The organism is Mogibacterium kristiansenii, from assembly GCF_029224645.1.
GTDB classification, from domain to species: domain Bacteria; phylum Bacillota; class Clostridia; order Peptostreptococcales; family Anaerovoracaceae; genus Mogibacterium_A; species Mogibacterium_A kristiansenii.
Genome location: NZ_JAQXUZ010000021.1, coordinates 57,672 through 173,014, shown reverse-complemented (window position 1 = coordinate 173,014; position 115,343 = coordinate 57,672). Strand labels below are relative to the sequence as shown.

The window sequence follows — 115,343 nt, the reverse complement described above, 5'->3', positions numbered from 1 at the left end:
GGAGGCTACATGTGTTCGGAGACGTTGGTGTACATTCTGAACAAGTACTATGACCTGGGCATTTCGGAAGAAGCCATCGCTATGAGCACCGGCTTCCCATTCGGATTCGGGAATGGGGGAAATGTATGCGGTGCCGTTGCAGGGGCCACCATGTGTCTGGGAAAAGTGTTCGGCCGGACCGTTCCGGGAGATCCGAAGTTTCAGAAATGTTGCAGCCTGGTTCGGGAGTTGAACGATGATGTCATCGAAAAATACGAAACCACCATCTGTCCAACTTTGATTCAGGATTACAATTTCAAGGACCCGGAGCGGAAAAAGCACTGCATTGGCATCGTCCTCGCAGTAGTGGATTCCTTTGCCAAGATTATGGAACGGGAATGCGGCGTAAAAAGAGTGTAGCATACGAACTCAACCAATAAATTTTATCAGGCAAAGGCATCGACAAACTCTGTCGGTGCCTTTGCTATTGCGGAGATTCCGCACTGTGGTATAATTAAAAGATATTTTTATGAGTTTTAGAAAGGAGTGAACCGTGGCGACATTGAAAAAGAAATTGCATAGCCTCAAATCGAAAATCACCGCCGAAGTTCGCTCTTTATCTCGCCGGCAACGGCGCCTGTTGCTTCTGGATGTATTGTTGATCGGCCTGGTGGCAGCCTCCTACATTCTTTTCTTCGTTCCCCGAGACGGAGCGGCCATGTTTCAGATGGCCGCCCAGCGCTCCCGGCGAATTACATCTTGCGTGCAGGACATGTCCCTAAAGACCGAGCTGGAGATTTCATCCGGGGATATTGCCTTCTCACAAAAAAAGAAATCCGCCGCGGAGAAATGCCCCGTTCATATTCGCGTTGAAATGAAGCAAGGGGAGGGCGGGGCGAAAATAAACCGAACCACCAAGGTGACCCTGAACGGAAAAACATCTTCCTTCAAGACGCTGAGCTATTACGATGCGGAACAGAAAATTTTGTTTTCTCGGAAGAGTTCCGAGTGGAGCCGGAAGGAGAATCAAGCAAACGAAGTGCCGGACGTTCAAACCATTCTGAAGCTAAATGAAGACGCTTTGCAGAACAGCGCTTTTGCAAAGACCGACCGGGGCTACGAGGTACGGATACCGGCAGAACAAGTGGGGGTGAGCCCCATTGCTCCGCTGCTGAGAGATGATGAGAACACCGAAATTGCCGGAGGAGAGTTCTGCTTCGTGTTCGGCAAATTCTCCCATCGGTTGATGCAAATTGAGGGGGACAACGTAACGATTCGGCGTAACGGCAAAAAAAACGAAACCTGCACCATCCGTATAAAGTTCACCGATTATAATAAACCGGAACCTGCGGACTGGAAGGTTCCGGAAAAAATCCGCAAGAGCGCGGAAGCACCGGCGAAGGATGCGAAGAAAGGGAAATCCTATCTGCTGTCCCAGACGGAACTGAAGAAAGAAGAGCGGGATTGTTATGTGGTAGGAGAAGATCTTCCTGCCGGAAAATATATCACCGGAAAGCGGACCGGGGAGGGCATCATTACCTGCCTCCGCCATTCCGATGCCAAAGTGCGCTTTGAATATCACTGCGGATACGGCTACTATGCGGTAGATAATTACAAGAGAGGAAGGGAGGTGACTCTGGAGAATGGAGATCGGATTATGTTATCCGGAAAGAAACTGGCCGTCCGGTTCCGGAAAAAATAGAAAAACGCATCGCCGGAAACTTCGGGGTGCCGTCATCGTTTTTTTGGGAATGATGCTCCTGCTCTCCGGCCGTAAGGCCTATGGCGCCGAAGTGATTCATCAGAGCGGGATGGCGCTTCAGCCCTACGACACCTCGATATACGACACGGTAAATAACGCCAACGAAACCATGACCGACTACGGGCACGCCTATACCAACAGTCAAGAGCTGAATTCCGTTTCCGGGCCGTCCATGCAGTTCCGGTCTCTGCTGTACACGGAGATTCCGAACCCTCAGAGCATCGCCGTTTCACCGGACGGGAAGACCGCTTGGGTGATGTCTTCCTATAAGAGCGGGAGCGACAATTCCAGGACCGGGCGGATTTACCGCATTGATCTGTCTCGCTTCTGGAAAAAGAAGGCCGCCGGGTCCAAGGATACCGGGGCGATAAAAGCAGGACCGGAGATTGTCACCGGTCACGGACAGACGCTGGCTTATAATCCCAAAAGCCATGAGCTTTGGTACGTGCGGGAAACAAAGGTGCTCAACACCACACTGGTGCGGGTGAATCCCAAAACCATGGAGGTGGAGAAGGAAATTCATTTCCGCTTTGGCTCCACCATCGTTTTCCCACCAACCTTTACCTTTGATAAGGATGGGAATTGCTGGACCTATACCCGAAGCACCGGCAGCAACTGGGTGTCTGCGGGAACCATTCGGTTCTACAAGGGTCGGATTCAGGGGAATCGCGTGACATTCCGCATGATTAACCAGGGACTTCGGTATCCGCCGGGAAACCTCTGCCAGACCTTTGGCTACAACCCGGTGAATGATCGCCTGTACGTGGTGGCGGACGGGGAAATGCTCACGGTACCGGCGGGTAAGCTGAGCCGGCAACGGGTGACGCCATCGGATGTGCAGTGCATCAAATTCGGCGGGTGTCGAGAATTCGAAGGACTTGCTTTTACGGAAACCGGCTGCGCGTATTTTGCGACCAACAAGCCGTCGGAAATCATGCGGGACCGGGTTAGCTACAACAAGGCGCTGAAGCTGGAGGCCAAATATAAGCGGGCGAAGAAGAATTATGCCCGAGATCGAAAGGCAATGAAGAAAGAGAAAGAAGAGCAGGCTCAGAACATTACCATGGAAAAAATCGGAAAACAACTAGAGGATGGTCTCTAATGAGTGTTTATTTCTGAGATTTTGTGTTATAATGTCGTAAGCATGAAATTTTATTTTCACATAATTAACCAATAGGTTGAATGGGAGGTATTAATATGGCACTTGTTACGACCACTGAAATGTTCCGAAAGGCGTATGACGGTGGATATGCAATTGGCGCGTTTAATGTAAATAATATGGAGATTGTGCAGGCAATTACGGAAGCCTGCAAGAAGGAGAATTCTCCGGTAATTCTTCAGGTATCAAGAGGCGCAAGAGCTTACGCAAATCACACATACCTGATGAAGCTGGTGGAGGCGGCAGTGAAAGAGTGCCCGGACATTCCAATCGCACTTCACCTGGATCACGGTCCGGATTTCGAGACCTGCAAATCCTGCATCGACGGCGGATTCACCTCCGTAATGATCGATGCTTCTTCGAAGCCTTTTGAAGAGAACATCGCGATTACGAAAGAGATAGTAGACTACGCTCATAAATACGGCGTTGTGGTAGAAGCGGAACTGGGAACTTTGGCCGGAATTGAAGACGAAGTGAAAGTATCTGCAGAAGAATCATCTTATACCCGTCCGGAAGAGGTGGAGGAATTCGTCACCCGTACCGGATGTGATTCTTTGGCGATTGCCATCGGCACCAGCCACGGCGCATACAAGTTCAAGCCGGGTACGAACCCGCAGCTGCGTTTCGACGTGCTTCACGAATGTGAAAAGAAACTGCCGGGATTCCCAATCGTTCTTCACGGTGCATCCTCCGTACCGCAGGAATACGTACAGATGATTAACGAATACGGCGGAAACATGCCGGGCGCACTGGGTGTACCGGAAGACCAGCTGAGAGAGGCAGCTCGCTCCGCAGTGTGCAAGATTAATATCGATTCCGACATTCGTCTGGCGATGACCGGAACCGTTCGGAAATATCTGACCGAGAATCCGGCGGACTTCGATCCGAGAAAGTACTTGAAGGCGGGAAGAGATGCTATCGAGGCAATGGTGCGTCATAAGATTGTTGACGTTCTGGGTTCTTCCGGCAAAGCGGAATAGAAAGTGAACCTCTTTAGACAGAAAAATATGAATTCAAAAAGCTGCAGGCATCCGATGCACTGCAGCTTTTTCCTTGCTTATTTCTCCAATTTCTGTCGGCACTTCGCAAAGAATTTCTCGTTATCGATGACGAAACGTTCGTGAATTCCTTCTCCGATTACTTCTTTTTCGTCCTTTGCCTTTACGGTGAAGACGATGCGGCGGCGATCCACCTCCGTAACTTCAGCAGTGCAGGTGACTTCCATGCCCACCGGCGTGGCCGCCAAGTGGCGCACATCAATTCGAGTTCCCACGGTTCCCTGACCGTCTTCCAGAAGGTTCTGCACCGCCTCTTGTGCGGTTCCTTCCATCAGCGCAATCATGGATGGGGTGGCCAGCACCTCCAGCGCACCGCTTCCCATCGCTGCAGCGGTCATCTCCGGGGTGACCGTAATCTTTTTCTTGCAAGTAAGTCCCGTTTGAATCATAATTTACCTCGTGTTTCTGAAATGTTTAAGTTTAATTTATAGTTTGGCTCCTATAATTATTACACCGAACACGTGAGAACGCAATCTTGACATTCGCACACATGAGTGTTATCGTAAAATTCATGCGTATAATGCGAATTGAAGATTCATATTATAGAAAGGTTTATGTGTATATGCAAAAAGAAGTTTTATGGAATCAATATTCTCCGGAACAGGAGAAGGAAATGGCTTCGGTGTGCAGTCGGTATATGACCTGCTTGGATGAAGGAAAGACGGAACGGGAGAGTGCTCGCTTGACTGTTTCCATGGCGGAAGAACAGGGATACCGAAATCTCCGGGATTTGGTGCAGAAGGGAGAGCCTCTGACCGCCGGGGACAAGGTGTACTATATGTACAACGAAAAGCTGATTGTTCTGTATCATATCGGCAAGGAGCCCTTGGAAGCCGGAATGAACATTCTGGGGGCGCACATCGATTCACCGAGAATGGATGTAAAGCAGAATCCGCTGTATGAGAACGGTGGATTCGCTTATCTGGACACCCATTATTACGGCGGCATCAAGAAGTATCAGTGGGTGACGCTTCCGCTGGCAATTCACGGAGTTGTGGTTCGGAAGGACGGCAGCCGGGTGAATATTTCCGTAGGAGAGAAGGATACGGATCCCGTATTTACCGTTTCAGATCTGCTGATTCACCTGTCTCGGGAGCAGTTGACGAAAACCGCCTCGAAGGTTGTGGAAGGGGAATCTCTGGATATTCTGGTTGGAAGCATCCCGCAGGGTGAAACGGACAGCGAAGAGGAGAAGAAAGAGAAGAAGGACACCATCACCGCAAATATCTGCCGAATTCTGGAAGAAGAGTACGGTTTTGAAGAAGAAGATTTCATTTCTGCGGAACTGGAAGTGGTGCCGGCGGGCAAAACCAGAGAGCTGGGCTTTGATCGGAGCATGATTATCGGTTACGGTCAGGATGATCGAATCTGTGCGTTCACATCTCTGATGGCGTTCCTGGATGAAGATGAGACACCGAAACGCACATCCTGCTGTATTTTGGTAGATAAAGAAGAAATCGGTAGCGTCGGTGCCAGCGGCATGCATTCCCGAATCTTTGAGAATACGACGGCAGAGGTTCTTCATCTGTTGGGACATGCGGACAGCATCTCTCTTCGCCGGACGCTTCAGAACTCCAAGATGCTTTCCTCCGATGTGAGTGCTGCGTACGACCCGCTGTATGCCTCCGTGTTTGAAACAAAGAATGCGGCGTACATGGGGAAGGGACCGGTATTCAACAAATTCACCGGATCCGGCGGAAAGGGAAATTCCAGCGATGCCAACCCGGAGTACATTGCAGAAATTCGCCGGGTGCTGGGGGATGCGAACGTTCAATTCCAGACGGCGGAGATGGGCAAGGTGGATGCCGGCGGCGGCGGAACCATCGCCTATATCATGGCCAACTACGGCATGGAAGTCATCGACTGCGGGGTTGCTATCCTGTGCATGCACTCACCGTGGGAGGTTTCCAGCAAAGTGGACGTCTATGAGACCTACCGCTGCTACAGAGCGTTCCTGACCCATATGGAATAATCGAAAACGCTCGCCCATCATTCGCGAAATATCGGCCTAATCGGCGGTATTGATATAATTAGTTGTATTTTTTTATGAAAATAGAAAGAGGACTGAATTCAATGGAAAAGAAACTGCTTAAGAAATCCAAATTTGCTGTTACGCTGTATGTAATCTCCGGACTGCTGACGCTGTACACCGTGTACATGCTGTACAGCACGATTACCTACCTGACCAACTACTTCTCCCAGTACGGCACATCCTTTATGTCCAACTTTGGAACCGCCATCGGTTATATCCTGACCCAGTGCCTGGTATATCTGGTCTATGCGATTCTGGTGTTTGCGGCAGCAAAGATTTACAATGAAGTGAGAAAAGCGAATCCGGACAACTACCTTTCCGAGGCAGAGTCTAAGGCTATCCTGAGAGCAAAGGAAGCGAAGAAGATTGCGAAGGCGGAGAAGAAGGCTGCAAAAGCAAGTGTAGAGGAAGCGAAGGTAACCGAAGAAAAAGCAGAAGCAGCGGAAGAGGCAGAAGTGAAAGAAGAGACCGCTTCGGAAGAGGAATTGGAAGAAGAGTGCGAAAAATAATTAATTGTTTTTCGGAATACAATTCAAGACAAAAAAATAAGAATGAAAAAGCGGTTGAAAACATTCGCCGCTTTTTTCTTTTGCTTTAAAGGGAAAAGCGACGGCTTAAAATTTTTATATCCCCAAAATTTTAAAATTTAAGGAATTAACATTTGATTTTTAAAATGGGGGGGTATAATATGAATAAAGTTATTTGATAATGGGGGTGTAACTATGGGGAATTTACCACATATCAATGTCGATGCTACAGGGAAGCAGTTAAAGCGGATTCGAAAAGAGCACAACTTTTCGGTTCAGGATATTCAGCGTCAGATTGGGTTGATTTCGGCTCAGGCGATATACAAATGGGAGCGGGGTCTGGCACTGCCTTCGCTGGACAATATCGTAATCCTGGCGAAATTGTACAAAGTCACTCTAGATGACTTGTTGGTAATCGAATAGTTAATTCAACGGTTGGGGAATCGGATTCTTTCGGGAATCCGATTTTCATTTTTTGATAAATACTGGTATAATGGTGTGTAAAAATATTGAGACAAGATAGGTTAGAAAAATGGAAAACAATTACGAAGAACATCGGACGCGTGCGGATCGAATTCAGAAGGACATTGACACCCTGGGCTCTTACAGCAGCGTGAAGACCATCGGATGTACCCGCTACACTTACACAAAGGAATTTGCGCAGGCGCGGGATTACATCAAGCGGGAAATGGAGCAGGCCGGTCTGGAAGTCCGGGAAGATGCCGTTGGCACGGTAATCGGACGGTTGGAAGGAACGAATCCGGAGCTTCCGATTATTATGACGGGCAGCCACTTCGACACGGTAAAAACAGGCGGTCGTTATGACGGCGCGGCCGGCGTGGTTGCGGCACTGGAAGTAGCGAGAACGATGCATGACGAGGGTTTCCGTCCGAAGAGAAGCATTGAGTTCGTCGCTCTTCCGGAGGAAGAAGGCGGCCGTTTCGGTTCCGGATTGATGGCCAGCAGAGCCATGTGCGGAAAATTATATCCGGATGAATTGGAACATCGGGATGAGAATGGCGTAACCCTGGCAGAAGCGATGAAGGAATACGGATTGGATCCGAATGCGATTGAAACGGCACAGAGAAAGCCGGAAGAGATCGGAGCGTTCCTGGAACTTCATATCGAACAGGGACCGATTCTGGAGAAAGAAGATGTAAAGGTGGGCATCGTGGAATCCATCGTCGGATTCCGATGCTTTGAGGTGCATGTACACGGACGTTCGGATCATGCCGGAAATACCCCGATGAACATGCGGGCGGACGCATTCCTGGCCGTGGCAAGAGCCGTAACGGCGGCAACGGCGAAGGCAGAAGAAATCGGTGAGAACACCGTGTTCACCTGCGGCGAAGTTCACGTAGCGCCGGGTGCGTTTAACATCGTGGCGGAAGATGCTTGGATTAAAGTAGACTGCCGAAGCCGGAAGATTTCCAATGTGGATCGGGTACTGAAGGTGTTCTGGGAATCCATGGACAAGAGCGTACGGGACTCTGAGGGTCTGTCCTATACGAAGGAACAGAAGGTCCATGCCAACCAGGTGGAGATGGACGAAGAAATTCGGGAGATGATTGAAGAGAACGCCCACAAAGCCGGCATCCGGACATGGCACCTCCTTTCGGGTGCGGGACACGATGCCATGGTAATGGCCTCCATCGCACGAACCGCCATGATTTTCGTACCGAGCAAGGATGGCAGAAGCCATGTGCCGGAAGAATGGACGGATTGCGAAGACCTGCAGAAAGGTACGGAAACCCTGTACCGCACAATGCGCGAGATGGCGGAAAAGGAATAGAACATGCCTTTCGTAAAAGTAAACGGCACCCACACCCTAGAGTGCGCTTCTGGCTTGAACCTTATGACACTGATGGTGCGAAGCGGGTACGAGCTGAACAACGCCTGTGGCGGGAGAGGGGTGTGCGGTAAGTGCAAGGTTCGGATTCCGAACACTTCGGAGTCCGAATTCTCGAAAACGGAGAAGATGTTTCTGACACCGGAAGAGCAGCGGCAGGGAATTCGCTTGGCCTGCATGGTGCGAGTCCGGCAAGATCTGGAGGTGGAAACCCTCTCTCGAGAAAAGGAATATGCCGTTCTAGCAGAGGGGCATCTTCCGGAATGGGCAGCGGAACAATCGAAAGACCCCGCGAAATCCGGCGAATACGGCATTGCGGCGGACGTCGGCACCACCACGGTGGTGTGCCGTCTGATTCATCTGGAAACGGGGAAAACGGCAGACACGGCGGCATCCGTAAACGATCAGAAGAAGTTCGGTTTGGACGTACTGAGCCGAATCAGCTATGAGCAGGATCATCCGGAATTCGGCCGGAAAGAACTGCAGGACGCTATCGTGGGAAATCTGAATCGTCTGATTGAGGAAATGTGCCGGCGGCAGGAGCTTTCCCCGGAAAGCATTCGGCGAATTGCAATCAGCGGGAACTGCACCATGGTGCACATGCTTCTGGGTGCGGATGCAGTGCCGCTTGGAAAAGCCCCGTTTATTCCGGTGCTGAAGGGGGCGCAAAGATGCTTCGCCGGAGAGATCGGTTTGAAGCCGGAAGGAGCGGAGCTGTATTGCATTCCGGCGGTATCCGCCTATATTGGCGGGGATATCGTCGCCGGTGCGTACATATGCGGACTGAAGAAACTTCCCGGTAACGTGCTCTTTGTGGATATCGGAACCAACGGCGAAATTGTTTTGGCTCAAGACGGCGAAATGAACTCCTGCTCCTGTGCTGCCGGGCCTGCCCTGGAGGGAATGAACATCCAACAGGGGATGAGAGGCGAGACCGGAGCCATTGAAGATGTGGAAATACGGCCGGATGGAATTCACTTGAAGGTCATTGGAGGAGGCCCGGCGGAGGGAATCTGCGGAAGCGGCATCCTCGCCGGGATTAATGAACTCCTTCGATGCGGTGTTCTCCGAAAAAGCGGTGCCTTTGTGCATCCGGACCGGCTGCCGGAGGGGGACGAACGAAAAGAATATCTGCAAGTGAATCCGGAGGACGGTACGCGCAGCGTGCGCCTTCAGGAGAACCCGGTCCCTGTGAAGATTACCCAAAAGGATATTCGCCAGGTGCAGCTGGCAAAGGGGGCGATTCGCTCCGGCATCGAAATCCTTCTGGAGAACAACGGACTGGATCCTTCTATGCTGGATGAGGTGATGATTGCGGGACAATTCGGATCCCATCTGCCGCAGGAAGACCTTACCGGAGTGGGCATCCTTCCGGAGGAAGTGCGGGAACGAATTCATTATGTGGGGAATACCGCCCTTACCGGTGCCGTGGCGGCCCTTCTTTCCGAAGGTGTTCGGAGAGAGATGGAGGCATTAGCCAAAGAAATCGGGTATACGGAATTGGGAGAAACTCCGGAATATGAGTATCGACTGGCGGAATGGCTGGAGTTTCCGAAATGAAGACTTTACTAAATTTGTACAGTTGCTTGCATAATGATATTTTTGTGGTATCATCATTACATGAGAAATAATGACGAAACAAAACAGAATCAGATGATTTCAATCGCCGAGGACGTGCTCCGGGCAGCGAAGGACCGAATCGTTGCCAACATGCGCTTTATGGACTCGGCGATTTTTGTGTTGCGGGAAAAGTGCGACGCGAATCGGGAGGGCGTGTTCGGTACGGACGGTGCGACATTGTACTATTCCCCGGATTACGTGATTTCCATGGGACGGGATGGGATATCGGAGATGACGTACGCCTACATGCACCTTTTGCTCCACTGCATGTTCCGGCACTATAAGAATCCGCCGGAAAATCGGCAGCTGTGGGATATCGCGGCGGACATGGCGGCGGAGGCGTTGATTCAATCTTTTGAGATGGATTCCTTCCGGCACTGTCGGGAGGAAGAACAGCGGGAGGCGCTGACTCAGGTTCGGCGGGAGACAGAAGGCCTGTCCGCAGAGCGAATTTATCGGTGGCTGGCGTCCGGAAATCGGAAGTTAGAAGAAGTGCATCAGCTGGAAGATTTGTTCCGGGTGGACGACCACGGTCTTTGGTATCCGGAAAATTCTAATTTTCTGAAGCCGGAGGACGTGCAGGATTCGGAAGAATCGAAAGATGAGAATCCCACCGAATTGCTGCGGGAGACTGATGTGCCGGATTGGGATCGTATCGCCCAGATGGTGAAAATCTCTTTGGAGACGGAAAACCGGGGTGCGGAGCGGGGAGAACTCCTCACCGCCCTCAACGCGCGAACGGAAAAGCACATGGATTACAGCACCTTTCTCCGGAAGTTCACCCTGTTTCGGGAGAACCTGAAGGTGGATGACAGCGCGTTCGATTATATCTTCTACACCTACGGGCTGGAGCTGTACGGCGATATGCCGCTGGTGGAACCGTTGGAGTACGCCGATGAACGAACCATATCGGATTTCGTCATCGTCATCGATACATCGGCGTCTACCCAAGGTAAATTGGTGGAGCGTTTCGTGCAGCGTACCTTCGACCTGCTGCAGGAAAGCCGGGAAATCAAGAATCGGTTCAACATTCACCTGATTCAATGTGATGCGGCGGTGCAGGAAGATCGCATCCTTCGCACCCGAGAGGATGTGCACCGGTATCTGGAAAACATGGAACTGAAAGGACTGGGAGGTACGGATTATCGGCCGGCCTTCCATTATATAAACAACCTGGTGGAACGAGGGGAGTTCCGGCACCTTCAGGGCGTGCTGTACTTTACCGACGGAAAAGGCATCTTTCCCCGCCGGAAACCGTCTTACGACACGGCATTTATTTTTGAGGACGATGCGGCGGCGTCGGAAGCGAAGGTTCCTTCCTGGGGAATGAAAGTGGTATTTGGAGGCAAGGATGAATATTGAAGAAGCAAAGAAACAGGTAAAATACGCGGTAATTTCATATCTGTCAAAGGACGAGTTCGGGGAATACCGGATTCCGGTGGAGCGGCAGCGGCCGATTTTTCTCATGGGCCCTCCGGGAATCGGAAAGACGGATATCATGAATCAGGTAGCGGAGGAGATGAACATCGCGGTGGTGTCCTATTCCATGAGCCATCACACCCGGCAGAGTGCTTTGGGTCTGCCGTTCATTGCGGACAAGGAATACGGCGGCCGGAAGTATCGAACCACGGAATACACCATGAGTGAAATCATCGCCAGCCTGTACGACGTGATGGAAGAAACGGGAAAGGCGGAGGGCATCCTCTTCCTGGATGAAATCAACTGCGTATCGGAGACACTGGCGCCGTCCATGCTGCAGTTTCTGCAGTACAAGGTATTCGGCCGCCACTCCATTCCCGACGGCTGGGTCATTGTCACCGCCGGAAATCCGCCGGAATACAACAACTCCGTGCGGGAGTTCGACCTGGCGACGCTGGACCGCTTGAAGCGAATCGATGTGGAGCCGGATTTTGGCGCCTGGTGGAAGTACGCGCAGAACCAGGAGGTACACACTGCGGTGCTCACCTATTTGGAAATAAAAAAAGATGACTTCTACTCTGTGGAGACGACAGTGGACGGAAAGGAATTCGTCACGGCCCGGAGCTGGGTGGATCTGTCTGACATGATGAAACTCTACGAGGAGCATGACATTCCGGTGAACTTGGAATTGATTCGTCAGTACGTTCAGAACGAACGAATCGCCCGGGATTTCTCCGCCTACTACGACCTGTTCTATCGCTACCGGAAGGATTACCGCATCGATGATATTCTGAAAGGCGCGGTAGAGGACGGCGTTCGGACGAGGGCGCAGGAATCATCCTTCGACGAGCGGATTACCGTGATTCGCCTTCTGATGGACTCGCTCTCGGGGAACTTCCGAAAGGTCAACGAATGGGGAGAAGCGCTGAATCGCTTTCTCCTGTCCATAAAAGAAAACAACCGCCGGCTGGCTGCCGCGTCCGTTCCGGAGGCGGTGGAGATTCTGCGGGAGACGGAAGAGACCATCGGTGCAAATCTTCGCCGGGAGAGAAAATCCAAATCCGTTTCCGCCAAGGAGCTTCGGCTGGAGAAACTCCATCTGAAATACCTGGAGGATCTGTCTCTCACCTTGCAGAGGGATTCCGTGGATGGAACGGCATCGGATCCGGTGTCTCTGATTCGAGAATTTATCGCGCCGAATCAGGCAGAACGAAAGAAGCTGGCGGGAGAAGCCGGAAACCGGTTGGAAGCCGCATTTGATTTTATCCGGGACGCCTATGGGGAGAACGAAATGATTATTTTTGTCACCTCCCTGACAGAAAACCGGGAAAGCGCCGGATATATCGGAACGTACGGGTCGGAGAGCTACTATAAATACAATAAGGAGCTGCTGCTGAACGACCGGGAGGACGAGCTGGTTCGAAAGATTCGGGAACTGGAGGTTTAATATGCCCACATTAATGCTTCGGGAAACGTTGATTAGTTACGATAATCGGTATGAGCATTACAGCGTGCCGGCCCATATTCGGAATATATCCGCCAACTGTTTCAATGAGCGGTGGGAGCTTCAGTGGCTGACGCTGCCGGAACACCTGGAGGAGCTGGGGGATAACGCTTTTCGGATGTGCATCAATTTGAAGCGCATCGATATGCCGGTACGCATTGAGAAGGTTGGGCGCGCGCTGTTCAGCTATTGCAGAAATTTAAAGTCCGTTTCACTGCCGGAGGGAATGGAAGAGATTGATTACGAGATGTTTCGGGAGTGCGGAGCGCTGCAGGAGATTGTTCTGCCGGATTCGGTGGAGCGGATTCACGGGAGCGCTTTCAGCAGCTGCGGAAGCCTGAAATATCTGTCCTGCGGTGCCGAGGTTTTCGCGCTGCTGCCGGAAAAAGTACAGCCCGCTGCGGCGTTGACTTATTTGGAACGGAAGGGGAAGGAGAATTCCCGGCTTCCGGAAATCTTTGAACGGTACGTTCAGGAGAAGAAGGAACTGCTCCTGGAGATGGGGATTCGGCGAAACGATGTGCGGGGGATGCAGTATTTGCTGGAGAACTCGGATCCGGACAGCGAGTTTCTGAGAAATTGCCAGGAAATCGCACAGCGGAATCACCGAACGGAAATCGGAGCGTTGATTCTGGAGGCGATGGAAAAGAACCGGGAATCTACGAGCGAGGGCGCTTTGGACTGGGACCCTTTCGGAGACTTGTAGAGTCGGAAAAATAAGGGGGATGAAAGCTTTTTTTAGCAGAAATAATTATAGACAAACCCCTTCGGTTATGGTATTATATTTGAGCTGATTAATTTTCATACCTCTGCTTCGGCGGTGCGCTGCTCCGGCGGCTGCGATGCTGAGGTGAATTGTAAGAAAAGGAGAAACGAAATGATTACAAAGGAAATCAAGAACAACATCATCGAAGAGTACAAGACACACGAAGGAGATACCGGCTCCCCGGAGGTACAGGTTGCAATTCTGACTTACAGAATCAACGATCTGAACGAGCACCTGAAGGAACACCACAAGGATTTCCATTCCAGAAGAGGTCTGCTGAAGATGGTAGGTCAGAGAAGAAATCTGCTGAAGTATCTGAAGAATACCGATATCGAAAGATACAGAAGCCTGATTGCTCGTCTTGGCCTCAGAAAATAGTTACTGGATAAAGCGGGAATCTTCCCGCTTTATTTTGTATTATAAGAAAAATCCCAAAGTTATAGTAAGTGATTAACAGGAAGGAGTTGTTAATTTAATGGGAAGATTTACAGATTATCGCACCTTTAAGACGGCACTGGGCGGAAGACTGCTGCAGTTCGAGATCGGAAAGGTATGCGAGCAGGCAAATGGACAGGTAACGGTTCGTTACGGTGAGACCGTAGTGAACTGCACAGCAACTGCATCGAAGGAACCGAGACAGGATATCGATTTCTTCCCGCTGAGCTGTGATTACGAAGAGAAGATGTATAGTGTCGGAAAGATTCCGGGAGGATATATTAAGAGAGAGGGTAAGCCGGGCGAGAAGGCCATTCTCACATCCCGTCTGATAGACCGTCCGCTGAGACCGCTGTTCCCGAAGGGCTTCCGGAACGACGTAGTGGTTGTGGCAAGTGCATGGAGTGTGGATCACGATTGCTCTCCGGAAATCGCTGCAATGCTGGGCTCTTCCGTCGCACTGGCAACATCGGATATTCCGTGGGATGGTCCGACCGCCGCTGTTGTAGTCGGCAGAGTAGACGGCGAACTGATCATTAACCCGACCTACGAGCAGAGAATGGCTTCCGATATCAATCTGACCGTTTCAGGTACAAAGGAAGCGATTATGATGGTAGAGGCCGGCGCAAACGAAGTTCCGGAAATGGAAATGTTGGACGCCATCATGTTCGGCCACGAGGAAATCAAGAAGCTTTGCGAATTCATCGAGGAAATCGTTGCCGAAGTGGGCAAAGAAAAGATGGAATACAAGGTATTCAAGGCTACGGAAGAAATCGATGCAGCCGTTCGTGAATTTGCCACCGAGAAGATGATCACCGCTATCAAGACTGTTGAGAAGCAGGAACGCATGGCCAACATGGACGCGGTTGAGAAGGAAACCAAAGAGCATTTCGCAGAGATTTTCCCGGAAGGAGAAAAGGATGTTGCGGAAGTTCTGTACAACATTAAGAAAGAGAACGTTCGTGCGATGATTCTGGATGACGGAATTCGTCCGGACAACAGAAAGTTGACGGAGATTCGTCCGCTCTGGTCTGAGACCGGTCTGCTGCCGAGAGCACACGGATCCGGACTCTTCAAGAGAGGTCAGACTCAGGTTCTGTCCGTTGCAACTCTGGCTCCGGAGAACGAAGCACAGAATCTGGACAGCATCGATATCGACCGCACCACCAAGAGATACATGCACCAGTACAACTTCCCGGGATACTGTACCGGTGAAGCGAAGACCAGCAGAGGTCCGGGCAGAAGAGAAATCGGACACGGTGCACTGGCAGAGAGAGCGCTTCTTCCGGTTATTCCGAGCGAAGAAGAATTCCCTTATGCAATTCGTGTGGTTTCCGAAGTTCTGTCTTCCAACGGTTCTTCCTCCATGGCATCGACCTGCGGTTCCTGCCTGGCACTGATGGATGCAGGTGTTCCGATTAAGAAGCCGGTATCCGGAATTGCAATGGGCCTGATCGAGGGCATCAACGAAGACGGCACCAGTCGTTACGCAATCCTCAGCGATATCCAGGGCATGGAAGACTTCCTGGGCGACATGGACTTCAAGGTAACCGGTACTCCGGATGGTGTTACTGCACTCCAGATGGATATCAAGGTACACGGTCTGTCCAGAGAGATTCTGGAGCAGGCACTGAACCAGGCAAAGGAAGGTCGTGCGCATATTCTGGAGAACATGCTGGAAGAGCTGCCTGAACCGAGAAAAGAACTGTCTCCGTATGCACCAAGAGTTATCTTCATGCGTGTGGATCCGGATAAGGTTCGTCTGGTTATCGGACCGGGCGGAAAGACCGTTAACCGGATTGTGGAGGAAACCGGCGTTAAGATCGACATCTCCGACGACGATGTGGGCAAGATCTGCATCTACAGTGAGGACATGGCCGGTGCGGAAGCCGCAAAGAGAGAAATCGAGCTTATCACGAAGGATGTGGAAGTGGGCGAAGTGTACACCGGTACCGTTAAGCGTATCATGAACTTCGGCGCATTTATCGAAATTCTGCCGGGCAAGGAAGGTCTGCTGCACATCTCCAAGATGGCAAACCATCGTGTGGAGAAGGTGGAAGATGTGATGAACATCGGCGATAAGGTTGAGGTTAAGGTTACCGAGATTGATAACCAGAACAGAATCAACCTGGTTCGCAAGGATCTGAACCGCCGCTAATTTCACAATGAAGTTGAAATAGTTCAGCGGAAAATGATATAATCTAAATATGTATAAGCTGCGAAACCACGCAGAGAAAGGAGAGTCCTGTGTCGACAAGTACAAAGACATTCCGCTATTTGATATTTGCTGTGGCCTTCGCAGCTTTTCTGTATATTGCGGGATTTGTAAATGCTGATACGGTATACGGATATACCACACCGGAATACGATGTGGATATTCATGCCAATATCAATCAGACCTTCGATTACCGGGAACGCATTACGGTAGACTTCGGGGAGGAAGCACACCACGGAATCTATCGGTACATTCCGTTAGGCAGTAAGTATCGGATTAAAGATATCAAGGTCAACAACTACGAATACGACACCTACGCGGAGTCCGGAAATCAGGTCATCAAAGTGGGATCGGCCGACACGACGCTGAAGGGAAAACAGACATACATCATCCGCTACACGATTCAAGGTATTCAGGATAACGATTCCAAAGCGGATTATATGAATCTGGATGGAATTCCGGGAGGATGGGAAACGCCGATTGATAAGGCGAAGGTCACCATTCACCTGCCAAAGGATTTTGAATTCAAGGATCTTCAGTATTACAGCGGTACATATGGTTCCACCATCAATAAATACGGAACCTGGAAGAAGGACGGACCAACGATTGTCTATGAAGCGGAGAATTTACCGAAATCGGCAGGCGCGTCCGTCTACGGAGTGCTTCCGGAAGGCAGCTGGACCGGATCGCTGAGCTACGGCTGGCTCAAGAACCTGTTGCTGATTCTCGTTCTGGCAGGGACCCTGATTATGGTGCTGCTGCGCATTACCTGGGGACGAAATCCGGAGATTACGGAGACCGTGGAATTCTACCCGCCGGAGGGCTTAACGCCAATCGATGTAGGGTATATCATCGACGGAACCGTGGATGACAGCGATATGACGGCTACATTCTTCTATTTGGCTGACAAAGGATATATCGACATCGAGGAATACAAGAAGAACAAATTCAAGTTCACCCGTCTGAGGGATCTGCCGGAGTCGGAGAAGCCTTCCATCCAGCGTTTCTTCCGGGGAATTTTCGGAAGTTCCGCTTTTAAGGATTACGAGACCCTGAAGGAAAAGGATCCGAAGAAATTAACCGTTCGAACCAAGGACATCGGGAACCGAATGCACCACGCTTTTGAGGATATTCCGTCCCTGGTGGATGACGAATATTCCGGCGGACATAAGCTGTTTACCACCAAGTCTCGGAAAGCGGATCGAATCGGAAAGATGATTTTCTTCCTGGTGCCGGCACTGGCAACGGCATTGCTGATGTTCCTGAACACCACGCTGTCCCTCCTGTATTCCGCGGCGGCCGGACTGGTGGTGGGATTGTTCTTCCTGGCGCTGACAAGAAAACTGGTCAGTATCTACTATTATCGGAAGAGCCGAAAGGGGTCCAGCGTGGCACTGAAGTTCGCGCTTTGGGTTACGATATACGCTTTTGCCGTCCTGGGTTACGTGCAGTTCTTCTGTCTGGATTCGGAGTGGGGATATAACGACGGCCGGATCACCACCATTCTGTTGGCATTCTTCGTTATCGGACCGTTGGTTCTTCTGGGCATGAAATCCAGAAGCGATTGGAGTGCGGCACTCTACGGCCGGGTGCTGGGTTTCCGGAACTTTATCCGGGATGCGGAACTGGATCGAATTGAGGAATTGGTGGAAGGAAATCCATCCTATTTCTACAACGTTCTGCCTTACGCATATGTGTTCGGCATGACGAAGAAGTGGGCCAGCAAGTTCGAATCCATTCCGGTGGAGAGACCGTCTTGGTATTCTCCGTATAACACGGCGGAGAATGCGTACTTCGACGTGGTGATGATGGATTCCATGCTGAATCACGTATTTACCGGTGTAACCGATGTAATTCACGAAAGCATTGCGAAAAGCTCGGATTCCGGCAACAGCGGCGGAATCTTCAGCAGCAGTGGCAGCGGCAGCAGTTTCAGCGGCGGCGGATTCGGCGGCGGAGGCGGCGGTGCCTGGTAGCCCCGAAATATTGTTTTTACATGCGAACTTGCAGAAGAAAGGAGTGTGCTATGGCTTTGATTATTGTTCTCGTGGTGGCGGCAGTGGTTCTCGTATGGGGAATTTCCACCTATAACGGCTTTGTTCGTGGAGATATAAATGTGGAAGAGGCATTTGCGACCATGGATGTTTATTTGAAGAAGAGATTCGATTTGATCCCGAATCTGGTGGAGACCGTGAAGGGATATGCGGCGCACGAAGCGGAAACGCTGCAGTCCGTAATTGCGGCGAGAAACGCAGTGGGTGCGGCAACCACCCCGAGCGAGAAGTTCGAGTCCGAAGCGGGTCTGTCTCAGGCGCTTCGCTCCATCAACATCGTGGCGGAGCAGTACCCGGATCTGAAGGCCAATCAGAATTTCCAGGAGCTGATGACTCAGCTGCAGGCGGTGGAAGGAGACATCGCTAATGCGCGGAAGTATTACAACGCTTGCGTAAAGAAGTTCAATGTACGTCTGAAATCTTTCCCGAGCAACATTATCGGCTCCATGTTCCATTTTGAGATGAAAACAATGTTCGAAGTTTCTTCTGAGATTGAACGGGAAAATGTGAAAGTCAGCTTTGACAAATAAGATTGATTGAGTGAGGGGCGTCCTGTTTCAGGGCGCCTTTTCCGATATGAAGGATAGGGCATGAAGGAATTATACAAGAAAGGCTATACGCAGAATCGAGAGCTGTCCTGGCTGCGGTTTAACGAGCGATGTCTGGAAGAAGCGTTGGATGAATCCCTTCCCGAGCTGGAAGCGATGAATTTCGTGAAGATTTTTTCCGGCAATCTGGATGAGTTTTTCATGGTTCGGGTCGGGACCTTAATGGATCTGGACCGGGTGGCACCGGAGAGTCGAGACCCCCTTTCGGGAATGAGTCCGTCTCGTCAGCTGAAGCAGATCTGCAAGAACACCCGGTATCTGTATTACAAGCGGGAGCAGATCTACGAGAAGGTTCGAAAGAATCTTCGGGAGAAAGGCATATGGATCAAGAATAATGAAGAGTTGACCGACCGGGAACGGGAGGTCTGCTTCGCGTACTTCCGGGATGTCCTTCTGAAACAGGTATCCATTCGGTTCCTTTCCGGAATCGATGGGCTGCCGGAGCTGAAGAACAATCAGACGGTGCTGCTGGGAAAGCTGGATGAGGGATACTATTCCATCGTGTCTTTTCCGGAGGAGATGCCGGCGCTTCTTGCGTTGGAAAACAGTTCGACAGGGTTTGTCGGAATCCGAACGCCGGATGTTCTGATGGAATTCTTCGACAAGTGGATGCTGCCCTTTCAGGCAAAAGAAAAATTACTTCTTCGCATCACTCGAAATGCGGAATTCCGGGAAGGCGAGGAAGACGAACTGTTGAAAGCGGATTTTCGGTTGCAGATTCAGAAAATGCTCCGGGAGCGGAGCGCGCAGCCACCGGTTCGTCTGGAAATCCGGGGGGATTGCTCGGATTCCTTCCGGACGGAATTGATTGCGAAATTCAAGATTCCGAAAAAACACTGCTTCACCACAACGGCGCCTTTGGAGTACGGGTTTCTGGATGAATTGAAGGAAGTTTTGCCGAAAGCGACCCTTCGGACACTTTCCTATCCGCTGTACACCCCGAGAAGCACGCCGACATTCTTCGACGAGAAGGTGGTGGATTATGCGAAACGGGAAGACATTCTCTCTTCCTATCCCTATGACTCCATGATGCCCCTTCTCCGGATGCTGAAGGAGGCGGTGACGGACGACCGGGTGCGGGAAATTCGCATGACCATCTACCGGCTCAGCAGCCATACCCGGATTGCAGAATACCTGGCACAGGCGGCGGAAAACGGCAAGAAGGTGAAGGTGCTGATTGAACTTCGCGCCCGATTCGACGAACAGAATAACATCAATTGGTCCCGCCGTCTGGAACGGGCCGGGTGCAAGATCTATTATGGCAGTGAAAGCATGGACGACTACAAGGTGCACTGTAAGATCTGCCAGGTGGTTCTGGAGGAGATGGGGGAAAAGCGGTATCTGACCCAGGTGGGCACGGGAAACTACAACGAGACCACCGCGAAGCTGTATACGGATTTTTCCTTGATTACGTACAATCAGCAGCTGGGAAAGGACGTGTCCCGATTTTTCAAGAACATCTGCAAGAATCGGTATTTCGAGGATTACAAGTACATTCTGGCCGCCCCGCAAGGTTTCAAACAAGCGATTCTGCAGCAGATTGAGTCGGAAACCGCGAAGGGTAAGAAAGGCCGTATTTTTATAAAAGTAAATTCCATGACGGATCCGGATGTTATCCGCAAGTTGTCCGAGGCGTCGGAGGCGGGCGTGAAAATCCGGATGATTGTCCGGGGAATCTGCTGCCTGCTGCCGGGCGTGGCGAAGCGTACCGAGAACATCCACATCGTGAATGTGGTGGGCCGGTATCTGGAACATTCCCGGGTGTATATTTTTGGCAGCGGAAAGAAGGAGCGGATGTACATCAGCTCAGCGGACCTGATGACGCGCAACACCGAGAAGCGGGTGGAGCTGGCGTTCCCGGTAATCGATCCGAAGGTGCGGAGCCGCATTAAGAACACGCTGCTTCTGAATTACATGGACAACGTGAAAGGCCGTCGGCTGGATTCGGAAGGCTGCTATCGGCGGAAGGAAGTGAAGGGGGAGCCGGTAAACAGTCAGCAGCGGTTGATGGATGAGCAGATATAATGATAGAAGGGAGTGTTGGACCGGTGACGATTGTACAGATAGCATGGTATTTTCTCATATATTCATTTCTCGGCTGGGTGGTGGAAGTGGTCTACCAGGCGCTGGAGAAGGGATTGGTGGTAAACCGGGGTTTCCTAAACGGGCCGGTGTGTCCCATCTACGGGTTCGGCGTGGTGGGACTGTTCCTGCTGATGGATGCGGTGTCCACCCGGAACCCGCAGGCGCTGAGCCTCTGGGAAATCTTCATATGCGGGGCGCTTTTGGCCACGCTGATTGAGCTGATTGGGGGATGGATTCTGGACCGGTCCTTCCATGTTCGGCTTTGGGATTACCGGGATAAACCGTTCAATTTCCGCGGATATGTCTGCCTGGAATTCAGCATTATCTGGGGCTTGGCCATCGTCTTTGTGGTACGAAACGCCCATCCGGTCATTGAAGATCTGTGCGGCCACATGATGACCCATCATTACGCATTTTTCTTGATGGTGTTTTTATATGTGCTGTACTTTGCGGACTTTGTGGTATCCGTATTTATCCTGATTGGATTGAACAAGCGCTTTGAAGAGCTGGATGAGATGCGGCGAAAGATGCGCACGGTGAGCGATGAACTCAGCACGAGAATCGGAACCGGTGCACTGGAGACGGCGCAGCGAGTGGATGAAGCGAAGGTTCAGGGCTATCTGGCGAAAGCGGAATTGGAGAACGAGATGGAGGAGAGACGGAAGGAACTGGACCGACGAAAGGAAGAGTTCTGCGATACTTGTCGCCGGAGACGGCATTTCGGTTACGGCCGGTTGATGCGGGCGTTCCCGAAGCTGGAGCATCACGACCACGAGGCGCTGCTGGAGGAACTGAAAGAGCGGCTGCGTTTGGGGTAATGGACTTGATGAACTAACACCGGGGTCTTTCGAAGCACTCTCGGAGATTCACAGAGTGCTTTTTGGTGAAATATATGATTTTGCAGGAAGCCTACGAACGGTGAATATTGCCCATTCGTTCAGAGAAGGGAATGGCAGAAGCATGCGCATATGACTCGACTTGATGTTCAAGAAAGAAATACAGCAGGTTGTTGATATGAAAGGAATCAATCACAGCTATTACTATGAGGGATATAATATCTATAAGGCGGAAGAGCTGTAGAAGAGTACATTCAATTGGGCAGGCGGAATGCTTGCTCATTTGTTTTGTAGTATTTAAAGAGGGAGTTTGAATAGGAAGATGTATTTTTCTTGCATATATTCCTATTCGAAGAAAAATGTTAATTGCTGAAGTGTTATAATGACCGTAGATGTTTTTCAACTACAACGCTTTAAATGTTGGTAGATTATCCTCAAACTATGCCAACGAGAGAGAGGCGTAAGAATAATATTGATATAAGGTAAGAAGGTGCGATTTATGATTAAAAAAGCAAAAAAATATTTTTTATTCTTTTTAACAATGGCTTTAACTGGTTCTATGTTATTAACTCCCGTCTATGCTTCTGACAGCGAGTTAATAGTAAATGTTGATAAAGCAAAGCAAAAATATGAGCAAGCTTTAAAAGAGTATGAGCAAGCTCCTATTAAATTTCTAGATGATTTAATGCCAGATAATTGGAAAATAGAGGATCAAAAAAAAGCACTTTCTAATTCTAAAAACGAAAAAGTAAGAACAGGTTATGAAAAAACAAAAGAAGGAATGAATAAAGAACTGTTTTCTTTTGAAAAATTAAAAAAGCAAGCCGATTGGTTAAACTCATTAAACAATAGAAGAGCTAAAGATAATAATTTTTCCACTGAAGAAAAAGCACATGCTCCATTGAAACTTTGCCCAACATTAATTTCGACAGCGATGATGTCTAGTGCAATTACTAGTGGTTGTGGATTTAGCAACGGTCATGTGCTTTGGGAAGCTGGCGGAATGCCCAATAAAGGATACGGAGAATGTCTTTGTTTTACTAATATTCGCGATAACCCGATAGAACTCTGGTATGATTCAGAAAAGCCAGATTATGATGCTGGTTACGGCAACCACGAAGGAAAAGTGGAATATATAAAGCCGAATTCTGAAGATCAAGTTGGTCATTATAAACTTTGCATGTCTACTGGTACGGGGGTTGGTTTTGGACAGCATAAAAACACTTATGCTGCACGTTTTGGGTATGCTGATGTAGAATTTTCATCAGAAAAAAAGGTTTATACCGCAGACGAATGGCTGAAAGAAGTAAATGCTTTCGAAAAGCCATATTTAGATAAGGTCAACCAAGCAAAGAAAGAATGGGAAGAGGCGAAATACACCCCGGAAGTAACTGTAACCCCGGCAGATTTAACATACAATAAGGAATCTCAGAATTTAGTTTCCGAATCGAAAACATCCGGTGGTAAGCTACTGTATTGTATGGATAAGAAAGAGTATGTGTATAACCAGGATACTGGAAAAGGGGAATGGAAAACACATAAGACAGACTGGAGCGAGAAGATTCCAACTGCGACCGATGCGGGAGAGTATAAAATTTACTATAAGGTAGAAGGAACGGATTATTACCGGGATAAGGCAGAACAAGAACTGACTGTAACTATTAAGAAAGCAACTCCGGTAGTAAATGTTGAATTTAAGAATCCGGAAGACCTGGTAGTGGATTACGATGCACAGGGGAAGGATATTAAACTGGTAACAAAGGCAGAAACAACAGGTGGTACGCTGATGTTCTCCAGCTCGAAGGACGATAAATGGTCTAATGCACTTCCGACTGAAAGCAAGCCGGGCAAGTATACCATTTCCTATCGTGTGGATGGAGATAAGAACTATAGCGACGTTCCGGCAAAAACTCACGAAGTCGAAATTAAGAAATGCCAGCCAAGAGTCTCTGTATCCTTTAAGAAGGGGCTTGTGTATAACGGAAATAACCAGGATTTGGTAGAAAAAGCAACAGGAAACGGAAACTCAATTTACTATAAAGTAGATGATGGGGAATGGACATCTGAAGCAACTGCAATGGATGCAGGCGAGCATAAGGTGCGGTATAAGACAGAAGAACTGCCTTACGTTCTCCCGATGGAATCGGAAGAATATACCGTCTCCATTGAAAAGGCAGAACCAAAATGCGATGCAGAATTTGCAGATGATACCATCGCTTATGACAACAAAGTATATCTCGTTCATAAGACAGGAAACGACAAGTCTCCGGCTCTTATGGCAGGAATAAATTATGAACAGAAGATTGAATATAAGGTAAATGACGGAGAATGGACAACGGAATGCCCGAAAGCAACTAAAGCAGGGGATTATACGGTAAGCTACCGGGTTCCAAGCTCGAAGAATTTTAAGGAAATTCCGGAAAAGACAAAGACGATTCACGTTACGGCCGCAGCTCCAACATTTGATATTAAATTTGCCGAAGACCAAGAGTATAATGGAAAGGCTATTACGATTTTCAATCTCCTCGTTTGTGAAAACGGAACATTTAAGTATAAGATTAATGATGGAGAATGGAGTTCAAGTTCTTATAAGAAGGTGCAGAAACCGGGAACATACAAGATTACCTATAAGGTAGAAGGAAATGAGGGATATTCGGATATTCCGGAGAGGGAGCATACCGTTGTAATCCGAGAAAAAGCGAAGCCAAAGGCAAATATTTCTGAATCCTACAGCGAAGAAGAGACATGCACCTATTCTCCGGATGGAGTTATTCTCTTCTCCGGCAAGAGCAGTTCGTATGGCTGCAAGATTGTTTACAGCGTAAACGGGGAAGAATGGACAGAGACTATTCCGGAAGCAAAAAATGCAGGAACCTATGAAGTAAGATGTAAAGCTCTCGGAAACGATGAGTATTCAGACAGTGATATCATTACGAAGACCTTCACTGTTCAGCCGCTTAAAATCACAACAGCGTCTATTGGTCTGAAAGATGGAAATTATCGATTCGATCAGACCAATAAGGGGGAAGAAATTACTCCGGTTCTTAACATAACACTTGATGATGAACCACTGAAAGAAGGAACAGATTACACGCTGGAAGGAGATACCACAACAACCGAGCCGGGAAATCATACCATTATCGTAAAGGGAAAGGGAAACTTTACCGGCGAAAAGGCTGTAACCTATACAGTATATGCTCCGAAGGAAGAATCCACGGATAAACCAAGCGGTGGTGAAACAGAAAAACCAAAGCCAAATCCGGGCGAAACTCCGGATCCGGGAACAGGCGGTGGTTCTACAGAGAATCCAAAACCGGAAGAAAAGAAAGATCCGGTAGTTACCGCAACACTGGCAGAAAACTTGGAATACAACAGAAAGGATCAGCAGCTCTGCAAGAAGGCAGAAACAACAGGCGGTACATTGACAATCGGTCTGAAGGACGAAAACTATATGTATTCACCGGATGAACTGGATAAGGTAGTCGGATACAATCCGGGAACATATACCATCGTTTATGAGGTGCAGGGAAACAGCGAATACAATGGTAAATCCGGAACACTGGGAACGGTTGAAATCAAGAAATGTGATATTTCTACTGACGGAGCACTGGAACCGATTTACGATAAGGAGCTTAGTCTGTTGTCCGCTACTCAGACGGTTCAGCTTAGGATCGAAGGAATTCGATGCTTTAAGACTTCTACCAGACTGAATGAAGGGGAAGACTATGTTCTGGAAGGAGATACCGGTGAAATCTCTAAGCCGGGAACTTATTCCTTTACAGTAAGAGGAACCGGTTCCAAATACACCGGCGAAGCGAAATTCTCCTTTAATGTTGTAAAGAAGTACACCGACCCGAGTGAAGGTGGAGGAAACACGGAAAAACCGGAACCTTCCAAACCGGAACCGTCAGAACCGCCAAAGCCTGAAACGAAGACTCAGATTGCAGATGTATATCTTTCTGCATCGAAGTATACGTATAACGGAAAGGTTCATACTCCGCGTGTAGAAGTGTACGGAGAAGATGATGATGAAGTTCCGACCGATCAGTATAAGGTAACGTATTCTTCCGGAAGAAAGAATTTGGGTTCATATACCGTAACCGTTACCGGAATTAATGATTATGAAGGAACAATAAAGAAAACATACGTTATCACCCCGGCAAAGATGAAGACTCCTTCTGTCAAAGCCGGAAAGAAGAAACTCACCGTAAAGTGGAAGAAACTTGGTGGTGGTAGTCAGACTTATCAGATTTATGTTCTGAAGAAGGGAACGAAAAAGGCAAAGTATTACACAAGTACAGGTTCTTCCAAGACCATTAAGAAACTTTCTAAGAAGAAGTATTATTACACGAAAATTCGAAGCTATAAGAAAATTAACGGTAAGACATACTACGGATCTTGGTCCGGAACAAAGAAGGTTAAAGTAAAGTAGTTAAATTGCGAATGCAGGGGCAGGAAATTGTTCCCTGCATTTGCATTAATTGTTGACTTTTAATAAATTTTATACTATATTGTATTAGTTAGAAACTAATTTTAGATTGGGTCAAAAGAAGTATGATTCTCCGGAAACCTCCGAATAATCACATTTCTTTTTATTCATTCAATAAATCGACGGAAGGAATTGGAACATGTTTGAGAATTTATCAGAAAAATCCGTCGCAGAAACCCAGGAGGAACAGGTTAATCATTGGAAAGACATTGACCTTCTGGACCGCTGCGTAAAGGAAAGAGAAGATTGCCCAAGCTTCGTCTTTTTCGAAGGACCACCGACAGCAAACGGTAAGCCGGGTATTCACCACGTTATGGCGAGAACTCTGAAGGACTCCATTAATCGGTACAAGACGATGAAGGGATTCCAGGTTAAGAGAAAGGCCGGATGGGATACCCACGGACTGCCGGTTGAGATTGAGGTTGAGAAGCAGCTGGGAATGAACGGAAAGCAGGACATCGAGAAGTACGGCATTAAGGAATTCAACGAGAAGTGCCGTGAGTCCGTATTCAAGTACACCAGCATGTGGACGGATATGTCCGACCGCATGGCATACATGGCGGACTTGGATGATCCGTATATTACATACAAGAACGATTATATTGAATCCGGCTGGTGGATTCTGAAGAAGTTCTTCGATGCCGGACTGATCTATGAAGGACACAAGGTACAGCCGTACTGCGCTCGCTGCGGAACGGGTCTGGCTTCCCACGAGGTTGCACAGGGATACAAGGAGATTTCCGTACTGACCGTCACCTGTAAGTTCAAGCGCAAGGGCATGGACAACGAGTACTTCCTGGCATGGACCACCACACCGTGGACCCTGCCGTCCAACGTGCTGATTACCGTTGGTCCGGAAGTGGATTACATCCGTGCGAAGATGCTGGAAGGACCGGAAGAAGGCAACGTGCTGATTGTCGCTCAGGCTTTGGCAGACAAGGTGCTGGGAGAAGGCAAGTATGAAGTTCTGGAAACCATGAAGGGTAAGGATCTGGAGTATCAGGAATACGAGCAGCTCATGCCTTTCGTAAAGATGGAAGACGGAGACAAGAAGGCGTTCTTCGTTGCATGTGCGGATTATGTCAGCACCGAGGACGGTACCGGTCTGGTTCACACCGCTTATGCATTTGGTGAAGACGACTACAACACATGTCGTCGCTACAACGTTCCGTTTGCAAAACCGGTAGACGAGAAGGGCAGATTTACCGAGACTCCATGGGCCGGCCGCTTTGTAATGGAAGATGGCCTGGATGTTGAGATTCTCAAGTATCTGGCAGGAGAGAACAAGGTATACTCCAAGCAGAAGATGGTCCACAACTATCCGCACTGCTGGAGATGCGGCACACCGCTGGTTTACTATGCAAAGCCGGGCTGGTATATTGAGATGAGCAAGCTGAAGGATCAGCTGGTAGAGAACAACAACACCGTGAACTGGTACCCGCCTTTCGTCGGCGAGAAGCGTTTCGGCAACTGGCTGGCAGAAGTCAAGGACTGGGCAATTTCCAGATCCAGATATTGGGGAACTCCGATTCCAATCTGGCGTTGTGAATGCGGTCACCTGGAATGTATCGGCAGCAGAGAAGAACTGAAGGAAAAAGGCGTCGAAGCCGTTGATCCGGAGACCATCGATCTGCACCGTCCGTACGTGGATGACATTCATCTCACTTGTCCGGAATGCGGTAAGACCATGACCCGTATCCCGGAAGTTATGGACTGCTGGTTCGACTCCGGTGTGATGCCGTATGCTCAGTGGCACTACCCATTTGAGAATAAGGAACGCTTCGAGAAGGAGCTGTTCCCGGCAGACTTTATCTGCGAAGGTATCGACCAGACCAGAGGTTGGTTCTACTCCTTGATGGCGATTTCCACATTCATCATGGGAAGAGCACCGTACAAGAACGTACTGGTTAATGACCTAATCCTGGACAAAGAAGGAAAGAAGATGTCCAAGTCCAGAGGAAATACGGTTTCTCCGTTTGAACTGCTGGACAAATACGGCGCAGATGCGTTGAGATGGTACCTGGTATCCACCTCTCCGGCATGGACCCCAACCCGGTTCGATGAGGACGGCGTTAAGGAAGTAGTCAGCAAGTTCTTCGGAACCCTGAAAAACATCTACAACTTCTTCGTGCTGTACTCCAACTTGGAGGATCTGGATGTGGCATCCCTTCAGGTTCCGTACGAGAATCGTCCGGAGCTGGACCGCTGGATTATTTCCAGATACAACAAGTGCATCCGGGAAGCCACCGCTGCGCTGGATTCCTATGAGCATATGAGAATGGTTCGCACCATCAACGATTTCGTCGTAGAGGATCTGTCCAACTGGTACATTCGCCGGGCAAGAAGAAGATTCTACACAGAAGAGATGGATGAGGATAAGAAGAGTGTATTCGCCACAACCTACGAGATTCTGGTGGGTGTTGCGAAACTGATTGCACCGATTGCACCATTCATTTCCGATGAGATGTACATCAAGCTCACCGGAAAAGAAACCGTTCACACCGCATACTATCCGGAAGCAGATGAGAATCTGATTGACGAGAAGGTTGAGGAGAGAATGGGTCTGGTAAAAACGCTGGTGAACTTGGGCCGTGGAACCCGTGAAAAGGAAAAGCTGAAGGTTCGTCAGCCGCTTCAGGAAGTCATCATCGACGGAAGCTACGAATCCATCATCAGCGACCTGGTTCCGCTGATTCAGGAAGAACTCAACGTAAAGAACGTTGTATTTGAACCGGAACTGGATAAATACATGAACTTCTCCATCAAACCAAACTTCCGTGAAGCCGGAAAGGCATTGGGCAAGAACGTCAAGGAATTCGGCAAGAAGCTGGCAGAATGCGATGCCAAGAAGCTGATTGCGGAAGTTCAGGGCGGATCCGTAACCATGAACCTGGGCGGCGAAGACTACGAGATTCCGGAAAATTACCTGGATGTACGTATTTCCGCAAAGGAAGGCTTCGTGGTTGGCATGGAGAACAACGTATTTACCATTCTGGAAACCACTCTGACACCGGAACTGATTGATGAAGGATATGTTCGTGAAATCATTTCCAAGGTACAGCAGCTGAGAAAGCAGCACGACTTTGAGATGATGGATCACATCCGAATCTATCTGGCTGCGGACGAAGAGATTCAGAATGCCGTTAACGGAGCGAAGGACCATATCATGTCTGAGACGCTGGCAGACGAGATCGTTGCGAAGGAAGGCATCGAGGTATTCGATATTAACGGTCACGATACCGGCATTGCAGTAGAAAGAGTATAATGAACAATTCAAATACAGAATTAAAGAATATACTTGGAAACGATCCCGACGAATTAGTCGGGGTCGTTTCTGAGTTGGGTGAAAAAAAGTTCCGGGCGAAGCAGCTTTTCCGGTGGCTGTCGAAAGGGGTTTGTGACTTTGATGAAATGAGCAACCTGTCGAAAACCTTTCGAGAGAAACTAAAAGAGCATTACTGCATCGATATTCCCCGGGTGATATACGACCAGCAGTCCCGAACCGACGGCACGCGCAAGTGCCTCTTCGAATTCCGGGACGGAAGCCGGGTGGAATCTGTATTTATGAAATACAGCTATGGAAATTCCATCTGTATCTCATCCCAGGTAGGCTGCCGGATGGGGTGCACTTTCTGTGCATCCACACGAAAGGGGCTGGACCGAAGTTTGACGGCGGGAGAGATGCTGGCCCAGGTATTGGCCATGCGAAACCTGACGGGAGAGGACATCAACCACGTGGTGATGATGGGCATCGGCGAGCCCTTCGACAACTATGAAAACATGGCCGGTTTCCTGAAACTGATTCATCATCCCGACGGATACAACCTCAGCTACCGAAACATTACCGTGTCCACCTGCGGCGTGATTCCGGGAATTCGAAAGTTCATGGGGGATTTCCCTCAGGTAAACCTGGCCATCTCCCTTCATGCACCGAATGAGGCGATTCGCCGGCAGTCCATGCCGGTGACTCGCAAGTACGGATACGATGAGCTTATGGAAGTCTGCCGGGAATATGCGAAGGTTACCGGCAGACGGATTACCTTCGAGTACGCCTTAATTGATGGGTTTAACGACTCGAGGGAGAATGCGCTGGAACTGGTGGATCGGCTGAAGGGCTGGCAAACCCACGTGAATTTGATTCCGCTGAACAAGGTAGAGGGCACCGGTTACGATACGCCGAACAGAGAGTCGGTGCAGCGCTTCCGCAGAATCCTGGAAGAGAATCACGTTGCGGTGACGGTTCGACGGACTTTGGGTGCCGATATCGATGCGGCTTGCGGACAACTTCGCCTGCGCTAACGTTCTTTTATAGATTATTGAAAGACAAAGACCAAAGAAGTGTGATATAATATCACATTAGGTTTTGTTGAACAAAAACAGGAGAAAACTATGAATATTATGATTGACGGCATGGGAGGAGACCATGCACCGGAGGAAATCGTAAAGGGTGCCGTTCAGGCGGCAAAGGAGATTTCCGGCACCGTTTCCATCATCGGCCGGGAGGAGCGCATCAACGAGTGCCTGCAGGCCCTGAACTGGAACGGAGATAATATTGAAATCGTAAATGCAACGGAAGTGATTTCCAACAACGAGTCGCCGGCGATGGCGGTTCGGAAGAAGAAGGATTCTTCCATCTCTAAGGGAATGCGCATGCTGAAAGAAGGGGAAGTGGATGCATTCATTTCCGGCGGAAGCACCGGCGCACTGCTTTCTGCGGGCTTGCTGATTCTGGGAAGAATTCGCGGCATCAAGCGACCGGCAATCGCAGCGTTCTTTCCGAAGATCGGCATGAACGATACATCCCTGATTCTGGATTGCGGCGCCAATGCGGAGTCCCGTCCGGAATACCTGCTTCAGTACGGCATTATGGGAAGTATTTTTGTGGAAAAGGTGAAAGGCATCGAGAATCCGGAAGTGATGCTTCTGAACGTGGGCGCGGAAGAAGAGAAGGGAGATCCTCTTCACAAGGAATCTTTCGAGCTCCTTCGAAATGCGGACATCAATTTCAAGGGAAATTGCGAAGGCCGAGATGTGCCGTTCGGATGCTGTGATGTTGTGGTAACGGACGGTTTCTCCGGAAACGTGTTCCTGAAAAGTTCCGAGGGCGTGGCTCTTGCGGTGATGAAGCGCATTAAGCAGAAGATGACAGAAGGCCTTGCGGCAAAAGCCGGCGCGCTGTTGTCCTACAATAAGCTGAAAGAAATCAAGAAAGAGTTCGACTACTCCGAAGAGGGGGGTGCTCCAATCCTTGGACTGAAGGGCCCGGTACTGAAGATTCACGGAAGCTCCAAGGCGAATGCCGTATACAATGCAATCTTAAAGGCGGTTCCGTATGTGGAACAAGACGTTACCGCATTGATTGAGAATGCGATTACGGAAAAATCTTCGGGAGAGGAATAGATGAAGGATTACTCAGTCCTGGAACGCAATCTGGGATATTCTTTTCAAGACAAAAAATTGCTGGCTCATGCTCTAACGCATAGTTCCTATGCTTCCGAGCATGATTTGGCGTATTCGGAAAATAACGAACGACTGGAGTTCATCGGAGACGCGTATCTGGATGCCATCATCGGAAACAAGCTGTACGAGGTAATGCCGAATCAGCCGGAAGGGGTCCTTTCCAAGACCCGCGCTAATGTTGTCTGCGAGCGTTCGCTGGCGACCATTGCCCGGAATATCGGGCTGGGCGACTTTCTTTTTCTGGGAAACGGGGAAGAGATGTACGGCGGCCGGGAGAAGGATTCCATTTTGGCGGATGCGGTGGAAGCCATCATCGGTGCGATTATTCGGGAGAGCGGTTACGACTGCGCGGACCGGGTGGTGCTGAAGCTGTTCGAAGAGAATATCTTGCTGGCGCTGCAGGGAAAACTATATCATGACTATAAGACCGCTCTGCAGGAGAAGCTGCAGGAGCGATATAAGAATGTAAGAATCCAGTATGAACCGGTTTCGGAAAGCGGGCCGGATCATCGAAAGGTTTTTACGGTGCAGGTAAAAGTAGACGATGCCGTTCTGGCGACCGGTTCCGGACACAGCAAGAAAGCGGCGGAACAGGAAGCAGCCAGAAAAGTGCTGATGAAAGGGGTTTAATCATTGCAATTTAAGCGAATCGAGATGCAGGGTTTCAAGTCTTTTGCGGACCCGGTCTGCATTGAACTGAATGATGGAATCACCTGTATCGTCGGCCCGAACGGCAGCGGAAAGAGCAACATCAGCGATGCCCTTCGATGGGTGTTGGGAGAGCAGAGCCCGAAGCAGCTTCGAGGCAACAAGATGGATGAGGTTATTTTTGCCGGAACCACCAGCCGGAAGCCGAAGGGGATGGCGGAGGTATCTCTGGTTGTCGACAACTCTTCCGGAATGCTGCCGGTTGACTATAACGAGGTGGCGGTAACGCGGAGGATGTACCGCTCCGGAGAGAGCGAATATCTGATTAACGGAAACAACTGCCGCCTGAAGGATGTAAGGGAACTGTTCATGGACACCGGAATCGGAGTTGACGGATATTCTATTATCGGTCAAGGTAAGATTCAGGAGATTGTCAGCACCAAGCCGGAGAACCGACGGGAGATTTTCGAAGAGGCGGCGGGAATCGTTTCCTACAAAACCCGCAAGCAGGATGCGGAGCGGAAGCTGGTGTCTGCATCGGACAATCTGGAACGTGTCCGCGATATCATTTCGGAAATTGAAGACCGCATCGGCGGCCTTAAGGAGGATTCCGAGAAAGCTCAGGAATATATCCGGCTCCGAGATCGGTATAAGGTGCTGGCGGTGAATATCATCCTGCACAGCATCGGAAACCTGGAACGCAATGTAGAAAGCGGAAAGACCGAACTGGAGGAACTGACGCGGGAATACAATGAATTGCTGGAGCAAAAATCAGCGCTTGACCGTCAGGTGGAAGAATGCCGTATTCGGGACGCAGAGCTCAGCCGGCAGTACGAGGAGTGTAATCGGCAGCTGCGAGAGAAGACGGAAGAACTGAACCTGATTACCAATCGGGGACAGATTAACTCCGAACGGCTGAACAATATTGAAACCAATTTAAATCGCCTTCAGGAAATTATTTCCGACACGACGGAGAAACTGGACGATTTAAAGAAAAAGCGGCAGTCCATGGAAAAGGATGCCGACGAGCTGGAGCAAACCGAAAGAGAATATCGCCGGGAGCTTCAGGATGCGGTGGTGCGCTTGAACGAGCGAACCAAGAAAACCGGAATTCTCCGGGAGCGCATCGAACAGAACCGGGAATCCGCGATGGATATGGGAAATAAGAACGTATCCAGGCAGGCGGAAATCAACACATTAAAGAATTATCAGAAGACCCTGCGAGACCGTCTGGAGCAGATTTCGTCGGAGAGTGAAGGACGGGAAGAGCAACTTCAGCAGAACCGGGCACGCCTGGAGGAGATGGAGACTGCTTTTACGGAAAAAGTAGAGGAGCAGGAAAATCTTCGCCGTACGGTGGAATCCCACACGGAGGAGATTCACCGCTATGAGGAGAAAATCGCGGCAGCGTCCAAGAGGCTGGAAGAAATTCTGCTTCAGGTGAATCGTCGGACGGCGCGGCGGAATACCATCGAAGAGATGGAAAATAACTACGAAGGATACAACAACGCGGTTCGAGCGGTGATGCAGAAGAACCTTCGGGGCGTGATTGGGACGGTGTCCGAGCTGATGTCGGTGCCGGACGGATATGAGCTGGCGATTGAAACCGCATTGGGCGGTGCCATGCAGAACATCGTGTGCGAGGACGACCGCTCCGCAAAACAGGCCGTGGAATGGCTGAAGTCCACTCGGGCGGGAAGAGCCACATTCCTCCCAATTGCGTCGATTCACAGCCGTCCGATATCGCCGGGAGCGGCGGAGCACATGGATGGATATCTAGGCATTGCCGCGGAAATGATTGATTTTGAGCCGGCGTATCGGGATATTTACGGATACTTGCTGGGCCGGGTAATCCTTGCCGACAACATGGACTGTGCCGTGGCGATTTCAAAGCGAGCGCCGGGCGGTTTTCGAATCGTGACCCTGGAAGGAGAAGTTATTTCCTCCAGCGGTGCCATTACCGGCGGAAGATATCGGAATAAATCCGCCAATCTTCTGGAGCGAAAGAAGGAAATTGCTGCACTGGACCGGGAAATTGAATCTCTTCACGCATCTCAGAAGAAGGGAAAAGCCTTCCGGGAGGAATGCGTTCACTCCCGGGATGCGGCGAGGGAAGAGCGAAAGAAGCTGACGCAGCGGCTTCAAGAACTGGAAGTCCAGCTCAACGTATTAAAGAGCGAGAAGGATCACGCCGAATCCTTGGTAAAAGAAAGCGATACCGCGACCTCCCGCTATTCCGAGGAACTGGAGAATATACAGGATGATTTGAAGCGGGCGGAGGACATGATTCTTCGTTACAAGAATCAGATTGACGAAGCGGAAAAAGAAATTCTACGCATGGAAGATGAGTCGGAACAGCTGAGTGCAGATGTGGAACGGTACTCTTCGGATTCCGAAGAGTGTCAGGAACAGGTGGTTTCCTACAAGGTTCGGCTCGGTGAACAGGAACAGAAGATTCTGGCCATGAACGAGACCATTGAGCGAATCATCGACGACATTACCGAACAAGAAGATGCGTTGAATTCCGCCGAAGAAGAGTACGAAGAGCAGAACCGACAGCGACTGCTGCTCACCACTTCCGGAGCGGAGTCCGACGAAAAGGAAACCGCTCTGAAAGCGGAAAAGAAAGCGCTGGAAGACCGAGAGGTTCAGCTGACCGCAGATATGGATCGGAATAGGTTGGATCAGGAGCGCAGAATCGAGAATCAGAAATCCATATCCCGAAATGTCACAGACATGCAGGATCGGAAATATAAGCTGGAAATTAAGAATGCGAAGAACGAGACACTGCTTTCTTCTCAGAAGGATAAGCTGTGGGATGAATTCGAGATGTCCTACGCGGAGGCTCTGGAACTGCGTTCCGAGGATTTTGCCATCACTTCCGGCAACAAAGAAGCCCGGGAGATTCGGCTGCGTATGGCGGAGCTGGGCGACGTCAACATTTCTGCAATTGAAGAGTACCGAAATGTGAGCCGTCGATATGAATTCATGACCACCCAGGAATCGGATCTGACCAAGGCCATGGATGAACTGCAGGGCATTATCCGGAGCATGGACCGAACCATTCGGGAACGGTTCAAGGATAATTTCGAACGAATCGAAACGAATTTTGAGAGCACCTTCCGAGAGCTTTTCGGCGGCGGTCATGCGGAACTCAGTTTGGAGGATGAACAGAATCCGTTGGATTCCGGAATCGATATCATCGCGCAGCCGCCGGGGAAATCGTTAAAGAACATCAACCTGATGTCCGGTGGAGAGAAAACCATGACCGCCATTGCACTGATGTTCGCGGTACTGAAGACGAAACCGACGCCGTTCTGCATTCTGGACGAGGTGGAAGCGGCATTGGACGAAGCGAATATTGAGCGCTTCTCGGATTATTTAAAGAATTTCCATGAAATTCAGTTTGCAATTATCACCCACCAAAAGGTGACGATGGAACATGCGGATGTGCTATATGGTGTAACGATGCCGGAACAGGGCATTTCCCGGATGCTGTCTCTCAAATTGGAGGATGCGCGGGAATTGGATCTGGACTAACCGGAACAGTGAGGAACAAAAATGGGTATTTTTAAAGAAAAATCAACCTTTGCGAAATTTAGAGAGAAGATTACCAACGTAATCGTGGGCAACCCGAATCTGGATGAGGATTTTCTGGATGAGCTGGAAGAATCCCTAATCATTTCGGATATCGGAATTGATACCACCGAGAAGATTATGGAACAGCTCCGGGAACGGGTGAACGCCCGCTACATTACGAAACCGGAGGAAGTGCAGAAAGCGTTGGAAAGCGTTATCGCGGATCTGGTGGATAAGGGGGAACGAAATCAGCTGTGTAAGGAAAACCCGCTGATTATCCTGATGATTGGCATCAACGGCGGCGGAAAGACCACATCCATCGGAAAAATTGCCAACCTGTGCCAAAAATCCGGCCGGTCTGTCATGCTGGCGGCGGCGGATACCTTCCGTGCGGCGGCGGCGGAACAGCTGCAGCAGTGGGGCGAGCGAATCGGCGTGAGAGTTATTCGTCACGAAGAGGGCACGGACCCATCGGCGGTAATCTACGACTCGATTCAGGCCGCAAAGGCAGCGGGAACGGACGTGCTGATCTGCGATACGGCGGGCCGTCTTCAGAATAAAAAGAACCTGATGAAGGAATTGGAGAAGATGAACCGAATCATCGACCGGGAATATCCGGAAGCGCACCGAGAGACGTTGCTGGTGCTGGACTCCACCACCGGTAAGAACGCGGTGAGTCAGGCGCAGGAGTTCTCGGAAATTGCGGAGATTACCGGGTTGGTTTTGACCAAACTGGATGGAACGGCCCGGGGCGGAATCGCCATCACGGTGACGGATCAATTCGATATTCCGATTAAGTATATTGGCGTTGGCGAAGGTATTGATGATCTGTTGGAATTCGATCCAACACAATTTGCGGAGGAGATATTCGATGAGTAAACCAATTCTAGCGGTCGTAGGACGGCCGAATGTAGGAAAATCCACATTTTTCAACCGTATTATCGGAGAACGAAAGGCCATTGTGGAGGACGTGCCGGGCGTTACCCGGGACCGGATCTATGCGGAGACGGAATGGAACGGACGAGAGTTCGCCATCATCGATACCGGCGGTATCGAGGCCAGCACGGACGATCCGATTCTCTCCCAGATGAGAGACCAGGCGGTGGTTGCCATGGATATGGCGGACCTGATTCTGTTCATGGTGGACGGAAAAGAAGGCCTCACCACGGCGGACATCGAGGTAGGGGCAATCCTGCGCCGTACCGGAAAGAAAGTTATTCTCGTGGTGAATAAGATTGACAATCCGTCCAAGATGCCGGATACCATCTACGATTTTTATGAGCTGGGTCTGGGCGAGCCGATTCCGATCAGTTCGGCGAATATGCTGAACATCGGTGACCTGCTGGATGAAATCGTGTCCGGTTTCCCGGACAAAGATTACGAGGCAGACGAGGAGAACATCAAGCTGGCCATCATCGGAAAACCAAACGTGGGCAAATCCTCTTTGGTGAACGCACTGACTAAAGAAAACCGTGTGATCGTATCTCCAATCGCCGGCACCACCCGAGACTCCATCGATACTCCGTTCAGTTTTGAGGGAAATGATTTTACCCTGATTGACACGGCGGGACTTCGGAGACGAAGCAAGGTGTACGACTCCATCGAGAAATTCAGCGTCATCCGCGCCATCGCGGCCATTGAGCGCTGCGATATCTGCATCCTGATGATCGATGCCATGGAGGGCATTACGGAGCAGGACAAAAAAATCGCAGGTATTGCCCACGAGGCCGGCAAGGGCATGATGATCGTCATCAATAAATGGGATCTGGTAGAGAAGGAAACCAACACCATGCGGGACTACGAGCGAAAGGTTCGTGCCGAACTGCTGTTCGCTTCCTACGCACCGATTCTGTTCACCTCGGTTCTTCAGGGGCGCCGAATCTACGATATTCTTCGAAAAGCGGCTGCTATTCAGGAAATCCGCATGAGAAGAATCACCACCGGCAAGCTGAACAACCTGATTGAAGATGCGGTGATGATGCGTCAGCCGCCGTCGGACAAGGGCAAGAGACTGAAGATTTATTATGCGGCACAGATTGGGGTTGCGCCGCCACTGTTCTCCTTCAATATCAACTCCAGAGAATTGATGCATTTTTCCTATGCTCGTTATCTGGAAAACAGACTGAGAGAAGCCTATGATTTCGAAGGAACATCGGTGAAATTTGTGTATAACGAGAAAAAAGGAGACAATTAAGGATGCCGTTTCAATTTAAAATCATTATTGTTGCGATAGTATCGTATTTTCTGGGAAATATCTCCCCGGCCATCTTGGTGGGTCGGCTTCACGGAATCGATATCCGGAAAGAGGGCAGCGGAAACGCGGGAACCACCAACGTGCTTCGGGTGCTGGGGGTGAAAGCGGCAGTGGCAACTCTCGCCATTGATGTGTTGAAGGGATACGTTGCGGTGCGCATCGGTTTGAATTACGGAGATATCGGTGCCATGATTGCATTCATCTGCGTAGTGTACGGTCATATTTTTCCGGCTCTATATAAATTCAAGGGCGGAAAAGGGGTGGCCACATCCCTGGGTGCGGCACTGGCTCTGGATTGGCCCAGCGCCTTTGCACTGATTCTGATTGCGATTGCGGTAACCGCACTGAGCCGGAAGATGTCCCTGGGGTCCATCACGGCGGCGGTATCCTATCCGTTCTTAATTGAATACTATTACTCGTCGGTGCTTCCGATGGCCATCGTATTGGCGGTTACGGTAATCGTAATGCACCGCTCCAATATTCAGCGCCTGATTCGCCGGGAGGAACCGTCTCTCAGCTTCGGCGGTAAAAACAAAAAGGAAGATGCGGAGACAACCGAGTCAAAAGCGGAAGCCTCGGAGGTATCGGGTGCTTTCGAAAAAGCGGAGGAACCGATCCCACAGCCGGTTGTTTTCGAAAACAGCTGCGAAGGAAAGTTGGAAGCGGTTCCGGAGGAGAATCCGGAAGAAGAAAATCCGGAAGACGAGGCTTTGGAAGCTCCGGAAGAACCGATGGATTACTTCAGTGATGTAACGATTCCGAAGATGCGGGAAAGCGACCGGAAGCGGATTGCGGTAATCGGCGAAACGCCTTCGGCCCTGGCCCTGGCCAACCGGCTTCTGTATCAGGCACACAACGTGGTGTTCTACGTTCGGAATAAAGAAGAAATGCATCACCTGACGGATACCCGTCATTCGGATTTACTGCCGGACATCCTGTTGTGCAAACGACTTCGTTTTACGGCAAACGCGAAAACGGCGGTCCACAACCGCAGCTGTATCATAATGGATCCGGCGGACGAAGCGGCATGGAAGAAATGCGTGAAGCTGATGGGGAAAACCGAGCAGACCGTTGTCCTGGTGCTGGGCGACGCAGGGGAGGAACTTCCGGAAGAACTGCGGGCCCATCGAATCGTATACCTGGAGAAGCCTGAAACCGTGAATACCTTGACCCACAACGAGGATGTGACCGTGAATGCCCGGTCCAAGGACAAAGATGCGCTGAAGACCGTGGAAGAAATGCTGCGGGATGAGACATTTAGAATTAAAACGATAGAAGAGGAATGAGTCTTTTGAGCAAGAATTATCATATTATTACCTATGGCTGTCAGATGAACGAGCACGATTCGGAGAATATCGCCGGAATGCTGGAAGCGCTGGATTACAGCCATACCCCGAATCCGGAAGAAGCGGATGTTGTGGTGATGAACACCTGCAGCGTTCGGGAACATGCGGACAAGCGTTTCTTCGGAATGCTGGGACAATTCAAGAAACAGAAGAAAAATAACCCGGACTTTATCATTTGCATTTGCGGATGCATGCCGCAGCAGCCGCATATCGTGGAGGAAATTCGGAAGAGCTTCGGCTGGGTGGACATCGTGTTCGGTACCCAGACCATTGCGGAATTCCCGAACCTGCTGATGGAGCGGATTCGCACCGGAAAGAAGCAGTTCTCCATCATCGCCAACAATGAAGAGATTCCGGAAGAAAAGGAATCGAAGCGGGAATTCAAACACAAGGCACTGGTGAATATTACCTATGGATGCAATAATTTCTGCACCTACTGCATCGTTCCGTACACCCGCGGACGGGAGAAGAGCCGGTCCCTTCGGGCGGTGAAGCAAGAAATCATCAACCTGGTGAACGACAGCGTGAAGGAAGTGATGCTGCTGGGACAGAACGTGAACTCCTTCCGAGATGCGGACGGAAACAACTTTGCGACACTGATTCGTGCTTTGGATGAAGTGGAGGGACTGGAGCGGATTCGCTTCATGACGTCCCATCCGAAGGACCTTTCCGATGAGCTGATTGCCTGCTTCGGAGACTGCAAGAAGCTGTGTCATAACATCCATCTCCCGGTTCAGTCCGGCAGCGATGAGGTGCTGAGACGCATGAATCGACACTACAATCGGCAGCGATACATGGAAATCGTGGAAAAGCTTCGGGCAACCTGTCCGGACCTTTCCATCTCTACGGACATCATCGTGGGATTCCCGGGGGAGACGGAAGAAGATTTTCTGGATACGCTGAGCCTGGTGCGGGAAGTGGAGTACGACTCCGCCTTTACTTTTATCTACTCCCCGAGAGTGGGTACTCCTGCGGCGAAATACGACGAGCAGATTCCGGAGAACATCAAGCACGAGCGCTTTGACCGATTGGTCGAGGAAGTGAATCGATGCTCGGCGAAAAAGAATTCCGAATACCTGGGAAAAATTGTTGCCGTTATGGTGGACGGTCCCAGCAAGAACGATGCCGGCGCATGGTCCGGCCGGACCGACACCTTTAAGCTGGTGAACTTCACATCGGAAGAACCGTTGACGGAAGGACAGATGGTTTCGGTTCGCATCACGAAGACGAAGACATTTAGTCTGGACGGAGAGAAGGTGGACGCATGAAAAATCGCATGAAACAACTGGGCATTCTGCTGGTCATCCTGCTGATGGTGAACATCGCTCAGAACGGTCTGACCAATCCGAAGACCTATTTCCTCAATATGCTGATTGCTCTGCCGGGAATCGTCATCGGCCTGTCTTTCCATGAGTTCGGTCACGCATTTGTGTCCGATCGCCTGGGTGATCCGACACCGAGAGCGCGGGGAAGGGTAACGCTGAATCCGCTGGCGCACTTCGATCCGATAGGATTCCTGGCGCTGATGTTCTGTGGATTCGGATGGGGCATCCCGGTGGAAGTCAATTCGAGATACTATAAGCATCCGAGAAGGGATGAGCTGCTGGTATCTTTGGCCGGGGTGGTAATGAATCTAATCGTCGCCATCGTATTCAGCTTCATCGTTCACTTCGTGTACATCAACGTACCGTACGCTAAGCTGTCCGACGGAACTCTTATGGGAACGCTGTTCAACATCCTCTTGCAGGTGGTTATCGTCAATGTGGTATTGATGGTATTCAACCTGATTCCGGTTCCGCCGCTGGATGGATTCGGCATAATTACGGAAATTTTTAATCTGCGGGAAAAGAGCTTCTACTATACGCTGTACAACTACGGCTTCCCGATTCTCATGATTCTGCTGATCGTGGGCGTGGTGGATAAGATTCTTAATCCGATGGTAAACGGCGTCTACGCACTCTTGCTGCAGTATATTATTTTATAAAATTAGAATTTCACAGAATCTTCACAAGAATTGTTAGCACTCGACACAGTCGAGTGCTAAATTTTTATTGTAAGAAAAAGGGCAACCAATCAATCAAGGATTGTTCACATAAATGAAAACTAAATTCACGGAGGTGAAGTGGAATGAAAATTGAAAAGTATACGCAGAAGATGCAGTCGGCAGTGATGGATGCACAGAACCTGGCCATGTCCTACGGCAACCAGGCCATCGAAGTGGAGCATCTGCACTACGCCATCGTCAGCGATCCGGACGGCTTAATTGCAAAGCTTCTGGAAGCGATGAACGTCAACGTCTCTTCATATAAGGAGGATCTGAAACAAAGTCTGGAGAAACTGCCAAAGGTCAGCGGCGGCGAGGTATATCTTTCGACGAAGCTGAACAAGGTGCTGATGAATGCGGAGAGCATCGCATCCGAATTTAAAGATGAATACGTAAGCGTGGAACACGCCTATCTGGCCATTCTCCGGTCCGGCGACAATGAGACGGAACAGCTGATGCGTCGATACGGCATCCACAAGGATGAGTTTCTGAAGGCACTTACCATGGTTCGAGGAAACCAACGGGTAACCAATCAGAATCCGGAGGACAGCTACGATGCCCTCAATAAGTACGGTATCGATCTGGTAGAATCCGCTCGAAAGGGAAAGCTGGATCCGGTGATCGGAAGAGACAAAGAAATCCGTCGGACCATCGAAATCCTGTCCAGACGGACCAAAAATAACCCGGTACTGATTGGTGAACCGGGTGTAGGCAAAACCGCCGTTGTTGAGGGATTGGCACAGCGAATCGTAAACGGAGATGTTCCGGAGAACCTGAAGGACAAGACCATCTTCTCCCTGGATATGGGATCTCTGATTGCCGGTGCGAAATACCGGGGTGAATTCGAGGAACGGCTGAAGGCGGTTCTGAATGAAATTGACAAGTCCGATGGCAAGATTATCCTGTTCATCGATGAAATTCATAACATTGTAGGTGCCGGAAAAACGGAAGGTTCCATGGATGCCGGAAACCTGCTGAAGCCAAAGCTGGCTCGAGGCGAGCTTCACTGCATCGGCGCCACCACTTTGGATGAGTACCGGAAGTACATCGAGAAGGATGCGGCATTGGAGCGCCGTTTCCAGAAGGTAATGGTGGATGAGCCGAGCGTTGAGGATACCATTTCTATTCTGCGTGGTTTGAAGGAAAAGTTTGAAATCCACCATGGCGTTCGAATTCAGGATAATGCACTGATTGCCTGTGCCACCCTGTCCAACCGGTACATCAGTGATCGGTTCCTTCCGGATAAGGCCATCGATCTGATGGATGAAGCAGCGGCACGAATCCGGACCGAAATCGATAGCATGCCGGCGGAACTGGATACCATTTCCCGTAAAATCATGCAGCTGGAAATTGAGAAGCAGGCTTTGTTGAAAGAAGAAGATAAGGGCAGCAAGACTCGACTGGAAACGATTGAAAAGGAACTGGCCGACTTGCAGTCAGACAACAACGAGCTGCGGGCAAAATGGGAAAATGAAAAGCAGGGGATTCAGAATCTGAAAGCAAAGAAACAGGAACTGGAAGAACTGCGTCACGAAATTGAAACCGCAGAACGGAGTTACGACCTGGAGAAACTGGCCAAACTGAAATACGGCGACCTTCCGAAGCTGGAGAAGGAAATCGATGCGCTGAAGGAAAAGGTCAATAAGGACCAGGAACACAAGCTCCTGAAAGAAGAAGTAGGAGAAGAAGAGATTCGGGAGGTTATTTCCGACTGGACCGGAATTCCGGCTTCCCGTCTGGCAGAGACGGAAAGAGAGAAACTCCTGCACTTGAAAGACATTCTTCATCGACGGGTCATCGGCCAGGACGAAGGCATCAATGCGGTTACCGAAGCCATTCTTCGGGCAAGAGCCGGTTTAAAGAATGAAAACCGTCCAATCGGTTCCTTTATTTTCCTGGGGCCGACAGGTGTTGGTAAGACGGAGCTGGCAAAAACACTTTGCGAAACCCTGTTCGATACCGAAAAGAACCTGATTCGAATCGATATGTCGGAGTACATGGAGAAGCATTCTGTGTCCCGTCTGGTAGGAGCGCCTCCGGGGTATGTTGGTTATGAAGAAGGCGGACAGCTGACGGAAGCGGTACGGAGAAAACCGTACAGTGTTATCCTGTTCGATGAGATTGAGAAGGCACATCCGGATGTATTCAACCTGCTGCTGCAGCTGCTGGACGATGGCCGGCTGACGGACAACCAGGGCCGGACCGTGGACTTTAAGAACACGGTTATTATCATGACATCCAACCTGCCGCAGGAGCAGCTTCACAGCTTCTTCCGGCCGGAATTCTTGAACCGAATCGATGATATCGTGGTCTTCCACTCACTGACTCAGGATGAAATTGAGAAGATTGTGGGCTTGACCATGAAGTCTCTGGAAAAGAGATTGGCCGACCGGGATATGAAGGTGGAAATGACACCGGAAGCTACCCATCTGATTGCGATGGAATCCTACGACGAAGTCTACGGCGCTCGTCCGGTCAAGAGATACATCCAGAAGCACGTTGAAAACGAGATTGCAGAACTGATTATCCGAGGCGACCTGACAGAGGGTCACACCGTTCGGGTGGACGAAGCAAATAGTAAATTGAATTTTTCTGTTCAATAGTCTATAATGAAATGGATAATGTAAACTGAAATAGGGGAGACATCTCCTATTTCAGTTTTTGTAGTTTAATTTAAGACACAAGGTGGTTTAATAATTTGAGTAAAAATAAAAGCAATTCCTTTGCCAAAAACGTACTGATGCTGATGGTGGCACAGCTGGTCATCAAGCTTCTGGGCTTAGTGTACCGACTGGCCATTACCAATATTCACGGGTTCGGCGATCTGGGAAACGGTTACTATTCGGCCGGATATCAGGTATACGCCGTTCTGTTGGTACTGTCCTCCCAGGGAATTCCGGGCGCGGTCTCCAAGCTGGTATCGGAGCGAACGGCTCTGGGCGAATACAACAATGCTCATCGGGTGTTCAAGATTTCATTGGTGGTATTCGGTGCCATCGGATTGGCGTGTTCCTTGCTCCTGTACTTCGGAGCGGATGTCATTGCCGGGAATATCATGCACGTGCCGCCGGTAGCCTATGTGCTGCGGGTGTTGGCACCGGCTATTTTCTTCGTCTGCGTATCCGCCGTTATCCGGGGATATTTTGCGGGCTTGGGTACCATGGGGGCCAGCAGCATTTCTCAGTCCTTGGAACAGTTCTTCAACTGCGTGCTGACCATCCTGTTCGTCTATGCCACAATCGGCAGGGATGCGTACATCATGGCGGCGGCAGGGAATGTATCCACCACGCTGGCGGTGCTGATTTCCTTCTCCTACTTGATTCACTATTATCGAAAATATATCGGGGAATACCGGATGAAATCCGACGATGCGGTGAAGACCGACCGGAAGAGCAACAGGCGCATGGCGAAGCTGATTTTCTGGACGGCGATTCCGCTGACCATCGGATCCGTCATTTCCGTCGTAACTGCTTTTATCGATACGGTAACCGTGAGCAACTGCATTCAGATTGCGTTTAAGGGAATTCTGGGCAGCAAGCAAGCTTTGGAGGAAGAGGCGATGCGGGCGACGGGAATTCTGTCCAAGGTGGACACCCTGACGAATTTGCCGCTGGCGGTGAACCTGTCCTTCTATTCGGCGCTGATTCCGGAAATCACTTCGCTGCTGACGAAGAAGGATTACAGACAGGCGGCGGAGAAGATTTCCATGTCCGTCACCGTCTCCATGCTGATCATCATTCCGTGTGCGGTGGGCTTTACGGTGCTGGCGGATCCGATTCTCCGGCTGCTGTATCCCAATGCGCCGGACGGGGCACTGGTGTTCCAGCTTTCTGCGGTGACCATGATTCTGGTGGCGGTAAATCACACGCTGCAGGGATCGTTGTTCGGTCTGGGACGGATGTATACGCCGGCGGTGGCGCTGCTCACCGGGGCGGTGGTGAAGATCGTTCTGAATTTGATTTTAATCAGCAATCCGAAAATCGGCATGTACGGAGCACCGATCAGTTCCTTTGTCTGCCAGCTGATTGCTTTTATCATCATATACGTTACGCTGAAGAAGTCCATCACCATTCGCATGAACAAAAGAAAGTGCATTGCGGTGCCGGTGATTTCCGGCGGCGTGATGGGTGCGGTGATTCTGATTGCGTACCGTCTGCTCAGCGGTGTGCTTGGAAATGCCGTCACCACGCTGCTGTGCATCCTGTTGGGTGCGATTATCTATGCTTGGATGATTCTGGTACTGAAGATGTTCACCAAGGACGAGCTGATGGATATTCCGATGGGCGGAAAAATATATGCTGTTGCACATAAACTGGGAATTTATAAGGAGTAAAGCATGAAACGAATCTGGTTTACAATTGTTCTATGGGGGTCGAAGTTCGGCCTGTTCCTGTGCCGGCTTCTGGGAAAGAACGGAACCTATATTGCCGGAGCTTTTGCACTGAAGCTGCAGAAGGACTTCATTACCCATTTCACCCATGTGGATCCGGAGCGGACCCTGTTCATCACCGGAACCAATGGAAAATCCACCACCAATAACCTGATTGTGCACGCACTTCGGGCATCCGGAAAGAAGGTAACCACCAACTTGGAGGGCGCCAATCTGATTACCGGCGTGGCTACCGCCATGATTCGGGATTCTTCCATGCTGGGTCGTGTGAACGGGGATTACCTGATCTTCGAAACCGACGAGCGGTATTTGGCGCAAATCTATGAGCAGCTCCCGGCGAAGAACCTGTGTGTGACCAACATTCAGAAAGACCAGGTTCAGCGAAACGGAGAGCCGGATTTCATCTACAAGAAAATCGCCAAAGTGGTGAACAAGGATATGAGAATCTTCGTGAATAACGAAGAGCCGAGAGCACTTTCCCTGGAGGACTATGCGGGGGAAGTTCGGACTTATAGCGTGGAACGCCACAGTAAGTCCTTTGAGAAAAACGGTTTCTACGATGTGACCATGGGCTGCCCGAAATGCAACAACAAGATTGCTTTTAACTATTACAACGTGGATAATGTGGGGGAATTCCGATGCACTTCCTGCGGGTTCCACAGCCGGATTCAGCCGGACGTTCAGGTGACGGATGTGGACTTCGAGAACCGCACCTTCCGCTGCGACGGCGTTTCCGTTCACATGCCGTACGACCAGCCGTTCTTCCTGTATAATTACGCGCTGGCCATTGCGGTTTGCAAAATGTTCGGTGTGGGTGCGGAATCGGTAAGCAAATCCTTCGAGTCCTTCCGAAACATCGCCGGAAGACTGGAACTGATTCCGTACAAGACCAAGGAAATCAAATACATTCGAATCAAGCAGGAGAACCCGGAAACCCTGACCACCGCTTTTGATTTCATTTCTCAGGATAAGGAACGGAAGATTTTCCTCATCGGACTGGAGCAGCTGGAAGACTTCCAGCCGTTCTACACCAACACCTTCTACGCCTTTGACTGCGATGTGGAATCCTTGCTCCATTCCAATATCGAGCACTGCATCAGCTTCTCCGAAGCGGTGGCATACGATACGGCCAATCGGCTGATCTACGGCGGATTCCCGGAAGACCGGATCACCGTCATCCCTTCGGATGAAAACGATGATATTTTTGCGGAACTGGATAAGTACGATTGCGACAACGTATATCTGATTACGTGGCTTCATAAATATGAGCAGATGATGGAGGATTTACCGAAGTATGAATAAGTTGAACATTACATGGTGCTGGCCGGACATCCTGAACCTCCACGGAGATCGGGGCAATGTGATGGCGCTGGTACGAATTGCCGAGAAAATGGGGCTGGAAGCGGAAGTGCACAAAGTGGTGAACTTCGGCGATGAAATCGATTTGGACAATACGGACATATTGCTGCTGAACCCGGGAGAATTCAAATCCTGTGAGTACATCGTTAACGCTTTTTCACGGATAAAAGAAGATTTGGACGACTACATCTACCGGGGAGGCGTGATTCTTGCGGTGGGAACCACCGGTGCGTCTTTCGGTAAGACCATTCGCAAGCTGGACGGAACTGCCGTCACCGGCCTGGGATACCTGGATATGGAATGCCGGGAACGGGACAGTATCGTGGGAGATGACCTGATCTGCAAGATGCGGGAGACGGGCTTCGATTTGAACGGAAGCCAGATTCAGGTGATGGATACCTTCCTGAACGGCGATATTGCGCTGGGAGATGTGGAATACGGATACGGTAACTGCAGCTACGAAGACCGGAGAGAGGGGGCTCGTACCGAAAACCTGATTTTTACCAATATGTTGGGACCGGTTCTGGTGAAAAATCCGTGGCTGGCACAGGAATTGATTCTTTGGGCCATGAGCAGCAAAGGCGTTATGAATCTTCCGAAGCCGGACGAAGGGGAGTTTGAACTGGAAAGAAAATCTCTGGAATGCGTTCGCCGCTACAATCAGACGAAACAGAATAAATAAGGAAACGGGCTGGGGATTGTGAACCCGGCCCGTTTGGATGGTGTTTTTATTCGATTAGAAGAATTTGCTCATGCGGCGGAGTTTGGAATGATCCATGTGAACCTGCATGGCTTCCCGGCCTTCATCCGGATTTTTGGTTTCAAAAGCACTGAAAATCGCCCGGTGTTCTGCCAATATAGTGTTCAGATAGTCATCGGAGAATGATTTTGGCGGTGCGGAATGCTTCAGATACGTCTGGTAGGTGTGCAGCGTCTGATAGAGCATCCGGTTCTGGGTGCCGTTATAGATGATGTCGTGGAACTGAGAGTTAAAGCTCAACACTTTTTCTACATCTCCCTTCATGGTGTAGAATTCCATGAATTCGATATTCTCTCTCAGCTTGTCGACGCCTTCCTCATCCATGCGCTGGATGGCCCATTCTACGGCTTTCATCTCAAACTGTGCCCGAAGATCGAAAAGATCGGAGATATCCCTGCGGCTTAGGCCGATGGCGAAAGCGCCTCGATGCGGAATATTCTCAATCAGACCGTCAGCTTCCAACTGACGAAGCGCCTCGCGAACCGGTGTGCGGCTGACATCATACTGCTTGCAAATTCGCTGCTCGGTTAATTTCTCTCCGGATTTAATCTTTCCGGAAAGGATATCTTTCTGAATCGCGGTGAAAAGCGTGTTCGAAAGAGGCTGGCTGATTTCTTCGGTTTTCTTATCCATATTTAACCCCCTTGTAATACTTTGGTCTCTATGTATACAATTATATAATCTGTGTACGATAAATGTCAATACCGGAAAGGAAATAATTATGTCAAAATTATTGGATCCCCGGCAGGCGCTGCAGGTTTTGGACCTGCTGGACCGCGCCTATCCGGAAGCGGGCTGCGCGCTCCATTTTGAAAACCACTTTGAACTGCTGTGTGCGGTGATGCTTTCCGCCCAGACTACAGATGTCAGCGTGAATCGGATTACCCCGGAACTGTTTCGACGGTATCCGGATGCTTTTGCCATGGCAAAGGCCGAACCGGCTTCCTTGGAAGAAATCATTCATTCCATTGGCCTTTACAAAAACAAAAGCCGGAATCTGATCAACATGTCCCGGCAGCTGGCGGAGGAGTTCGGAGGCGAAGTTCCGGGAGATTTCACCGCTTTGACCGGTTTGGCCGGAGTAGGACGGAAGACCGCAAATGTTGTCCTGGCGGAAGGCTTCGGGGTACCGAAAATTGCGGTGGATACCCACGTGTTCCGTGTTTCCAACCGTATCGGTCTGGCGAATTCGGACAAAGTGTTGGAAACGGAGAAGCAGCTGATGCAGATTCTTCCGGAAGAACGGTGGACCCGAGGACATCACCTTTTGATTTTTCACGGACGGAATTGCTGCCGTGCCCGAAAGCCGGATTGTGCCCACTGTCCGGTAAAAGAAATCTGTCGCAGTTCATTAACGGTTGAAAAATAATTACAAAACTGTTAATATATGGTTGGAATTGACTTTTGTAAGGGAGTATCTATGTATCACGTTGTTCTGGTTGAACCGGAAATACCTCAAAACACCGGAAATATTGCAAGGACTTGCGCAGCCACAAATACCCGGTTGCATTTGGTCCGTCCTTTGGGATTTAACATCGATGACAAATCCGTACGGCGGGCGGGACTGGATTACTGGCAGTATGTGGATTTGGAAGTTCACGATAGTCTGGAAGCATTTATTCGGGATTATGGGGATTATCGCTGGTTCCTGGCAACGACACACGGTGGAAAGAAGTACACCGATGTGGAATACAAGGATGGTGATATGATTCTTTTCGGAAGAGAGACGAGGGGTCTTCCAAAGGACTTCATTCAGGAACACCGCGAAGGAGCGGTACGGATTCCCATGAGTGAGCAGACTCGTCTGCGGTCCCTGAATCTGTCAAATTCCGTGAACATCATTTTATTTGAAGCTCTGCGGCAAAATGGTTTCCCCGGACTTCAATAATTGGTGAATTATAAAATGTTTTATTGCAGAAAGGCAATGCAAGGAGGAAAAAATGGTTAGAGTTGGAATCAGTGGCTTTGGAAGAATCTCTCGTGTCGTAATGAGAGCAGCGATGGACATGGAGGATGTGGAAATTGCCGGAATCAACTGGAGAAATTCGGATCTGGACTACATCGTATACATGCTGAAGTATGATTCTACATTTGGCAGATTTCCGGGAACTGTTGAGAAGTATGACAAGGGAATCATGGTTAACGGAAAGAAGATTCCGGTATTCATGGAAGGCGATGCACACGATATTCCGTGGGGAGATTGTGGTGCAGAATATATCATGGAAGGAACCGGTGCGTACAACACCACCGAGAAGGCACAGGCTCACTTGGATGCCGGTGCAAAGAAGGTTATCATCTCCGCTCCGGCAAAGGATAAGGAGACCCCAACCTTCGTATATGGCGTAAACCACGAAGGGTACAAGCCGGAATACAACGTGGTATCCAACGCATCCTGCACAACAAACTGCCTGGCACCGCTGTGCAAGGTAATCAACGACAACTGGGGCATCGATCAGGGCCTGATGTCCACCATTCATGCGGCAACCGCAAAGCAGAAGGTAGTAGATGCTCGTTCCATGAAGGACTGGCGTACCGGCAGAAGCGTATTCGGCAACGTAATTCCGTCTTCCACCGGCGCCGCAAAGGCTGTTGGTCTGGTAATTCCGGAACTGCAGGGCAAGATGACCGGTATTTCTTACCGTGTACCGACTTCTGACGTTTCCGTTATCGACCTGAACGTAATGCTGAAGAAGCCGACCAGCTATGAAGAAATTTGTAAGAAGGTGAAGGAAGCTTCTGAGACAACCATGAAGGGCGTTCTGGAATATGTAGATGACGAAGTGGTTTCCGGCGATTTCATCGGCGATGCACACACATCCATCTTCGATTCCAGAGAAGGTATCGAGCTGAACGATCGTTTCTTCAAACTGATTGCATTCTACGATAACGAGTACGGTTACAGTGCAAAGATTCTGGAGCTGATTCGTCATATGTATCAGGTAGATCACAAGTAAAAAAATATGAATGATGAAGCCGCGCTGTTTTCGGCGCGGTTTCTGAATGTTATTCCTTGTACAACAGAAAGAAAGGTGTACTATGAAAAAAACTGTCAGAGACATTCAGTGGGCGGGAAAAACAGCGGTAATGCGTTGTGATTTCAACGTTCCGATGAAGGATGGCGTTATCACGGACGATACGAGAATCGTGGCCGCGCTGCCGACCATCCGTTACCTACACGAGAATGGCGCAAAAATCGTTCTCATGTCCCACATGGGAAGACCGAAGGGGGAACCGAAGCCGGAATTCTCTCTGGAACTGGTATGCAAGAAGCTGTCCGAGTACCTGAATCTGGAGGTTCACTTTGTTGCCTCCGACCGCGTAGTAGATGAGGACGTGAAGGATCGGGTGCGCAACTTGAAGGCGGGAGATATCGCCCTTCTTCAGAACGTTCGTTTCAGAAATGAAGAGACGAAGAACGATCCGGAATTCTCCAAGGAACTGTCGGAGTTGGGCGATGTATTCGTTCAGGAAGCGTTCGGTACAGCTCACCGTGCACACGCATCCACAACCGGAATTGCATCCTATATCCCGGCGGTATCCGGCTTCCTGATTGAGAAGGAGCTGCAGTTCCTGGGACAGGCAGTCAACAATCCGGAAAGACCGTTCGCCGCAATCATGGGCGGAGCAAAGGTTGGCGATAAGATTCCGGTAATTACCAATCTGCTGAACAAGGTGGACATCCTGATTATCGGTGGCGGAATGGTATATACATTCCTGAAGGCTCAGGGCTATTCCATCGGAACATCCCTGTTGGACGAAGAAGGTCTGGCACTGGTTCCGGAAATTCTGAAGAAAGCCGAAGAAAACAACGTTCAGTTGCTTCTTCCGGTGGATACCGTTGCAGCGGACAAGTTTGCAGAAGATGCGGCTTACGATTGCTATGATGCAGATCGGATTCCGGAAGACCGTATGGGTCTGGACATCGGGCCGAAGACCATTGAGCTCTTTACCGATGCACTGAAGACCGCAAAGACCATCGTATGGAACGGACCGATGGGCGTATTCGAAATGGCACCGTTTGCAGTGGGTACAAAAGCAATTGCGAAATGCCTGGCAGATTCCGACGCAACCACCATTATCGGTGGCGGAGATTCGGCCGCTGCGGTTCAGCAGTTCGGATATGGAGATTCCATGACACATATTTCCACCGGTGGTGGTGCCAGCCTGGAATTCCTGGAGGGCAAAGAACTTCCGGGTATTGCCATTCTGGATGAGAAATAGGATAGGAGATTGCAAAGAATGAAAAGATTTTTAATTGCGGGAAACTGGAAAATGAACAAAACCACTGCGCAGGCCGTTCATTACGTACATGAGCTGAAGGCGCAGAAGCTGACCAATCCGGAATCGGTGGCAATTATTGCACCGTTTACCCAGCTGGAAGCGTTGAAGAAGGAGCTGGAAGGAACCGGAATTTCCTTGGGTGCGCAGAACGTTCACTATGAGCATTCCGGTGCGTTTACCGGAGAGATTTCCGTGGACATGCTGAAGGAAATCGGTGTGGATTATTGCGTCGTTGGGCACTCTGAAAGAAGAGAATACTTTAACGAGACGGATGAAACGGTGAACCGTAAATTAAAGGTTCTTTTGGAAGAGGGCATCACCCCGATTCTTTGCGTCGGAGAGTCCCTGGAAGTTCGGGAGAAGAAGCAGGAGCAGGCATTCGTATGCGGACAGCTGGGTGAAGCATTTGCCGGAATTCCGCAGGAGTATGCGGAGAAGGTGGTTATCGCTTATGAGCCGATCTGGGCCATTGGTACCGGACACACTGCGACACCGGAGCAGGCAGAAGAGATGTGTGCATTCATTCGCGGAATGATGCAGGGATTGTATGACATGTCCATCGGAGATAAGCTCATCATTCAGTACGGCGGAAGCATGAAGCCGGGCAATGCGAAAGAGCTTCTGGAGAAAACCGACATCAACGGCGGCCTGATTGGCGGAGCCAGCCTGAAGGTAAAGGATTTCGCAGAAATCGCAAAGACCGCAGCCGAACTGGCAGAATAATTTAAAGAATATTAGTAAAAAAAGTTCGAGCCATTCACAAGTGAATGGTTCGAACTTTTTCTTATGAAGACCTTTATTCGCAGATTTTATTGAATGTATCCCGCAATGCGGTCTCCGGTTTCCACAGTTCCGGAAATGGCATCGCCGGTTCCGGCAATATCCGCGGTGCGGAATCCATCGGCCAGGAAACGGCGAACCGCATCTTCCACCGCATCCGCTTCCTCGCTGAGATTAAAGGTGTATCTCAGCATCATGGCAGCAGACAGGATGGTGGCAATCGGATTGGCTTTATCGGTGCCGGCGATATCCGGTGCCGAGCCGTGAACCGGCTCGTACATTCCGAAGTTTCCGTCGGCCAGGCTGGCGGATGGCAGCATACCGATGGAACCGGTAATCTGGCTGGCTTCATCGGAAAGAATATCCCCGAACATGTTGCTGGTAACGATCACATCGAAGTGTTTCGGATCGCGGATCAGCTGCATGGCGGCATTGTCCACGTACATGTTGTCCAGCTCAACATCGCCGTAGTCACTGCTCATTTCACCCACGATTTTTCTCCAAAGGCGAGAACTGTCCAGCACGTTGGCTTTATCCACGCTGGTTACCCGGCCGTTTCTCTTGGATGCCATTTCAAAGGCTGTCCGGGCAATTCGCTGAATCTCATAATCCGAATACTTCTCCACATCGTAGGCGGTGACAGAGCCGTCTTCGCCGCTCACCGTCACGTGCTCTCCGAAGTAAATTCCGCCGGTGAGTTCTCGAACAATCAGGATATCCAATCCGCCATCCAGGATGGATGGCTTTAATGGGGACGCATCTGCCAGTTCTTGGAAAATCATGGCCGGTCTCAGATTGGCATAGAGCCCAAGGGCCTTTCGCAATCCCAGAAGGGCGCGCTCCGGACGCTGTGGGCCGGGTACATGGTCCCACTTCGGGCCTCCTACGGCACCCAGAAGAACGGCATCGCTGTTTTTGCACGCTTCCACGGTGGCTTCCGGAAGGCACTCGCCGTATTCATCGATGGCGGCACCTCCGGCCAGAACGGTGGTGTAATCGAATTGATGATTGTATTTTTGGCCGATGGCATTCAGCACTTTGATGGCTTCACCCACGACCTCCGGGCCGATTCCGTCACCCGGTACTACTGCGATATTATATTTCAAGTATTTGCCCCCTGCTTACATGAATTTCTTTTCCTTGTTCATACGATTGATGGCGCTGACCAGTGCGTTTACCGTGGCCAGAATGATGTCCGGCTGAGTTCCGACACCCCAGTACTTCTTTCCGGTTTCATCGGCGATGCACACGTAGGATGCCGCTTTGGATTTGGATCCGACGGTGAGAGCATTCTCTGCGTAAGTGATGAAATCGTACTGAATATCGTATTTTGTTTTTGTCAGAGCATCCCGGATGGCGTCCAGACGACCGTTGCCTTCTCCATCCAGATGGAATACTTCTCCGTGAATCACGGCGCGTACCTTTACGTTGTACAGATTTTCTTCCTTAGTAGAAGAGTAGTGGTTGAAGGTAGCATCTGTAATGTCCAGCGGGGAGAAGTCGTTGATGTATTCTGCGGCAAAGTAGTCCAGAATCTCCTGCGGGGAGAGCTCCTCATGATGCTTGTCGGAAATATCCTTCATCATATAGCCCACCTCGGAACGCATATCCTTCGGCAGATCGAAACCGAAGTTCTGTTTCAGAATGTATGCCACGCCGCCCTTGCCGGACTGACTGTTAATCCGAATGACATCGCCGTCGTATCTTCTGCCCACATCGTGGGGATCGATCGGCAAGTACGGAACCGTCCACCGGTGGAGGTTCTTTTCCTTTCTCCAGTTCATTCCCTTGGAAATCGCATCCTGGTGGGAGCCGGAGAATGCGGCGAATACCAGCTCGCCGGCATACGGCTGTCTCGGGCCCACGGTCATGCCGGTGAATTCTTCGTAGGCTTCCACGATGGCCGGCATGTTGGAGAAGTCCAGGCCGGTTTCCACGCCGTGGGTGTACATGTTCATGGCGATGGTGATGATGTCCGCATTTCCGGTTCTCTCACCGTTTCCGAAGAGGGTGCCTTCAATTCGGTCCGCACCGGCCAAAATACCCAGCTCCGCATCGGCCACGCCGGTGCCTCGGTCGTTGTGAGGGTGGAGGGAGATACGCACGCCGTCCCTATTATGGATGTTCTTGTGCATGTATTCTACCTGATTCGCGTAGATGTGCGGCAAGGACATTTCTACGGTTGCCGGAAGGTTCAGAATCATCGGATGGTCCGGTGTCGGATTCCAGATGTCGATTACGGCGTTGCTCACTTCCAGTGCGTATTCCGGCTCGGTTCCGGTAAAGCTTTCCGGAGAGTATTCAAAGACGAAGTTGGTGCCCGGATACTTGGCCGCATACTCGTTCATGAGCTTGGCGCCGTCGATGGCAATCTGCTTAATCTCTTCCTTTGATTTTCGGAAAACCTGTTCCCGCTGAGCCACGGAAGTGGAGTTATACAGGTGTACCACCGCATTCTTCGCCCCCTGAAGTGCGGCAAATGTCTTGTCGATGATATGGGCACGGGACTGGGTCAGCACCTGTACGGTAACATCATCCGGAATCATGTCCTTTTCAATCAATGTGCGGAGGAATTCAAACTCGGTCTCCGATGCTGCCGGAAATCCCACTTCGATTTCTTTAAAGCCGATGTCCACCAGAACTTTAAAGAATGCCAGCTTTTCTTCCAATGACATGGGAACCACCAGCGCCTGATTGCCGTCTCGGAGATCCACGCTGCACCAGTAGGGTGCTTTTTCGATATGATCCTTCTTTACCCAGTCGTAGGTCGTTTCCGGTGGGTTATAGTAACCCGGCTGATACTTTTTTGCATTTTCCATTTCAAATTCCTCCTAATAATGTAATCTCCCGATGAACAGTTCCATAAAAAAATCCCTTCGCTGTTCACCGTAACCGATGAAACGAAGAGACGAAATAATCCGCGGGACCACTCTTCTTGGCCGCGCCGTAATGAGGCAGCCCACTTGTAGAATGTCAGCTCAGGGGTGAGACACCTAACCGATCCTGCATCCTCACACCACCCGGATGCTCTCTGAAAGTCTCTGTGAAAGGTTTATTCCCGTCAACGCTAATGCATATTCAGTTCTCGTACAGAATACATTATAATTTGTGAAAAGTCAACTAAAAATATTCAGAAGTTTAAAAAATAATACATAACTTGTATCAATACACAAATTTGTGTTGACAATTTATATTCGGTAACTATAATTAAATTATTCAACTGCAAAATTTGACGTAAGAAAGGGTGATATCTATGAAATTGACGGGATCTCAGATTGTGGCTGAAGTGCTGCTGGATCACGGAGTAGACACGATTTTCGGATATCCGGGCGGGACAGCGCTGAATATTTACGATGAACTGTACAAATACAGCGATCGAATCAAGCACGTTCTCACGGCGCATGAGCAAGGGGCATGCCATGCGGCGGACGGATACGCCAGAGCCACCGGAAAAGTCGGGGTGGTAATGTCTACCAGCGGACCGGGAGCGACGAATCTGGTAACGGGAATTGCTACGGCATGTCTGGACAGCGTTCCGCTGCTGGCCATCACGTCCAACGTGCCGGATTCATTAATCGGTAAGGACGCATTCCAGGAAATCGACATTGCCGGTGTAACTATGCCGATTACGAAACATAATTTTTTCGTGAATCGAATCGAAGACCTGGCGGACACGCTGCGGGAGGCATTTGTCATCGCCCGGAGCGGGCGGCCGGGACCGGTTCTGGTGGACATCACAAAGGATGTGACGGCGACCACCTATGAGTACGAGAACAAGAGACCGCTTCCGCTTCGTCCGGATCCGGAGATTCGGAAGGACGACATCCGGGCGGCGGTGAAGATGATCAATGCCGCAGAGAAGCCGGTGATGTATGTGGGCGGCGGCGTGATGCAGTCCTGTGCCTGTGAATTGGTTCAGGAACTGGCGCGAAAAGCCAACATTCCGGTGGTCAATACGCTGATGGCAACAGGCGTAATGGATACCGAGGAGGACCTCTGCCTGGGCATGGTGGGAATGCACGGTTCCGTCGCCGCCAATCGGGCGATTCAGCACGCAGATCTGATTATTGCACTGGGTGCCCGCTTCAGCGACCGCGTGGCGCAGGATACCAAAACCTGGGGCCACAGTGCCCGCATCCTTCAGGTGGATATCGACAACAGTGAGATCAATAAAAATGTCATGATTGACAAATCGGTCATCGCTAACGTTCACGAATTTCTGGAGAAGGCCATTCCTTTTGTGGAGAAGGCGGATCATTCCGAATGGAGGGAGCGGACGGTTTCCTGGAAGAAGAAAGCACCGTACGTAAAGGCGACCGACTGTCCGCTTCATCCGAAGGATATCATGACCACCATTTCCGAATTCGTAAATGACGATGCGTATTTCGTAACAGATGTGGGACAGCACCAGATGTGGGCGGCGCAGTATCTTCACCATCGGAAACCGCACCGGTTTATCACCAGCGGCGGACTGGGTACCATGGGCTTCGGATACGGTGCGGCTATCGGCACTCAGATGGCCCATCCGGATCATCAGGTGGTACATATTACGGGGGATGCCTCCTTTCAGATGAACCTGAACGAGGTGGTTACCGCGGAGACGCAGCACCTGCCGATTATCACGGTGATTCTGAATAATTCCGTACTGGGTATGGTATACCAGTGGCAGACCATTTTCTACGACCGGCGATATTCCAACACCACGCCGCATCGGAAAGTGAACTATGTGAAGGTGGCGGAAGGGTTCAGCATTAAGGGATTCCGGGCAACCACGCCGGAAGAGTTCCAAGATGCATTCTGCCAAGCGCTTCAGGAAGACGGTCCGGTATGGATTGAATGCGTTATTTCTCAGGATGAGCGCGTGCTGCCGATGATTCCGGGCGGCAAGAGCGTGGATGATATGATTGTAGGATAGGAGGGCGTCATGTATAAGCCATTGAAACAAGAAATCGTCAGCGTCCTCGTTCAGAACCAGGCCAACGTTCTGACCCGCGTCATCAGCATGTTCGGCCGAAGAGGATTCAATATTGACTCACTAACCGTATCTCCAACCAACAATCCGAAGCTGTCTCGGATTACCATCATGTTCAGTGCGACGGAGCAGTCCATGCAGCAGATTATCACTCAGACGGAAAAGCTGGAAGTGGTGGAAGAGGTCATTGTCCTCAGCCGGGAAAACAGTTTGTACCGCGAACTCGTATTGATGCGAATTCAGTGCGAGCCGGAACAGCGCAGTTCCGTAAAGGAAATCGTGGATATTTTCAGAGGTAAGATTATCGACCTCTCTAAGCACAGTCTGGTAATCGAATTAACCGGAACTCCATCGAAAATTAACGGTTTCATGGAAGTGATGGAGGAGTATAATATCACTGACGTATGCCGTACCGGAATTACCGGCATCGAAGGTCTGAATCGCGGAGAAGACGACTCGGCACAGAAGAAATAACGTAAAGGAGTATTGGAGAATGACGAAAATAAGCGATAACGTCACAAAAGGAGTGGAGAAGGCCCCGATGCGGAGCCTTTTCTATGCGATGGGATATACCAAGGAAGAACTGGAGCGCCCGCTGATCGGCGTGGTTTCCGCTCACAGCGAAATCGTTCCGGGACATATTCATCTGGATAAGATTACGGAGGCGGTAAAAGCAGGTGTTCGTATGGCGGGAGGAACCCCGATTATGGTTCCGGCCATCGGCGTGTGCGACGGCATCGCCATGGGGCATGAGGGGATGAAATACTCTCTGCCGAGCCGTGAACTCATTGCGGATAGCGTGGAGACCATGGCCAAGGCCCACCAGTTCGATGGACTGGTCCTGGTTCCGAACTGCGACAAAATCGTGCCGGGAATGGTAATGGGCGCGTGCCGCATCAACATTCCATCCATCGTTTGTTCCGGCGGACCAATGATGAGCGGCCTGGTGAACGGCGAAGAAACCTCTCTCTCCAAGATGTTCGAGGCGGTAGGTTCCCGCAAAGCCGGTCTGATTGATGAACAAGGGCTCTGCGAGTTCGAGGAAAACGTGTGTCCGGGCTGCGGTTCCTGCTCCGGCATGTACACCGCCAACAGCATGAACTGCCTGTGCGAGGCCATCGGCATCGGACTCCCGGGCAACGGAACCGTTCCGGCGGTAACCGGAAAGAGAGTAATGCTGGCAAAGCGCGCCGGTATGGCTATCATGGATTTGGTCGAAAAGAACATCTGCCCGAGAGATATCATCAATGAAAAATCCGTTCGGAATGCATTGACCTGTGATATGGCGCTGGGATGTTCCTCCAATACGGTGCTTCACCTTCTGGCAATCGCCAATGAAGCGGGCGTAAAGGTGGATTTGAACATGTTCAATGAAGTCAGCTCCGTTACGCCGAACCTTTGCCATTTGGCACCTGCCGGCGGCACTCATATGCACGATTTGAACAATGCCGGCGGCATTCAAGCCGTGCTGGCGGAACTAAACAAAAAGAACCTGATCGATACCACCGCCATCTGCGCCAACGGGCACACGGTAGCGGAGAATATCGACGGAAAGCGGATTCTGAACAACAACGCAATTCGAAGCATCGATAACCCGTACAGCGAAACCGGCGGATTGGCCATCCTCTTTGGAAATGTGGCTCCGGAAGGCGCTGTAGTAAAAAGAAGTGCGGTCGCACCGGAGATGCTGAAGCATACCGGTCCGGCTCGCGTATTCGACAGCGAAGATGAAGCGATTCAAGCTATTTACAACGGTGATATTCACGACGGAGATGTGGTGGTCATTCGCTACGAAGGACCGAAAGGCGGCCCGGGCATGAGAGAAATGCTGAATCCGACCAGCGCGTTGGCCGGAATGAAGCTGGACAAAACCGTCGCCCTGATTACGGACGGACGTTTCAGCGGCGCCAGCAGAGGTGCCTCCATCGGACACGTGTGCCCGGAAGCGGCAGCCGGCGGAAACATCGGTCTGATTCAGGAAGGGGATATCATCGAAATCGATATTCCGGAGTATCGAATTAACGTGCAGTTAAGCGATGAGGAATTGGAAGCGAGAAGAGCTGCATGGAGTGCCCCGGCACCGAAGGTTACAAGCGGCTGGCTGGCAAGATATGCGAAACTGGTAGGTCCTTCGTCGAAGGGCGCAATCATGGAATTGTAGGAGGATGGCATGCTAGAACTAAAGGATTTTGAACAAGCAACGGAAATTGTCCAGAAGGTTGTTCGTCCCACCAACCTGGTATACAGCGATTACTTTTCGGAAATGTGCGGTAACAAAGTATATCTGAAGCCGGAAAATATGCAGCTTACCGGCGCATATAAGATTCGCGGTGCGTATTACAAGATCAGCACATTGAGCGATGAAGAGAGAAGTCGAGGCCTGGTAGCGGCATCTGCCGGAAACCACGCCCAGGGGGTGGCATATGCGGCAAAAGCCTTTGGATGCAAAGCCACCATTGTTATGCCAACCACCACACCGCTGATTAAGGTCAACCGCACCGAAAGTTATGGAGCGACCGTTGTTCTGTACGGCAATGTATATGATGAGGCGGCTGCCTATGCGAAGAAGTTGGCGGAAGAAGAGGGCATGACCTTTATCCATCCGTTTGATGATTTTACCGTGGCTACCGGACAGGGAACCATTGCCATGGAAATTATCAAGGAACTCCCGCTGGTGGATGCCATCCTGATTCCGGTGGGCGGCGGCGGACTTGCTACCGGCGTGTCCACTCTGGCAAAGCTGCTGAAACCAAATGTTCAGATTATTGCCGTAGAACCGGCCGGTGCCAACTCCCTTCAGCGGTCTCTGGAGGCCGGAGAAGTTCGCACCATGGAACACATCCAAACCATTGCGGACGGCACGGCGGTAAAAACGCCGGGTGAAAGCATTTTCCCGTATCTGCAGAAGAACGTGGACCGGGTAATCACCGTAGAGGACGATGAACTGGTAGTGGCATTTCTGGATATGGTGGAAAATCACAAGATGGTCGTGGAGAATTCCGGACTTCTTACCGTTGCGGCACTGAAGCACCTGGATTTCAAAGAAAAGAAGGTGGTATCCATTCTGAGCGGCGGAAATACGGATATCATTACCATCTCCAACATCATTCAGAACGGTCTGATTATGCGGGATCGTATTTTTACCGTATCGGTCATGCTGCCGGATAAGCCGGGCGAGCTGGTTCGCGTAGCGCAGACCATTGCGGACGCGCAGGGCAACGTGGTCAAGCTGGAGCACAATCAGTTCGTCAGCGTGGACCGAAACCACAAGGTGGAACTGAAGGTGACCATCGAGGCCTTCGGAACGGAGCATAAACAGAAAATCATCAACGCATTAAAGGCCCACGGCTTTGATGAAACGGTAGAAACGGGCATCATGATGTAATGCTTTTATAGCAATTAGAATGACGAGATAAGATACTTCAAAAGGCGAACCTTCGGGAACGCCTTTTGAATTGCTTTTTCACTTTGTACTGAATTAAAAACATTATTGAAAAATAACAATAAATTTCCATTTTATTTATTTCCACAAACAAATATTGCGGTGCGAATTATTATCAAAAACAAGTAATAGCGGCTGTAAACCTTGAAATATCAACATATGGATAATCTTATTGTTGACAAGCGTTCAATATAATGTTAGTATACATGAGTAATTTTTTAGCTAGTACATAGTGTTGAAGGGGGGGTGAATATGCATACCGTGCTTATGGCGATTCTTTTAGTTGTAAGTGTGCTGATGATTATTGCGATTCTTCTGCAGTCCAGCAACAGCTCCGGTCTGTCCGGTTCGATTGCAGGCGGTGCAGAGCAGCTGTTCGGAAAGAGAAAGAGCAGAGGATATGATTCCATTCTGGCACGAATTACCGTTGTGTTGGCAGTGGTTTATATCGTTGCAGCTTTGGCAATTGTTACATTGTTCAACTAGTTGACTGCGGTTTCTCGCACTTTTTAACATGATAGACATATTATGAGGCACTTTTAAAAGTGCCTCATAATATTGTTAAATATTATTACTATAAATTGTTTTTTAAGGAGGTTTGAGGCTACATGAATTTATGGATTGCTCCTGTCTGCGCCTTGGTGGGCCTGCTTGTTGCTTTTTGCCTGACATCTTGGGTAAGCAAAGCGGACGCCGGCAACGACAGAATGAAAGAAATAGCCGGATTTATTCACGAGGGTGCAATGGCATTCCTCAAGAGAGAATACAAGACCATGGTTGTGGTTATTGCGGTTCTCTTCGTTGTTATCGGATTCTGCATTAACTGGATATCCGCAGTGCTGTACGTAGTTGGTGCGCTGCTGTCCGTACTGGCAGGATTCTTCGGTATGAACGTTGCGACAAAAGGAAATGTTCGTACTGCAAACGCTGCGATGACTCACGGTATGCCGCGTGCGCTTCAGATTGCGTTCCGCTCCGGTGCCGTAATGGGTCTCTGCGTATCCGGACTGGGTCTCCTGGGACTGGGTGTCGTATTCGTTGTTCTGGACATGGCAACTATCCAGCAGTGTGTAACCAGTTTCGGACTGGGTGCTTCCTCCATGGCGCTGTTCGGCCGTGTGGGCGGTGGTATCTATACCAAAGCTGCAGACGTTGGTGCGGACCTGGTTGGTAAGGTAGAAGCCGGTATCCCGGAAGACGATCCGAGAAACCCTGCGGTTATTGCCGACAACGTAGGTGATAACGTAGGTGACGTTGCCGGAATGGGTTCCGACCTGTTTGAATCCTATGTTGGATCCATCATCTCTGCCGTTACTTTGGCTGCTGTTGCCGTAAATGAGTCCGGTGAGATGTCCATCTTCAACGAAACAACTGCTGCGCTGTTCCCGTTGCTGATTGCCGCAATCGGTCTGATTGCATCCGTACTGGGAATCCTGGCAGTACGCGGCGGCGACAACGTGAACCCGGCAAAGGCTCTGAACATGGGAACCTATGTCAGCGGTATTATCGTAATTATCTCTTCCGTATTCCTCAGCAAGAATATGCTGGGATCTCTGAACTATGCATGGGCAATTATCGCCGGTCTGCTGGTTGGTATTATCATCGGTCAGCTCACTGAAATTTATACTTCTGATGCACACAAGTTCGTTAAGAGCATTGCAGAACAGTCTCAGACCGGTTCTGCTACCACCATCATTTCCGGACTGTCCGTTGGTATGATGTCCACCATTTGGCCGATTCTGTTCATTGCTGTCGGCATCATTGTAGCATACAACTTTGCCGGCCTGTACGGTATTGCACTGGCTGCCGTAGGTATGCTGTCCACTACCGGAATGACCGTTGCAGTTGATGCATACGGTCCGGTTTCCGACAACGCCGGCGGTATCGCTGAGATGTCCGAACTTCCGGAAGATGTACGTCATATCACCGATACACTGGATTCCGTTGGAAATACCACCGCTGCAATCGGTAAAGGATTCGCAATCGGTTCCGCTGCGCTCACCGCACTGGCACTGTTTGCTTCCTTCGCAACCACCGCGAAACTGCAGCAGATCAGCTTGCTGGATCCGATGGTAATCGTTGGTCTGTTCATCGGTGCAATGCTGCCATTCGCATTCTCTGCAATGACCATGAGCTCCGTCGGTAAGGCTGCAAACCAGATGATCGAAGAAGTTAGAAGACAGTTCCGTGAGGACAAGGGAATCATGGAAGGAACTTCCAAGCCGAATTATGCGCGTTGCGTAGATATCTCCACTTCCGCAGCACTTCACGAGATGATTGCTCCGGGAATCCTGGCAATCGTCGCACCGGTTGCAATCGGACTGCTTCTGGGAACCGAATCCCTGGGCGGACTGCTGGCAGGTGCTCTGGCTTCCGGCGTACTCCTGGCTATCATGATGGCCAATGCCGGTGGTGCATGGGATAACGCAAAGAAGTACATCGAAAGCGGTGTATACGGCGGAAAGGGAAGTGAAAGCCACAAGGCGGCTGTCGTTGGTGATACGGTCGGCGATCCGTTCAAGGATACCTCCGGTCCGTCCATCAACATCCTGATCAAGCTGATGACCATCGTATCCCTGGTGTTCGCACCGCTGTTCGTACAGTACGGTGGAATCCTGTTCAAATAAGAATTGTTTTTATTTGAGTAATACGTATATAGGCCGGTGCATTTTGGCGTGCACCGGCTGTTTTTATTGAGATAAATTGTTGATTTGAACAATTTTTAATGATAAAATACTACGGTAATTATATTAAGCAGACTACAAGGAGGGATTAAGTCATGCTAGAGAGATTAGAATCAATTAAAGAACTGGGTCTGAAGAAGATCAAAGAGACCGAAACTCTGGATCAGCTTCAGGAAGTTCGCCGGGAACTGACCGGAAAGAAGGGGGAACTGACGGCCGTACTGAAGAGCCTGGGCTCTCTGGAACCGGAAATGAGAAAAACCGTTGGAATGAGAGCGAATGAGATTAAGAATCACTTCGCTGAGAAAATTCAAGAAAGAGAAGATGAGATCGTTGAGAACCAGAGTGCACTTGACGAAGAAATCGATTTGACTTTACCTGGAAACGCTGTTAGCCAGGGTGCACTCCATCCGATTACGCAGATGCAGTATGACTTGAACGATGCCTTTCTCTCCTTGGGCTTTGAAATATTTAGTGAAGATGATATCAGCAGCGAATTGTTCGCCTTTGATAATCTGAATTTCCCACCGGACCATCCGGCAAGACAGTCTATGGATACCTATTGGATTGAGGGTACCGAGGACAAACAGGGGGCGGAGAGACTTTGCCTCCGTCCACACCTCACCGGCGGTTCCGTTCGTTATCTGAGGGAACACGGCGCACCGGCACGTTTCGTATATCCGGGTCGTGTATACCGTAACGAGAATACGGATGCCCGTCACGAGAGAGCGTTCTATCAATATGAGGCGCTGATTGTGGACAAGGATTTGTCCTTCTCCTCCGGCAAGGTAATGATTCAGGCTCTGCTGGAGAAGGTATTCGGACGCAAGGTGAATGTTCGTATGAGAGAAGGATTCTTCCCATTTACCGAACCGGGATATGAAATTGACATGGAATGCCAGGTGTGCCACGGCAAGGGCTGCCGCGTCTGCAATCAGAACGGCTGGATTGAAGTGGCTCCGGGCGGTGTCATCAACCCGAACGTTGTCCGTGCAGCCGGCCTGGATCCGGACGTATACACCGGATTCTACACCAACATCGGACTGGACCGTTTTGTTATGATGAGATATGGTATCGATGATGTTCGTTTCTTCCACAGCACCGATCTCAGATTCTTTGAGCAGTTCAAGTAGTAAAGGGAGGAAATTAGCATGAAAGTATCATTAAATTGGGTAAAAAAATATGTCGATTTGCCGGAAGATTTGACGCCGAAGCAGATTTCTTTCGACTTAACCATGAGAACCGTAGAAGTAGAGGATGTCATTGACACTTCTGAGAAGTTCCACGATATCGTTGTGGGTAAAATTCTGGAAGTAAAAGAACATCCGAATGCCGACCAGCTCCGGGTATGCATTGTGGAATGCGGCGAGGACGAGCCGAAGCAGATTGTCTGCGGTGGTTCCAACCTGTACGAAGGGGAGATGGTGGTTGTCTCTAAGCCGGGTGCGGAAGTATTCTGGCATGGCGAAGATTCTTTGGTAAAAATCAAGGAATCCAAACTGAGAGGCGTTCCTTCCTACGGAATGATTTGTGGTGCGACGGAAGTGTATCTGGAATCCTACTTCCCGCTGGAAGATGAGCACATGATTGTCGACCTCAGCGACGTAGATTGCGAAGTGGGCCAGAACGTTTCCGAAATCATCGGCATGAACGACGTTGTTTTCGATATCGATAACAAATCCCTTACCAACCGTCCGGACCTGTGGGGTCATTACGGCATCGCAAGAGAACTGGCGGCCATTTACAAATGCCCGCTGAAGCCGCTGCCGGAAGCCGAATTGCCGAAAGACCTGCCGGAATACCGCATTGATGTGGAATCCCCGGAAAAGTGCCCGAGATATGCGGCCTTGGAGATTGAAAACGTATGTGAGAAACCGGCGCCAATCTGGATGCAGACTGCACTCTTGAATGCCGGCATGCGCCCAATCAATGCGATCGTGGATATCACCAACTACATCATGCTGTCCGTGGGACAGCCGACACACGGTTTCGACCGCACTCACGTAGACGGTTCCCATATTATCGTTCGAAATGCGAAGAAGGATGAGAAGCTGACTCTGCTGGATCACGCACTGCTGGATCTTACCGAAGAGGACCTGGTCATCTGCGATGAGCACGATCCGATGGCTCTGGCGGGAATTCGTGGCGGCATCAAGGATTCCATTCTGCCGGAAACCACCGGTGTGGTAATCGAGGTAGCTACTTTTACTGCGGGAACGATTCGCCAGACCGGAAAGCGTTTTGACGAAAAAACCGATGCCTCCATCCGTTACGAGAAGGGACTGGATACTCAGCGTGTGGATCAGGGTATTGCAATGGCCGCTAAGCTGTTCCGCGAGATTTTCCCGGAAAGCAAAATCGTTGCCTTCGGCGATGTGGATCCGACTCCGACTACAAGAAACGAAATTGACGTCACTCAGGAGTTCCTGGACGTACGTCTGGGTAAAGCACTTCCGTCGGAAGAGATTCTGGACATCCTCACGCGTTTGGGCTATGATGTTACCCTGACCGACGGCACCTATCACTGCGTGGTTCCGACCTATCGTTCCACCGGCGACGTCAGCGTCAAGGACGACGTACTGGGAGACATTGCCAGAGTTTACTGCTACGAGAACTTCGAAATGAAGCCTCTGCCGGTGAACTTCGAGCATGCGGTTCGTCAGCCGAAGGAACAGTTGGACAGAAAAATCCGTGAGTACCTGGCATTCCGCTGCGGTTTCAACGAGATTTTCACCTATCCTTGGATTGATGAAAAGTATATTCAGGCGGCAAAGATTGACACATCGGAAGCCATTCGACTGGCAACTCCGCCGGCACCGGAACTGGCCATTCTGCGTCAGTCTCTGATTCCGGGCATGCTGGAAGCGGCGGTAAAGAACCTGAGATACTACGATGAATTCAGAGTGTTCGAAATGGCACAGACATTCCACAAGGGTGAATATCACGAATCCTGCGAAGAGGAAATCCTGCCGGTTCACAAGAAACTGCTCTCCGGAATTATTGTGGGAAGAGATGCGAAGAAGGACTTCTTTGACGTGAAGGGTGTTCTGGAATCCATGTCCCGCTTCTGCCACATGGAGGATCTCACCTTCAAGCAGAAAGAAAAGCCATCCTGGGCAGACGACAAGGTGTATCTGAACGTATTCCACAAGGGTAAGAACATCGGTTCTTTGGGACTGGTATCCGTTCAGGCCATGAACGCGGCCGGAATCAGCAGAACTCAGGTCGCATTCTTCGAACTGAACTTCGATGAAATGATTCCGCTGAACTCCAGAACCAACGAGTTCCACCATCTGCCGCAGTATCCGCTGGTAGAACAGGATCTGTCCATTCTGGTAGATGAGTCCGTTAAGTGGCATGATGTATCGGAAGCGATTCGTCACATGGTGAAGAAGTACGAATTCATCGAAGAGTACCGCGGAAAGCAGATTCCGGAAGGAAAGAAGTCCCTGGTATTCCGCGTATGGATTGGTAACGATGACAGCACCATGACCTCCAAGCAGATTGACAAGAAGATGGCGGCAGTCATGAAGTCTCTGCAGAAGAAGTGCGGTGCCGCTCTTCGAGAGGAATAGTACGCACGGACGATTCTCAGCTTTAAGTTCCTGAGAGATTTCGTAAAAATAAAATCGGATAATCATAGCGATGATGCTACGGTTATCCGATTTTTGAATTGAAATTCAGATATTGAAACTGCAAACGTTACCGGTCGGCGGAGCGAACAATCAGCAGAGTTCCTTCCCGGACGCAAATCTCCACCGTGTCTTCACTGAATTCGTTGCTTACTCCTAGGGTGGATGCCCGCTCCAGAGATGCTCCAGTCAATTCGTATTTGGCACCGCGGATATCGATTCCGGAAGCCTCTGCATTCAAGGAGACGAGGCCGAAATACTTATACCGCGCATCTCGCTTCAACGTGCGGCCGGAATCCTTCAGCAGTTCCATTCTGTTTTTGCCGTCGATGAATTCCATGTGGTCGAAGGAACTGTAGTATTTGTCCAGAAGGCCGATATTTCCCATTGTGTGATCCAGCCGACCGCCCATGCCGCCCAAGAGGATTACGTTTCGGCAGCCTTTTTCCAGAGCGTGGGTCAGCGCCGCCTCTGTATCGGTAAGGTCTTTCTCCGCCGGGTAGGTGATGTAGAGACAGTCGAAATCTTCGTTCAGGGTAGTGGAGTCGAAATCGCCGATGACGCAGTCCGGCTGCAGTACGAATTCCCGAGCTCGGTTCTGACCTCCATCCGCCGCGATGATGTAATCCGCCGATTCCGCCAGTTCCTGAGCCATATCCGGGGTGACACATTCCATGTAAGATAATAGGATCAAGCAGGTATTTTGCATGATGTTCTCCTTTTCGCTTTTACTTGATATTTTATATCATTTATTATAAAATATCCGATAGTCTATTTGCAAATGAAAGGAATTGAAATGAGCGAAGAACAGAAACATTCTTATTTCAGAATTCGAACGAATCCCATGCGAATTCGTCAGGCCGCTTCCATGAACCTGAACGGCTACTGGTGGATTTATTTTATCGGGATTTTCGTATATTACTTTTTTTCGGATATATTAATTAATGTCGTCAGCCGGTACTTCCCATCGGGATACATGGTCATTCCCATGTCCAACCTGCCGGAGGAAATTCAGAAGTCCGTGGCCATGCCACAGATCCCCGTGGTGTTGTTTTTCTACGTGCTTCTGATGAGCGGTGCCTTTGAACTTGGACGGGCGGTATATTCCCTGTCTGCACTGCGGAATCGGTTAGTGATTCCGCGATTGGTATTCGAAGGATTTTCCGTGTACTTCCGGGCAACCGCAATCTGCGTCATTCGTTATTTGCTGACCGCCCTGGGATTCATGTGCTTCTTTTTCCCGGGAATCGTGGTGAATTACGCCTACAGTCAGGCATACTATCTTCTGGCAGAAGATGAGAAGCGGAGCGTGATCGAGTGCCTGCGGGAAAGCCGCCGGATGATGGTGGGGAACAAGCTCACCCTGTTCCGACTGGACCTGACTTACTTCTTTCTGGTTTTCGCCAGCTACCTGCCGTCCTATATTTTGGTGGGCAACGGAACGGTCAGCGTGGACGGAATCAACGGGATGTTGACTTTCTACCTGCTGCAGATTCCGTACTTCATGGCCATGAGCAGCTTCTGCATGGGCCGAACGGTATTCTACGAACTCCTTCGGTTCGGCAGCTTCAAGAATTTCAAATACAGAGGGGAAGACTTCTTCCGCGAGATCGGATCGCTTTAGAATATTTCCTAAAAAGAACTATCGCATATATGAGTAAACGAGCCCGATTAATGTTCGGACTCGTTTTTGATTTCCGTAATGCATCTTTGGATATCTTCCGGCAGCTTGGATTGAATTTCCAAAGGCTCATGGCTCATGGGATGGAGGAATTTCAGATAACAGGAGTGAAGCGCCTGCCGCTGAATATGAGGATCTTCCCCGCCGTACAGCTGATCGCCGGCAATGGGGTGCCCGATGTGGGACAGGTGTACCCGAATCTGATGGGTCCTTCCCGTGTGAAGCGTCAACTCCACCAGGGTATAGCGGTCTCCGAAGTGTTCCAGGACCTGTACATCCGTTACCGCATCCTTTCCGCCTTCCGCCATGACGCTGCGTTGCACCTGATCCTCGAACGGACGGCCAATAGGAAGGTCGATGGTAAAGAATTCTTCTTTTATATCTCCCAATACGACCGCCCGATATTTCTTCACCGTGGTCTGATTCCGCATCTGGTGGGAAATATCGTTCTGCGAGTTGGCGTTCTTTGCGACAATAACGATTCCGCTGGTATCCATATCCAGGCGATTGGCAAAGCGAATCTTGAAGGATTGATCCGTATCGTGCATGTATTTCATGATGCCGTTGGCCAATGTGTGGCTGGGATGTCCCTTGGTGGGGTGCACCGTTACGCCCGGCTGCTTGTCGATAATCAGGATATCTTCATCCTCATACAAGGGAGAAACGGGGATATCTTCCATGGGAAAATCGCTGGTTTCCTCCGGAAGGCGAACCACAATTTCATCTCCCGCCTTAGGTCTTAAATATCCGGGAGACTGCTCTCCGTTCAGATCCACCAGCTTCTGAAACTTAATCTTGGTCTTGAAGCGGCTGGAAAATTTAAAATTGCGGCGAAGAATTTGATTAATGGTCAAATCCTCCCGTTCTTCTTCCTCGGTTACCCTATGACTGTAATTTGACATATTTTTATTCCTATATAATTCCTTTGATGTTATAGAAGTTTGCTCTTCAGCTTCGTCCAATAGTTGTAATCGTGGAACCGAACCAGATGAAGGCCGGCGCCGGAACGATTGATGGTGATTTTCTGCACCTCTTCGTAGAGGTAGTCGAAGCCGTCCACGATGATTTCCAACGTGTCGCCGCAGCTCCGCTTAATCGGCGTCATACGCATGGTCATGTTGGCCGGATAGAGGATGCTGGAACGAAAGCATCGGTAAGCATTGGTGTTGGACGGTGCGATTGGGGTGATCTGCAGCGCATCCAGCTGCGGAGGAATGATGGCACCGCCCAAAGCATAGTTGTAGGCGGTGGATCCCATGGAGGTGGAAACCAGCAGCCCGTCTCCGTAGAATTCCTGTACCAGGGAACCGTCGATTTCGATGCCCAGGTGGGTGAGGTGGGTGTGAGGACCTCGAATGACGATTTCGTTCACGCCCCGAAGCTGATAGGTTCCGTTCACCGTGTCGATGATTGCATCGATGGGCCAGATACTCTGCAGGGTGTATTCCTGTTTCTCGTAGGAATCCAGGAAGCCGGAAATATCCTCCGGCAGAATTTCCTGGAAGAATCCCAGATGCCCCGTATTGATGCCGATAATCGGGCTGGTTGGGAAATCGCAGGCGTGTACCAACCGCAGAAAGGTCCCGTCTCCGCCGATGCAGGTAATCAGCCCCACGGTTTCATCGTAGGAATCCACGATGGTGTAGCCACGCTTCGTCACCTCATCGGTGAACTGCTGACGCGCCTCGTAGGATTTCGGTACATCATTTTGATAGATGTATATTTTCTTTCGATCCAGTTTTTTCATCCCATTTTCTCCTTTTTACTGAGTACTTTTCTTAGATTTCCCGAATCAGTTCATCCACCAACCGGGCGAAGGTGTCCAGTGCGCTTCTCACCGGTTCTTCCGTGCTCATATCCACGCCCGCAATCTTCAGCAAATCGATTGGATCCATGGAATCCCCCAAGGTGAGGAACTTCCGATAGTCCGCAACTGCCGGTGCCCCTTCCGTGAGAATCCGGTTCGCCAGTGCATTGGCTGCGGAATATCCGGTGGCGTATTGGAACACGTAGAAAGAGCGGAAGAAGTGGGGAATCCGGGACCATTCGTATTGGATGAATTCGTCGGAATCCATATCCGGTCCGAAGTATTCTTGGTTCAGCTTCTCATAGGTGCTGTCCAAAAGCTCTGCTGTCAGCGGTTCGCCGGCTTCTGCCATCTGATGCGCTTTCCACTCAAATTCCGCGAACATCGTCTGGCGGAACAGGGTGGACTTATACTCGTCAATATAGAAATTGATGAGGTATTTCCGCATCTCCGGGGAATCCGTATTCTGCAGCAGATAGTGGATGAGCAGCGTTTCGTTCACCGTGCTGGCCACTTCCGCCGTAAAAATAGAATGCTCGCCGTAGATATACGGCTGCGTCTTCCGGGTATACCAGGAGTGCATGGAGTGTCCGCCTTCGTGCACCAAGGTAAAGATATCCTTCAAAGTGCCTTTGAAATTCATAAGGATGTACGGATCGCTGTCATATACTCCGAAGCTGTAAGCACCGGAAGTCTTTCCCTTGTTCTCCATAATGTCCACCCAGCGCTCTTCCAGAATTCCGGTTCGCAGGGTGGAGACGTAATCTTCTCCCAGAGGCTTCAGTGCTTCGCAAGCGATGTCCACTGCCTCTTCAAAGGTGTAATGTTTCTCCGGAAGGGAGACCAGCGGCGTGTACACATCATACATGTGGAGCGAATCCAGCTTCAGCGCCTTCTTTCGAGCCGCCACGTACCGGTGCATTGCCGGAAGCGCCTCGTGCACGGCGTGAATCAGATTGTGATACACGCTTTCCGGGATGTTCTCCGGAGAGAGGGCGGCCGACAGGGCGGAAGAGTAGTTCCGCAATCCGGACAGTATCACATCTTTTTTTACGTTGTAATTATAGAGCGTAGAAATCGTGTTGTTGTATTCCCGATATCGGCGGTACAGGGTCTCAAAGGCAGCCTTCCGAACCGACGGATTCTCCGATTCCATCAGGGTGATAAAGTTGCCGTGGGTCAACGGAATTTCGTTTCCGCCGGCATCCATTACGGTACCGAAAGTCATATCCGCATCCGTCAGCATGGAGTAGGCTTCATCCGGTGCATCCAATGCTTCGCTCAGGGAGGAAATAATTCGCTCCTCTGCCGCAGAAAGGGTGTGAGGCTTGCCTCGGAGAATGGTCTCCAGCATATATCGATACAGTTTCAGCTCATCATTGGCTTCAACGAACTCTTCAATGCGGCCCTCCGGTGCGGAGAGAATCTCCGGAATGATGAAAGCCGTTTTCGAAGACAGCTGCGCCAATACCGACATAGCTTTGTTATTCATGCCGGTGTATTTGGAGTTTCCGTTGTCTTCATCATGCTTCATTCTGGAATAGACGAATGCGTATTCCGCTTTCCGTGTGGCAGCCGCATACAGATTCAGCCCATGCAGAAGCTGCTCCGGGGATTCCGTCAGGTGACCCTGAAGCTCTGCAATGGCGTTTGCCGCTTCCAAAGCTTCTTTCAGATCGGATTCCCACTTGGACTCATCCGGATACATCTTTTCAATATTCCATTTATAGGAAGGGGCAATATCCTCCCGATTTTTAATTTCCTGATTCATAGTAAATCCTTTCGTATGTGTATAGTGAAATCCCTCGGGATATCTAGTTCAGTATATCATTTTTCCCGGGAAAAATTAATAGAAAATAAGAGAGAGGAAGACGGTATGTCATCTCATGCATTATGAAGATCCCGTGAAGTGTTGTGCATTTTCGGAAATTCAGACCCAATCTGCATAACGTTTCACACCAACTTCACAATCCGACCCAGCGGCCACTCTAATTTCTGCCTTTTTCAATGCTGCACGGCGTCTGCGTTCCGATCATCGCAAGCGTTACTTCCTAGGTAAAGTTTGCGGATCTGCAAATATCAATTTTACCGGTAAAGGATTCATGAAAATGCTTGCAAAAAATGGAAAAATGAATAGCCATATATTAAAATTAGAAGATAAGCTTCCTATGTAAGATATGCCGGAGGAATCATGAAGGAGCGAAAGAAATGACAGACGCAGAAAGACTAGAAAAATGGTACGAAGAGCAGAATTTTCTACCGGGGGTAAAGAGCATTTTCAAGAACGTTTATGATAATTATTATGTACAAGACCATGAAGAACCAGTTTTCCACGGAATCCCAGCAGTCTACAAGGTTGTAGGAGATAATTTCATATATGTTCACGGAAAAGAAAAAGAGCATGTTTTATGGGTGTATGCAGGTTCACCCGAGCCAGTTAAGCCGGAAGATGTACCAGAGTTCTTAAATTAGACCAGCGAACGAAAGGAGCGGAACGATGGCGAAAGATGGAATAATAATTCCCTATAAAAAAGCCCTGCACACGCAGGGCATGGCGGAGAGAGGGGGATTTGAACCCCCGCACGGGAATTACCCGCCTGCTGGTATTCGAAGCCAGTCCCTTCAGCCTCTTGGGTACCTCTCCATATTTCAATCATAGCTTTATAATGTTAGCACAAGCGGAACCCTTTTGCAAGAAATTTTTGATATAAAACAATGATACAGCAAAAGTAGGAGAAACCGCGGAAACCTTTTAAAATATGGGCGGGATTTCTTGAAAGTCTTTTGTGAATATTATATAATGAAATGAATATTTATATATAGGAGAGATTCAATGGAAAATTTAGGTCTGAATGAAATACGAGATTTATTCAGAGATTTCTTTGTCAGCAAGGGTCATTACGCCGGAAAGAGTGCTTCTTTGATTCCTCAGAATGACAAGAGTCTTCTGATTATCAACTCGGGAATGGCACCGCTGAAACCGTATTTTGCCGGAGTGGAAACCCCGCCTTCGAAGCGCATGACTACCTGTCAGAAATGCATCCGTACCGGAGACATTGACAATGTCGGAAAGACGGCAAGACACGGTACGTTCTTCGAAATGCTGGGCAACTTCAGCTTCGGAGATTACTTTAAAGAGCAGAGTCTCACCTGGGGATGGGAATTCATTACGGAGTGGCTCAAGATGCCGAAGGATCGAGTATGGGCAACTGTATATCAGGACGATGACGAAGCCCACGACATCTGGGTTAAATTGGGCATGCCGGAAGATCACATTGTCCGCCTGGGCAAAGACGACAACTTCTGGGAAATCGGTCTGGGTCCGTGCGGTCCTTGCTCCGAAATCTTCTTTGACAGAGGCGAGAAGTACGGCTGCGGCAAACCGGATTGCAAACCGGGCTGCGACTGTGACCGTTATATTGAATTCTGGAACCACGTATTCTCCCAGTTTTCCAAGGAGGAAGACGGGAGCTATTCAGACCTGGCACATAAGAACATTGATACCGGAATGGGGCTGGAACGTATGGCCTGCATCATGCAGGGTGTGGACTCCATCTTCGATATCGACACCATCCGCCACATTCTGAATGCGGTCGCTGAGAAGGCCGGAGTGAAGTACGAGCAGGGCAGCGAACAGAATGACATCAGTCTGCGAATCGTTACCGACCACCTGAGATCCATGGTATTCATGATTTCCGATGGTATCCTGCCGAGCAACGAGGGCCGCGGTTATGTGCTTCGGAGACTGATCCGCCGTGCGGCAAGAAACGGAATGATTCTCGGAATCAATCAGGATGACTTCCTGGCAGAGCTGGCCGATAAGGTGATTGAGGTGTCCGGTGGCGCTTATCCGGAACTGGTGGAGAAGCAGGAATACATCAAGAAAATCATCCGGAACGAAGAGTCCCAGTTCTCCAAAACTCTGGCGAACGGGCTCTCCATTCTCAACGATTATATGAGCGATATGGATGCCAAGGGCGAGAAGGTTCTGGCCGGAGAATTGGCATTCAAGTTGTACGATACTTATGGATTCCCGATTGAGCTCACTGAAGAAATCCTGGCAGAGAACGGAAAGACCCCGGATATGGAAGGCTTCCGCCAGAGCATGGCAAACCAGAAGGAAACCGCCAGAGCCGGTCAGAGAGATACCTCGGATGAAGCGTGGAAGGATGCGGGTGCGTACTCCCATCTTCCGGCAACGGAATTTCTGGGTTATACCGAGACCGAAGCAGAGGCAGAGGTTCAGTTCTGCGGTTCCTATGACCGGGAGCGCAAATTCCTGATTTTCAACCGCACACCGTTCTATGCAACCAGCGGCGGCCAGCTCCACGACACGGGAATCGTAACGGCAGGTGAAGCGAAGTATCACATCGTGGATGTGGTAAAAGAAAACGGCATCTTCCTCCACGTTGTGGACGCCGATGACAGCAAAAAAATGGATGCAGTATCCGAAGGCGACCGGGTGACCTTGAAAATCGACTCCGTAAAGCGGAATCGCATCTCCAGAGGGCACAGCGCTACCCACCTGCTGCAACAGGCGCTTCGGGATGTATTGGGCGACCACGTCATGCAGGCCGGATCCTATGTGGATGAAAATTACCTGCGATTTGACTTTAACCACTTCGAGGCAATGACGGGAGAAGAAATCCGAAAGGTAGAAGATATTGTCAATGCACACATCGACGAATTCCTGCCGATTCAGATGCAGGAAATGCCGATTGAAGAAGCGAAAAAGATGGGCGCAATGGCCCTGTTCGGTGAAAAATACGGCGACATCGTTCGGGTAGTCAGCATGGGAGATTACAGCGTAGAATTCTGCGGTGGTACCCATTTGGATAACACCGGAAAGATTGGCGCATTCAAGATTACCGCAGAGTATGGCGTGGCTTCCGGCGTTCGACGGGTGGAAGCCGTCACCGGATCCCAGGTGATTCAGTATCTGGATGCAAAGGCAGCAATTCTGGAAGAAGCTGCGACGGTATTGAAGACCGGCGAAAAGGATCTTCCAAAGAGAGCGGAACAGCTGCTTCAGGACAACCGGGATCTGGAAAAAGAGCTGAAAGCCTTGAAAGCAGATCAGATTGCCGGCTCCGTGGATGCCATCATTGCTTCGGCAAAGGATGTGAACGGCGTCAAATTGATTACGAAGCGTTTTGACGACACCGATGCGGACCAGCTCCGAGAGATGTCCGACGCGATTAAGGAGCACACCGATAACGTTGTAATGGTATTCGCCGCAGTGAACGACGGAAAGATTATTCTGATTGCATCGGTCAGCGAAGACTTGGTATCCAAGGGATATCACGCCGGAAAAATCATTAAGGAAGTGGCGAAAGTTGCCGGCGGCGGTGGCGGCGGCAAGGCCGGAATGGCACAGGCCGGTGCGAAAGATGCTTCAAAATTGGAAGATGCTTTTGCAAAAGCGGAAGAACTCATTGCGGTTCAGTAAGGAGGTATTGCTATGAGTAAAGATACAGTAGTTTTCGAGGGAATCAACGAACAACAGATGACCAACCGTGAGATTCTGGAAACCATCTACAATGCGCTGCAGGAAAGGAATTACAATGCCATCGACCAGATGGTGGGGTATCTCACATCCGGAGACCCTTCCTACATCACCAGCCACAACAATGCCAGACATCTCATCCTCAAGGTAGATCGAGACGATCTTCTGGAAGAGATTCTCACCAGCTATCTGGGAGTTGAGAAGAAGTAATGCGAAAACTAGGACTGGATGTAGGGGATAAGACCATCGGCGTTGCCGTAAGCGACGAATTAGATATCACCGCCCAGGGCGTAACTACCATAGACCGTGTCGGCATTCGAAAGGATGCCGGCAAGGTGATGGATTATGTTCGGGAATACGATTGTGATACCGTGGTAATGGGTCTTCCGATTAATCTGGATGGCTCCGACAGCGTACAGACCGAGAAGGTACGTGAATTCCGAACCATGCTGGAGAACAAGATGCGCAGCTCCGGAATGGCTGACGTCAAGGTGGAATGGCAGGATGAACGTTTTACCACCGTTATTGCCGAACGGGTGCTGATGGAAGCGAATATGAAGCGGAAATCCCGTAAAGAAGTTGTTGATAAGCAAGCTGCTATTATTATTTTACAGAGTTATATGGACAGGGTGAAAAATGGAAAGTAAAGTCAAAAATCATGATCTGAGTTTTCTCTCTTCCAATGATTACTGGGGCAGAGGCATTATGATCGGCACAAGCGGCCGTCGGATTGCTGTTGCCTATTTTATCATGGGAAGAAGTGAAAACAGCCGAAACCGTTACTTCTATCAGGAAGGGGACAAGGTGGCAATTGCACCGTACGATCCGGCAAAGCTGGAGGACCCGACCTTAATCATCTATTATCCGGTAAAGACCGTTGGAAATCAGCTGATTGTTACCAATGGAGATCAGACGGATACCGTAGAAGAACATCTGAATCAGGGAGGTACTTTCGAATCCGCTCTGCGTACTCGGGAGTTTGAGCCGGACGAACCTCATTTTACCCCTAGAATCAGCGGAATCGTGGATATGACGGATGGCACGTTCAAGATGAGCATCCTGAAGAATATCGACGGTATCGGCAAGGAATGCGGCCGTTATTTCTATGAATATGCGCCGGTGGACGGAACCGCTCGTTTCATCCACACCTATGAGGGGAATGCCACTCCGCTGCCGACATTCGAGGGAGAACCTTGGAAAGTGGAGATTCCGGAGGATTTGGATGTATTCACCGAAACCATCTGGAAGAGCCTCAACGAGGACAACAAGATTTCGCTTTGCACAATGATGATTGATATGGACACCAACGAAAAGGACGTTCGTATTCTGAACAAGAGAATGGGAGACTAGCATGGATAATAAGATGGAATATAAATCGCCGCTTTCTTCAAGATATGCCAGCAAAGAAATGAAGTACATTTTCTCCGAGCAGAAGAAATTCACCACATGGCACGAACTGTGGATTGCCCTGGCAAAGGCAGAGAAAGAGCTGGGACTGAACATCACCCAGGAACAGATTGATGAGATGGTGGAAAATAAGGATATCGTCGACTTTGAGGTGGCGGAAGCCAGAGAAAAAGAAGTTCGTCACGATGTTATGAGCCACGTTTATGCATATGGCAAGCGCTGCCCGAAGGCAGAGCCGATTATCCATCTGGGTGCAACATCCTGCTACGTTGGCGACAACACCGATATTCTTCTCATGAGAGATGCGCTGAAGCTGATTCTGGAGAAAGCCATTCAGGTGGAACTGAACCTTACTCGTTTTGCCATCGAGTACAAAGATTTGCCATGCCTGGGATATACCCACCTGCAGCCGGCACAGCTGACCACCGTGGGCAAGAGAGCGACCCTGTGGATGTACGAACTGGCAATGGATATCGTCGAGCTGGAGCGTCGTCTGGAAGATCTGCGGATGCTGGGTTCCAAGGGAACCACCGGTACTCAGGCAAGCTTTATGGATCTCTTCGAGAATGATGAGGAGAAAGTAAAGAAACTGGATCAGCTAATTGCGGAAGATTTCGGATTTGCCGGATGCGTTCCGGTTTCCGGTCAGACCTACTCCAGAAAGGTGGATTACAACGTGCTTTCCACACTTTCCGGCATCGCTCAGACTGCATCCAAGTTCTCCAACGATATGAGAATTCTTCAGTCCTTTGGTGAAATGGAGGAACCGTTCGAAGAGCATCAGATTGGTTCTTCGGCAATGCCGTACAAGAGAAACCCGATGCGTTCGGAGAGAATCACTTCTCTGGCGCGTTATGTCATGATCGATTCCCTGAACCCGGCAATCACCGCTGCGACTCAGTGGTTCGAAAGAACGCTGGACGATTCTGCCAACAAGAGAATTTCCGTACCGGAAGCGTTCCTGGCAGTGGACGGTATTCTGAACCTGTTCATCAACATCAGCAGCGACATGGTGGTATATCCGAAGGTTATTGAATCCAGAGTGATGGAGAAGCTGCCGTTTATCGCAACTGAGAACATTATGATGGAAGCCGTAAAGAAGGGTGGAAACCGTCAGGAACTCCACGAGAGAATTCGTGTTCACTCTCACGAAGCGACACTTCGCGTAAAGAGAGACGGACTCAGCAACAACCTCATCGAGCTGATTGCCAACGATCCGGACTTCGACCTTTCCGAAGAGGAAATTCGTGCCAGCCTGAATCCTTCCCTGTACGTGGGAAGATGCCCTTCCCAGGTAACCGAGTTCGTCCAGGATGTAATCGATCCAATCGTTCGCAGACATCCGCATGAAAACATCAGCACGGAAATCAACCTGTAGGAATCATATAACACGGATGGAGGAACACAAGCGATGAAACAAATCGAATTGAAATACGGATGCAATCCGAATCAGAAGCCGGCTTTCGTATCCATGAAGGATGACAGCGAACTTCCTTTTGAGGTTCTCAATGGAAGACCGGGATACATCAATCTGCTGGACGCTTTGAATGGCTGGCAACTGGTAAAAGAAATTCACGAAGCGACTGGCAAAGCGGCCGCTACATCCTTTAAGCATGTCAGCCCAACTTCCGCCGCCATCGGCCGGAAGATGAGCGATCGTCTGAAGAAGGCGTGCTTCGTGGATGACATCGAAGGACTGGATGATTCCGAAATCGCCACTGCGTATGCTCGTGCCAGAGGCACGGATCGCATGAGCTCTTTCGGCGATTTTATCTCCCTCAGCGATGTCTGCGACGCAACCTGTGCGCGGCTCATCAAGAGAGAGGTGTCTGACGGCGTTATCGCTCCGGGATATACGGAAGAAGCGCTGGAGATTCTGAAGCAGAAGAAGAAGGGCAACTACCTGATTCTGCAAATCGATCCGGCTTACGAAGCACCGGAAATGGAAGAGAAGCAGGTATTCGGCGTGACCTTTACACAGAAGCATAACGACTTAAAGATTGAGCCGTCTTGTCTCGAGAACATCGTGACCGAGAACAAGGAGCTGCCGGATGAGGCGAAGGAAGATATGCTGATTGCATTGATTGCACTGAAGTATACTCAGTCCAATTCCGTTGCCTTCGCTTACGACGGTCAGACCATCGGCATCGGTGCGGGACAGCAGTCCAGAGTGCACTGCACCAGACTTGCCGGAAGCAAAGCGGATAACTGGCAGTTGCGCCTCACGGATAAGGTTCTGAACCTCCCGTGGAAAGCCGGAACTCGCCGTCCGAACAAAGATAATTTTATCGATCGATACATCGCAATGGAGGATACGCCGGAAGCAAACGTAGACATCGACTGGACGGAACTCTTCGAGACCAAACCGGAACCGTTTACGCTGGAAGAGAAGCGCCAGCTCCTGGACAAGGTGGACGGTGTGACTTTGGCGTCGGATGCGTTCTTCCCGTTTGCGGATAACATCGACCGGGCGAAGGCCAGCGGTGCCAAATATATTGTACAGCCGGGAGGATCCACCAGAGACGACCTGGTTCTGGAGGCATGCAACAAATACGGAATGGTTATGTGCTATAACGGATTCCGTCTGTTCCACCATTAATATCGAAGAAAATGAACTAAAAAAGCAGCTCTTTTGCAGCTGCTTTTTTCTTAGGGAGAAGAGGAGAATCGCTGATGAACGATTTACAGATTGACTATTTTATGGCAGTGGCAACCAATCTCAGCTTCACGAAAACATCCGAAGAACTTTTCGTGTCTCAACCGGCCATCTCCAAACAGATTTCCCTGATGGAGAAAGAGCTGGGCGTAAAACTGTTCATTCGAAACAACAAGAAGACGACCCTTACGAAAGCAGGCGAACTGTATTACGAATTCTTCCGGGAATATAAAAAGGAACTTCGGGATACCATGTACAAGGCCGCGGCGCTGCAGCAACAGGACCCGGAAGTTATACATGTGGGCTTCATGGAAGGATGGGATTTGGCCGAAATCCTGCCGGAGGTGCTGCGACGGTTCCACGACAAGTATCCCAATACGAGATTGGCCATTGATTGCTGCGGTGTAAAAGAATTAACAACACTTCTTCTTACCGACAATATACAGGTTGCTCTTACAATGAAGAATTCGCTGACGGATTTTAATGAATTGTATCAAAATACGGTGGCGACAACTCGAAAGCTTCTGATTTATTCTCCGGCTAATGAGCATGCCGGAGCTCCGGACGTGAATCCATCGGATTTTCGCCACGAGAAGTTTTTTGCCCCTTGGGAGATTGTGGGAAAGATGATTACCCGGTTGCTTGCGACCTATTGCGAACCTTACGGATTCACTCCGGAAATTGAATTCGTTCACAACAGCGAATCTGTGATTACTTGCGTTCGTAACAACATGGGCGTGGCCATTGTGGACGATTGGGTGTGGTGCATCCACTCTCCAACCCTCCGATACATTGAATTGGAGGCTGTTGATGAGATATGTGTGACCCGAATGAAAGAAGGCGTGAATGAGCAAACATTGTTCCTCACAGAGCTGCTGGAAGATGTGGTAAGATCTCGTCATTCATAAACAATCGGTTATTCATTACATGAAAAAATAAGCATTATACAAAACGTATTATTGTGGGTAAAATATAACCATAATAATACGTTTTGTTTTTAACAACCATACAAAATATTGGAGGACGAAAAAATGGTACATAAGAGCAAAAAACTAACCGCTGTGTATGCGCTGATTATGGATTTGCCGCTGAGCATCCTCATTACGCTGATTTCTCTCGTGTTGGCAGGAAATCTCGCCGCACCGATGTTCATCCGTATGGCAATCCTCGCCTATGTCATTACTTTCTTTGTGAACTTTCTCCCGGCACCGAAGTGGGGATTTGATTTCGCCATCAAGCATTCGAAACCGGGAACGTTCAAGTTCGGTTTACTGCTGAACCTCGTCGTTGCAGCGGTATTCGTAGTAATTCTGGACCTGATTATGACCGCGGTGGGCGTGCTGGTATTCGGAGGCGGCACCTTCCAGATGTATATCGTTTCCGTTCTGGGAGGATTCGTTCCATGTTATGTTCCGACGCTGATTATCGCAATGCTGTGGAATGGACCGGCCGACAAAATGTCCCGTGCAATCGTGGGTGAACCGATGCCGGAAATCCCGACCAGCTTCTAGTGCAGCTTTAGAATATCATAAAAATATGATACGCTGATTACAGGATGTGCCCGAGGTGTGCATCCTGTATTGTATATGAAAGAGAGGATATTTAAAATGAAAAGACCTGATTTTTATCCGGTACGCAGCCTGATCTATGTAGATTTGGCAAAGGAAGATTACAGAATTCACCTGGAAAACTGGCTCTACAGATACCATATTCCGGACAGCATTTCTCAGTTCGGACCTTACGTATCCAAGTATGCGTTCTATCAAGCTCTGCCGGTTCCGGAAGGCGGCGAGCGTTTCGGTACGGTAAGAATGCAGATGACGGAGCATTACTGGCTGGCAAATCCGAACGATATTCACGAATTCGTACACCACAAGGCATTGACCGAGTATTTTCCGCCGGATGTACTGGTATGGCAGAACAACCTCCCGGACCCGGCAGATGGTAACAGCTCCGCAGACGAAATGAACTTCGAAGGAGACGATGCAAGAGCTACTAAGGGAAATGAAAACCTGGGCACCGTTCCGTTCATATTTGCCTTTATCCCGGTATGGTGGGAAGAGGACTTCAAGGGGGAAGGCAGAACCGTGGAAGACGGTCCGAACTACAGATGGCAGTTCATGGTTCGCTATCCGGATGGTGTCTCCATGGAAGAAGGGGATAAATGGCTAAAGGAAGAATTCATCCCGGCGTACACCGCTCAGGACGAAGTGACACGCTGCCTCTCCAGCAAAATCATCAAGTCCGTCAATGACTGCGAATTCGACCGCGTCGTAGAAATGTGGTTCCCAAGTCCAAGCGCTTGGCAGAAGGCCACAAAGGAAGCGGCTCAGAAGGTGGCAAAACCGGATTGGGCGGAGACCGAGGATTTCCCATATCTGAAGAAGTCCTATGGAATCTCCGGAATCTTCCTGTCCGACATCGCTCGTTCCGACAATATGACTCAGTACCACGGCTACATCACGATGAGATAGTCCGAGGAGTCGTATGAAGAAAAAAGAAATATTAACACTGGCCCTGTTGGTGGCAATTCTGCCGCCGGCCTGGGCCGTGGCTTCTCCTTATTTCGGGGTAAAAGTAGGTCCCATCGCGCTGATAGCGGCCGGAATCTACGGCACGAACGGAAATAGTTTTAAGGATGCCTTCAAAATCGCAGCAGGTTACCTGGCGGGAGACCTTTGGGGAATCATCAGCTCTCTGATAATGGCTCATACCACCCTAAATGGGGACCTGACTCTGTTTATGACGTTGTTCGTGCTGGGTTTCCTGGTGGTGCTCATTTCCCAGTGGCTGCCGAAGGTTTTCTTTATGCCTTCCTGGCTGGCCGGTTGGGCCATCGCCATGCTTACCTTTAATTTAGACACCTCGACTTCATTGTGGAGTCTTGGACTGCAGGTAGGAATTTCTATGCTGGTGGGCGTATACTACGTGGGTGCCCTGATGGATAAGATTCAGCGTGTTATCTGCGGAACGGATGCGCAAAAATAACGATAGTCGACGATATTAGTTTATCATTCACTCCTTAATACATGAAAAACCGAAGACTGCAGCCATTCGCGAGGATGAGCTGCAGTTTTTCGTATGAGAAGCGTTTTGCACTTTACCGTAAACAATTATCGCTAACTTGAATTCATTTCCTTAGCGCAATTTATTTTGGGTTATAACAACTGTTTTTATATATTTTTTTGTAATATGAACACGATTTTATGGTATAATATTTATTAATTTAAAGGCGGTCTGATGGACCGAAAACAGCGTCGGATGGCCGTAATACACAATCAGGAGGAACAATTCATATGGAAATGACAGGTGCACAAGTCGTGGTAGAATGCCTGCTGGAGCAGGGCGTGGATACCGTGTTCGGGTATCCCGGCGGCACAATTCTGAATATTTACGATGAACTCTACAAATACCAAGACAAGATTACTCACTACCTTACCGCACACGAGCAGGGAGCGGCGCATGCGGCGGACGGCTATGCCCGATCCACCGGAAAGGTGGGAGTATGTCTGGCCACTTCCGGACCGGGGGCAACCAACCTCACCACCGGAATCGCCACTGCTTATATGGACTCATCGCCGGTTGTTTTTATCTGCTGCAACGTAGGGCAGAAAATGCTGGGCAAGGATGCTTTCCAAGAGGTGGACATCACCGGTATTTCCATGCCGATTACCAAGACAAACTACCTCGTACGGGATGTGGACAAACTGGCGGATACGGTGAGAGAGGCTTTCGGCATTGCCAGAAGCGGCCGGCCGGGACCGGTGCTCATCGATATTACGAAAGACGTTACTGCAGCGAAGGTGGATTATGAGCCGATTCCCCAGGAAAAGCATTCCAGAACCGGTGCCCTGGGCAAGCTGATTCGCCGTTCCAGCACCAGCAGTTTGCTGAGACCGGAACCGGATCAGAAGGATATCGACATTCTGGTAGATATGATTAAGGAATCCAAGAAGCCGATGCTAATCTGTGGCGGCGGCGTAACACGAAGCCGGGCTCACGAAGAGTTCCGGGAATTTGCCCGCAAGGTGGATGCTCCGGTGGCCATCACACTGATGGGCGGCGGTGCCATGGACGGTGCGGATCCGCTGGCGACAGGAATGATTGGCATGCACGGATCTCAGGCATCCAACCGCGGAGTAGACGGCTGCGATCTGCTGATTGCTGTCGGCTGCCGCTTCTCGGACCGGGTGGCATTGAAGCCGGATTCTTTTGCCCGTAACGGAAAAATCGTTCATATCGATATCGACCGGGCCGAAATCAACAAGAACGTTCAGACAGACCACCATATCATCGGCGATGCGAAAATCGTGCTGGAAAGACTGAATGAGAAGGTTCCTCAGTACGACCACAGCGAGTGGAAGGAGTACGTGTTCTCGTTCCCGACCGAGACCAAATACGATCTGGACGAGAACGGTGTAATGACGCCAAAGGAGATTCTGGCTACCATCGAAAGCATGGTTCCGAAGGACACGGTGGTTTCCACCGACGTCGGCGAGCACCAGATGTGGGCGATTCAGCACTTCCACTTCAGCTATCCGGGACAGTTGCTGACTTCCGGCGGATATGGCACCATGGGCTTCGGTCTGGGCGCTGCGCTGGGTGCAAAAGCCGGAAATCCGGAGAAAACGGTCATTCATATCACCGGAGACGGTTCCTTCCGGATGAACTGCAACGAGCTGGCCACCGAAGAGTTCTACAAACTGCCGGTAATTACTTTTATTTTCAACAACGGCGTACTAGGCATGGTGCACCAGTGGCAGGATTTGATGTATGATAAGCGTTACAGTCAGACGATTCTGGACCGCGGGCCGAATTTCGTCAAATTGGCGGAGGCCTATGGCATGAAGGGGGCTCGTGTGACCAATATCGAAGAGCTTCAGACAGCGATTACCGAAGCGCTGGAGGAACAGAAAGAGGGCAGAGGATATCTGGTGGATTGTGCGGTTGCAACGGATGAAATGGTTCGGCCGATGGTAAACGGCGGTACCAACATTACAGAATTTCTGCTGAATTAGGGGGTAAAAATAGAATGAATACGACTCAGAATACCGAAAAAATCAGACGCACTTTTTCCGTTCTGGTAGAGAACCGTCCGGGCGTGCTTTCTATTATCAGCCGGCTGTTCTCCCGAAACGGATTTAATATCGATTCCTTTTGCTCCGGTCCGACTACGGACCCCAATCTGACCCGAATCACCATCGAGGTGTATGCGGATGACAATCATGCGAACCTGCTTTTGGCGCAGCTGAACAAGATGGTGCCGGTGTATTCCGCAAAAATGATGGAGCCGGCGAAGACCATCCGCCGAGAGTTCGTGCTGTTCAAATGTGAAGCGAAGGAATATGAAACGCGAAACGAAATCATCCAGATTGGCAATATTTTCCGAGCAACGGTAATCGACGTATCTTCCGACACCTTGACGCTGGCCATGATTGGGGAGGAGAACAAGATTAACGCCCTGCAGGAGTTGCTGGAGCCGTTCAACATCCTGGAACTGGCACGTACCGGCAATCTGGCGATGGAGCGCGGCAAGTATACCATCGACGAGAAGACGAAAGAGAATATTGAGTTCAGTTACGGAAAAAATGTAACGGAATAGTACAACAGAAGAGCTCGAGTCAGCAATGACTTGAGCTCTTTTGGCAATTACAAGATAGGGAAACAAAAACGCATGAATGTACTTTTGATTAACGGAAGCCCAAAGGGCAAAAACAGCAATTCATTAAAGCTTGCGTACAGTTTTATCGAAGGGTTAAAAAGCGAATATGCGAACAACGGGAAAGAGATATCGATAGAAGAACTTCATGTCGCTTCCATGAATATCGACGCGTGTAAAGGATGCTTTACGTGCTGGAAGAAAACGCCCGGAATATGCTGCATAAAGGACGATATGCAGACCGTTATCGGCAAGCAGCTGAAAGCGGATATTATCCTCTGGTCTTTTCCGCTGTACTATTTCAACGTTCCGGGGATCTTAAAGAACCTGATCGATCGTCAGCTTCCCATGAGCCTTCCTTTTATGAGCTCCCGGGAAGACGGATACGGAAGCGGAAGCCACGATTCACGCTACAATATGGAAGGCAAGCGGCACGTGCTAATCTCGACCTGCGGTTTTTACTCGGCAGAAGGAAATTATGACAGCGTTTTGCGGATGTTCGATCATTTCCTCGGCAAGGGAAATTACGAGACAGTATTTTGCGGTCAGGGAGAGTTATTCCGGGTAAAAGAACTTTCCGCAAGAACAGAGGAATATCTTGATGCAGTAAAAGTCGCCGGTGCAGAATACGCCGAAACCGGAATGATATCGGCAAAAACCGATGCCGTTCTCCGCACACTTCTATATCCAAGAGAGGTGTTTGAAAAGATGGCAGATGCCAGCTGGGGCATCAACCGGACGACCGGAGAAAAAGAGCCGGAGGATCTTGTTTTTACCCGGCAGATGGCCGCACTCTATAACAAAAACGCGTATGACGGAAAAGAGCGGGTGCTGGAGATGCACTTTACCGATTTGAATCATACATATCAGATTCGGCTGGGCAAGGAGGGAAGTGAGGTTGTTGCAGATGGCAGCCTTACTTCGACGACTCGCATCAATACGCCTTTTGCGGTATGGTCGGCGATTTCCCGCGGAGAAATCGGCGGTGCCGAGGCATTGGGAAAACAGATGTACACGGTGGCCGGGGATTTTTCTCTGATGATTGATTGGGATAAATTCTTCGGAAGCAGGGCTGCAGTCGATAAAGCAGAGACAACAGGTTCGGATACGACGGAGCAGAAAAAACCGACCATGGCAGCCATGCTGATTCCATGGATTACCTTTTGGATTGCGGTTTCGATTAATCCGGCACCGGGGGCGGTGATTGCACTGACCGTGGCAGCTGCCATCCCGCTTTTGATGCGAAATCATAAATTGGTGATTTGGGACCGGCTCTCGATATTCGCCGTTGCGATTCTTTCCGCTGCTGCCAATATCACCGGAAACGGGGATATTCCCACAAATGCAGGTTATTTGATATTTGGCTTGTTCTGGCTGATTTCCTGCCTGACAAAGGAACCATTGTGCGCCGCATATGTAAAGTATAATTATGGCGGTGAAAGTGCACGTCAAAATCCGCTTTTTATGCGGACAAATTATATTCTTGCCGCAGCGTGGGGCTTGTTGTATGTGCTGACAGCAGCATGGACATTTCTGTTTCGAAGCGCCGGAATTGCAAATACAATTATCATCGTAAACAATTTGATTCCGTTGTTGATGGGGTTGTTCACATTGTGGTTTCAGAAATGGTATCCGGCAAGAATGGCCAGAGGAAAGACGAACCGAAAGTGATGACTTTATACAAGAAGAAGTATTGATATCCAAAATAATAAATAGAAGAAGGGAGTATGAGCTTGAAGAAATGCAACTATTCCTAAAAACATAATTATGGGAATAGTTGAATCGGAGATTATATCGAAACTCCGGAACACCATGTTAGATATGGACTGTTCCGGAGTTATTTATTAATGGGAAAGATTTCCTCCGCAGCTGCTGCCGTACCCGGCCGTGCAGCTGTAACACAACGCACAGGTATGAATCTTTCGAGGCGTAATCTCACCGGAAACCAGTTCAGAGATGTGCTGTGCACCTTCCGGCTTTAATCCCAGTACGTGGTAATATTCGCAGTCATAGAGACAGCCATCGTAGTCCACGTTAATCTGGTCTCGGCACATCACGCCCGGAATATTGTCCTCGTTGAAGTTGTCGGACTGCATCCGGATATAGGAACCCAGTTTTCCCTGATTCCGAAGTTCCCGGCCGAATCGTCCCAACGGAACGTTTCCGATCGCAATGAGATTGGTAAATTCAATTCCGTGTTCCTCCCGGAGCACATCCCGGTACGTGTCTTCCAGCATGATTTCGTTCGGCGGAAGATATGGACCATCCGTATTGTACACCAAAGTAAGCTTGCGGTTTTCATCCTTGCCATAGCCCAATTCGTTCAGCTTCCGAAGAATCCGAAGCGTCGGATCAAAAACATCGCTTCCTCGCTGTTTCTCCACCGTTTTCTTTTTATAATACGGAAGAGAACATACAATCTGTACGTTGTTCTCTGCGTACACATCGATTAGCGGCGCATATTTTTCATCATTGAGAATCACGATATTGGTACGCACCATAACCTGACCTGACTTCGATGCTTCCCGAATCAAATAATCCAGATTCGGATTCATCTCCGGAGAGCCGCCGGTGATATCCATCACTTCAAACGGACCGTTTCGGAAAGCGTCTAGACATTGATCCATGGTTTCCTTACTCATCATCTCCGTGCGCTTCGGACCGCATTCCAGGAAACAATGGGTGCAGGAAAGGTTGCATCCGTACCCCACGTTCACCTGCATGGTGGTCAGCTTCTCCTTCGATTCCAGTTCGTCGATACCGCGCACCTGACTCATAATGTCCGGAACATCGTAGCGTTCCTGTTCCTTCTTCAGATCCGAAAGCGTCACCGGAGCCTGATCCCCAACAAATCGTTCCGGATTGACCTCCATGGCCAATTCATCGTACAAGCCGTAGTGAACATCCCGGTTTCCATCCACTTGGAAATATCGGCTAAAACGAGATTTTCGAAGAATTTCCGCCACGTTTCCGCTGATGCCTACAGAGCGTTTCCGTAGGAAACGTATTTTTTCGTCGAAATCCATATAGCGTTTGTTTTCCTGCATGGTTCCCAGGTAAGTGGCACTCTCTCCGTAGTTCTCCTCCCGGTCTTCCAAAGCGGAACATTTAAAGGCCCGGACCGTGCAGGAATAGAACTGAGTATCGCCCACCAAACGAGCCACATCGAAATCGTGGGGTTGTATCGGGGTCTGTTCTACGATGTAGTACTTTTGGAATCCGCACTTTTCCATCAATCGACGGAAGTCTTCCAGATACATGGCTCCACCCATGCATTCGCCTCGCATCACCGGATCGTTCTGCACTTCCTTCGGAACTCTCCGGTCGGAGAATACGTCGGAGAAGTACATTTCTCCCCCTTGTTTCAGAATGCGATAGACCTCTCGGAACACTTCCTCCTTGAAAGGAGAAAGGTTGATGACGCAATTGGAAGTCACCACATCCACAGATTCATCTTCAATCCCGATGGATTTCAAATCCTCGATGTATCCCAGATGAAAGGATGTGTTGACCTTGGAATAGCCGAACTTTTCCGCTTGCTTTTTCTGATACTTACGGGCAACCGCCAACTGAGACTCGGTCATGTCTACGCCATGGACATGTCCGTTTTCTCCCACCAGCTTGGAAAGGATGAATACGTCTCGTCCGGTGCCGCAGCCTAAGTCTAAAGCGGTACAGCCCTCCAAACCCATGGGGATTGGAGAACCGCAGCCGTAGAACTGATTCAGAATATCCTCATCGATTAAAGGAAGAATATCTCGTACGTAACGGGGCGGTGCCGAACTGCAGCAGCAGGCGTTGGTTTTCAAGTCGTCGCTGCTGCCCAGAATGACTCCGTAATATTCTTTTATCTGTTCATGAATTCTGTTGTCCATAGCAATTAATTTCTACCTTCGTCCATCATGCCGAAGCATTCGTTGAAGAACAGCTTAATCTTAACATCGTATTTGTCTGCGATAGCATCAAATGCATCGTCCACGATATCCAGCAGCAGATCCGATTCACATACGGCACGGGCATTAACCACCAGCCGGAGTTTATCGGTTTTTTCCTGCAGCTCCTGGTCGTGGATGATGTCGTAGTCCACGCCAATCAGGCTGAACTTCGCGTAATCCTGATCCTTGCCAACAGCGAAGGTCTTCAGGTGCGGTACGTTTCTCTTGTTGGCAATCAGGCCGTCACGAATTTCATCAATCAGATCATCTACCAGCTGATTTCCGTCAAACTCGCTGCCATCCTTCGATGTGATGAATACGTTCCGGTTGAACCAGGACATGGTCTTCTCGGCAGAAATGAATTCCGGGCCGCCGTATCCAATATCGGTGATATTTACGCGGCTCTCCGCACTTAGGAGGTAATCCACCAGTGGTTCCAAGCCCGTCTTCTCCTTTGCGGAAATCGCAAATACCGGGATACCCGGACACGCTTCTTCCAGGAACTTCACGTACCGGTCTACTTCCTCGTCGGTCATCAGATCAATCTTGTTAAGAACAACGCAGTCCGCTTCTTTCAGCTGTGCCGCCAGGAGGAATTTCAGCTCTTCCGGCAGATGGATATCTGCCTTCTCCGGCATAATCATCCGCAGTCTTTCCGGGTCCGTTACAACGGTGAACGGTGCCAGGGTAAATTCGTCTTTATGATTCTTGTCCAAGTTTCCGTACACGTGATCCAGCGCACCGATACCGCAGCCAGGGATATCCGACATAACGATGTCCCGCGGATTCTGCTTGTTCAGTCTTTCAATTCGCTCAATCAGTGTATCCGGAATATAGCAAATGCAGTTTCCGCCGATTGGAGTTACTTCCACATTCTGACGACCGGAATATTCCGCATCGATGATGTAGTTTGCACCCAAATCGTTGGCGATGATTGCCGCACTCTTTCCGGTGCTGTTGATGTATTCGGTCAGCGCAACCATTGTGGTGGTCTTTCCGGCACCCAGGAAACCGCTTACTACCATGAATCTTTTCTTTTCCATTGAATTCTCCATTTCTACTATATTCTTTCTTGTACAAAAAAGCAGTAACGTACTTTATTATTATACCCTACTGCCTTTGTTTTTGTTCGAAAACAAGAATTCTTAATATAAATACTATCTATACCAATTCGCGCCATAAAAGAAAAAATCAATAGGCCTAGGCTACCGAGATTTCAAATACTCTACCTCTTCCTTGCTGAGCTTACGATAGGAACCGGTGGCCAGGCGCCCGATTACCAGATTTCCCAAGCCAATACGCTCCAGTTCCTGCACCGGATAACCCAGCGCATCGAACATGCGGCGCACCTGCCGATTCTTTCCTTCGTGTATGGTCAGATCCACAATGGTGGAGTTCTTATCGTGGCGCACCAGTTTCGCCTCTGCCTTGGACGTAATAAAGCCGCCGATATCCACGCCGTTTTCCAATTTGCGGATATCGTTCAAGGTAACGGTTCCCGCAGCTCGAACCCGATATGTCTTCGGAAACTCCTTAGACGGATGCATCAGTCGATTGGACAAGTCCCCGTCATTGGTGAGAATCAGCAGTCCGGAAGTATTGTAATCCAGCCGTCCAACCGGAAAAAGACGAATTCCCTCTGCCTGAACCAGGTCCAGTACCGTGGGACGTCCTTCCTTATCCATGGTTGTGGTAACATACCCGATTGGTTTGTTCAGAAGATAATATACATTCTTGGTTTCCGGTGTAATGACTCTGCCGAAAAGGCGAACCTCATCCCCTTCCTGCACGTCATATCCCGGTTCCTCCAGAACCTTTCCGTTCACGGATACCTTTCCCTTCTGAATCAATTCATCCGCCGCTCTTCGGCTGGCTTCTCCGCACCTGGCAATGTATTTATTAATTCTCATCTATTTTCTCTCCCTCTTCGTCATTCTCGTCGCTGTCAAAATGCATCTCAATCTGGCCGATATAGTCTTCGTCCTCTTCGTCGGTCTCCTCATCCGCAGCAGACTTGATTTTGAAGCCTTCAATATCCGGCAGGTCCTTCAAGCTTTCAAACCCGAAGGTCTTGAGAAATTCATCTGTGGTTCCGTACAAATTCGGTCGGCCGATTCCATCGGATTTCCCGCAGACTTCCACCATCTTTCGGTTCATGAGGCCGTCGATTACCCGTTCGCTTTTGATACCTCGAATGGTATCAATCTCTCCCCGGGTAACCGGCTGACGGTATGCGATGATGGCCAAAACCTCCAGTGCCGCCTGGGACAGACGCTTTACCTTAACCGGGCGGCAGAGTTTCTCGATAAATTGCTCGTTGTCCTTCAATGTCACGAATTGGAAGGAATCGTTTATCTCCCGAATTCGGATGCCTCGGCCTTCTTGTTCATATTCACTTTTCAGTTCCCGAAGAAGCTCTCGCACTTCCTTTCGGTCCGTTTCCAGCACCGTCGCTCCGTCATTGACGGACAGGGGTTCGCCCCAGACGAACATCATGGACTCCAGTGCGGACTTCAATTTCTTTCTACTGTACATTTGTTTGATCCTTCGTTCTCTTCGTGATTTCAATTTCGCCATAGACCCGATCCTGGGTAGCATTCACTTCCTGCATCTTAATCATTTCCAACAAGGACATAAAGGACAGAGTCCGGTCGTACCGATCTGCATTGGGTGCCAAAAGTTCCGAGAAGGATACGGAGTCCTGATTTTTCCATTTCCGTTCCAACATCGATGCCATGGCCGCAATTCGTTCCTCCACGGAGGAGCGATTCCGACGAATGCGTTCATACCGGTTCCGCACTTCCGCCAACCGCTTCTTTTTCTCCAGAAAAGAACGGAAGGTCCGGACAAATTTGTCCGGATCCGTCTTCAGCAGTTCTTCCGGCGAATTGAGATATTCCGAAATATCCTCTGCCGGCTTCGTGTAGATGCCGGAGTATTCTTTCTCCCGGCGCTGCAGCATCTCAGCGATTTTTTTCGTCTGAAGATATTCCGTAAGTCGTTCTGCCAGTTCCGTCCGGGGATCCTCTTCCACAATCATTTCATCCACTTCCGTCACGCGTGGCAAGAGCATCCGGGATTTCAGCCGAATGAGGGCGGCGGCCAGCACAATGAACTCGCTGCCCACCTCCACGTTCAATTCATCCATTTCCTTCAGATAGCCGATATACTGTTCCGTAATTTCCGTCACCCGGATATCGTAGATGTCCATGCGGGCATTTTCCAGCAGGTACAAGAGTAAGTCAAAAGGACCCTCAAACTGATCGATTCTCACTTTATACATGGGAGTCCTCCATTACCTTCCGCAGGGATTCGCTGTACGGCGGACGGGCAATCCCCTTCTCCGTCACTACGGCCGTGATGTACTCATGATCCGTCACATCGAACGCCGGGTTGTAAAAGGAGACATCGGCCGGTGCCATCGGCTCCCGATACCACATGGTCCGAATTTCTTCCCCGTCACGGCACTCAATCGGAATATCCTCTCCCGTATGCGCATCCATATCAATCGTAGATGTGGGAACAAACATGTAGAACGGGATTCCGTATTCCTTGGCCAGAATCGCCAGACCGGATGTACCAATCTTATTTGCACCGTCACCGTTGGCCGCCATGCGGTCGCAGCCGGCAACAATCGCGTCGATTCGGCCTTCCTTCATCACCAGGGAAGCCATATTATCGCAGATTACCGTAACATCCACATCGGATTGGTGCAGTTCCCAGGCGGTAAGACGCGCACCTTGAAGAAGCGGCCGAGTTTCATCGGCATATACGTGAAAGTTATATCCCCGCTCTTGTCCCAGATGAATCGGTCCCAGCGCCGTTCCGTATCCGGTCGTTGCGAGACCGCCTGCATTGCAGTGGGTTAGGATGCCCATCTCCGGCTTCAGCAAAGACAATCCGTATTCTGCAATCCGCCGGCAGGATTCCAATTCTTTATGGTGAATGGCGACGGCTTCCTCCAATAGTTTCTGAAGAATATCCACCTCCGATGTGCCGGCATCTCGAAGCGCTTCGTATACTTTCAACTGACGCTTCACGGCATATGCCAAATTTACCGCCGTCGGTCTGGACTGCATAAGAAATTCTCCGTCCTGTTCCAAGCCTCCGATGTGTCCGCTTTGATTCAGGTCGTTCTTCGCTGCGATATACATTCCGTATCCGGCGGCGACCCCGATTGCCGGCGCGCCCCGGACCGCCAAATCCTTGATGGCATCGTACACATCTTCCACCGTTGCGGCTTCCAGGTATTCCATATGATTGGGCAGCTTCCGCTGATCCAGCAGAAACAACCGATTATCTTCCAGCCGAACCGGCTCGTAATTGTTGTTCATCATCTATTTAAAATAAATCTCCTTCAAATATAATCCCTGTGGGGGTGCGGTAAATCCCGCCAACTGTCGGTCTCTTCCGTCCAGAATGCACCGGATTTGATCCGGTGTTCTTTTTCCCGTGCCCACTTCCACCAGTGTGCCCACCATAATACGCACCATATTGTACAGAAAGCCGTCTCCCGTCACCTCGATGACGGTGCGGTCTCCTTCCTCCTCGATGGTAAAACTGGATATGGTTCGCACAGTGGTTTCCCGTGGATTCCCGCCGGACGCCTCGAAGGATTTAAAATCATGGGTTCCGACGATGAATTTCGCCCCTTCCCGCATCGCCGCGTGATCCAGCGAATCCGCCAGCTGAAAGGCCATGTTTCGGCGAAAAATATCCCCGTTTCGCTCGATAATATACCGATAGGTCTTTCCGCGGCAGGAAAAACGAGCATGGAAATCCGGCGGCATCTCCCGAGCCTCCAGAATCCGTATATCCCCCGGCGCACCGCTGCGGCCGATGCCTCCGGCCCCAAAACGCTTGTTCAGAATAAAGGGCAGTTTCTCCGTTGGCAGTGGAAAATCCCACACAAAAGAAGCACACTGCCCCAAAGCGTGTACTCCTCGATCGGTTCGGCTGGTCCCGTTAATTGAAATCTCCCGGCCCGCGAGGTATTGGAGAACATGTTCGATTTCTCCCTGCACCGTTCGCTGCCCGGGCTGACGCTGCCAGCCACGGAAATTCGTTCCGTCGTATTGTATTTTTAATAGAATATTCTTTTCCATACGTTTATTATATCGTAAATTAGAAAATAATAAAAGAAATCACGTCCCACAAAAACAAAAAATAGACCGTCAATGCGGCGAATCCGTACGGAATCAACGGAAGGGTATGATTCTTTTCAAGACGCTTTCGAAGTGCAAGTATCAATGCATGGACGCCCATCAAAAGCTGCGTCCCCAAAAACAGAATCACAATGCCTCCGCTTCCGGCGATTAGCCCCAGTGCAGCGAAAAATTTCAAGTCCGCTCCGCCGATGATTTCTTTGCGATAAATTATTTTTCCAAAGAAGTAGACAATCAACACCAGAAATCCGCCGGTAACAGCTCCGGCAATGGGTTCCCACCAACGCTCCTGGAATCCCACAAAGCCAAGCGCGGATACCGCCAGAAGGATGCTGAACGTATCCGGTACGATTCGGTATTTTCCGTCACAGATTGCCATTTCCAACACGATGGCTAAGACGAACAACACCGCAATCTCATATTGCAGGCTAAACCGAAGGGCCAGAAATATTCCGATAATCCCAAAGTATCCCGTAAACACATATTTCCATGGGGTACTGGGCAGGCGCTGCCTCGTCCCATCACCGAGATCCTGAAGTTCCGGCGGCAGGGACTTCTGTCCGTCTTCTCCGATTTCCTCAAACCAGTGTGTCGGAATTCGGTTGAACATCACTACGCTTCCGTTTCCGAATATTACGGCCAATACGATTGCCGTGAAAATCTTTATTCCCAATAAAATATACGTATTCATCTGCTCCTTACAACATCCGATTCTTTAACCACGTTAACAAATAACTGTACACGTCTTCCCGATTTGTTTCGTTCAGGATTTCGTGCCGATCCTCTTCATACAGCTTAATGTGCACATCGGCAGCGGAATTCTCCAGATAGACCATGTACGCTTTGCGAACACCGTCTCCGTAATTTCCCACCGGATCCTCCGCGCCGGAAATAAACAGCATTGGGAACTTCTCCGGGAGCCGCTTCATTAGCTGTCGGTCCTGACATTTCCGAATGCCCTTGAACATATTGTAATAGGCATTCACCGTGAAGTGAAACTGACATAGCGGATTCTCTTCGTAAGCATCGACAACATCCGTATCCTTGGAAAGCCAATCATCCTTAGTACGAGGATTTTTAATCTTTCGGTTATTGGAGCCCAGCGCCATCTTTTCAATTAGACGGCTGCGATGACGATCTCCTCGAAACATTTCCGCAAAACCGCTGAGGGTGGTTCCCAGCTTCAGTGCAATGCCCGGCTGCCAACCGGTTCCCATTACGATGGCACCGGAGAGCCCTTCGGCATACGGAGCCGTCTCCCCTTCCACCAAATACTGTCTCAGCAGGAAGGATCCCATGCTGTGTCCCAGCATAAAGTATGGAATATCCGGCCACTGTTCCGTGGTCATCTTCCGAAGCTGATGGATATCCTCCATCAAAAAACCGTTTCCGCCTTTTCCGAAATAGCCAAGGTCTTCTTCCGACATTGCGGACTCGCCATGGCCCAGATGGTCTTCTCCCACCACTGCAAAGCCCTGACGGGTCAAATATTCCGCAAACTCTTCATACCGAGCGATAAACTCCACCATTCCGTGAACAATCTGCAGTACGGCAATCGGTTTGTCTTCCGGAGTCCACCGAATGCCGTGAATCATGTTTTTTCCGTCAGAAGACGGATACGTAAAATCTTCCCTCATGATTATTCCTTTCCCGGTCTCGCCGAGTGAAACTGGTAATACTGAGTTTCCAATCTGCCGTTATACAGTTTTCTTCGCCGATCCGCCTTTCGTCCCAAGGACTCTTCCAATTTCTTATCCGTGGTAATCAGGAACAGAGACCAGGTCGGACGGTTCTCCAGAATATCCGCCAGTTTCCGGTAAATCTTCTGAATCTTCTCGTCGTCGCCAATTCGTTCCCCGTAAGGCGGGTTGGTGATGATGATGCCGTGATCCTCCTCGGCACGGAACTTCTTCATGTCCATCTTGCTGATGCGGATATCATCTCCCACACCGGCTTCCTCGGCGTTTTCCCGAGCTGCTTCCACCGCACGCTCATCGATATCAAAGCCTTTAATCAACAGTTCTCCGTCATAGTCCACCTCTTGGAATGCCTTTTTGCGTTCTTCTTTCCACAGGGATTCCGGAATCCAATCCCATTTCATTGCAGCAAAACTGCGGTTCAATCCCGGGGCGATGTTTCGAGCCATCATCGCCGCTTCAATCAAAATCGTTCCGGAACCGCAGCAGGTATCCACCAGCATCCTCGGCGGGTCATTCCGGTATTTCTCCGGCCGCATGGCGCCATCCTTCCAATAGCTGAGCTGAACCAATGCCGCCGCCAGAGTTTCCTTCATCGGTGCTGCCACATCCCGTACTCGATATCCTCGTTTGTGAAGGCCGCTTCCGCTGGTGTCCAGCATTACGGTCACGTGATCCTTTAGAATCGAAAAACGAACCCGGTACTCTGCACCGGATTCTTCGAAACGATCCACGCAATAGAAATCGGAAAGTCGGGATACGATAGCTTTTTTGATAATGCTCTGACAGGACGGCACGCTGTGCAAGGTAGATTTCACCGAGGTTCCCACTACCGGAAAAGCCCCGTCCACCGGAATCCACTTTTCCCACGGAAATCCTTTAATCTGCTGAAAGAGTTCTTCAAACGTTTTCGCATCCAGTTCGCCGATTCGAAGATATACTCGGTCCGCCGTACGAAGCCAGAGGTTGGAGCGGACGATGGCTCGTTCATCTCCTTGATACGTTACTCTTCCGTCTTCGGTTCGGATTACCGTATATCCCAGGTTCTGTATTTCTCTTTTTACTACTGCCTCTAAGCCGAATGTTGCGGTCGCAATTAATTCCAGTTTCATTCTTTCCTCTCACTTCTCATGCCGACACCTTTAGGAGAACAGCTGTTCAAATGTGCAGTCCAGCACGCCTTCAATCTGATGAATCAAAAGGCGGGTGCTCTCTCTGGCTTGATTAATTCTTTCTTTCTTCTGTTCAGTCATGTTTGGTTTCTTCAGGAGATAGTCCATTCGGATGTCAATGCCCACATAGTGGTTTTCTTTTACCGTTCGATCGGCCAAACACAGCACATCAATTTCTTCCAGGTCCTCCACCCGGTGAAACGGCCCATAGGTCATGTGCCGGCGCACCAATTCCGCTTCCTTCGGGAACCCGATTCTTGCCAAAATCTTCCCGCCCTCAATGGCATGCTGATCCCAAGGGCGAACCACATCGTGTACCAATGCGGCACCGTAAACGAGTTTCACATCGATGTGGTATCCGTGCCGGTCCAGCGCCTCCGCCAGAATTCCAGCCACCCGAGCCACCTCGTTGCAATGCCTTTGGACATGAATAGGTGTGTTGTATTCGTCGAACAGCAGATGCTGTTCCCTCTCTGTAATGTACATATCGAACTCTCCTGCTTCTTTACGAAATAATGATACCACACAAAAACAGGGATGTCGAACAGATTCAGTCCACATCCCTGTTTCATCAGGATATTTTTAAACCACTTAAAGTGCGCTTCTATACCGGCAGCGGAGAACTCCCGGCATGGTTCTCCAGTACCTTTTTCAAAGCGGATGCACTGCTGGAATGTGCCCATTCAATGGGAATGCAGTGCCGCTTCGCTTCTGCCGCTGCGCTGTTCATCATTTTGTGAGATACCGTACCGGTAAACATAATCAGGAGGTCCGGGCATCCCATTTTCCGAGCAACGCTTCCCCGTTCCTTTGTGAACACCTTTGCCTCATGGCCGTACTGTTTACAGATTTCCTTATACCGACATTCCATGCATTCGTTTCCGCCGACAATAACCACACTCATGATGTTGCCTCCTTAAAGAATATAGTTAATCGTATCTAACCTCTTATAGTGGTTAGTATAGTCTAACTCACGAGCTTTGTCAACGCTTTTTTGTTTCTTTTCTCAACATTCCTCTATCATTTCTTGTTCAGAAATGTGTTCTATCGTATCATAGTCCTCAATTTCCGCTTCCTTTCGGTGAAGTGCTTCCTGAAGTCCCTGTACTGCGCTGAAGGGCATAAACTGTTTTGCTCTTTTGGCCACCGGCATGGCACTCCGCCGGGATTCATTTTCGTGATGAGCGCTATAAGATTCTTTTTGATTGCGCATCCGCTTCCTTACCTCCGTTCCCTCTTTTGTGTCCTCCAATCTGATTATTTCGTTCCCGCGTCGTGGCGCATTCTTCCAAATCCATTCCTCGGAACATGGCATTCTTTCCAAACTTCTTTCGAACGTCCAGCATCACCTGCTGAATCTGAACGTCTTTTTCCTCCTCGTCTTTCTGTAAGTCACTCCACGTTAACTGGGTACACGGTCCGGCGGATTGCAGGCGATTGCAAGAGATGTTGAATCGCCGAATGGGAATGGCCGGATTCACCACCCTTTCGTATACCCGAATCATTTCCGGAATCCACCTTCCGGAAGAATCGGTGGGTACGGAAAGAGAAGCACTCCCCCGTACAGGCGGTACCGACCACTTGTTGGAATACCCGATGTACACAGTCATGGATGCTGTCTTCTGATGATCCTTCGTCAGCTGCAGGCACAGCTGATCCACCATTTCTTTCAGGATTAGTTTCCCTTCTTCATAACTGTAATCCCGCATCAAGACCTGACCGCTGGTCCGGCTGGTTGTTTCGGCACGATAGTTCTTGATATCCTGCATGGTAACCGGTTCTCTGCCCCAGGCATGATCGTACAGAAGTTCGGCATCGATACCGAAAATGGAATACAGATAGTCCACATCGGTATGGGCCAGCTTTCTCATGGTATCGATGCCGATGTTCTGCAGTTTCGAAGCCGTCTTGTTCCCAATCCGCCAAAAATCCGTCAGCGGTCGATGGTTCCACAGCTGTCTTCGGTAGGAGTCCTCGTCCAGTTCACCGATGAAATCCGGCGCGTTCTTCGCCAAAATATCCAATGCAATCTTTGTCAGATAGAGGTTCGTTCCGATTCCGCAGGTCGCTTGAATTCCCAGCTCCTTTCGGATTTCCTTCATCAGCATCTTTCCGGTTTCCCGAGCCGTCATGCCGTAGGCGGACAGGTACGGCGATACATCCAAAAACGCTTCATCCACCGAATAGACATGGATGTCATCCTTGGAGATATACCGCAGGTAGATTCCATAAATTTCCGCAGAATAGTCGATATACTTCTGCATCCGAGGTTCTGCCATAATATAGTCGATTCCCGGCGGAATTTCAAATACCCGGCACCGATTCTTTACGCCCATGGCTTTCAGTGCCGGTGATACCGCCAGGCAGATGGTCTTATCGCTCCGCTCCGGATCTGCTACCACCAATCGTGTTGTCATGGGATCCAAACCCCGCTCCACGCATTCCACTGAAGCATAGAATGATTTAAGATCAATGCATAGGTATTGCTGCTGTTTCATTATATCGTCCTCTATAAAAATCTCTCTTTTTCATTGTTTGCATCTTCCTTGAATTATCTGAAGAGATAGGATAAAATCAGACTATAGAAGATAGAAATTCTGACAAGGAGGATGTACTATGGATAGAGAAAAAATTGATTATACCATCGCTGTTTCCCAGATCCAGGAACTGGCAAAAATAGATGCGCATTACATGCCGCTTTTGGCAAACGTTTCCGCACTTCTTAACGATATGCTTTCCGACGTGAACTGGGTAGGCTTCTACATCATGAAAAACGATCGGCTGGTTCTGGGACCGTTCCAGGGAAAACCGGCTTGTGTCCACATTAAACCGGGTGAAGGCGTTTGCGGCACTGCCGTTCAAGACAAAAAGACCATCCGGGTAGATGATGTTCATCAATTCCCGGGTCACATCGCTTGTGATACCGCCTCCCGTTCAGAACTGGTTATTCCGTTGTTCAACCGGTACACCGATGTAAACGCTTGTGAAATGCCGCCGGAATTCGCGGTTCGCAATATAATCGGCGTATTGGATATTGACAGTCCGACCGTTGGACGCTTTACCCAAGAGGATCAGGAAGCGCTGGAGAAAATTGTTCGGGCGCTGGAGTCCGTTGTGGTTAAATTCGACCGCAATCGAGATAACAAGAATTAACATCACATCCGCTTGCCGACTTCCGGCAAGTTCACATCAGCATTCATCACCTTTCGGTGCGATAAAGGCAGGCTCATGGGAGCCTGCCTTTATCGTGATATAAATATATGTAGAGCTTTTGATAATTGCGCTTTAAAATCCGTTACGCTTCCACCGGAACAATTAACACATCTCCCGGTTGAATCTCTCCCGGATCCACATCATTAATCTCACAGATTTCCTTCACATGTATTCTCGGGTCGGTACCACTTGGGCAGTTCTCCTCTGCAATTGTCCAAATAGTCTCATTCTCATGAACCACCACCTGACGATAGGTATCAGCAGCTGCGGCTTCCGTGGAGGGACCGAATACTGTAAACAGCAAAGTGGACAATCCCATCACCATAATCAAGATACATACAAAAAAGCGAACCGGCTTCACTACGCGATATCTCCCCATCAGTTTCATAATTATTCTCCCTTCTGCAAGCATTTTCCGGTACCTTAGTCCCCGGATATTGTCATAACCAGATAAGATTTTCAAGTAAGAACATTTGTTCTTCTTTTGATATATGTATTATAATCTCTCGGAAATCGGAAGTCAATAATAAAAAGAACAAATGTTTGTTTTTATTGAGAACAATTTTACCCAATAAAAGGCACCCCCGAAGAACGGTCCGTTCCCCGGGAGTGCCTTATGCACGTACTTCTCGGAAGTGTTTGCAGAATGTTTATTCCGATGATATTATTCTTTTACCAAATCGGCATACTGTGCCTCTGCAGCCCGAATCAAGTCATCCGGCGCCAGTATGATCTGCTCTCCTCTTTTTCCGGCGGAGATGTAAATCCGGTCGAAGAGCATGGCGGTCTCATCCACGAAGGTCGGGAACAGCTTCTTCATGCCGATAGGCGAACAGCCGCCTCGCATGTAGCCGGTAAGTCCCACCAGTTCCTTCACATGAATCATTTCCACTTTCTTCTGCCCCGCTGCCGCAGCGGCCTTCTTCAAATCCAATTCACCGGAGACGGGAATGACGAATACGAAGAGTTCCTTCGTATTGCTTCGAGTTACCAGTGTTTTGAAAATCTCATCCTCCGATATTCCCAGAACCGCTGCTGCGTGATTTCCGGAAAGGTCGGATTCATCATATTCATACTGCCCCGTATCGTATTCAATCTGATTCTGATCCAAAATACGCATGGCATTTGTCTTTGTAATTTTCTGCTTTTTCACGATAATTAATCCTCGTATTCTTCAATTTTCTCAACGATTCGTTCTCGGTTTCGGACGCACCATCCGAACAGAAGGAGCATGATCACCGCGACGATGCCGATCCCGATATAGTTTTTTCTGGCCCAAAAGTATCCGATCAGCAGGCTGCCCAGGATTCCCGGCGACCGCCCCAGCGTGGATACCAGCAGGAACGGTTTCAGTTCAATGTTGGAAATTCCTGCGATGTAGCTCATCAAATCCTTTGGAATTCCCGGAACCAAATAAATCAGGAACACGATGGTCAGCGCCTTTCCGCTGTTCAGCTTCTTCATGTAATTCTGAACCTTCTCTTCCCCAAAGATGATATGCATGGCATCCACTCCCAGGAAATGAGCTAGCCGGTACGTAATCAGACAGCCGATTATTGCACCGATAATGGAAATACAGTACCCGCCGATTACCCCATACATATAACTGGAAGCCAGTTGAATCGGCTGCCCCGGGAGAATACAGATGATAATCTGTATGGCCTGAAGCACGATCAGCACCAGAAAAGAAATCAGGGAATGGCGCGCCAGCCGATCCGGAAGCTGCGACCAAAAGTCGGTGCTCAGCAGCGTATCCCGATAGAACAAAATCAAAATCAGCGGTATCCCGATTAAGATAATTCCCAAAACAAACAGTTTTGCGAATGCGACGGTATTCCTTACCCATCGGATATCTTTTTTATCTTTCTTCTTCGACATCAATAAGGCCTTTCTTCACCATGGTATCCAGGCTCTTGATTATTCCGTAGCGGGCGTGCTCGTACGTCAGTCCGCCCTGAAAATAAGCGATGTACGGTTCTCTCAGCGGTGCATCCGCACTGAGTTCAATAGAAGAACCCTGTACAAAAGCGCCAGCCGCCATGATTACCTGATCCTCGTACCCCGGCATATCCCATGGAATCGGTGTTACATATGCGTCAATCGGAGAAGCGGACTGAATCGCCTGACAGAATGCAATGGTTTTATCCGGATCCTTAAACTGAATGGCCTGCACGATATCACTTCTCTTCGAATATGCCGGCGGCATCACTTCAAAGCCCAAGCCGTCGTACGCCGCTCCGCAGAGCATCGCGCCCTTCACCGCTGCGTTTACCACCTTCGGTGCCAGGAACATACCTTGAAGCACCGAACGGTTCTGGCCAAAGGTCAGGCCGCATTCCGCACCGATTCCCGGACAGGTCAACCGATAGGAAATCCGCTCAATCAAATCGCTTCTTCCCACGATGTAACCGCCAGACAGAGCCAAACCGCCTCCCGGATTCTTAATCAGGGATCCGGCCATGACGTCCACTCCGAAATCCGTTGGTTCTTGAACGTCCACGAATTCTCCATAACAATTATCTACCATGACGATGATGTCCGGACGGAGTCTATGTACAGTTTCTGTGACGATTCGAAGGCTCTCCAGCGGAATCGCCGGCCGCCAGTCGTATCCGGTGGAACGCTGCATGGCCACTACTTTGGTCTCCGGCTGAATCGCATTTACGATTGCATCCAGATCCACATCCATATCTTCGCCCAGCGCAACTTCCCGATACTGAATACCGTAATCCGTCAGCGTTCCGGTAAAATCAGATTCCGGTGCGTCGTTTTTTCCGATTACGGTCTGCAGAGTATCGTACGGCGTGCCCGTCACTTCCAAAAGCTCTTCTCCCGGTTTCAGAATTCCGAACAGAGTGGTGGCAATGGCGTGCGTCCCGTTTACAAGGTTCGGACGAACCAATGCCGCCTCGGTATGGAAGATGGAGGCGTATACCTTCTCCACCGCTTCTCGGCCGACATCATCATATCCGTAGCCGGTATTCCATCCGAAATGCGTGTCGTTGATATTGTTATCCTGGAACGCCTTCAGCACCTTCAGCTGATTGATGGCACAGATTTCATCCATCTCCTGAAAGGAATCTCCCAGCTTTTCCTCCATCCGATCCAAATAATCCAGTATTCCTCGATTAATACCAAAATCGCGAATTAAATGTTCCTTATATATTCTTTCTGCCACTTTCTATTGTTCCGTCCTTTCTTCTTCCCATTCCATACCTTTTACCAGGTCTCGTTTTACATTCATCTTGTGGGATGCGTACAGCTGCGTGGTGGTCACCTGCTCGTGATCCAGAAGCGCCTGTACATCGTAAATGGAATTACCGCGGCCGATCAAACTGGTGGCGGCGGTAGCCCGAAGCTTGTGCGGACTGTATCCCTCTTTTCGCCCGGTATGCAGCGGAATGGATGTGTATTTTTTTACCAATTCCCGGATGGCCCGCTGTGTCATCCGCTTTCCTTGCAGCGAAAGAAAGAGTGCATCCTCATCTCCCTCGTCCTGCACGGTAATTTGATTTCGTTCGTTTTCCAGATAATCCAGAACCACAGCCTCCACGGAGTGGTTGATGGGCATCGTAGATTCTTTTCCCCGCTTTCGGTAGATTCGAAATTCTCCTCTGGAGAAATTAAAAGAAGACACGTTCAGCTGCTGCAGTTCCGACAGGCGCAGACCGTATGTCAGGAAAAGAATCAGAATCGCTTTGTCCCGAAGCTTCGTCTTCTCCCAATAAATGCGTTCCCTATCCGTCAGGTGGGTTCCGCTGCTCACCGCATCCAGCATCACCATCACTTCATCATCCTGAAGCGCCTTGATTTCCTTCTCCCCGGGTCCCGGAACCCGAATGGGATCGAAACCGTCGGTGATATTATTGTCCAGAAGTCCGTCGCGGTACAGTTGCTTAAACATCACGGAGATAGAGGATTTCTTCCGAGAAAGGGTCTTGTTGTTGTTCTCGTAGATGACCGTCCCCTTTTCCGTTTCCACCTTGTATTTCCGACAATAGTCCAGAAATATATTGATATCCATCGCTGTAATCTGATTCAATTCATCCAATGTGACCCGGTCCGGCGTATCCGCTTCCGTCAGTGTGGTTTCCCGCACCAGATATTCAAAGAAAAAATGGATGTCCCGCAAGTAGGCCAGCCGGCTCTGAGGCAATACGTTTCCCTTTAGGTAGATAAAATAAGTTCGAAGAGACCGAGGGAGCGTTTCTTCCAGCTTCTCGCACTCCAAAAAAATCTCATTCTCCTGTTCCACCACGTTGTCCGGCCGGTCACTTTTGTTATGAATTCGATACTCTTTCATGAATTTCCTTCTTTACTCTGCCGAAAGAATCCGATCAACGACTGCACCCACGGATTCATTTCGTTGAATCTCAATCCAATGAATCAGTCCCTCGTAACGTTTCAGCCAGGTGAGCTGTCTCTTGGCATAATGACGCGTATCCTTCATTACCGCCAGGATGGCGTCCTTCAGCTCCGGAATCTCACCGTTGTAGTATGCGAAGAACTCCTTGTAGCCGATGGCTTTCAGCGCCGGTGCCGTTTCGTCGTATCCCATCTCCCGAAGGGATTTAATCTCATCCAAAAGACCGTTCTGAACCAGTTTCAGCACCCGTCGGTTGATTCGGTCGTACAACCACTCCCGGTCCATCGTGATTCCGAACAAACGGAAGTCATATCCTTCCCGCAGGCCGCACGCATTCAGGTCCTGTACGTTAGAGCCGAATTCGTACGCTTCGATGGCACGAATCACCTTTCGGGTATTGTTGGGATGAATTCGTTCCGCCGATTTCGGATCCACCGCCGACAGAACTTCGTACATGTATTCGCCGCCCATCTGCTTCGCCATATCTTCCAGTTCCCGGCGGCGCTTTCCGCCGTCGGCCGGTTCCGCCGCAAAATCCATATCGTACAGCACGGAATTCAGGTACAATCCGGTACCGCCACACAGAATCGGCGTCTTGCCCCTTTCCAGAATATCATCGATGGTCTCCAGTGCCATTTTCTGATACCGCGCCACTGTCATATCCTCTTTCAGATCGATGACGCCGTACAGATGATGCGGCACGGTGCTCATATCCGCCGGACTCGGCTTGGCACTGCCGATATCCAGATATTTGTACAGCTGAATGGAATCGCAATTCACGATTTCGCCGTGAATCCGCCGGGCAAGGTAATTGGCAATTACGCTCTTTCCAACTGCTGTCGGCCCGGCAATAATATAAACTGTTTTCTTCTGTGTCGTCATAATTCTTTCCTTGCTATTTTCTTCTAAAAGATCGTTCAATTTCGTACTTGGATATGCGGATGAAAGTAGGTCGTCCGTGCGGACAGCTGAACGGATTCACGCACTGGGAAAGCCGATCCAGCAGCTCTCGAATTTCCCGTTCCGACAGGTGATCGTTTCCTTTCACCGCCGCTTTACAGGAACGCATAATCAGTTTATCCACCACCGGGGTATTCTGATGCAGATGCACTTCATTTTCTTGAACATCCACCAGATTTCGGGCAAAAGCATCTGCCTCGGTCAAAGTCATATAGGCCGGAATTCCCCGAATGATAAAAGTATTGCTGCCGAAATCCTCAATGGCATAGCCAATTCGCCGAAGGACGTCCATCCATTCCCGTTCACCGAAATACACATCGCCGGATACGTTCAGCAGAATCGGTGTCAGGATATCCTGCGGCAGGTGCGCACCGGTATTGTATTGGCGAACCAGCTTTTCGTACAGAATTCGTTCGTGTGCCGCATGCTGATCCAGAATAAACAGGTTATCCCCCGCCTGAGTGATGATGTAGGTATTAAAAACATATCCCGCCAAAGTCAGATTCTTGAAATCGAAGAGCCGTGTGGTGGCCGGTGCCAAAGGAATCCGATCCGTCTCATCGGCTTCTTCCGACTTCATATCTGACTTCACCGGTTCCGCCGATACCTCTGGTTTTTCCCCGTCGTATTCCGTTTTCGCCTCCTGAACCAAGCCTTTGAAAGCATCGCTCATGCTGTCTCCCGGAACTTGGAACGCCATCTTCATATCATCTTCATGATACACCGTCTCTGTGTTCGGTTTGTGTTCCCGCTTCTTCGCCTGCAGGAATTCCCGGATACCCATCTGCTCTCCGGAAGGTTTTTTTACCGGTTCCTTCGCCACCTCTTCCAGTGAGCCCGAAGAGATGTTTTTTTCCTTCAGCATCGCTTGGGGTACCGCATCTTGAGAATGAATCACTTTCTGCACCGCCGCAGCGATATCTTTCTTGATGTCCCCGGATTCCAGGAATTTGATTTCCTTCTTGTTGGGGTGAATATTCACATCGATGGTTTCCGGAGGTACGGTGATGAACAACAGCGCCACCGGGTATCCGGAGAAAACTCGGTCACCGTATCCATCCATCAGCCCTTTTTCAATGACGTCGCTTCGAACATACCGGCCGTTCACGAAGAAAATCTGACCGCTTCGGTTATTCTTTGTGGTACCGGGATCGGAAATAAAGCCGTGCACGTGCTCGCCCTGGATTTCCATCAGATTGCTGAATTCTTTTGTAGGATACACCCGAGAGATGGCATGAAGATAGTTTCCGTCTCCGTTGGTGGTGAGCACGTTCCGCCCGTTGTTAATCAGTTGGAAGGCCACGTTCGCATAGTACAGGGCCATTTTCTGAACGAAATCGATGATGGCGGAAGCCTCTGCCGCATCGCTTCGCATAAATTTCCGACGCGCCGGGGTGTTGTAGAACACGTCCTCCACCACCATGGTGGTCCCCCCGTTCATGCCGGAGGGTTCCTTCCCGCAAATGCGGCCGCCCTGAATTTCCAGCTTGATTCCCACCGGAGACTCCGCCGTTCGGGTATACAATGTCATTCTGGAAATGGCACAGATGCTGGCCAGCGCCTCTCCGCGAAAGCCCAGGGTATCGATATGTCCCAGGTCTTCCAGTGTCTGAATCTTTCCGGTGGCATGGCGCTCGAAAGCAATTTCCGCTTCCTCCGCCGGGATTCCGCAGCCGTTGTCCGTTACCCGGATGTAGGATTTTCCGCCGTTTCGAATTTCTACCACAATGCTGTCGGCCCCGGCATCGATGGAGTTCTCCACCAATTCTTTTACGATGGAAAGGGGCCGTTCGATGACCTCGCCGGCGGCGATTTTATCCGATATAAAGCTGTCCAGTACTTGTATCATTCTTCTGAATCCTCATCAATATCTTTGATTTCATTCTGTATTTCCTGCAGCCGCACCAGTGCCTGAATCGGAGTCAAGGAATTGATATCCACTCCGCGAATCTCCTTCAGCACATCCTCATACGGCAGAGGCTCTTCGGAAACCCGTTCCGGTTCCGGGGCAACCTCGCTGTCGAAGAAGGAAATCTGGGTGGTCGCCGGCATCGGTGCCGACTGCGCTTCCAACTCCTTCAGTTTTCTCGACGCGCTTTGGCGAATTGCCTTCGGAATTCCGGCAATCTTCGCCACGTGAATGCCGTAGCTCTTGCTGGCCGGTCCGTCGATAATCCGATGCAGGAACACTACATTGCTTCCGTCCTCGGAGACCGATACCGACAAGTTGTGCACCGCCGGAAGATGCTCCTCCAGCACCGTCAACTCGTGATAGTGGGTGGCGAACATGGTGCGCACCCGATGATCGTCCGACGCCAAATATTCCGCCGTCGCCCAGGCAATGGACAGGCCGTCAAAAGTACTGGTACCCCGGCCGATTTCATCCAGGATAATCAGGCTGCGGCGAGTCGCATTCCGCAGGATATTGGCCAGTTCGCTCATTTCAATGAAAAAAGTAGACTGTCCCGATGCCAAATTGTCCGATGCACCGATTCGGGTAAAAACACGATCACATACGCCAATACGCGCCCGACGACAAGGGACAAAGGATCCCATCTGTGCCATCAGCACGATGATGGCAGTCTGACGCATATAGGTGGATTTACCGGACATGTTCGGACCGGTAATCAGAAGAAGGCTCTCCTGTTCCGTATCCATGGCGGTGTTGTTGGACACGAACATGCCGCTTCCAATCATCTGCTCCACCGCCGGATGGCGACCCTCTTCAATCTCAATCAAGCTGGAATCGTCCACCTCCGGCCGGACATAGCCGTTGGCTGTCGCCACATCTCCGAAGGAAACCAGCACATCCAATAAAGCTACGGAAGCAGAGGCTTTCTGCAGCGATCCGATATATGGTTCAATGGATGTCCGGATTTTCCGAAAGATGTCGTATTCCAGCGCATTTATTTTTGCTTCCGCACTCAGAACCAGGCTTTCCTTCTCCTTTAGTTCCGGCGTAATGTACCTTTCGTTATTCACCAAAGTTTGCTTTCGAATGTAATTCTCCGGCACTTTATCCGAAAAGGATTTGCTCACATCCAGATAGTATCCGAACACCTTGTTGAATCCCACCTTGATGGTCTTAATTCCGGTGCGTTCCCGCTCGCTCTGCTCCAGCCCCGCAATCCACTCCTTGGCATCCCGAATGGATTCCTTCAGGTCGTCCAACTCCGAAGAATATCCCGGCCGAATCAGATTGCCCTCGGTGATGATAAATGGCGGTTCTTCCACGATGGATTCCGCAATCATCTGATACAGATCGTCAAAATCATCGATGGAATCCCGGATTTCGGCAAGCAAAGCCGAGGATGCCAGGTCCTCCAAAGTATTTCGAATCTCCGGCAGTGCACCCAGCGTATTTTTCAGCGCCACCAGATCCTTTCCGTTGGCGCGGCCGCTGGCCACGCGGGCACTGAGGCGTTCGAAATCGTAGATTTCCCGAAGGCCCGCCACCAGATTGTTCCGCTCCAGCGGGTGATTTACTACGGCGTCCACCGCTTCCAACCGGGCATTGATCTGCGCCTGATTGTTCAGCGGCTCTTTTATAAATCGCTTTAGCAATCTCCCGCCCATAGCGGTGTGCGTATGGTCCAGCACGCCCAGCAGGGAGCCTTCCTTGTTTTTGTCATATAACGTTTCCAGCAGCTCCAGATTTCGAAGGGTGGAACGGTCCAGCTGCATGTAATTGCTGGATTCTCGAATATCCAAATGCTTGAACTGCTCCATTCGCTGCTTCTGAGTATCCCCCAGGTACAGAAGCAGGGATCCGGAGGCCAGCACCAAGTCCGTTCGGCCGTCCAAATCCAGTGAAATCAGGGAAGATGCCCCGAATTGGTTCATCAGCGTCTTTTCGCACAGCGCCTTCCGGTAATAGGAGGAATCCACCGGATTCAAATAGGTCTGAATCTGCGGATCCTGCAGCGCCGCCAGCACGTTTTCCGGCAACGAGGACTCATCGTAAACGATCTCCTTCGGAGCTATTTTTACCAGTTCGCTGATCAGAGAGTCCAGATCATGGCGATATTCCAGATGCATGCAGGCCAGCTCTCCGGTAGTAATATCCCCGTACGCAATGCCCACCTGTGTCTTCGTGGCGAACACCGATGCGATAAAAATATTTTCGTCATTCTCGGTGGAACCGGCGATGTCTATGGTTCCCGGCGTAATGATTCGAACCACCTCCCGGCGAACCAAGCCCTTTGCCTCCGCCGGATCCTCCATCTGTTCGCAAATGGCCACCTTGTGACCGCGCTCCACCAGCTTGGGAATGTAGGAATCCGCCGAATGGAACGGAACCCCGCACATGGGTGCCCGTTCCTCCAGACCGCAGGCCCGGCCGGTAAGGGTCAGTTCCAGTTCTCGGGAGACGGTTTTGGCATCGTCGAAAAACAGCTCGTAGAAATCCCCCAGCCGAAACAAAATCAGGCAGTCCGGATTCTCTTCTTTAATCTGTAGGTATTGCTGCATCATTGGTGACAATGCCATAATAATCTCCTTTTTCATTCCTTTTTATTCTTTATTCCAATCAGTCCAAATCCGCATGAGCTTCCTGAACCACGTCCGAAATCCGGCTCGCCCATTCTTCAAGAACGGATTCTTCGCCGTTATCCGGAAGTTCACCTTCTGCCTTGCCGGCAAAAAGAAGATATTCGATATTTCCTTTCGTCCCCTTTACCGGTGAGAACGCCAATCCCAGTGGTTCCAGACCATTCTCCGATGCGTAACGGAGAACATTTTCGATGACCTGACGGTGCACCGCCGGATCCCGCACGATACCGTTCTTGCCTACCTGTTCTCTTCCCGCTTCGAACTGCGGCTTAATGAGGCAAACCATGTGTCCCGACGAATCCAAAACCTTCTGCACCACCGGGAACATGTGTTTCACCGAAATAAAAGAGACATCAATGGACACAAAGTCCACCGGTTCTTCGATTAAATCGGTGTCCAAATAACGGATATTGGTTTTTTCCATATTCACCACTCGAGGGTCTACCCGCAGCTTATAATCCAGTTGTCCGTATCCCACATCCAGGGCGTAGACCTTCCGAGCACCATTCTGCAGCATGCAGTCGGTGAAACCGCCGGTGGAGGCGCCCATGTCCATGCACACTCCATCCTTTAAATCGATAGGAAAGCAGTTCATGGCTTTCTCCAGCTTCAATCCGCCGCGGCTCACATACGGGCAAAGCTTCTGCTTAACCGCAAATTCCAGTTCCGGATCGAACTTCTGTCCGGCTTTATCTTCTATCCGGCCGTCTACTGTAACCAGTCCGGCCATGATGGTTCTCTTCGCTTTGTCTCGAGATTCCACCAGACCTTTCTGTACCAAAATGACATCAAGCCTTTCTTTTTTCAAAGTAATCCTCTACCCCCTTCACTACATCTTCCGGAGTCATTGCACATTCTTCTCGCAATTCCGGAATGCTTCCCTGCTCAATAAACTGATCCGGAAGGGCAAAATTCAGAATTCCAAACGCCTTCTCCCGATTCACCCGATTGAATTCATCGGAGAAACCTCCGATGATGGTGTTGTCCTCCAGCGTGACCACCAGTTTCGTCTCCGAATTCACTGCCGCGGCGTCCATCGGTTTTACCACGTTGATTGCCGTAACCCCTGCATCGAATCCGTGCTCGCGAAGAAGTCTCGACGCTTCGATACCGGTATCCAGCATCGCTCCTACCGCCAGAATCGTTACATCCTTACCAACGGAAAGCACCGTATTTTCCCCGGTGAACGGCTTCAGCCTCAGGTGATTTCCCTGGGAAGAACCTCTCGGATACCGAATCGCAATCGGTCCGTCGTATTGATGGACCGCATATTCCAACATCTCTTCCAGCTGATTTCCGTCTGCCGGACAGAGAATTTTCATGTTGGGAATCATATTCAAATAGGACAAATCAAACATGCCGTGGTGGGTTTCTCCATCCGCACCCACCAGGCCGGCCCGGTCCACCGCAAAGACCACATGAAGGTTTTGCAGACAAATATCTTCAATCAGCTGATCGAAAGCACGCTGTAAGAAGGAAGAATAGATGGCCACCACCGGCGTCATGCCGGCCTTCGCCATCCCTGCTGCAAATACAACCGCATGGGCTTCCGCAATTCCCACATCGAAGAACCGCGGTTCAAACTCCTTGTAAAACGGACCCAGTCCAGTGGCCGTTCCCATCGCCGCAGAGATGGCAACGATGGACTCGTCCGCCCGTGCCAACTCCACCAGCTTGTCGCCGAACACTTTTGAGTAGCTCGGTCCGGAAGGTGACGATAATATATTACCGTTATCTGCATCGAATGGAGCGATACCGTGGAATTTTCTCGGATACTTTTCCGACCAATAGTATCCCTTTCCTTTCTTTGTAATGACGTGCACCAGCGTCGGCCCGTCGTACTGATTGGCTGCGGTATAGGCCTCCACCAGAGCCTGGAGATCGTATCCATCTACAGGACCGATATATTTTATTCCGAGATCTTCGAAAAGAACGCCCTGTTCATCCAGCAGCGAGTACTTGATCTTATTTTTGGTATGGGAGATGGTGTCGCTGACCCGCTGACCTACCACCGGAATATTGTCCAGTGCTCCCCGGATGTTTTTCTTCATTCGGGTATAATTTTTTGAAGTGCGCAGGTTGTTCAAATGGCGAGACATGGCTCCTACATTTTTGGCGATGGACATTCCGTTGTCATTTAAAACAATTTTGATATTGGTTCCGGAAGCTCCGATATTGTTCAATGCTTCGTATACCAAGCCGCCGGTCATGGCGCCGTCGCCGATTACCGCCACCACTTGATAATCTTCGTTCCGAAGATCCCGCGCAGTGGCATATCCCATAGCCGCACTGATAGACGTACTGCTGTGTCCCGTGTCATAGGCATCATGAATGCTTTCCCGGGACTTCGGAAAACCGGAAAGGCCTTTATACTTTCGAAGGGTGTCGAAGGCCCCTGCCCTTCCGGTAATGATTTTATGAACGTAGGATTGGTGTCCCACATCGAAGATTACTCGATCCACGGCGGTATCATATACTTTGTGCAGGGCAATGGTGGTTTCCACAATGCCCAAATTGGATGCCAGATGGCCGCCGGTTTTCGAAACCTTCTCCACAAGAAAATCCCGTATTTCCCGGGCCAGAGCTTCCAAGTCCCCGTAGTCGGAGTTCTTTATAATCGATATTAAATCTTCTTTTTCAAGATCGTACAGCATTAGGATTTCCTTCTTTCCAGCTTATGAGCAAGTTCAATGAAGAATTCTGCGGAATCGCCGTATTTCTCCATAAGCGCAACGGCCTTTTCCGTTAAAGAATGCAGTTCGTCCTTGGCCGCCTCCAGCCCCAGGACTGTGGCATAGTTGCATTTGCCGTGATCGGCATCCTTGCCCAGCTTTTTCCCCATCATTTTTTCATCGCCAATCACATCCAGGATATCGTCGGAAATTTGGAAGGCTCTTCCAACCAGTTCCGCATACTGTTCAAAGTCTGTTCGAACCGCCTCCGGTGCATTGCCGATATAGAGGCCGGCCAGAATCGGCGCCTTCAGGAGCGCTCCGGTCTTGTTGGAGTCAATGAAGTTCAGCATCTCTTCGCTGCATTCTTTTCCCTCGTTCTCCATATCCGCTACCTGACCTGCAATCATCCCATGAATGCCGGCATTTCGGGATACTTCCAGCGCCGCCATCACATGGCGGTGGAGTTTTTCCGAATCCTCCTTCAAACCCGCTGCATCCTGCAGCATGATTTCGTGGGCAGTGTTCAGTAATCCGTCTCCGGCCAGAATGGCCATAGCTTCGCCGTACACCTTGTGGTTGGTCGGGTTTCCGCGACGAAGATCGTCATCGTCCATTGCCGGGAGATCGTCGTGAATCAGCGAATAGGTGTGAATGTACTCGATGGCACATGCAAAAGGAAGGGCTTCTTCCGGATTTCCTCCGGCGAAGTCCGCACAGGCCAGCAACAGAACCGAACGCAAGCGCTTTCCGCCGCTTTTCACGCTGTAGTTCATGGAATCCCACAGGACCTGAACCTGCGGCGCGACGGAAGGCAATTTATCCGCCAGATTTTCTTCAATCATGTTTTTATAATAATCGTAATTAT

Annotated in this window: 95 protein-coding genes and 1 tRNA gene (3 of these 96 running past the window's edge); 62 read left to right on the top strand and 34 right to left on the bottom strand. The window is 50.0% G+C overall.

Annotation, left to right across the window (positions count from 1 at the left end; all coding sequences use genetic code 11):
- From PUE40_RS06660 to fba, 4 genes are all read left to right on the top strand, one after another.
- A protein-coding gene (locus tag PUE40_RS06660) for a C-GCAxxG-C-C family protein (RefSeq protein ID WP_277672279.1) crosses the window boundary here: on the top strand, window positions 1-399 show its 3' portion. It extends 57 nt beyond the left edge of the window; only the last 399 of its 456 coding nucleotides appear in the window; its start codon lies off the left edge, out of view; its stop codon occupies window positions 397-399.
- Window positions 400-532: 133 nt separating this feature from the next.
- Window positions 533-1,681, top strand: a complete 1,149-nt coding sequence (locus PUE40_RS06655; protein ID WP_277672278.1) for a hypothetical protein — start codon at window positions 533-535, stop codon at window positions 1,679-1,681.
- Window positions 1,623-2,843 (top strand): YncE family protein, encoded by a 1,221-nt coding sequence (locus PUE40_RS06650; protein WP_277672277.1) that lies wholly within the window; start codon window positions 1,623-1,625, stop codon window positions 2,841-2,843. The genes PUE40_RS06655 and PUE40_RS06650 overlap by 59 nt, the downstream gene beginning before the upstream one ends.
- Before the next feature lie 95 nt (window positions 2,844-2,938).
- The gene (gene fba / locus PUE40_RS06645; protein ID WP_277672276.1) at window positions 2,939-3,880 is read left to right on the top strand and encodes a class II fructose-1,6-bisphosphate aldolase; all 942 of its coding nucleotides are present in this window, start codon (window positions 2,939-2,941) and stop codon (window positions 3,878-3,880) included.
- A gap of 77 nt (window positions 3,881-3,957) precedes the next feature.
- Here the strand turns inward: fba and PUE40_RS06640 are convergent, their stop codons facing one another.
- Complete coding sequence (locus PUE40_RS06640) at window positions 3,958-4,347, bottom strand: thioesterase family protein (protein WP_154553666.1); 390 nt, start codon at window positions 4,345-4,347, stop codon at window positions 3,958-3,960.
- A 173-nt stretch (window positions 4,348-4,520) separates the two neighbouring features.
- Here PUE40_RS06640 and PUE40_RS06635 point away from each other — a divergent pair, with 173 nt between their 5' ends.
- The 29 genes from PUE40_RS06635 to PUE40_RS06490 all read left to right on the top strand — a co-directional run bounded on the left by PUE40_RS06635 (window position 4,521) and on the right by PUE40_RS06490 (window position 48,159).
- Window positions 4,521-5,930, top strand: a complete 1,410-nt coding sequence (locus PUE40_RS06635) for an aminopeptidase (protein WP_277672275.1) — start codon at window positions 4,521-4,523, stop codon at window positions 5,928-5,930.
- A gap of 101 nt (window positions 5,931-6,031) precedes the next feature.
- The gene (locus PUE40_RS06630; protein WP_154553664.1) at window positions 6,032-6,499 is read left to right on the top strand and encodes a hypothetical protein; all 468 of its coding nucleotides are present in this window, start codon (window positions 6,032-6,034) and stop codon (window positions 6,497-6,499) included.
- Between the two features lie 213 nt (window positions 6,500-6,712).
- A complete protein-coding gene (locus tag PUE40_RS06625; protein WP_154553663.1) occupies window positions 6,713-6,940 on the top strand; it encodes a helix-turn-helix domain-containing protein in 228 nt (75 codons plus the stop codon).
- A 109-nt stretch (window positions 6,941-7,049) separates the two neighbouring features.
- On the top strand, window positions 7,050-8,309 hold the full coding sequence (locus PUE40_RS06620) for a M20 family metallo-hydrolase (protein WP_277672274.1): 1,260 nt from the start codon (window positions 7,050-7,052) through the stop codon (window positions 8,307-8,309).
- A 3-nt stretch (window positions 8,310-8,312) separates the two neighbouring features.
- Complete coding sequence (locus PUE40_RS06615; protein ID WP_277672273.1) at window positions 8,313-9,926, top strand: ASKHA domain-containing protein; 1,614 nt, start codon at window positions 8,313-8,315, stop codon at window positions 9,924-9,926.
- Window positions 9,927-9,986: 60 nt separating this feature from the next.
- Window positions 9,987-11,348: a vWA domain-containing protein gene (locus tag PUE40_RS06610; RefSeq protein WP_277672272.1), complete on the top strand. Its 1,362-nt coding sequence runs from the start codon at window positions 9,987-9,989 to the stop codon at window positions 11,346-11,348.
- On the top strand, window positions 11,338-12,852 hold the full coding sequence (locus PUE40_RS06605) for an ATP-binding protein (RefSeq protein ID WP_277672271.1): 1,515 nt from the start codon (window positions 11,338-11,340) through the stop codon (window positions 12,850-12,852). Before PUE40_RS06610 ends, PUE40_RS06605 begins: the two co-directional genes overlap by 11 nt.
- Window position 12,853: 1 nt before the next feature.
- A complete protein-coding gene (locus PUE40_RS06600) occupies window positions 12,854-13,615 on the top strand; it encodes a leucine-rich repeat domain-containing protein (protein WP_277672270.1) in 762 nt (253 codons plus the stop codon).
- Between the two features lie 171 nt (window positions 13,616-13,786).
- On the top strand, window positions 13,787-14,053 hold the full coding sequence (gene rpsO / locus PUE40_RS06595) for a 30S ribosomal protein S15 (protein ID WP_154553657.1): 267 nt from the start codon (window positions 13,787-13,789) through the stop codon (window positions 14,051-14,053).
- A 97-nt stretch (window positions 14,054-14,150) separates the two neighbouring features.
- Window positions 14,151-16,268, top strand: a complete 2,118-nt coding sequence (locus PUE40_RS06590; protein ID WP_154553656.1) for a polyribonucleotide nucleotidyltransferase — start codon at window positions 14,151-14,153, stop codon at window positions 16,266-16,268.
- A gap of 89 nt (window positions 16,269-16,357) precedes the next feature.
- Window positions 16,358-18,301, top strand: coding sequence for a DUF2207 domain-containing protein (locus tag PUE40_RS06585; protein ID WP_277672269.1), 1,944 nt, complete (start codon window positions 16,358-16,360; stop codon window positions 18,299-18,301).
- A gap of 50 nt (window positions 18,302-18,351) precedes the next feature.
- Entirely contained in the window at window positions 18,352-18,909 is a 558-nt protein-coding gene (locus PUE40_RS06580; protein WP_277672268.1) for a LemA family protein, read from the top strand.
- A gap of 60 nt (window positions 18,910-18,969) precedes the next feature.
- Window positions 18,970-21,012, top strand: a complete 2,043-nt coding sequence (gene ppk1, locus PUE40_RS06575; protein ID WP_277672267.1) for a polyphosphate kinase 1 — start codon at window positions 18,970-18,972, stop codon at window positions 21,010-21,012.
- Window positions 21,012-21,890 carry a putative ABC transporter permease gene (locus PUE40_RS06570; RefSeq protein WP_277672266.1) on the top strand — a complete coding sequence of 293 codons (879 nt, stop codon included), beginning with the start codon at window positions 21,012-21,014 and terminating at the stop codon, window positions 21,888-21,890. The genes ppk1 and PUE40_RS06570 overlap by 1 nt, the downstream gene beginning before the upstream one ends.
- Before the next feature lie 517 nt (window positions 21,891-22,407).
- Window positions 22,408-26,340 (top strand): hypothetical protein, encoded by a 3,933-nt coding sequence (locus PUE40_RS06560; RefSeq protein WP_277672265.1) that lies wholly within the window; start codon window positions 22,408-22,410, stop codon window positions 26,338-26,340.
- A 196-nt stretch (window positions 26,341-26,536) separates the two neighbouring features.
- Window positions 26,537-29,662: an isoleucine--tRNA ligase gene (gene ileS / locus PUE40_RS06555; RefSeq protein WP_277672264.1), complete on the top strand. Its 3,126-nt coding sequence runs from the start codon at window positions 26,537-26,539 to the stop codon at window positions 29,660-29,662.
- Window positions 29,662-30,696 (top strand): dual-specificity RNA methyltransferase RlmN, encoded by a 1,035-nt coding sequence (gene rlmN / locus PUE40_RS06550; RefSeq protein WP_154553647.1) that lies wholly within the window; start codon window positions 29,662-29,664, stop codon window positions 30,694-30,696. Before ileS ends, rlmN begins: the two co-directional genes overlap by 1 nt.
- A gap of 90 nt (window positions 30,697-30,786) precedes the next feature.
- Window positions 30,787-31,797: a phosphate acyltransferase PlsX gene (gene plsX / locus PUE40_RS06545; RefSeq protein WP_277672263.1), complete on the top strand. Its 1,011-nt coding sequence runs from the start codon at window positions 30,787-30,789 to the stop codon at window positions 31,795-31,797.
- A complete protein-coding gene (rnc, locus tag PUE40_RS06540; RefSeq protein ID WP_277672262.1) occupies window positions 31,798-32,487 on the top strand; it encodes a ribonuclease III in 690 nt (229 codons plus the stop codon).
- Window positions 32,488-32,490: 3 nt separating this feature from the next.
- Window positions 32,491-36,045 (top strand): chromosome segregation protein SMC, encoded by a 3,555-nt coding sequence (gene smc, locus PUE40_RS06535; protein WP_277672261.1) that lies wholly within the window; start codon window positions 32,491-32,493, stop codon window positions 36,043-36,045.
- A 21-nt stretch (window positions 36,046-36,066) separates the two neighbouring features.
- Window positions 36,067-36,963, top strand: a complete 897-nt coding sequence (gene ftsY, locus PUE40_RS06530) for a signal recognition particle-docking protein FtsY (protein WP_154553643.1) — start codon at window positions 36,067-36,069, stop codon at window positions 36,961-36,963.
- On the top strand, window positions 36,956-38,278 hold the full coding sequence (gene der / locus PUE40_RS06525; protein WP_154553642.1) for a ribosome biogenesis GTPase Der: 1,323 nt from the start codon (window positions 36,956-36,958) through the stop codon (window positions 38,276-38,278). Before ftsY ends, der begins: the two co-directional genes overlap by 8 nt.
- Before the next feature lie 2 nt (window positions 38,279-38,280).
- Window positions 38,281-39,624 (top strand): glycerol-3-phosphate 1-O-acyltransferase PlsY, encoded by a 1,344-nt coding sequence (gene plsY / locus PUE40_RS06520; protein WP_277672260.1) that lies wholly within the window; start codon window positions 38,281-38,283, stop codon window positions 39,622-39,624.
- A 5-nt stretch (window positions 39,625-39,629) separates the two neighbouring features.
- Window positions 39,630-40,952 carry a tRNA (N6-isopentenyl adenosine(37)-C2)-methylthiotransferase MiaB gene (miaB, locus tag PUE40_RS06515; RefSeq protein WP_330681547.1) on the top strand — a complete coding sequence of 441 codons (1,323 nt, stop codon included), beginning with the start codon at window positions 39,630-39,632 and terminating at the stop codon, window positions 40,950-40,952.
- The gene (locus tag PUE40_RS06510) at window positions 40,949-41,668 is read left to right on the top strand and encodes a site-2 protease family protein (protein ID WP_277672258.1); all 720 of its coding nucleotides are present in this window, start codon (window positions 40,949-40,951) and stop codon (window positions 41,666-41,668) included. The genes miaB and PUE40_RS06510 overlap by 4 nt, the downstream gene beginning before the upstream one ends.
- Before the next feature lie 143 nt (window positions 41,669-41,811).
- Window positions 41,812-44,331 carry an ATP-dependent chaperone ClpB gene (gene clpB, locus PUE40_RS06505; RefSeq protein ID WP_277672257.1) on the top strand — a complete coding sequence of 840 codons (2,520 nt, stop codon included), beginning with the start codon at window positions 41,812-41,814 and terminating at the stop codon, window positions 44,329-44,331.
- A gap of 95 nt (window positions 44,332-44,426) precedes the next feature.
- Window positions 44,427-46,061 (top strand): putative polysaccharide biosynthesis protein, encoded by a 1,635-nt coding sequence (locus PUE40_RS06500; RefSeq protein ID WP_277672256.1) that lies wholly within the window; start codon window positions 44,427-44,429, stop codon window positions 46,059-46,061.
- A gap of 3 nt (window positions 46,062-46,064) precedes the next feature.
- A complete protein-coding gene (locus PUE40_RS06495; protein ID WP_154553636.1) occupies window positions 46,065-47,420 on the top strand; it encodes a MurT ligase domain-containing protein in 1,356 nt (451 codons plus the stop codon).
- Complete coding sequence (locus tag PUE40_RS06490; protein ID WP_277672255.1) at window positions 47,413-48,159, top strand: hypothetical protein; 747 nt, start codon at window positions 47,413-47,415, stop codon at window positions 48,157-48,159. The genes PUE40_RS06495 and PUE40_RS06490 overlap by 8 nt, the downstream gene beginning before the upstream one ends.
- Before the next feature lie 54 nt (window positions 48,160-48,213).
- Here the strand turns inward: PUE40_RS06490 and PUE40_RS06485 are convergent, their stop codons facing one another.
- On the bottom strand, window positions 48,214-48,870 hold the full coding sequence (locus PUE40_RS06485; protein ID WP_154553634.1) for a GntR family transcriptional regulator: 657 nt from the start codon (window positions 48,868-48,870) through the stop codon (window positions 48,214-48,216).
- Between the two features lie 88 nt (window positions 48,871-48,958).
- On the opposite strand from PUE40_RS06485, the gene nth reads away from it, so the two are divergent.
- From nth to tpiA, 5 genes are all read left to right on the top strand, one after another.
- Window positions 48,959-49,606, top strand: coding sequence for an endonuclease III (gene nth / locus PUE40_RS06480; RefSeq protein ID WP_154553633.1), 648 nt, complete (start codon window positions 48,959-48,961; stop codon window positions 49,604-49,606).
- 51 nt (window positions 49,607-49,657) lie between these two features.
- Window positions 49,658-50,125: a tRNA (uridine(34)/cytosine(34)/5-carboxymethylaminomethyluridine(34)-2'-O)-methyltransferase TrmL gene (gene trmL, locus PUE40_RS06475; RefSeq protein ID WP_154553632.1), complete on the top strand. Its 468-nt coding sequence runs from the start codon at window positions 49,658-49,660 to the stop codon at window positions 50,123-50,125.
- Window positions 50,126-50,177: 52 nt separating this feature from the next.
- A complete protein-coding gene (gene gap, locus PUE40_RS06470) occupies window positions 50,178-51,191 on the top strand; it encodes a type I glyceraldehyde-3-phosphate dehydrogenase (RefSeq protein ID WP_277672254.1) in 1,014 nt (337 codons plus the stop codon).
- A gap of 82 nt (window positions 51,192-51,273) precedes the next feature.
- A complete protein-coding gene (locus tag PUE40_RS06465; RefSeq protein WP_277672253.1) occupies window positions 51,274-52,458 on the top strand; it encodes a phosphoglycerate kinase in 1,185 nt (394 codons plus the stop codon).
- A gap of 18 nt (window positions 52,459-52,476) precedes the next feature.
- The gene (gene tpiA, locus PUE40_RS06460; protein WP_154553629.1) at window positions 52,477-53,241 is read left to right on the top strand and encodes a triose-phosphate isomerase; all 765 of its coding nucleotides are present in this window, start codon (window positions 52,477-52,479) and stop codon (window positions 53,239-53,241) included.
- A gap of 86 nt (window positions 53,242-53,327) precedes the next feature.
- Here tpiA and leuB read toward each other — a convergent pair whose 3' ends face one another.
- Together leuB and PUE40_RS06450 are read right to left on the bottom strand one after the other, a co-directional pair.
- Entirely contained in the window at window positions 53,328-54,404 is a 1,077-nt protein-coding gene (gene leuB, locus PUE40_RS06455; protein ID WP_277672252.1) for a 3-isopropylmalate dehydrogenase, read from the bottom strand.
- A 15-nt stretch (window positions 54,405-54,419) separates the two neighbouring features.
- Entirely contained in the window at window positions 54,420-56,117 is a 1,698-nt protein-coding gene (locus tag PUE40_RS06450; protein ID WP_277672251.1) for a 2-isopropylmalate synthase, read from the bottom strand.
- 434 nt (window positions 56,118-56,551) lie between these two features.
- On the opposite strand from PUE40_RS06450, the gene ilvB (PUE40_RS06445) reads away from it, so the two are divergent.
- The 8 genes from ilvB (PUE40_RS06445) to pheT all read left to right on the top strand — a co-directional run bounded on the left by ilvB (PUE40_RS06445) (window position 56,552) and on the right by pheT (window position 67,971).
- Window positions 56,552-58,213 (top strand): biosynthetic-type acetolactate synthase large subunit, encoded by a 1,662-nt coding sequence (ilvB, locus tag PUE40_RS06445; RefSeq protein WP_277672250.1) that lies wholly within the window; start codon window positions 56,552-56,554, stop codon window positions 58,211-58,213.
- Window positions 58,214-58,222: 9 nt separating this feature from the next.
- Window positions 58,223-58,744 (top strand): acetolactate synthase small subunit, encoded by a 522-nt coding sequence (gene ilvN / locus PUE40_RS06440; RefSeq protein WP_277672249.1) that lies wholly within the window; start codon window positions 58,223-58,225, stop codon window positions 58,742-58,744.
- 19 nt (window positions 58,745-58,763) lie between these two features.
- Entirely contained in the window at window positions 58,764-60,431 is a 1,668-nt protein-coding gene (gene ilvD, locus PUE40_RS06435) for a dihydroxy-acid dehydratase (RefSeq protein WP_277672248.1), read from the top strand.
- A gap of 9 nt (window positions 60,432-60,440) precedes the next feature.
- The gene (ilvA, locus tag PUE40_RS06430; RefSeq protein ID WP_154553622.1) at window positions 60,441-61,655 is read left to right on the top strand and encodes a threonine ammonia-lyase; all 1,215 of its coding nucleotides are present in this window, start codon (window positions 60,441-60,443) and stop codon (window positions 61,653-61,655) included.
- A 309-nt stretch (window positions 61,656-61,964) separates the two neighbouring features.
- Window positions 61,965-62,198 (top strand): preprotein translocase subunit SecG, encoded by a 234-nt coding sequence (gene secG / locus PUE40_RS06425; RefSeq protein ID WP_154553621.1) that lies wholly within the window; start codon window positions 61,965-61,967, stop codon window positions 62,196-62,198.
- Window positions 62,199-62,320: 122 nt separating this feature from the next.
- Window positions 62,321-64,339 carry a sodium-translocating pyrophosphatase gene (locus tag PUE40_RS06420; RefSeq protein ID WP_277672247.1) on the top strand — a complete coding sequence of 673 codons (2,019 nt, stop codon included), beginning with the start codon at window positions 62,321-62,323 and terminating at the stop codon, window positions 64,337-64,339.
- A 152-nt stretch (window positions 64,340-64,491) separates the two neighbouring features.
- The gene (pheS, locus tag PUE40_RS06415) at window positions 64,492-65,529 is read left to right on the top strand and encodes a phenylalanine--tRNA ligase subunit alpha (protein ID WP_154553619.1); all 1,038 of its coding nucleotides are present in this window, start codon (window positions 64,492-64,494) and stop codon (window positions 65,527-65,529) included.
- Window positions 65,530-65,547: 18 nt separating this feature from the next.
- The gene (gene pheT / locus PUE40_RS06410) at window positions 65,548-67,971 is read left to right on the top strand and encodes a phenylalanine--tRNA ligase subunit beta (RefSeq protein ID WP_277672246.1); all 2,424 of its coding nucleotides are present in this window, start codon (window positions 65,548-65,550) and stop codon (window positions 67,969-67,971) included.
- Between the two features lie 127 nt (window positions 67,972-68,098).
- Here pheT and PUE40_RS06405 read toward each other — a convergent pair whose 3' ends face one another.
- Entirely contained in the window at window positions 68,099-68,737 is a 639-nt protein-coding gene (locus PUE40_RS06405; RefSeq protein WP_154553617.1) for a thiamine diphosphokinase, read from the bottom strand.
- 87 nt (window positions 68,738-68,824) lie between these two features.
- On the opposite strand from PUE40_RS06405, the gene PUE40_RS06400 reads away from it, so the two are divergent.
- Entirely contained in the window at window positions 68,825-69,652 is an 828-nt protein-coding gene (locus PUE40_RS06400; protein WP_277672245.1) for a DUF975 family protein, read from the top strand.
- Between the two features lie 47 nt (window positions 69,653-69,699).
- On the opposite strand, the gene PUE40_RS06395 is transcribed toward PUE40_RS06400, so the two are convergent.
- From PUE40_RS06395 to pepF, 3 genes are read right to left on the bottom strand one after another with little or no spacing between them, the layout of a single operon-like run.
- Window positions 69,700-70,611 carry an RluA family pseudouridine synthase gene (locus PUE40_RS06395; protein WP_154553615.1) on the bottom strand — a complete coding sequence of 304 codons (912 nt, stop codon included), beginning with the start codon at window positions 70,609-70,611 and terminating at the stop codon, window positions 69,700-69,702.
- A 29-nt stretch (window positions 70,612-70,640) separates the two neighbouring features.
- A complete protein-coding gene (locus tag PUE40_RS06390) occupies window positions 70,641-71,456 on the bottom strand; it encodes an NAD(+)/NADH kinase (RefSeq protein WP_154553614.1) in 816 nt (271 codons plus the stop codon).
- A gap of 31 nt (window positions 71,457-71,487) precedes the next feature.
- On the bottom strand, window positions 71,488-73,287 hold the full coding sequence (gene pepF / locus PUE40_RS06385; protein ID WP_277672244.1) for an oligoendopeptidase F: 1,800 nt from the start codon (window positions 73,285-73,287) through the stop codon (window positions 71,488-71,490).
- 437 nt (window positions 73,288-73,724) lie between these two features.
- Between pepF and PUE40_RS06380 the strand changes: the two genes are divergently transcribed.
- Window positions 73,725-73,988, top strand: a complete 264-nt coding sequence (locus PUE40_RS06380) for a hypothetical protein (RefSeq protein ID WP_277672243.1) — start codon at window positions 73,725-73,727, stop codon at window positions 73,986-73,988.
- Window positions 73,989-74,068: 80 nt separating this feature from the next.
- Here PUE40_RS06380 and PUE40_RS06375 read toward each other — a convergent pair.
- Window positions 74,069-74,160: transfer RNA gene (locus PUE40_RS06375), tRNA-Ser, on the bottom strand.
- Between the two features lie 189 nt (window positions 74,161-74,349).
- On the opposite strand from PUE40_RS06375, the gene alaS reads away from it, so the two are divergent.
- From alaS to PUE40_RS06310, 13 genes are all read left to right on the top strand, one after another.
- A complete protein-coding gene (alaS, locus tag PUE40_RS06370) occupies window positions 74,350-76,965 on the top strand; it encodes an alanine--tRNA ligase (protein ID WP_277672242.1) in 2,616 nt (871 codons plus the stop codon).
- A 12-nt stretch (window positions 76,966-76,977) separates the two neighbouring features.
- The gene (locus PUE40_RS06365) at window positions 76,978-77,232 is read left to right on the top strand and encodes an IreB family regulatory phosphoprotein (RefSeq protein ID WP_154553611.1); all 255 of its coding nucleotides are present in this window, start codon (window positions 76,978-76,980) and stop codon (window positions 77,230-77,232) included.
- Window positions 77,232-77,669: a Holliday junction resolvase RuvX gene (gene ruvX, locus PUE40_RS06360; RefSeq protein ID WP_154553610.1), complete on the top strand. Its 438-nt coding sequence runs from the start codon at window positions 77,232-77,234 to the stop codon at window positions 77,667-77,669. Before PUE40_RS06365 ends, ruvX begins: the two co-directional genes overlap by 1 nt.
- A complete protein-coding gene (locus tag PUE40_RS06355) occupies window positions 77,659-78,372 on the top strand; it encodes an IMP cyclohydrolase (RefSeq protein WP_277672241.1) in 714 nt (237 codons plus the stop codon). The genes ruvX and PUE40_RS06355 overlap by 11 nt, the downstream gene beginning before the upstream one ends.
- 1 nt (window position 78,373) lies before the next feature.
- Entirely contained in the window at window positions 78,374-79,807 is a 1,434-nt protein-coding gene (gene purB / locus PUE40_RS06350) for an adenylosuccinate lyase (protein WP_206157263.1), read from the top strand.
- 33 nt (window positions 79,808-79,840) lie between these two features.
- The gene (locus tag PUE40_RS06345; RefSeq protein WP_154553608.1) at window positions 79,841-81,028 is read left to right on the top strand and encodes a phosphoribosylaminoimidazolecarboxamide formyltransferase; all 1,188 of its coding nucleotides are present in this window, start codon (window positions 79,841-79,843) and stop codon (window positions 81,026-81,028) included.
- Between the two features lie 74 nt (window positions 81,029-81,102).
- Window positions 81,103-81,993: a LysR family transcriptional regulator gene (locus tag PUE40_RS06340; protein WP_277672240.1), complete on the top strand. Its 891-nt coding sequence runs from the start codon at window positions 81,103-81,105 to the stop codon at window positions 81,991-81,993.
- Between the two features lie 123 nt (window positions 81,994-82,116).
- Complete coding sequence (locus PUE40_RS06335; RefSeq protein ID WP_154553606.1) at window positions 82,117-82,596, top strand: hypothetical protein; 480 nt, start codon at window positions 82,117-82,119, stop codon at window positions 82,594-82,596.
- 96 nt (window positions 82,597-82,692) lie between these two features.
- Entirely contained in the window at window positions 82,693-83,559 is an 867-nt protein-coding gene (locus tag PUE40_RS06330) for an acetyl-CoA hydrolase (RefSeq protein ID WP_277672239.1), read from the top strand.
- Between the two features lie 13 nt (window positions 83,560-83,572).
- Entirely contained in the window at window positions 83,573-84,073 is a 501-nt protein-coding gene (locus PUE40_RS06325) for a DUF1097 domain-containing protein (protein WP_277672238.1), read from the top strand.
- A gap of 308 nt (window positions 84,074-84,381) precedes the next feature.
- Entirely contained in the window at window positions 84,382-86,103 is a 1,722-nt protein-coding gene (gene ilvB, locus PUE40_RS06320) for a biosynthetic-type acetolactate synthase large subunit (RefSeq protein WP_154553603.1), read from the top strand.
- A 14-nt stretch (window positions 86,104-86,117) separates the two neighbouring features.
- Window positions 86,118-86,687 carry an acetolactate synthase small subunit gene (gene ilvN, locus PUE40_RS06315; protein ID WP_277672237.1) on the top strand — a complete coding sequence of 190 codons (570 nt, stop codon included), beginning with the start codon at window positions 86,118-86,120 and terminating at the stop codon, window positions 86,685-86,687.
- Window positions 86,688-86,759: 72 nt separating this feature from the next.
- Window positions 86,760-88,415: a flavodoxin family protein gene (locus tag PUE40_RS06310; RefSeq protein ID WP_277672236.1), complete on the top strand. Its 1,656-nt coding sequence runs from the start codon at window positions 86,760-86,762 to the stop codon at window positions 88,413-88,415.
- A gap of 173 nt (window positions 88,416-88,588) precedes the next feature.
- Here the strand turns inward: PUE40_RS06310 and arsS are convergent, their stop codons facing one another.
- The 13 genes from arsS to PUE40_RS06245 form a co-directional block, all read right to left on the bottom strand.
- The gene (arsS, locus tag PUE40_RS06305) at window positions 88,589-90,619 is read right to left on the bottom strand and encodes an arsenosugar biosynthesis radical SAM (seleno)protein ArsS (protein ID WP_277672235.1); all 2,031 of its coding nucleotides are present in this window, start codon (window positions 90,617-90,619) and stop codon (window positions 88,589-88,591) included.
- A 5-nt stretch (window positions 90,620-90,624) separates the two neighbouring features.
- Window positions 90,625-91,722, bottom strand: coding sequence for a GTP-binding protein (locus PUE40_RS06300; RefSeq protein ID WP_277672234.1), 1,098 nt, complete (start codon window positions 91,720-91,722; stop codon window positions 90,625-90,627).
- A gap of 162 nt (window positions 91,723-91,884) precedes the next feature.
- On the bottom strand, window positions 91,885-92,589 hold the full coding sequence (locus PUE40_RS06295) for a pseudouridine synthase (protein ID WP_277672233.1): 705 nt from the start codon (window positions 92,587-92,589) through the stop codon (window positions 91,885-91,887).
- Window positions 92,579-93,214 carry an SMC-Scp complex subunit ScpB gene (scpB, locus tag PUE40_RS06290; protein ID WP_277672232.1) on the bottom strand — a complete coding sequence of 212 codons (636 nt, stop codon included), beginning with the start codon at window positions 93,212-93,214 and terminating at the stop codon, window positions 92,579-92,581. The genes PUE40_RS06295 and scpB overlap by 11 nt, the downstream gene beginning before the upstream one ends.
- Window positions 93,204-93,962: a segregation and condensation protein A gene (locus PUE40_RS06285; RefSeq protein ID WP_277672231.1), complete on the bottom strand. Its 759-nt coding sequence runs from the start codon at window positions 93,960-93,962 to the stop codon at window positions 93,204-93,206. Before PUE40_RS06285 ends, scpB begins: the two co-directional genes overlap by 11 nt.
- Window positions 93,955-95,016 carry an S-methyl-5-thioribose-1-phosphate isomerase gene (mtnA, locus tag PUE40_RS06280; protein WP_277672230.1) on the bottom strand — a complete coding sequence of 354 codons (1,062 nt, stop codon included), beginning with the start codon at window positions 95,014-95,016 and terminating at the stop codon, window positions 93,955-93,957. Before mtnA ends, PUE40_RS06285 begins: the two co-directional genes overlap by 8 nt.
- Window positions 95,017-95,784 carry a tRNA pseudouridine(38-40) synthase TruA gene (truA, locus tag PUE40_RS06275; RefSeq protein WP_277672229.1) on the bottom strand — a complete coding sequence of 256 codons (768 nt, stop codon included), beginning with the start codon at window positions 95,782-95,784 and terminating at the stop codon, window positions 95,017-95,019.
- Window positions 95,785-95,803: 19 nt separating this feature from the next.
- Window positions 95,804-96,535 (bottom strand): prepilin peptidase, encoded by a 732-nt coding sequence (locus PUE40_RS06270; protein ID WP_277672228.1) that lies wholly within the window; start codon window positions 96,533-96,535, stop codon window positions 95,804-95,806.
- A gap of 7 nt (window positions 96,536-96,542) precedes the next feature.
- Complete coding sequence (locus PUE40_RS06265) at window positions 96,543-97,481, bottom strand: alpha/beta fold hydrolase (RefSeq protein WP_277672227.1); 939 nt, start codon at window positions 97,479-97,481, stop codon at window positions 96,543-96,545.
- A 2-nt stretch (window positions 97,482-97,483) separates the two neighbouring features.
- Window positions 97,484-98,653, bottom strand: a complete 1,170-nt coding sequence (locus PUE40_RS06260) for a THUMP domain-containing class I SAM-dependent RNA methyltransferase (protein WP_277672226.1) — start codon at window positions 98,651-98,653, stop codon at window positions 97,484-97,486.
- A gap of 30 nt (window positions 98,654-98,683) precedes the next feature.
- The gene (locus PUE40_RS06255) at window positions 98,684-99,199 is read right to left on the bottom strand and encodes an HD domain-containing protein (RefSeq protein ID WP_206157261.1); all 516 of its coding nucleotides are present in this window, start codon (window positions 99,197-99,199) and stop codon (window positions 98,684-98,686) included.
- A 118-nt stretch (window positions 99,200-99,317) separates the two neighbouring features.
- Window positions 99,318-99,617, bottom strand: coding sequence for a DUF2325 domain-containing protein (locus PUE40_RS06250; RefSeq protein ID WP_154553589.1), 300 nt, complete (start codon window positions 99,615-99,617; stop codon window positions 99,318-99,320).
- 283 nt (window positions 99,618-99,900) lie between these two features.
- Window positions 99,901-101,211 (bottom strand): Y-family DNA polymerase, encoded by a 1,311-nt coding sequence (locus tag PUE40_RS06245; protein ID WP_277672225.1) that lies wholly within the window; start codon window positions 101,209-101,211, stop codon window positions 99,901-99,903.
- 118 nt (window positions 101,212-101,329) lie between these two features.
- On the opposite strand from PUE40_RS06245, the gene PUE40_RS06240 reads away from it, so the two are divergent.
- Window positions 101,330-101,866, top strand: a complete 537-nt coding sequence (locus PUE40_RS06240) for a GAF domain-containing protein (protein ID WP_154553587.1) — start codon at window positions 101,330-101,332, stop codon at window positions 101,864-101,866.
- Window positions 101,867-102,008: 142 nt separating this feature from the next.
- Here the strand turns inward: PUE40_RS06240 and PUE40_RS06235 are convergent, their stop codons facing one another.
- On the bottom strand, window positions 102,009-102,314 hold the full coding sequence (locus PUE40_RS06235; RefSeq protein WP_206157259.1) for a LysM peptidoglycan-binding domain-containing protein: 306 nt from the start codon (window positions 102,312-102,314) through the stop codon (window positions 102,009-102,011).
- Window positions 102,315-102,590: 276 nt separating this feature from the next.
- Complete coding sequence (gene ybaK / locus PUE40_RS06230; protein ID WP_330618745.1) at window positions 102,591-103,079, bottom strand: Cys-tRNA(Pro) deacylase; 489 nt, start codon at window positions 103,077-103,079, stop codon at window positions 102,591-102,593.
- A 5-nt stretch (window positions 103,080-103,084) separates the two neighbouring features.
- A complete protein-coding gene (locus tag PUE40_RS06225; protein WP_277672224.1) occupies window positions 103,085-103,804 on the bottom strand; it encodes a TVP38/TMEM64 family protein in 720 nt (239 codons plus the stop codon).
- Entirely contained in the window at window positions 103,785-105,104 is a 1,320-nt protein-coding gene (locus tag PUE40_RS06220) for a methionine gamma-lyase family protein (RefSeq protein ID WP_277672223.1), read from the bottom strand. Before PUE40_RS06220 ends, PUE40_RS06225 begins: the two co-directional genes overlap by 20 nt.
- A gap of 3 nt (window positions 105,105-105,107) precedes the next feature.
- Entirely contained in the window at window positions 105,108-106,229 is a 1,122-nt protein-coding gene (locus PUE40_RS06215) for a tyrosine-type recombinase/integrase (protein ID WP_277672222.1), read from the bottom strand.
- A 12-nt stretch (window positions 106,230-106,241) separates the two neighbouring features.
- Window positions 106,242-107,174: a tRNA (adenosine(37)-N6)-dimethylallyltransferase MiaA gene (miaA, locus tag PUE40_RS06210; RefSeq protein ID WP_154553583.1), complete on the bottom strand. Its 933-nt coding sequence runs from the start codon at window positions 107,172-107,174 to the stop codon at window positions 106,242-106,244.
- 13 nt (window positions 107,175-107,187) lie between these two features.
- Window positions 107,188-109,101, bottom strand: coding sequence for a DNA mismatch repair endonuclease MutL (gene mutL / locus PUE40_RS06205; RefSeq protein ID WP_154553582.1), 1,914 nt, complete (start codon window positions 109,099-109,101; stop codon window positions 107,188-107,190).
- Window positions 109,098-111,740 carry a DNA mismatch repair protein MutS gene (gene mutS / locus PUE40_RS06200; RefSeq protein ID WP_277672221.1) on the bottom strand — a complete coding sequence of 881 codons (2,643 nt, stop codon included), beginning with the start codon at window positions 111,738-111,740 and terminating at the stop codon, window positions 109,098-109,100. Before mutS ends, mutL begins: the two co-directional genes overlap by 4 nt.
- A gap of 40 nt (window positions 111,741-111,780) precedes the next feature.
- Complete coding sequence (locus PUE40_RS06195) at window positions 111,781-112,611, bottom strand: TlyA family RNA methyltransferase (RefSeq protein ID WP_154553580.1); 831 nt, start codon at window positions 112,609-112,611, stop codon at window positions 111,781-111,783.
- Entirely contained in the window at window positions 112,592-114,457 is a 1,866-nt protein-coding gene (gene dxs, locus PUE40_RS06190) for a 1-deoxy-D-xylulose-5-phosphate synthase (RefSeq protein ID WP_277672220.1), read from the bottom strand. The genes PUE40_RS06195 and dxs overlap by 20 nt, the downstream gene beginning before the upstream one ends.
- Window positions 114,457-115,343, bottom strand: the 3' portion of a protein-coding gene (locus tag PUE40_RS06185) for a polyprenyl synthetase family protein (protein WP_277672219.1). The gene runs 4 nt beyond the window's last position; 887 of the gene's 891 nt are visible here — the last part of the coding sequence; the start codon falls outside the window, past its right edge; its stop codon occupies window positions 114,457-114,459. Before PUE40_RS06185 ends, dxs begins: the two co-directional genes overlap by 1 nt.
- Window positions 115,340-115,343 carry the 3' portion of an exodeoxyribonuclease VII small subunit gene (gene xseB / locus PUE40_RS06180; RefSeq protein ID WP_277672218.1) on the bottom strand. It continues 200 nt past the right edge of the window, so the window shows 4 of its 204 coding nt (coding positions 201-204); its start codon lies beyond the right edge, outside the window — the gene reads right to left on this strand; it ends in the stop codon at window positions 115,340-115,342. The genes PUE40_RS06185 and xseB overlap by 8 nt, the downstream gene beginning before the upstream one ends.

Coding starts and splice junctions, on each gene's coding strand:
- pepF (WP_277672244.1), bottom strand. CDS start 73,287: ATGAATCAGGAAATTAAAAATCGGGAGGATATTGCCCCTTCCTATAAA.
- PUE40_RS06265 (WP_277672227.1), bottom strand. CDS start 97,481: ATGAGGGAAGATTTTACGTATCCGTCTTCTGACGGAAAAAACATGATT.
- PUE40_RS06405 (WP_154553617.1), bottom strand. CDS start 68,737: ATGCAAAATACCTGCTTGATCCTATTATCTTACATGGAATGTGTCACC.
- PUE40_RS06240 (WP_154553587.1), top strand. CDS start 101,330: ATGGATAGAGAAAAAATTGATTATACCATCGCTGTTTCCCAGATCCAG.
- mtnA (WP_277672230.1), bottom strand. CDS start 95,016: ATGATGAACAACAATTACGAGCCGGTTCGGCTGGAAGATAATCGGTTG.
- purB (WP_206157263.1), top strand. CDS start 78,374: ATGGATAATAAGATGGAATATAAATCGCCGCTTTCTTCAAGATATGCC.
- PUE40_RS06640 (WP_154553666.1), bottom strand. CDS start 4,347: ATGATTCAAACGGGACTTACTTGCAAGAAAAAGATTACGGTCACCCCG.
- ruvX (WP_154553610.1), top strand. CDS start 77,232: ATGCGAAAACTAGGACTGGATGTAGGGGATAAGACCATCGGCGTTGCC.
- PUE40_RS06590 (WP_154553656.1), top strand. CDS start 14,151: ATGGGAAGATTTACAGATTATCGCACCTTTAAGACGGCACTGGGCGGA.
- truA (WP_277672229.1), bottom strand. CDS start 95,784: ATGGAAAAGAATATTCTATTAAAAATACAATACGACGGAACGAATTTC.
- arsS (WP_277672235.1), bottom strand. CDS start 90,619: ATGGACAACAGAATTCATGAACAGATAAAAGAATATTACGGAGTCATT.
- PUE40_RS06485 (WP_154553634.1), bottom strand. CDS start 48,870: ATGGATAAGAAAACCGAAGAAATCAGCCAGCCTCTTTCGAACACGCTT.
- PUE40_RS06325 (WP_277672238.1), top strand. CDS start 83,573: ATGAAGAAAAAAGAAATATTAACACTGGCCCTGTTGGTGGCAATTCTG.
- gap (WP_277672254.1), top strand. CDS start 50,178: ATGGTTAGAGTTGGAATCAGTGGCTTTGGAAGAATCTCTCGTGTCGTA.
- miaA (WP_154553583.1), bottom strand. CDS start 107,174: ATGACGACACAGAAGAAAACAGTTTATATTATTGCCGGGCCGACAGCA.
- secG (WP_154553621.1), top strand. CDS start 61,965: ATGCATACCGTGCTTATGGCGATTCTTTTAGTTGTAAGTGTGCTGATG.
- ftsY (WP_154553643.1), top strand. CDS start 36,067: ATGGGTATTTTTAAAGAAAAATCAACCTTTGCGAAATTTAGAGAGAAG.
- PUE40_RS06335 (WP_154553606.1), top strand. CDS start 82,117: ATGGTACATAAGAGCAAAAAACTAACCGCTGTGTATGCGCTGATTATG.
- PUE40_RS06650 (WP_277672277.1), top strand. CDS start 1,623: ATGGAGATCGGATTATGTTATCCGGAAAGAAACTGGCCGTCCGGTTCC.
- PUE40_RS06340 (WP_277672240.1), top strand. CDS start 81,103: ATGAACGATTTACAGATTGACTATTTTATGGCAGTGGCAACCAATCTC.
- PUE40_RS06365 (WP_154553611.1), top strand. CDS start 76,978: ATGAGTAAAGATACAGTAGTTTTCGAGGGAATCAACGAACAACAGATG.
- pheT (WP_277672246.1), top strand. CDS start 65,548: ATGAAAGTATCATTAAATTGGGTAAAAAAATATGTCGATTTGCCGGAA.
- PUE40_RS06400 (WP_277672245.1), top strand. CDS start 68,825: ATGAGCGAAGAACAGAAACATTCTTATTTCAGAATTCGAACGAATCCC.
- PUE40_RS06625 (WP_154553663.1), top strand. CDS start 6,713: ATGGGGAATTTACCACATATCAATGTCGATGCTACAGGGAAGCAGTTA.
- PUE40_RS06250 (WP_154553589.1), bottom strand. CDS start 99,617: ATGAGTGTGGTTATTGTCGGCGGAAACGAATGCATGGAATGTCGGTAT.
- PUE40_RS06450 (WP_277672251.1), bottom strand. CDS start 56,117: ATGGAAAATGCAAAAAAGTATCAGCCGGGTTACTATAACCCACCGGAA.
- ilvA (WP_154553622.1), top strand. CDS start 60,441: ATGCTAGAACTAAAGGATTTTGAACAAGCAACGGAAATTGTCCAGAAG.
- PUE40_RS06235 (WP_206157259.1), bottom strand. CDS start 102,314: ATGAAACTGATGGGGAGATATCGCGTAGTGAAGCCGGTTCGCTTTTTT.
- PUE40_RS06285 (WP_277672231.1), bottom strand. CDS start 93,962: ATGTATAAAGTGAGAATCGATCAGTTTGAGGGTCCTTTTGACTTACTC.
- PUE40_RS06570 (WP_277672266.1), top strand. CDS start 21,012: ATGATAGAAGGGAGTGTTGGACCGGTGACGATTGTACAGATAGCATGG.
- PUE40_RS06295 (WP_277672233.1), bottom strand. CDS start 92,589: ATGAGAATTAATAAATACATTGCCAGGTGCGGAGAAGCCAGCCGAAGA.
- PUE40_RS06615 (WP_277672273.1), top strand. CDS start 8,313: ATGCCTTTCGTAAAAGTAAACGGCACCCACACCCTAGAGTGCGCTTCT.
- PUE40_RS06215 (WP_277672222.1), bottom strand. CDS start 106,229: ATGAAAGAGTATCGAATTCATAACAAAAGTGACCGGCCGGACAACGTG.
- PUE40_RS06490 (WP_277672255.1), top strand. CDS start 47,413: ATGAATAAGTTGAACATTACATGGTGCTGGCCGGACATCCTGAACCTC.
- ilvN (WP_277672237.1), top strand. CDS start 86,118: ATGAATACGACTCAGAATACCGAAAAAATCAGACGCACTTTTTCCGTT.
- pheS (WP_154553619.1), top strand. CDS start 64,492: ATGCTAGAGAGATTAGAATCAATTAAAGAACTGGGTCTGAAGAAGATC.
- ileS (WP_277672264.1), top strand. CDS start 26,537: ATGTTTGAGAATTTATCAGAAAAATCCGTCGCAGAAACCCAGGAGGAA.
- scpB (WP_277672232.1), bottom strand. CDS start 93,214: ATGTACAGTAGAAAGAAATTGAAGTCCGCACTGGAGTCCATGATGTTC.
- PUE40_RS06225 (WP_277672224.1), bottom strand. CDS start 103,804: ATGTCGAAGAAGAAAGATAAAAAAGATATCCGATGGGTAAGGAATACC.
- rnc (WP_277672262.1), top strand. CDS start 31,798: ATGAAGGATTACTCAGTCCTGGAACGCAATCTGGGATATTCTTTTCAA.
- PUE40_RS06610 (WP_277672272.1), top strand. CDS start 9,987: ATGAGAAATAATGACGAAACAAAACAGAATCAGATGATTTCAATCGCC.
- PUE40_RS06270 (WP_277672228.1), bottom strand. CDS start 96,535: ATGAATACGTATATTTTATTGGGAATAAAGATTTTCACGGCAATCGTA.
- trmL (WP_154553632.1), top strand. CDS start 49,658: ATGTATCACGTTGTTCTGGTTGAACCGGAAATACCTCAAAACACCGGA.
- rpsO (WP_154553657.1), top strand. CDS start 13,787: ATGATTACAAAGGAAATCAAGAACAACATCATCGAAGAGTACAAGACA.
- ilvB (WP_154553603.1), top strand. CDS start 84,382: ATGGAAATGACAGGTGCACAAGTCGTGGTAGAATGCCTGCTGGAGCAG.
- PUE40_RS06355 (WP_277672241.1), top strand. CDS start 77,659: ATGGAAAGTAAAGTCAAAAATCATGATCTGAGTTTTCTCTCTTCCAAT.
- PUE40_RS06260 (WP_277672226.1), bottom strand. CDS start 98,653: ATGAAACTGGAATTAATTGCGACCGCAACATTCGGCTTAGAGGCAGTA.
- ilvB (WP_277672250.1), top strand. CDS start 56,552: ATGAAATTGACGGGATCTCAGATTGTGGCTGAAGTGCTGCTGGATCAC.
- plsY (WP_277672260.1), top strand. CDS start 38,281: ATGCCGTTTCAATTTAAAATCATTATTGTTGCGATAGTATCGTATTTT.
- PUE40_RS06395 (WP_154553615.1), bottom strand. CDS start 70,611: ATGTCAAATTACAGTCATAGGGTAACCGAGGAAGAAGAACGGGAGGAT.
- PUE40_RS06620 (WP_277672274.1), top strand. CDS start 7,050: ATGGAAAACAATTACGAAGAACATCGGACGCGTGCGGATCGAATTCAG.
- PUE40_RS06605 (WP_277672271.1), top strand. CDS start 11,338: ATGAATATTGAAGAAGCAAAGAAACAGGTAAAATACGCGGTAATTTCA.
- nth (WP_154553633.1), top strand. CDS start 48,959: ATGTCAAAATTATTGGATCCCCGGCAGGCGCTGCAGGTTTTGGACCTG.
- PUE40_RS06600 (WP_277672270.1), top strand. CDS start 12,854: ATGCCCACATTAATGCTTCGGGAAACGTTGATTAGTTACGATAATCGG.
- plsX (WP_277672263.1), top strand. CDS start 30,787: ATGAATATTATGATTGACGGCATGGGAGGAGACCATGCACCGGAGGAA.
- tpiA (WP_154553629.1), top strand. CDS start 52,477: ATGAAAAGATTTTTAATTGCGGGAAACTGGAAAATGAACAAAACCACT.
- PUE40_RS06390 (WP_154553614.1), bottom strand. CDS start 71,456: ATGAAAAAACTGGATCGAAAGAAAATATACATCTATCAAAATGATGTA.
- alaS (WP_277672242.1), top strand. CDS start 74,350: ATGGAAAATTTAGGTCTGAATGAAATACGAGATTTATTCAGAGATTTC.
- dxs (WP_277672220.1), bottom strand. CDS start 114,457: ATGCTGTACGATCTTGAAAAAGAAGATTTAATATCGATTATAAAGAAC.
- mutL (WP_154553582.1), bottom strand. CDS start 109,101: ATGATACAAGTACTGGACAGCTTTATATCGGATAAAATCGCCGCCGGC.
- rlmN (WP_154553647.1), top strand. CDS start 29,662: ATGAACAATTCAAATACAGAATTAAAGAATATACTTGGAAACGATCCC.
- fba (WP_277672276.1), top strand. CDS start 2,939: ATGGCACTTGTTACGACCACTGAAATGTTCCGAAAGGCGTATGACGGT.
- PUE40_RS06630 (WP_154553664.1), top strand. CDS start 6,032: ATGGAAAAGAAACTGCTTAAGAAATCCAAATTTGCTGTTACGCTGTAT.
- PUE40_RS06380 (WP_277672243.1), top strand. CDS start 73,725: ATGACAGACGCAGAAAGACTAGAAAAATGGTACGAAGAGCAGAATTTT.
- der (WP_154553642.1), top strand. CDS start 36,956: ATGAGTAAACCAATTCTAGCGGTCGTAGGACGGCCGAATGTAGGAAAA.
- PUE40_RS06560 (WP_277672265.1), top strand. CDS start 22,408: ATGATTAAAAAAGCAAAAAAATATTTTTTATTCTTTTTAACAATGGCT.
- PUE40_RS06345 (WP_154553608.1), top strand. CDS start 79,841: ATGAAACAAATCGAATTGAAATACGGATGCAATCCGAATCAGAAGCCG.
- ilvD (WP_277672248.1), top strand. CDS start 58,764: ATGACGAAAATAAGCGATAACGTCACAAAAGGAGTGGAGAAGGCCCCG.
- PUE40_RS06465 (WP_277672253.1), top strand. CDS start 51,274: ATGAAAAAAACTGTCAGAGACATTCAGTGGGCGGGAAAAACAGCGGTA.
- ppk1 (WP_277672267.1), top strand. CDS start 18,970: ATGAAGGAATTATACAAGAAAGGCTATACGCAGAATCGAGAGCTGTCC.
- PUE40_RS06300 (WP_277672234.1), bottom strand. CDS start 91,722: ATGGAAAAGAAAAGATTCATGGTAGTAAGCGGTTTCCTGGGTGCCGGA.
- clpB (WP_277672257.1), top strand. CDS start 41,812: ATGAAAATTGAAAAGTATACGCAGAAGATGCAGTCGGCAGTGATGGAT.
- PUE40_RS06635 (WP_277672275.1), top strand. CDS start 4,521: ATGCAAAAAGAAGTTTTATGGAATCAATATTCTCCGGAACAGGAGAAG.
- PUE40_RS06580 (WP_277672268.1), top strand. CDS start 18,352: ATGGCTTTGATTATTGTTCTCGTGGTGGCGGCAGTGGTTCTCGTATGG.
- PUE40_RS06495 (WP_154553636.1), top strand. CDS start 46,065: ATGAAACGAATCTGGTTTACAATTGTTCTATGGGGGTCGAAGTTCGGC.
- mutS (WP_277672221.1), bottom strand. CDS start 111,740: ATGGCATTGTCACCAATGATGCAGCAATACCTACAGATTAAAGAAGAG.
- PUE40_RS06510 (WP_277672258.1), top strand. CDS start 40,949: ATGAAAAATCGCATGAAACAACTGGGCATTCTGCTGGTCATCCTGCTG.
- ilvN (WP_277672249.1), top strand. CDS start 58,223: ATGTATAAGCCATTGAAACAAGAAATCGTCAGCGTCCTCGTTCAGAAC.
- PUE40_RS06255 (WP_206157261.1), bottom strand. CDS start 99,199: ATGTACATTACAGAGAGGGAACAGCATCTGCTGTTCGACGAATACAAC.
- PUE40_RS06420 (WP_277672247.1), top strand. CDS start 62,321: ATGAATTTATGGATTGCTCCTGTCTGCGCCTTGGTGGGCCTGCTTGTT.
- PUE40_RS06245 (WP_277672225.1), bottom strand. CDS start 101,211: ATGAAACAGCAGCAATACCTATGCATTGATCTTAAATCATTCTATGCT.
- PUE40_RS06330 (WP_277672239.1), top strand. CDS start 82,693: ATGAAAAGACCTGATTTTTATCCGGTACGCAGCCTGATCTATGTAGAT.
- PUE40_RS06310 (WP_277672236.1), top strand. CDS start 86,760: ATGAATGTACTTTTGATTAACGGAAGCCCAAAGGGCAAAAACAGCAAT.